The following is a 112,262-nucleotide window of genomic DNA, read 5'->3' on the forward strand; positions in this document are numbered from 1 at the left end:
GACTGAGGCATTTTTGCGTTCAGCTCCCGCTTTCGTCCCCAGCTGTGCATGGAAGAGACGCCCCGGTGAGCACGATCGGACGATGTGCCCGGTGGCTCTGTGACCCGATGTTTGGAGCAGTCGGTCCCGTCGTATGGTTCGTGGGACTTCTGCTGCATATCTGTCCCCGCACTCGGGGGAGCTCACCTCGGAGCAGCTGGAGGCGTCGGCGGGGTGTGCGGGCCGTCAGCGCGATTCCTGGCCCACCAGGGAGCGGTGTGGCCAGCGGGCTCGGGCCTGTTCCTGGGAGCGCATCAGGGCCAGTGTGGGCAGGCCCTGCTCCGCGCCCTGGGCGAGGAGGTCGGGGAGTGCCGGGAGCGGGGCCACGGCGGCGACGTCGTCCAGGACAAGGGTCAGTGGTGGGTCGAGCCGACCGGAGGATGACCGTTCGGCCATGCGCCGGCCGTGCTCGACCACGTGTGAGGCGAGTGCGGTCAACAGTGGCATCGCACCCGGCTGGGTTCGGGGGTCCTCGATGGATTCGCCCATCAGATACAGGGTTCCCCCTTCGGCGACGAATGACTCCAGTGCGAGCGTGTCGGCGCGTCCCGGATTGCAGGCGTCCCGGATATGGATCGACGAGAGCGCGCCGAGGGCACGGGCGGTCAGCTCCTGGGCCATGTCGCGGCGTTCGCGGTGGGCGGTGAGCGTGGCTTCCAGCTCGCCGGCCGCGCCGCCTGCCGCCTTGGGATGCGTGCGGAGGATCTTCACGGGCTCGTGGGCCGAGCTGCCCTGTGCCCATCGGTGCACATGGCGGAACGGCCGGCCGTCCACCGCGGCGGCGTGCAGCCAGCACCGCAGCATCGTCTCCGCGGCCTCCGCCAGGGGCCGGTCCATGGCGTGCATGGGCCGTACGGGGGCCAGGAGAGCGGTGGCGCGGGCTGCCGCGATTTCGCGGGAGCCGCAGTCAGCCGCCGGGTTCCAGCGCAGCCGGGCGGGGGTGTCGAGCAGATGGGACGGGTCGAAGACGTGGGTGGGGCCGAGCTTGGCGCGGGCGTCCTTGGTCGTGGCCCAGAGCTTGGGATCGCTGGTGACGACGAGGACGGGGCCGATGGCCTCCAGGACGGTGTGGGCCGCGGACTCCCCGCGCTGGGCGCCGAAGAGGACGCGGGACCGGCCCAGTTCCCCGTCGGGGAGTGCGGCCGACGTCAGCGGGCCGCTGCGGGGGGTGGGGAGCGGCTGTGGTGCGGATGTCGGGTCGAGCGGGGCGTACAGGCCGTCCTGGGCCGGGGGAGCGGTCTGGCCCTGGGCGGGAGTGACCTGTGCGTCGGCTCTCTGCTCGGCGATGTACGGGTGCGGTTCGGGGCCCGTTCCGGCGGACGCTTCGGCGGCGACGGCCTCGGCCGGGTGGCGGTGACCGGCGACGGGTGCGATGACGCCGTCGCCGGGGACCGCCTCGGCCGGGCCCGGTGCGGGGAGCCCGCTGGAGCGGTCTGGAGCGGTGGTGCCGGGCGAACCCTCAGAAGGTCTGGCGGAGGCGGCTCCTGGGGCCGCTGAGGCGGTTCCAGGGCCGGGGACGGGTGGGGGCGGCGCCTCGACGCCAGGGGCCGCCTCCACGCCCGTACCGTTGACGGGCGTGGGCTCGATGCCGTCCTTCGCGGTCCTCGTGTCCGTAAGGCCGAGCCGCTTCGCCTCCGCCGCCTTTGCGAGGGCGGCGGCGCGGGCGACGCGGCGCTGGGCGCGGACCGTCCGGTAGCGGGCCAGTGTGCCCATCACGAAGATGGTCAGGACGATCAGCACCATCAGTTCACTGATGAAGATGCCCCAGAACAGCCCGTACCCCGACAGCTGGTCCTTCGGGGTGTCGGGCCAGGCCGCCGCCAGGTCTTGCGGCTCCTGCAGAAGATGGCGCAGCGCCACTGGTGCGCGCATGAAGGTCAGGTTGTCCGGCCAGGCGCCGCGGGCGAAGAGCCCGGCCAGCCCGGTCGCCGACCACATCAGGCCGAGCGCGCCCAGCAGGAGGGCGATGGCGCCGATCAACAGGCCGTCCGGAATGCCGCGTTCCGCGGGCCCGCCGTGATTCTGTCCCGCTGCCATGTCACGCCACCGTGGATCCGTACGACGGCCCGCCGTAGGTGTCCGCCTCCGCCGCCTCGACCGCTGCGGCGGCGCGCTCCTCGGCCTCCGCCTCGACCGCCATCTGCACGGCCAGCGCGTCCTCCGTCATCGCCCGGTCGGTGTAGACGAGGGGCCGCTCGGCCTCGGTGATCAGGTGTTTGACGACCTGTACGTTGCCGTTGACGTCCCAGACCGCGATACCGGGCGACAGCGTGGGGATGATCTCGACGGCCCAGCGGGGCAGGCCCAGGACGCGGCCGGTGGCCCGTGCCTCGTCCGCCTTCTGGGCGTAGATCGTCCGGGTGGAGGCCATCTTGAGGATGGCCGCGGCTTCCCGTGCCGCCGCGCCGTCGACCACGTCGGAGAGGTGGTGGACGACGGCGACGAACGACAGGCCCAGCCGCCGCCCGAACTTCAGCAGCCGCTGGAAGAGCTGGGCGACGAAGGGCGAGTTGATGATGTGCCACGCCTCCTCGACCAGGAAGATGCGCTTCTTACGGTCGGGACGGATCCAGGTGTGCTCCAGCCAGACGCCCACGATGGCCATGAGGATCGGCATCGCGATCGAGTTGCGATCGATATGGGACAGGTCGAAGACGATCAGGGGTGAGTCCAGATCGATTCCGGCCGTGGTGGGGCCGTCGAACATACCGCGCAGATCACCGTCGACCAGCCGGTCCAGCACCAGGGCGACATCGAGACCCCAGGCCCGTACGTCGTCTATATCGACGTTCATCGCCGCCGCCGACTCCTCCTCGGGGTGGCGCAGCTGCTCCACGATGTCGGTCAGCACCGGCTGGCGGTCGACGACGGTCTCGTTGACGTAGGCGTGCGCGACCTTCAGGGCGAACCCGGACCGCTCGTCGAGCCCGTGCCCCATCGCGACCTCGATGATCGTGCGGAGCAGGGCGAGCTGACCGGTCGTGGTGATCGCCGGATCCAGGGGGTTCAGACGGATACCGCCGTCCAGGGCCGCCATGGGGTCGAGCCGGATGGGCGTTATCCCCAGCTCCTGGGCGATCAGGTTCCATTCGCCGACGCCGTCCTCGCCCTGGGCGTCCAGCACCACCACCTGGCGGTCGCGGAACCGCAGCTGGCGCAGGACATAGGTCTTCTCCAGGGCCGACTTGCCGTTACCGGACTCGCCGAGCACCAGCCAGTGGGGGGCCGGCAGCTGCTGGCCGTAGAGCTGGAAGGGGTCGTAGATATAGCCCTTGCCGGAGTAGACCTCACGGCCGATGACCACGCCGGAGTCGCCGAGGCCGGGTGCCGCGGTGGGGAGATAGACCGCCTGGGCCTGGCCGGTGGAGGTGCGTACGGGCAGCCGCGTCGTCTCCACCTTTCCGAAGAGAAAGCTGGTGAACGCATCGGTGATGGCGCTCATCGGATCGGCCACGGCGGAGCCCCTATCGTCCCTGTCGTCCCAGTCGTGTCTATCAGCTCTATGAGCTGTATCGGCGCTGTCTGCTCTGTCTGCCCTATCGGCGGATGCCGGTCGCGAACGGCAGCGTGTTCACAAAGGCCCGGTGGTGCTCGCGGTCGCACCACTCCAGCTTGAGGTAGCTCTTCCCCGCCGAGGCACGAATGGTCCGCTTGTCGCGCGCGAGGGCCTCCGGCGAACGGGAGGACACGGTGATGTAGCCGACGAGGTTGACGCCCGCGGCACCGCTGGCGAGATCCTCGCCGCGCTGGTCGAGCCGTCCGTGGGCGGCGATGTCGCGCGGGTCCACGGTGCGGTTCATCTTCGCGGCGCGGCTGGCCTCGGCCTCGTCGTTGGTCTTCTCGGTGAGCATCCGCTCGATGGCGACCTCGGTGGGCTCGAGGTCCATACAGACGGCGACCGTACGGATGACATCGGGCGTGTGGACGAGCAGCGGGGCGAGGAAGTTGACCCCGACGGGCGTCATGGGCCACTCCTTCACCCAGGCCGTGGAGTGGCACCAGGGCTCGCGGGTGCTCGACTCCCGGGTCTTGGCCTGGAGGTAGGTGGGCTCCATGGCGTCCAGCTCGGCGGGCCAGGCGTTCCGCTTGGTCATCGCCTGGATGTGGTCGATGGGGTGGTCCGGGTCGTACATGGAGTGGATGAGGGACGCCAGCCTCCCCTGCCCCAGGGGCTGGCGCACCCGGATGTCCGCCTCGGCGAGCCTGGCGCAGATGTCGGTCAGCTCACGGGCCATCACCACGGCGAGGCCCGCGTCCTTGTCGAGCCGCCGGCCGCCGCCGCTGTGGCGGGCGGCGCGCGCGATGGCCTGGGCCTCGGCGGCCAGGTCGCGGGTGTAGTGCATACAGGCGACGAGATAGGCGCGGTGCTGCTCGGAGGAGGTGGAGACCATGGACTGCAGCTGGTCGTAGGAGTCCTTGAGCCAGTTGGGGGCCTGGTTGTCGCCGCGCCGCTCGACGTCCTTGGCGTGCGCGTCGGGGTCGGCGGGGAGGGTGCGGGCCAGTATCTGCAGCCGGGTCACGAAGCCGTCGCCGTTGGCCACATGCTTGAGCAGGGTGCCGAACCGGTCCACGAGGGCCTCCTGGTCCTCGCTGTCGCGCAGTCCGACGCCGGGGCCCTCGATCTCGATGGCGGCGGTGACGGTGCGGCGGTCGGCGTGCAGGAGCACGGCGATCTCGTCGGGGCCGAAGGGGGCGGCCAGCCAGATGATCCGGCCGATGCCGGGGGGCGGGCCGACCTCGATCTCACGGCCGTCCAGGCGGGTGCCGGCCTCGGCGGCGCCGGAGCGGTAGGCGGTGGTGCCCTTACGGACGCTGCGCTTGTAGGAGCGGTTGATCTCGAACCAGCGGTAGAACGTCCGCCCGTTGTACGGGACGTAGACGGCGGCGAGGGCGAGGGTGGGGAAGCCGACCAGGGCGGTGATGCGGAACGTCAGCACCGGCACCAGCAGCCCGCACATCATCCCGATGAACGCCCCCGCGATGATCAGCGCGATCTCGCCGGTCTCGCGGTTCTTGCCGACGATCGCGTTCGGGCGGGGGCGCCCGATCAGATACGTGCGACGGGGCGCGATGGGGTGCGACTGGGCGTCGATCGTCACCGCCGGTCACCTCCCGAGTTGTTGCCGGAGCTGCGGTTCGTGGCGGAGCCGCCGCCGGAGCCTCCGGTGTGGCCGGTGCGGCTGGCGGGCGCGGGGGAGGCGCCTCCGCCGCCCCCGCCGCTGGTGCGGGTGGAGTGGGCCGCCACACCGCCGGAGACGGGGTTGGCGGGCTTGGCCTGCCCCGGGGAAGCGCCCCCGCCGGCCTCGCCTCCGCCGCGGGCGCTGTGGGTGTTGATGCCCTGCTTCACCAGGGCGGCGGGGGAAGTGATGACGGCGGCGGCCTGGCGGGACGCGGGGTCGGAGCTGGCGCTGCGGGCCTTGACGATCTCGTCGCCGAAGCCGGGCACGAAGCGGTAGATCATCGCGCTGGCGAAGATGGCGAGGATGATGATGGACAGGCCGGAGACGACGGCCGAGAAGGCGTCGGGCTTGTCGCCGTTGGTGGAGAGCGCGCCGGCGAGGGCCAGGACGGTGATGATCACCGGCTTGACGAGGATCACGGCGATCATGATCCCCGCCCAGCGGCGCACATGCCCCCACATGTTCTTGTCGACGAGGCCCGCGTAGACGGCGGTGCCGAGCAGCGCGCCCACGTAGAGGAGGGCGGCGCGGATGACGAGCTCGAGGCAGAGGACGCCGGCGGCGAGGATCGTCACCAGCGAGACGACGATCAGCATGATCGGGCCGCCGCCGATGTCCTCGTCCCGCTTGAGCGCCTGGGAGAAGGAGCCGAAGAAGGCGTCGTTGTCCGCACCGGTGCCGGAGGCGATGGCGTCGGTGACGGCGTCGGTCGCGGTGACGACCGTATAGAGGATGAGGGGGGTGAAGGCGGAGGCCAGGACCGTCAGCCAGAGGAAACCTATGGCTTCGGAGAGCGCCTCGCCGAGGGGGACGCCGCGGATGGCGCGCTTGGCGACGGCGAGGAGCCAGAGGATGAGCGTGAGGACGGTGGAGGCGGCGAAGACGACGGCGTACTGGCGGAGGAAGGCCTCGTTGGTGAAGTCGACGTTGGCCGTCTCCTTGACGAGCTTGGAGAGCTTGCCGACGAGCCAGGAGGCGGCGTCGGCGCAGCCGCGGGCGAGGGAGGCGGCGGGGTCGAGGGGGTTGGAGGGGTCGGGGGGGCCGCTGGAGCCTCCGCCGCCGCCCTTTTCGCAGTTCTCTCGGACCTGACCGAGGAGGAGCTCGCAATCGTCCTGCTTGCCGCCCGACGGAGTGGGCGTCGGCGAGGGTGCCGCCGCGGCGCGGCTGGCCAGCAGGACGGCGGCCGTCTGCACGGAAGCCAGGGCTCCGGCGAGGGTGAGAGCGCGACGGCGGGGGCTAGCGGGCATAGGTGAACCCTCCGTACTGCTCGACTGCCTTGGCGATCTCATCGGCCGTGGACGCGGTGCGGTCGCTGTTGACCGGAGCCGGACCGGCCTTCTGCGAGTAGCTCTCGGCCTTCCAGTCGTTGTTCACCCACCGCAGCTTGAGCGTCAGGGTGAACCAGTCGTTGGTGACCGGGTTCTTCGATCCCTCTCCGGCCGTGCCGAACACGCCGGTGCACCAGACCGCGACGGTCGCGCTGGTGCCCGAGAACTTGCCGACCTTGGTGCCCAGAGGGGCGGTGCGCGAGACGTAGGTCATGCCGTCGGCGGCCTTGCCGTTCGCGTCCAGGCCGATTCTCTCCAGGGACGCCGCGGAGTAGGCCTTGTCGAGCCTGGTCTGGAGCCGGTCGGCGGCCGCGTTGGCGAAGATCTGGGGGACGAGCTCATGGCGTCGGTCGCGGTTGTACATATCGGCGGACCCCAGCGCCACCGCGTAGTTCGCCGCCGCGCTCTGGGCGCCTTGCTCCGATTTGGCGAAACCCGAGGCGATGTCGGTCGTGGCGTTCTTGCCGTCGACCGGGCGCTCGCCCGTGGGGGCGGTGGGGTGGGCTTCGGTGCCGCCCCCGCCGGTGTCGCTGTCGCTGGACCCGCCGTCCTTGCCGTCGCCGCGGTTGACGAAGGCGATGGCCGCGAGGAGGAGGACGATGACGCCGACCACGGTGATCAGGTTGCGGCTGGGCTTGGCGCGGCCGGGGGCTCGGCGGGGTGGACCGTAGGGGTCGCCGTCGCCCTCGGGCAGGCGGGTGCGCGTCAGATGACCTTCGGGGGCCGCGCCGCGGCCGCGGCGCGCCTCATGGCCCTCGTAGTCACCGCCGTATCCGTCGTCGCCGCCGAGACTCATCCTGCGTACGCCCCTTCACCCGTGCCGAGCCTGCCGAGCCTGCTGATACCGCCGATCCCGCTGATTCTGCCGACCGCGTCATCCATGGTCCCTCTTCCGTCACCCGCATACGACGGTAACGGTGAGGACTGACGCTCGGGCGCGCTGGTGTGAGTGGACATCAAGCTGACACGACCTCAGCGTGGTGAGCGGGAGCGGGCATCAGGGAGCAGCCTCGGGTACGGGGTGTGGGGCCGGTAGGGGGAATCGGGAGCGGAGGCTTGCGACCAGGGGTGTGCGCCCCGCGCGGAGGGGCGGCTCGGGGGCGGACGGGGACGCGGCTAGATGGCCATGCCGTACACGATCGTGAAGAGCGTGCCCAGTGAACCGATGATGAACACACCGGTCAGGCCCGCGACGATCAGTCCCTTGCCCTGCTCCGCGCTGAAGGTGTCCCGCAGGGCCGTCGCGCCGATCCGCTGCTTGGCCGCGCCCCAGATGGCGATGCCGAAGCACAGCAGCAGTGCGACCGCCATCACGACCTCGATCATGACGCGAGCCTCGCTGCCCAGGCTGCCGAACGGACCCCAATCTGGGGCGATTCCGCCGATGATGGTGTTGATGTCGCCCTTTTCGGCCGCTAGGAACATGATGAACTCACCGCCCCTTGTGGGTTGTTGTGTCTCTTCGCCGGCATGGCGTGGGTCAGCCTCTATCTTCGCTGATGAATCCGCTTCCGCATGTCGACTTGGCGGCATTTCTTGGCGGATCTCGTGCGTGTTGTGGGACACGCCCGTCCGGCGGCCGTGTGAGGCATGTCAACGGAGTGTCGTATGGTCACTCTGTGTATCACGCGGGTGGGCGTGGGGCAACGATCCGTGAGGGGCTGACGGGCAGGCTCCTTGGTGAAGGGTCATCAGCGCGCCTGCGCTCAGCGCCTCCGCCCGCTGGGCCCCGCCCCTCACTTCCCCGTTACTTCCCCGCGGGCTCGTCCGTCTCCGTAAGGTCCGCGAAGTCGTCGAACTCGCCCGCCTTGACGCCCTTGATGAACGCGTCCCACTTGGCCCGGGTCGTGACGACGACGGTCTCCGGGTCGTTGCTCTCGCGCATCAGGATCTGGTCGTCGGGGCCCACGGCCACCTCGAGGTAGGCGGCGCCCTCCGGAAGGTCGTCGGGTGCGGCCCGCTGCCAGTCGAGCTCTTGCCGGTCGAGGCGTGTCATCTGCGGTCCCCAGGGTCGTGTGCTCGGACGGCTGGACTCTACGCGTTCCCCGGCCCCGCGAGAGGCGGCCGAGACGGGGCGGGGAGGCGTGCGGGGCGGGTCGGCGGCGCATAAGGGGGCGCGCGTCGGGGGCCGTCGTATGGTTTCGGCTGGGGAGCGGCTGATTTTCGCCGTGCGAGCGGAAACGCGTTCGTATGGCGGGTGAATGGGGGAGGATGGCCGGGTGCGTAAGGTCTGGCTGGGTGTCAGTGTCGGTCTCGGAGTCTCCTTTTCCTTCGTCGCGCTGCTCGTCGTCGGTACCTACATGGTCGCGGCGGACCTCGTCGGCGGTGCCGGCGGTAAGGCCGTCGGGCTGGCCAAGGGCGCCGTTCCCGCCACGTACGAACCGCTCATCCAGCGGTACGGGAACTCCTGCCCGGCCATCAACCCCGCGCTCCTCGCCGCGCAGCTCTACCAGGAGAGCGGCTGGAACGCGAAGGCGCAGAGCCCGGCCAACGCCAAGGGGATAGCGCAGTTCATCCCCGCCACCTGGGCCTCGCACGGGGTCGACGGCAACAAGGACGGCGTCAAGGACATCTGGGACCCGCAGGACGCGATCCCGTCGGCGGCCGCCTATGACTGCTCGCTCGCCAAGTACGTCAAGGGTGTGCCGGGCAATCAGACGCACAACATGCTGGCCTCGTACAACGCGGGTGCCTATGCCGTGATCAAGTACAGCGGGGTGCCGCCTTACCGCGAGACCCAGAACTACGTGAAGACCATCACCACCCTCGCCAAGAGCTTCGAGGCGCCGATCCAGAAGGTCCAGCCCTCCCAGCAGTCGGCCGGGGCGATCTACTTCGCACAGGAGCAGCTCGGCAAGCCCTATCTCTGGGGCGGGAACGGCACGCCGGAGCAGGGCGGGCGGTTCGACTGCTCGGGGCTGACGAAGGCGGCGTACAAGACGGTCGGCATCGATCTGCCGCGCGTCGCCAACGACCAGTGGAACGCCGGACCGCACCCCAAGCGGAGCGAGCTGCTCCCTGGGGACCTGGTCTTCTTCGCCTATGACCTCGACGATCCGAGATCGATCCACCATGTGGGGATGTACGTGGGCGGCGGCTACATGATCAACGCGCCCTACACCGGTGCGGTGATCCGTTTTGACAAGATCGACTCGCCGGACTACATCGGTGCTACGCGGGTGACTCAGGATGGCGCGAAAGCGCTGCCGCGGGCGAACCCCGCGTAAGGATTCCCCCTGAGCTGCGACGATCGGTCACCCTTCGATAACGTCCCGGTGATCGTTGGGTTGAGTACGGAACCCCTGGCGAGAAGAGGGCGTTCCCTGGAGGTGGATCGAGGCGTGGATCAGCGTGGATCGACGGCGGACTCTCCGGCGCCGGTCGCGTTGCCACGGCTCGCGGGGCATTACGGGGGGTCGGCAGCTGCACGTAGTGACAGGCAAGAGATAAGGGGCCACGGCATATGGCTGGACTCGCACTGGACGGGTCGAACCCCGATGTCAGCCTGCTCTACGACATCAACGGGCTGGCGAAGGACGCCCCGCACTGGTTCGACTGCGTCATGGAGTTCGTCGGCGAGTACGGGATCATCATCGGGCTCGCCCTGGTGACCCTGGCCGCCTGGTGGAGCGTCCGGAAGCGGCCGCAGGAGGCGCCGTCCGCCGTCGCCGGGCTGGTGTGGGCCCCGCTGGCCGCCGGGCTGGCGCTGGTCGCCAACATCCCCATCCGCGGCTTTGTCGAGCGGCCCAGACCCTTCAGGGACCATCAGGGGCTCGATGTCCTGGTGGCGGGCAAGACCGACTTCTCGTTCGTCAGCGACCACGCGACGCTGACCATGGCGGTCGCCGTCGGCGTCTTCATGGCTCACCGCGCCTATGGGGTCGCCGCCATAGGGCTCGCGCTGCTGGAAGGGTTCTGCCGCGTCTATATGGGCGTCCACTACCCGACCGATGTGATCGGCGGGTTCGCCCTGGGGACGGCGGTCACGCTGCTGCTGGCGCCGCTCGCCATGATGCTGCTGACCCCGCTGACCACGGCCGTCGCGGGTTCGCGCGTCGGCCGCCTGATACGGGCCGAGCCCGCCGCCGTCGGCCAGGACGCGGACGAGGCGCGCGCCGAGCTCGCCGAGTCCCGCTCGGTGGGCGGCGACCACGGGAACAAGGACCTGGCGGCCTAGCGGCACCCTTACGGACGCCACGAACACGGATACGACGAAGGCCCGGCGGCTGCCGGGCCTTCTGTCATTTCCGCGGATCAGCCGCCGACGTCCGGCGAAGGCCAAGGACCTCCGAGGGCCAAGGACCTCACAGCGCCTGCGGGAAGTCGAAGAGCCGGTCCGGGTCGTAACGCTTCTTCACCCGCGTCAGCTTGTCGGCGGCCGAGCCGTAGTACGCCGAGCGCCAGTCCTTCAGCGACGCGTCCGTGTAGTTCTGGTACGCCGCCCCGGAGGCATACCGCCGCATCGCCTTATGGGCGCCGTCCAGCCAGGTGTTGCCCGCGGTGCCCGAGCCGCCCGCCGCCCAGGACGCGGTGTACTGCGCGAGGAACCGCGACCGGCGGTGGACGAAGGACGTGGCCGTGGGCGAGACCCGGTTGACCGCCCCGCCGAGCGCGGTGAGCGCGATGCTGACCGCGCCCCCGCCGCCGGTGCGCCGCCCGTAGCGCTCCAGCTGGTCCAGCATCGCCCGGACGCCCGCCTGGCTCAGCGAGCGGTCGAAGAAGTCCGAGCGCGCCGCGTAGGTCTCGCGGTTCAGCACCCCGGAGGTGCTGCGGCCGGGCTTGTCGCCGGGCAGATGGCAGTTGGCCGTGGAGGTGTCGCCGCAGCCCGCGTACATCCGCATGGCGTCGACGTAGCCGCGGCGGCGCAGGCTGACCTGCGAGGCGGGGCCGGGGCCGCCCGGCCCGTCGGCGAGCTTGTCCACCGCGTTCTGCAGCGCGCCGTAGGTGCCGAGCGAGAAGCAGCTGATGGAGACGGTGGGGGTGCGTCCGGGGGCGGCCGACAGATGCAGCGCCGACCAGATCTCGTCCGGCTGGTCGGGGCCCCACTTCTGCCAGGCGCTCAGCACCTTCGCGGCCTTGGACCATGGCCATGACATGTAACAGGTCACGCCGTCGGCCGCGTCATGCGTACGGAAGCGCAGTTCGGTGACGACGCCGAAGTTGCCGTTGCCCGCGCCGCGCAGCGCCCAGAACAGCTCGGCCTCGCGGCTCTTGGAGACCTCCAGGGCCTTGCCGTCCGCGGTGACGATGGTGGCACCCGTAAGGCTGTCGGCGGTCAGCCCGTACGCCCGGGAGACCACACCGTGGCCGCCGCCGAGGGTCAGTCCGGATATGCCGACGCTCGGGCAGGAGCCGCCGGGGACGGTGACCCCGCGGGCGCCCAATGTGGTGTAGAGGTCGATGAGCTTGGCGCCGGCGCCGATCCTCGCCTCGCCGGAGGTCGTACGGATCGAGGCGAGCGCGGAGACGTCGATGACGAGGCGGCCGTCGCCGCTCGACCAGCCGGCGTAGGAGTGACCGCCGTTGCGGATCGCGACGGGGGCGCCGTGGCGCCGGGCGAAGTCCAGACAGGCGGAGATGTCCGAGGTGTTCTCTATATAGGCGACGGCGGCGGGGCGCAGATGGTCGAAGCGGGTGTTGTAGAGCCGGCTGGCGGAGGTGTAGTCGGAGTCTCCGGGGCGCACCAGGTCACCCTTGAGGTCCTTGCCGAGCGCGCTCCAGTCCGCGGACTTGGGCTTGCCGTCGACGGCGCGGCGACTGCCGCTCGCCGAGGCCGAGCGGGCGTCCGGCGCCGAGGAGGAGGACCCGACCGGGCTCGTGTCACCGCCGGCCTTCCCCGCGTCATCGTTGCACGCCGTGACCCCTGTGGCGGTGGCCGCCAGCCCCGTGCCCGCTGCCAGCAGTGTCCGCCGGTTCATGGCGGTGTCCCCTCCCTGTCGACGCTGTTCTCAACCGTCGACCGGGCCACCGCGAGGCGGACCCGGTCCTTTGGTCAGAGGGGTCGACCGGGGGGTGTGGTTCCGCTCGTGGCCGAAGAGTTGTCGGGGGACGGACAACCCGCGCCAATCGGACGAGCCGGATTCGAACTAATCGGACGAGTCCGATGAATCGCTTGTACCGGACCGGGTATGACGGGCCGTCGCATGGTCCGCCGCGTCCTCGCGGGCGATGGCTCTGGCGCGACGGGCCGGACCGGACCAGCCGCAGGTGCAGCGGGCGATGGAGAACGAGCCCCGCTCCACCGTGGTGGTGCGGTTCTGGCCGGGACCTATGTCGCCTGAGTCGAGCACATGACCACGCTACCGGGCCGTGACGAGCCACCGGTGTGAATCGTTAAACGAACAAGTACCAAGCGGGACGAGCGTGGCCAGGGGGTCGGCGGTCGATGGTGTTCCAGCAGCGCGGGCTCGGCGTGCGGAGACGGGTGAGAGCGGTCGCCGGAGTCGTGTCGGGTGGCCTGCTGGCCGTGTCGCTGGCGACCGTGAGCGGCTGCTCCACCGAGACGGCGGCCGATGAACGACCGGGCGGCACCGCGCACGAGAGCGCGGTCACGGTGCTGCACCGGGCCGCGGATGTACTGGTCAAGTCGGGCAGCTCACGGGTCCGTACGACCATGGAGACGGCGACGGGCGGCACCCGCGTGTCCATCCGGGGCGCCGGCGCGTACGACTTCGAGAAGCGGCTGGGGCGGCTGCGGCTGCTGCTGCCGAGGGACGCGATGGGGGCCGCCGAGCATGCGCCGATCACCGAACTCCTGACCTCCGGGGCGCTTTTCATGCGCAATCGCGGTGCGGGCATTCCCCGCGACAAATGGGTGCGGGTGGATACGACGGACATTCCCGACGGCAATCTGGTCACCGGCGGGGCCACCGATCCGCTGACCGCCGCCGAGCTGCTGCGCGGGGTGCGGAAGGCCAGCCTGGTCGGCGAGGAAGGACTCGGCGGAGACTTGGTGCGCCACTACCGCGGCACCACCGACATCGGCCGGGCGGCGCGCGTCGCGTCCGAGGGCGCGCGGGGATCGCTGGTGGCCGCGGCCAGGGGGTTCGACGAGAGCACGGTGCGCTTCGACGCGTATCTCGACGGACTCGGCCGGCTGCGCGAGGTGCGGCACCGGTTCACGGTGACCAGCCGGGCGGACGGCCGGGAGGCGGCGGAGAGCCCGGACGCCGCCGGGCGACGGCGCGGCGAACTGGGGGTCGCCTCCACCACGGAGCTGTACGACTTCGGGGCCCCCGCCGAGGTCGAGCTCCCCAAGCCCACGGATATCTACACAGGAAAGGTCGGATCACCTCAGAAGTAGTCGGAGGGGCTCGCTTTGCCCTTCGAAATGGCCCATCCGTGCCATGCGCGGAGTGTGTACCGATCCCTACGCTGGGAAGCCGCTGCTCGAAAGTGCTCGCAGGTGCTCGCTGGAGGAGGTGAAACACGTGGTTGCGCGTCGCGGCTCGTCGGGCCCGGACCCCGTGGCCCTCGTCGAAATCGATCTCTACGGTGACTTGATGATCGCTGCGTCGAGCGCGGACGAGGACAGGCTCAGTACGGACCGTATCGACGAGGTGCTCCGGGTGCAGGCCGACCGATCAGATTCGGCCGAGGGGGCCACGGGCGCCAATGGAAACGGGAAGGGCGCCGAGGACAGGAAGCGCCCAGAGAAGGTGAGGCGCGCGGAGAAGGCGAAGCGCGCCGAGGAGACAAAGCGCGCCGAGGACGCGAAGGCCGCCCCGGAGGCCGGTGCCGGAAGCCCGGACGCCCCGTAGCGGACGCCCCCTGGCAACGTCGATGCCGCCGTCTCGCCGGCGGGCGCCCAGCGGCCCCGTCCGGCGAGAGGCGAGCGTACGGTCATGTCCACGCCGGGGAACGGGCCCGTACCGGGTGCCGGTCGGCCCGTACCTGCGCTCAGGCCCGCAGCGGCCGGGCCCGCGCTCAGGCCCGCAGCGGCCGGGCCCGCGCTCAGGCCCCCAGCGGCCGGGCCCGCGCTCAGGTCCGCAGCAGCCGGGCGATGGCCGCCGTGGCCTCGGCCACCTTGGCGTCGACCTCTCCCGTGCCCTCCGCCTCGCCCTGGGCGGCGCTCTCCACGGCCGCGCTGGCGACACAGTGGCGCAGATGCTCCTCGAGCAGCTGGAGGGCGAAGGACTGGAGCGCCTTGGTGCTCGCCGAGACCTGGGTGAGTATGTCGATGCAGTAGACGTCTTCCTCGACCATCCGCTGCAGTCCCCTGATCTGGCCCTCGATTCGGCGCAGCCGCTTCAGATGCTGATCCTTTTGTTTGGCGTATCCATGCCCACCGTGGGGTACGGAGTCCTGGGCGGAGGTGTGCCCGGACGCCTGGCCCCGCTCGTCGCCGTCGGTGGGCGCGGTGGTGTCGGCCGCCGAGGTCGTCATGGCTTCCTCCCGTTGATTACGCTATGTCCGCATATACCCCCGGTGGGTATATGGTACCGCCTTTTCCGGTCGAACCGGGCCCCCGTGCTGAGCACTCTGCCCAATGGGCGACACTGGGACCGCCGGTTACCGTGGCCGGAAGATGCGCCTAGCATCGTCGAGTCCCCATCCGCTGCATTCGAGGATCCCCAGTGCGCTTTCGTCTGACCCCCAGGGAGACGAGCTTCTACGACATGTTCGCCGCGTCCGCGGACAACATCGTGACCGGCTCCAAGCTCCTGATGGAACTGCTCGGGGCGGACTCCTCCGCTCGTGCCGAGATCGCGGAGCGGATGAGGGCCGCGGAGCACGCGGGGGACGATGCCACGCACGCGATCTTCCACCAGCTGAACTCCTCCTTCATCACGCCGTTCGACCGCGAGGACATCTACTCCCTCGCCTCGTCCCTCGACGACATCATGGACTTCATGGAGGAGGCCGTCGACCTGGTCGTCCTCTACCAGGTGGAAGAGCTGCCCAAGGGCGTCGAGCAGCAGATCGAGGTGCTGGCGCGGGCGGCCGAGCTGACCGCCGAGGCGATGCCGAATCTGCGCACCATGACCAACCTCACGGAGTACTGGATCGAGGTCAACCGGCTGGAGAACCAGGCGGACCAGATCCACCGCAAGCTCCTGGCCCACCTCTTCAACGGCAAGTACGACGCCATCGAGGTGCTCAAGCTCAAGCAGATCGTCGATGTGCTGGAGGAGGCGGCGGACGCCTTCGAGCATGTGGCCAACACGGTCGAGACCATCGCCGTCAAGGAGTCCTGAGCCCGGGCATGGACACCTTCGCGCTTGTCGTGACCATCGCGGTCGCGCTGTTCTTCACCTATACCAACGGCTTCCACGACTCGGCCAACGCCATCGCGACCTCGGTCTCCACCCGGGCGCTGACCCCACGGGCGGCGCTCGCGATGGCCGCCGTGATGAACCTCGCGGGTGCCTTCCTCGGCAGCGGTGTCGCCAAGACCGTCAGCGAGGGCCTGATCGCCACCCCCACCGGCGACCAAGGCATGATGATCTTGTTCGCCGGGCTGATCGGCGCGATCACCTGGAACATGGTGACCTGGTACTACGGTCTGCCGTCCTCCTCCTCGCACGCGCTGTTCGGCGGGCTGGTCGGCGCGGCGCTCGCGGGGGCGAGCACGGTCCACTGGGACGGGGTGCTGGAGAAGATCGTCATCCCGATGGTCCTCTCGCCCATCGTCGGCCTGGTGCTGGGCTACTTCGTGATGGTGGCCATCCTCTGGATCTTCCGTAACGCGAACCCGCACAAGGCCAAGCGCGGCTTCCGGATAGCGCAGACCGTCTCGGCGGCGGGCATGGCGCTCGGCCACGGCCTCCAGGACGCCCAGAAGACGATGGGTGTCGTGGTGATGGCCCTGGTCATCGGGGGTGTCGAGGACCAAGGCGACGCGATTCCGGTGTGGGTGAAGATCTCCTGCGCCGCGATGCTGTCGCTCGGCACCTACGCGGGCGGCTGGCGCATCATGCGCACGCTGGGACGGCGGATCATCGAGCTGGACCCGCCGCAGGGGTTCGCGGCGGAGACCACGGCGGCAGGCGTCATGTACACGGCGTCGTTCATGTTCCAGGCGCCCATCTCGACCACCCATGTCATCACCTCGGCGATCATGGGCGTGGGGGCGACCAAGCGGGTGAGCGCGGTCCGCTGGGGGGTCGCGAAGAACATCATCCTCGGCTGGTTCATCACCATGCCCGCGGCGGCCGGAGTCGCCGCGCTCAGCTACTGGATCGTCAACCTGGCCTTCGGCTGACCGCCGCGACAAGCTGACGGCCGCACAAGCTGACCGCCGCACAGGCTGACCACAGCACAAGCGGACGCCGCGACAAGCTGACCGCAGCAACAGGCTGACCGCAGCAACAAAAGTGGGCCCGCCCCCGGGAGCCAGGGGCGGGCCCTTCGTCTTGCGGTGGCACCGCCATGCAGCACCGCAGGACGTTCTGTCCTCGCCGGTCGTGCGAGGGGCCTGGTCAGCCGAATCGGCCGGAGATGTAGTCCTCGGTCGCCTGCACCGACGGGTTGGCGAAGATCCGCTCGGTCTCGTCGATCTCGATGAGCTTGCCCGGCTGGCCGACACCGGCCAGGTTGAAGAAGGCCGTACGGTCCGAGACGCGCGCCGCCTGCTGCATGTTGTGCGTCACGATGACGATCGTGAAGCGCTCCTTCAGCTCACCGATCAGGTCCTCGATGGCGAGGGTCGAGATCGGGTCGAGCGCCGAGCAGGGCTCGTCCATCAGCAGCACATCGGGCTCGACCGCGATGGCGCGGGCGATGCACAGCCGCTGCTGCTGACCACCGGAGAGCCCGGCGCCCGGCTTGTTGAGCCGGTCCTTGACCTCGTTCCACAGGTTGGCGCCCTTGAGGGACTTCTCGACGACGTGTCCGAGCTCACTCTTCTTGTACGAGCCGTTGAGCTTCAGCCCGGCGGCCACGTTCTCGAAGATGGACATCGTCGGGAACGGGTTGGGGCGCTGGAAGACCATGCCGACCGTGCGCCGCACGGAGACCGGGTCCACCCCCGAGCCGTAGAGGTTCTCGTCGTCGAGCATCACCTTGCCCTCGACCCGGCCGCCGGGGGTGACCTCGTGCATCCGGTTGAGGGTGCGCAGGAAGGTCGACTTGCCGCAGCCCGACGGGCCGATGAAGGCGGTCACCGAGCGGGGCTCGACGGTCATCGAGATGTCCTCGATGGCCTTGTGGCTGCCGTAGTAGGCGGTGAGCCCGCTGACGTCGATGCGCTTGGCCATGTGAATCACTTCTCTTCTTCTTGGCCTCAGCGGCCGGACTTCGGGGCCTTCCAGCGGGCGATGCCGCGGGCCACCAGGTTCAGGATCATGACGAAGGCGATGAGCACGAGCGCCGCTGCCCAGGCCCGGTTGAAGGAGGCCTCGTTGCCGAGCTGCCACTGCTCGTAGATGTAGTAGGGCAGCGACGACTGGGCGCCTTCGAACGGGTTGTTGTTGATCCCCGTGGCACCGAAGACCAGCAGCACGATGGGGGCGGACTCACCGGCGATACGGGCGACCGCGAGCATCACACCCGTGGTGATCCCGCCGATCGCGGTGGGCAGCACCACCTTGAGGATGGTGCGCCACTTGGGCACGCCGAGCGCGAGGGACGCCTCACGCAGCTCGTCCGGGACCAGCTTGAGCATTTCCTCGGTGGAGCGGACGACGATCGGCATCATCAGGATGGCCAGCGCCATGGCGCCGGCGAAGCCCGAGTAGCTGAAGCCGAGAATGATGATCCAGAAGCTGAGGATGAACAGACCGGCGACGATCGAGGGGATGCCGGTCATCACGTCGACGAAGAAGGTGACGGACTTGGCGAGCCGGCCGCGGCCGTACTCCACCAGGTAGATGGCGGTCAGCAGGCCGATCGGCACGGCGATGAGCGCGGCGAGGCCGACCTGCTCCAGGGTGCCGATGATCGCGTGGTACGCGCCACCGCCGGGCAGGATCGTCTGCACACCCTCCATGGAGTGGGCCAGGAAGTAGCCGTCGAGCACCGTCCGGCCCCGGTCGATGGTCTCCCAGAGCAGGGAGAGCAGCGGGATGACGGCGAGCAGGAAGCAGACCCACACCAGGCTGGTGGCCAGCCGGTTCTTGGCCTGCCGGCTGCCTTCGACCACGGCGCCGAGGGCGTAGGAGGCGATGATGAAGATCAGGGCGGCGAGCAGGCCGATCTGGAACGGATTGCCCATTCCGAGGGCGGCGCCGGCGCCGGCTCCCACGGCCACCGAGGCCACGACCAGGGCGTACGGGGCCCATCCGGGCAGCCGGGCCTGCTGGAGGCTCGAGCCGTGGCGCGCGTTCTTGTCAACGACAGTGCTCATGCGGCGGTCCCCGAGTACTCCTTGCGGCGGGCGATGATCATTCGCGCGGCGCCGTTGACCAGCAGGGTGATGACGAACAGCACCAGACCGGAGGCGATCAGCGCGTCACGGCCGTCGTTGCCGGCTTCCTTGAAGCGGCTGGCGATGTTCTGGGCGAAGGTGCCGCCGCCCCCGTCCAGCAGGCTGGTCTCGATCAGGAAGTTTGGGGACAGCACGGTGGCGACCGCCATGGTCTCGCCCAGCGCACGGCCCAGGCCCAGCATCGAGGCGCTGATGATGCCGGAGCGGCCGAAGGGGAGGACCGACATCCGGATGACCTCCCAGCGGGTGGCGCCGAGCGCCAGCGCCGCCTCCTCGTGCATCCTCGGGACCTGCCGGAACACCTCGCGGCTCACGCTGGTGACGATCGGCAGAATCATGATCGCCAGCAGGATGCCGACGGTGAACAGGGAGCGCGCGGGGCCGCCCTGGTAGCTGAGGATCCCGGTCCAGCCCAGGTAGTCGTCGAACCAGGTGTACAGGCCGGTCAGATGCGGGACGAGGAAGAGCGCGCCCCACAGGCCGTAGACGATGCTGGGGACCGCGGCGAGCAGGTCGATGACGTAGGCGACCGGGGTGGCCAGCGGGCGCGGGGCGTAGTGCGAGATGAACAGCGCGATGCCCACCGCGATCGGGACCGCGATGAGCATGGCGATGATCGAGCTGACGACCGTGCCGTAGGCGAGGACGGCGATGCCGAACCGCATCGGCGAGGAGCCGGTGTTCCACTCGAAGTAGGTGAGGAAGTTGGCCTCGTCCTTGGAGATCGCGATGGCGGCGCGGTAGGTGAGGAAGGCCGCGATGGCCGCCATGATCACCAGCAGAGCGATACCGGAACCCCGGGAGAGGCCGAGGAAGATCTTGTCACCGGCGCGGCCGGTGGAGCGGGTCCTGACCTTTGATGGTGACCCTGCGGCTGATGATGTGGGTTCTATATCCGTTTTCATGGGTTCTCCGGTCTGCGGAGCCTGTTGCGGATGAGGCTCCTGGCGCGGCGGTGCACCGGACGATGCGGCTGACTCCGCCGTGGCGATCGCCACGGCGGAGTCAGCCGCACTCGGGTCAGGAGAGGCTCTTGACGCTCTCGCGGACCTTGTTGGCGATCTCGGTCGGCAGCGGGGCGTAGCCCAGCTCCTTCAGCGAGGTCTGGCCGTCCTCGCTGGCGACGTAGGTCAGGAAGGACTTGGTCGCGGCGAGGGTGCTCGCTTTGTTGCCCTTGTCACAGGCGATCTCGTAGGTGACCAGGGTGATCGGGTAGGCGCCGTCAGCCTTGGTGTCGTAGGCCAGGTCCAGGGCCAGGTCGCTGCCGGTGCCCTTGATCTTGGCCTCGGAGATGGCCTTGGAGGCGTTGTCGACGGTGGCCTGGACCGGGGCGGAGGCGCCGGTGTTCAGGTCGACGGTCTTGATGCTGTTCGCGGTCGCGTAGGAGAGCTCGAAGTACGAGATCGAGCCCGAGACCTGCTTGACCTGCGAGGAGACACCGGAGGAGCCGTCGGCCGACTGGCCGCCCTCGCCCTCCCACGCCTTGCCCGGCTCGTGCGGCCACGCCTTCGGCGCGGCGGCCTTGAGGTACTTGGTGAAGTTGTCCGTGGTGCCCGACTCGTCGGAGCGGTGGAACGCCTGGATCTTGAGGCTCGGAAGCTTCGCGTCCTTGTTCAGCGCCTTGATCGCGGGGTCGTCCCACTTCTTGATCTCGGAGTTGAAGATCTTGCCGAGGACCTCGGCGTTCAGCGTCAGCTTGTCCACGCCGGGCACGTTGAAGCCGACCGCGATCGGGCCGCCGACCATCGGCAGGTCAATGGCCTTGCCGCCCTTGCAGACCTTCTCCGAGGACTTGACCTCTTCGGGCTTCAGCGCCGAGTCGGAACCCGCGAAGGCGGTCTTGCCCTGCAGGAACTCCTGGATGCCCGCGCCGGAGCCGGTGGCCTTGTAGTTGAGCTTGGTGTCCTTGCACGCCGCCCCGTAGGTCTTGATCCACAGGTCCATGGCGTTCTTCTGCGCGGAGGAGCCGGAGGCCAGCAGCTGCCCCTTGCCGTCGCACTTGATGTTGGAGGCGGCCTTGGAGTCGCCACCGCCGCCACCACCGCTGTTGTTGTCGGAGCCGCACGCCGTGAGGACAAGGGCGCCGGAGACAGCGAGGGCACCGGCGGCGATGGCGCGAAGCCGGTTCTTGCGCTGAAGCTTCACTTTCGGGAGTTCCTTCCAGGAGCCGCCGGTTGGGGGACGGCGCGCGAGATGGGTGGAGCGCACTTGTTGTGGCGTGCGCCGGAGCCGGACTCGGCTCACGCTCAGTAGGGCCGAAATTAGGCAGATCAGGTGAAGCGGCCTGAGGGGGTGAGTTAACGGATGGTGAACCTCGGCCGTCAGTGTGGTGGCCATGTCACGGCCAGGTCACGGCTGGATCGCGGTGCGGGTGACCTCCCCGCGGAGGTCGCCCGAGGTCCGTCCGACACCTGTGCGGCACCCGTCCGGTGAACCGGATCGGGGTGGCTGCTGGCGTAACCGCCGCGTGTCTCTGTCGGATTGCGGTACGGCATGTCACTATCCGTCCCTACGTGCCGGTACGTCAGGTCTGGCGCGTGAGACGGGGCAGGAGCGCGCACGGCCGGAGCGGAACGAGAGGAGACCGCGGGTGAGGCGGGACGGGAGAGGGAGGGGCGTGAGCGTCGCCGCGGCCACCGCGCTCGTCTGCGCGCTGGGACTGTCGGCCGTGCCGGAGGCGGCGTACGCCGCGCCCGGCGAGCCGGGGCCGACGCCGGGCGGCGGAGCCGGTGGCGGCGGGACTGGCGGCGGCGGGACCGGGGACCGGAGCCTGGAGGCGGTCCGTCAGGAGGTCGAGGGGCTCTACCGCAAGGCGGAGTCCGCCACCGACGCGTACAACCTGGCGCGGGAGAAACAGGCGCTGCAGGAGAAGTCCATCCTGAGGATCGCTCGAGCCGTGGTGAAGGCCCAGAAGGAGATGGCCGGACTGCGCAAGCGGGCCGGGGCGATGGCCCGTGCGCAGTACCGGGGCGGCGGGATGCCCGCGGAGGCGCGGCTGTTCCTCAACGGCGACCCGGGTGACTTCCTCGACGGCGTCACGCTCGCGCGCAAGGGTGAGAAGGCGACCCACGGTCTGATCGGCCGTCTGGCGCGCACCCAGGTGGCGCTGGACCGCTACGCCGAGTCGGCCTCCCAGGAGTGGGAACGGCTGGACCGGAGCCGGTCGAAGAAGGCGGCCGCGAAGAAGGAGATCCTGCGCAAGCTGGCCCGGGCGCAGCGGCTGGAGTCCCGGCTGGCGAAGGACGAGCGGGAGCGGCTGCGCCGGCTGGAGGAGGACAAGGCCCGTGGCGCGCAGGCGAAGTGGCTGGACACCGGGATACTGCGGGAGCTCGGCGGCGGCGCCACCGCGAGGGGCGGGCGCGCGGTCGACTTCGCGAAGGACCAGCTCGGCAAGGACTATGTGTGGGGCGCGGTGGGCCCGAACACCTATGACTGTTCGGGGCTGACCCAGCGGGCGTGGGCGGCGGCCGGCCGGGCGATCCCGCGGACCTCGCAGGAGCAGTGGCGGCTGCTGCCGAAGGTGAGCGTGAAGGACATGCGCCCGGGTGATCTGATCATCTACTTCCGGGACGCCAGCCATGTGGCGATGTACGTGGGCAGCGGCGCGATGATCCACGCCCCCCGCCCCGGCCGGCAGGTGACGGTCGCGGGCGCGGGCTCGATGCCGATCCTGGGCGTGGTGCGGCCGGACGCGAGGTAGCACCGGCCATCGGCGCAACGGGCTCAGGCCGGCGGCAGCTCGTTCAGGGCGGTCTCGAAGGCGTCGTACGCGCGCTGGTCGAAGAGGACGAAACGGGCCTCGGTGACCGAAGTGTCCGTATCGCGCACGGTGGTGAGCGCGATCCGGGCCGCGTCGTCGAGCGGCCAGCGGTAAACGCCCGTGGAGACGGCCGGGAAGGCCACCGTACGGGCGCCCAGTTCGTCGGCGACCCGCAGTGACGCGCGGTAGCAGGAGGCGAGGGTGGCCGAGTGGTCCTCGGTCGCGGAGAAGACCGGTCCGACCGTATGGATCACCCAGCGGGCGGGCAGCCGGCCGGCCGTGGTGGCGACCGCCGCACCGGCCGGAAGTCCCTTGCCGTAGTGGGATGCGCGCAGATCGCGGCATTCATCCAGAATGTCGGGTCCGCCCCGCCGATGGATGGCTCCATCGACGCCACCCCCTCCCAACAGGGAGGAGTTGGCCGCGTTCACGACCGCGTCGACGCTCTGCTCGGTGATGTCGCCCAGCGCCAGCGTGATGTTCGTCATCCCGGGATTGTCTCCCGGGCCAACAAGTGCCGCATGACGTGCGGCATATGACAAAAGTCGGTGCCTGGAGGTCATTCCGTGAAACGGCCGCCTAGCGCTAAGGTCACCTGGCAGTATCCGGTACCCGCGCCCTGACGTCGCCGAAACCGACCAGTCGGTGTGCGTACCCCGGAATCCCACAGCGCTCCACCGGTCGGCGGGGCGCGCCCTCGGGGGGAGGGAAGGAATCGAGCGATGTCCGTACCCGTGCCGAGGCAACGGGAGGCTCCGGCCCAGTCAGCCGGTCCCGCCACCCTGCCCGACAACGGGCTCACCCTGCTGGTGATCGAGGACGATCCGTCCGGTGCCTTCAACGTTCCCGAGATGCTGGACACCGAGGGTAACCGGGTCCGCATCCGTACGGCCCGCAACCTCACCGAGGCCAGCCGGCTGCTCACCGACGGGGTGCAGTGCATCCTCCTGGCCCTGCCGGGCCCGTGCCACGGCGGCGCGGACTCGCTGGCCACGCTGCGCGAGGTGCTGAGGCTCGCGCCCTCGCACGCCGTCCTCGTGCTCACCGCGGAGGACGACGCCGAGCGCGCCGCCGAGGCGGTGCGGGTGGGTGCCCAGGACTACCTCTTCCGCGGCGAACTGGACGGCCGGATCCTCAGCCGCGCCATCCGCTACGCCGTCGAGCGCAAACGCTCCGACCTCGCCCAGCGCCAGCTCACCGAGTCACGGCTGCGCGCCCAGGAGAACGCCCGGCTGGAACGCGGACTGCTGCCCACCCCGCTGCTGGACGGCTCGGGGCTGCGCTTCGCCGCGCGCTACCGGCCCGGCCGCAGCCGCGCCCTGCTCGGCGGCGACTTCTACGACACCGTCCGCACCCCGGACGGCACGGTCCACGCGATGATCGGCGACGTCTGCGGCCACGGCCCGGACGAGGCCGCCCTCGGCGTTGAGCTGCGCATCGCCTGGCGCGCCCTGACCTTCGCCGGGCTCTGCGGCGATCAGCTGCTCGGCACCCTTCAGCAGGTGCTGGAGAACGAACGCGCCGACGATGAGATCTTCGCCACACTGTGCACGGTCGACATCGCCCCGGACGGCCGCCGGGCCGGGGTCTGCCTGGCCGGGCATCCCTCACCGCTGGCGATCCGCCCGAGCATGGCGCCCCGGCTGCTGCCGACCGACGAGAACGGCCCGGCGCTGGGCCTGCTGCCGAACGCCCGCTGGCCGCGCCGCGAGGTCGAGCTCGGCGGGGCGTGGAGCCTGATGATGTACACCGACGGGCTGATCGAGGGCCGCGTCGGGCAGGGGGTGCAGCGGCTCGGCCAGGAGGGGATGGTCGAGATCGTGGCGCGCCAGGTCGCGGAGGGACGGCGCGGTGAGGAACTGCTGGACGCGACCGTCACCGAGGTGCGGTCGCTGAACGGCGGGGAGCTGACCGACGATCTGGCGGTACTGCTGCTGGACCGCGGCTGACCGGCCGCGGCCCGTTATGAGGCCGCTCGTGCGCGTCTATCGGTCGTTGGGCTGTTGAAGGTGCTCGTGCGCGCTATCGGCCGTTGAAGGGTCCGTAAGGGCCGTCTGAGCTGGAGCCGCGGCCGCGCGGCCAGCGGCGGCCACCGCCGGAGACCTGCCGCAGCGCGGGCCGGACGTCGACGATGTACACGATCGTCGCGATCAGCCCGATGATCGGCAGGAAGTCCAGGATTCCCATGAAGAAGTTCACCGCGGCCGCGAGACCGAGGATGATCAGCCAGAACGCCTTGGTCTGCTTGCTCGCCGCCCGGTACGCGTCCTCCCGGCGGATCGCCGAATCGACGAAGGCGAAGAGGCTGAAGAGGAGCAGGGCCCAGGAGACCCAGTACATCAGCTTGCCGAAGCCTTCAACCAGCACGCCGTCCACCGCCTAGAAGATATGTATGGGAAGCGTCTCTGCGGGCCACCGTACCCGCCCACCGGGCCGGGCACGCAGGGTATACCCGGCGTACCCGGCCCGGTCGTGGACGTGCGCGTCGCGCGGACGTGTCAGCCGGCCGACTTCGGCTCCGGCTTCTTGGCGGCGGTGGCGGGCTTGTTTCCGCGGGCCGGGGCCTTCTTGGCCTGGGCGGCCGACGAGGCGGCGGACGTCTGAGCGCTCGAGTGCCCGGAGCCGCCCGAGTGCCCGGAGCCGCCCGAGTGGCCGGAGCCGCTCGACGCGGCCGGGGTGGCCGGCTTGGCCGGGGACTTCGGGGCCTCCTTGGACGAGTCCATGGCGACCGAGTGCGACGGGGCCTTGGACCGGGCGGCGTGGCCGTCCCGCTCCCCCTTGGGCTCGATCGCGTCGGCGATGTCGACGACCTCGTCGGCCGCCTCGCCGCGCCAGTTCCGCACGACCTCCTGGCCGTGCTCGGCCACCTCGTCGTACCGCTCCCGCGCCTTCACGGCGAGCTCGGCGGCCCGGCCCACACCCTGCAGGGCGAGGTCCTGCGCCGTGTCGCGCAGCCGCTTGATGTCGGTGTCGATCGTGCCCAGCATCTCGGTGAGCTTGTCCTGGGCGCCCTTGGCCTGCTGGGAGACCCGCTCCTGCACGACCTTGGGGTCGGTGTTGCGCACCGCGTTCAGGCGCTCCGGGGCCTCCGCGACGATCTTCTCGACGAACGACGGCACCTCCTTGAGCTTCTGGGCGGCGATGTCGGCCGTGCCCGCCATGAAGTACAGCGGGGTCGGGTCGGTGAGGGTCTTGCGTACGTCGTCGGTGATGGCCATGGTGATGGTCCTCCCGGATCAGTTCGAGGGTGCGGCGACGTCGGCGCCGGTGTCGGGGGTGTCGGAGGCGTCGTCCGAGGCGGTCTGGAGCCCGTTCTCCTTGCGGAAGGACTCGTAGATCTGCAGCAGGACCTGCTTCTGCCGCTCGTTGATCGAGGGGTCGGCGAGTATCACGCTGCGCACCTCGGTCTCGTCGCGGTCCCGCTCGTCGAGGATCCCCGCCTGTACGTACAGGGTCTCGGCGGATATCCGCAGCGCCTTCGCCAGCTGCTGCAGGATCTCGGCGCTCGGCTTGCGCAGCCCGCGCTCGATCTGGCTGAGGTACGGATTGGACACCCCGGCCGCATCGGCCAGCTGCCGCAGCGACAGCTGCGCACTGCGCCGCTGCTCGCGCAGGAACCCGCCGAGGTTGCCGACGTTGAGTGATGCCATGCCTCGATGCTGCAACAGGTGTGCTAACTATTGCAAGCATTTGCTTGCAATAGTGGCACGTGTCATGCGGGACGGTCGGTTGAGCCTGAGCAAGATCGTTGTCGCTTGAGCAGGACATTGTCACTTGAGCAGGACAACTGTCACCGCTCAGCTTGGCGGACTCCTGTGCAAGCGAGGACTGCGCTGGCGTCGTCGGCGAAGTGGACGGCAGGGCGAGAGTCTCAGTACCTCGTTTCCTCGCCCGCCGGAGACGGGCCGCGTAGATGCCGACGAGCTGCTGGCCGGGAACGCTGCCGTCCCATACGACGAACTCGCCTCCGGCGAGAAGCGCCGCCCTGGCGGCTTCGCAGGCCGTGGTCTGGTCGCCCGGCATCCCGGCGAGTTCCTCCCGGTCCATGTGCCGTCCTCTCGCGTGATGTCCCGCCGTCCGCTCAGTCGGCAGGATGGAGTTCAGGCCGGGTCCAGAGGGTGAGGTCACTGCTGGTGGCGACCGCGAGTGTCAGGCCGGAGGGAGGGAACCCGGCAGGCGATCGGGCCGAGCCCGGGGCAGGTGAGGTCCGGGTGGGTGTCGGGGGTGCTCGTGTCCGGGTCCGGGTCCGGGTCCCGGTCGCGGGCGATCTTCTCGCCGGTGACCGCGTCGAAGAGTCCATGGCCGTCGCTGGACACGACCATGACGAGGTCGTGGCCGTTGCCGGGGTGGACGGGGAATCCGATGCCCTGGAGGCCGCCGATGGGAGTCCTGCGATCCAGCACCGGCTGCCACGCCGCCCCGACTGGGTTTGCCCGCGCCCCAACTGCGGGTGCCCAAGTCAACTTGCGATCACTCGAAAGGCATTCCCAACGTGGCCCGACGCTCTCGCCGATCGTTCAGCGCTGACTCAGACGGACTGAAAAGGTTGGAATATCAGCTGAGTGCCTGAATCTCGGTCGCCAGCCTCTCCTGGCCAGCCGCCCACGACGCCAATAGGGCTAGACCGTCCGCGGCCGCCGTGCCGGCGGGCGCGGTGTAGACGTTCAGGAGCAGGCCGGGTTCGGCAGGCATCTCCATCGACTCGACGTCCAGGTCGAGCTGGCCCACTACCGGATGGTGCACACGCTTGCGTCCGGACCGGTGGAGCCGAACGTCCTGAGATGCCCACCGCTGCCGAAATAGTTCACTGCTTGTTGATAGTTCACCGACGAGGGCGATCAGCTCAGCGTCGTGCGGATTGCGGCCGGCTTCCATGCGTAGCTTCGCGGCCACATCGCAGGCGATTCGGTCATAGTCGACGAAGAATGCTTTTGCCGCTTCGGGATCTAGATACACGAACCGCGCGGTGTTCGCCGGCCGTCGCGTGCCGGCCAGCACCGGTGAATACAGCGCGCGGGCAAGTTGATTCATGGCCAGCACGTCATAACGGCCGTTGCAAATCCAAGCCGGCGCATCGGTGATGGCGTCGAGCACCTGCTGAAGCGCCGGACGCACCGTCACGGCGGGTCGCCGGCGGCGTGGACCGCTGGACACCCTGGACTGCCGCGCAAGGTGGAATAGGTGATCGCGCTCGGCCTCGTCAAGTTGCAAGGCAGAGGCCAACGCGTCGAGCACCCCGTCGGAGGCGCCGGTGAGGCTGCCGCGCTCCATACGCACGTAGTAGTCGACCGATACCCCTGCTAGCAGAGCTACCTCTTCGCGACGCAGACCTTTGACCCGGCGATTGCCGCCGTAGGCGGGCAGTCCGGCCCGCTCGGGCGCGATCCGCGCGCGACGCGAGCGCAGGAATTCCTTGATCTCAGTGCGCAGATCGATCGTGGCCACCCCTTCACCATAGGCTCTGCCCGCAGGCGAAGGGAGGTACTGCTGGTACCCCGACGGCTACGCACCCCCTCAACGGCGATGCCCGCCATGTCGTCGTCGCGGCCAAGCCGGCGTAGAGGGGCAGACCCCGCGATCGCGCCTCCGATCGCATCGATTCATGGTCACCCTTGGAGCCGACCCGACAAGTGGCTCAATCACTTTCGTGGCGATTCGCGAGCTCAAGCACGAAGAATTCCACGTGGACAGAGTGTCAGCCCGCCGGAAAAGGGTGGCATCGACAGTACCTGTACCAGGAGGGACTCCCCGCCGCCCGCAAGGCGGGCCTAACCTGCTGTGACCGGTTCCGGCTGAACAGCGGGAGCAATAGGTCAAATGACCTGTACCGAAGGAGCATTCTCCAGTGCAGAAACGCAAACTTGGACAGCACCTCGAAGTTTCACCCCTGGGACTCGGTTGCATGGGCATGAGCTTCTTCTACGGTCCGCCCCCGGACCCTGCCGAGATGACGAGGCTGCTGCGGGCCGCGGTTGACCGCGGCGTGACTTTCTTCGACACCGCCGAAGTCTATGGCCCTTTTACCAATGAAGAGCTGGTCGGTCAGGCGCTGGCGCCGGTCCGCGACCAGGTGGTGATTGCCACCAAGTTCGGTCTCAAGCACGGAGAGCACGGGCCGACCCCGGCGTCGGGGCTCGATAGCCGACCCGAGCAGATCCGTCGAGTGACCGAGGCCTCGCTCCAGCGTCTGCAAACGGATTGCATTGACCTTCTTTACCAACACCGCGTCGATCCCGACGTGCCCATCGAAGACGTAGCAGGCACGGTCAAGGAGCTGATCGCCGAAGGTAAGGTCAAGCACTTCGGTTTGTCGGAGGCCGGTGCGACGACGATCAGCCGAGCCCACCGCGTGCAGCCTGTGACGGCGCTGCAGAGTGAATACTCGCTCTGGACGCGAGACCACGAAGCCGAGATCATTCCGACCTTGGAGAAACTGGGCATCGGTCTGGTGCCATACAGCCCGCTGGGCAAGGGCTATCTGACCGGCACAATCGACTCCCGTACATCGCTGGCCGACAACGACCTCCGCCGCATGCTGCCGCGCTTCACTCCTGAAGCACGGCAGGCCAATCAAACACTGGTCGACTTGCTGCAGCAGATCGCCGACGACAAGGGAGCCACACCAGCCCAGATCGCTCTCGCCTGGGTGCTGGCGCAGAAGCCGTGGTTCGTGCCGATCCCCGGCACAACCAAACTGCATCGCTTGGAAGAGAATCTGGGAGCGCTCGATGTCGAATTGACGTTCGGCGACCTGCAACGCATCGAGGCGGCCGCGGCCCAAATCCAGATCCAGGGTGAGCGCGTGCCCGAACGGTTGAAGTCTCTGTTCGGCCGCTAATACTGCAATGGCGCTCAGATGATGGAGCCGCGGCGTCGGTCGTGATGATGTCGTCGTCGCGGCGGGTGGCCAGTACGTGGAACAGGTCCTGGGTCTCGAGCCGGACTCGCAGGTATGTGACCTGCCCGTAGGCCTCGTCCGCGGTCACCCACCGGCACGGCACCCCCGCGGCGAGGGCGCGTTCGATCATCGCCCGGGTCTGCTGGGGTTTGGTCGCGAACTCGACGTCGTCGTCGATTCCCGCTGCCCGGCACCGGCCGCGGTCGTCGGTCCACGACTTCGGTAGGTTTCGGTAGGTAGAGCTCCCGGTCGCTCAGCGCGTGACCGCGTGCTGAGCGGTAGGCCAGGAACGTGCCGATCTGGCAGTTCTCCACCCGACCGGCCGTGCCGGAGTACTGGCGCTGCACACCCGCCGACCTGTTGCCCTTCTTGAGGAAGCCGGTGACGTCGACGATCGGCACCCCGCCCGGGTCACCGAGCCGCTCGACCATATGGGCCCGGACGTCGTCGCGGACATCGGCGATGTCCCGGTCCGCGCGACGCGGCAGCCGCTGCATCCCGTCCGGGGAGACGTCCCCGGCCTGCTCAGCCAGGGTCCATCCGTTCGACCGCGGCAACCCCGCCACCAGCCCGGAGACGTACTCCCGCACCCGGCGCCGCGGCTCAGCCCGCCCGAACCGGCCCGCCACCCGCCCCACCAAGGCCTCCAACTCCGAGGCCACCACATCCAGCACCACAACCCAAGATTGCGGGTACCCCGACAACCGCGTCGAGACCCGACATGGAGGTGTTCACGAGGGCCCGTCGGCCGCTGGCAAAGCCTCGCGCCGACGCCTAGGTACCTGATGCGGTCGTGGCGATGCCGCCGTCGATCGGGATGATGGTGCCCGTGAGGTAAGAGCCGGCCCGGCTGGCGAGGAACACGGCGCTACCTGCCATGTCGTCGTCGCGGCCGAGCCGGCGCAGAGGGGCCTTCGCCGCGATCGTGTCGCCGATGGCGTCGAGCGTGGACGCCATCATCCGCGACGGGAACGGTCCTGGGGCTACCGCGTTCACCGTGACGTGCTGTGGGCCCAGTTCCCTGGCAAGCACTCTGGTGAGTTGATGGAGTGCCGCTTTGCTGCTGGCGTACGAGTAGTTGGGCGACTCGGCGACGTGGATGGCGGCGATACTGCCGATGTTGATGATCCGCGCGGGATCATCGGCGGTGCCCGCCCTGCGAAGTGCGGGGAGCAGCGCCTGCACCAGCCAGAACGGCGACTTGAGGTTGAGGTCGATCACTGCGTCCCAGGCCTCGTCCGGGAACGTCTCCAGCGGCTCGCGCCACATCGCGCCCGCGTTGTTGACGAGGATGTCCAGGCGTTCCGAGTCGACCTTGACAAGATCAGCGAGGCGCTGACACTCGTCGTACCTGGACAGGTCGGCGGGGATTGCTTGAACGTCGCCGAATTCGGACAGTAGATGCTGTGCCTCCGCGCACGTGTCTGCGTTGCGTGAGCTGATAATGACGCGGGCGCCCGCCTGTAGAAGGCCGCGCGCTATCATCATCCCAATGCCCCTGGTGCCGCCAGTGACAAGTGCGTACTTCCCACTCAGATCGAAAAGGTCTGCGTGAGTGGTGAATTGGTTGTCCGCCATTGGTCTTCGTCCCTTCTGCCGTGGAAGCATGTGCTGACACGGTCGCGCGTCCGGTGCAGCTGAATTGAACTGATGGGGGGTAAAGCTGCGGTGCGTGTCCATGCAGTGTTGTCGGCGCTTTCGTTCAGGGCGCCTGGGGCGGGTTCTCGGGCGGCCGCCGTGCGCGCCTCCCGTGGATCCATTGCTTTTCCTCTGTGTAGCTGGGAGCCGACTCAAACAGGTTGACAGGCGTCCTGGATGTCTGGGAGACCCTGGTGATACAGGTACTGTGAGAGCCACCCTTGCGTGGTGCGCTGGCTCACGCTGCCACAATTCCCTTGCAGTACTAAGCCCTGTCAACGCCTCGCGAATTTTGACCCCCTGAGGTCTCCGCGAAATTGACCCCTCTGCGGTCGTTGTCAGTTCTCGCCGGAGTGATCACCACGACGCTTACCGATCCGCCGCCGGTCCTCATCGTCCAGGAAAAAAAGAACCGCTCCAGCTTCGGGCGGGTCGGCTCCTGGGTGAACGTCCCGTAGGACTCAGCCTGCTCAGCGGTCAAGAACTCAACGGGCACCGGCCGGAACCCAGTCGATCAGCCCTGACCTGCGGATCTTGGCTTGGCGCCAACCGCTGTACCGCTGCTGCTCAACCCCGGACCAGATGAAATGGCTGCGTACTACAAGGCATTGCCGTTCGTGAACGGGCTGCCGAAGTGGGAGCCGGCAGTCGCTGCGTGGCATGGTGGTCCCGAGCCGTGGCCCCCGCAGCGCGCCCCCGCGACCGCAGAACAGCTCGATGAGTGGGCAGAGGCTGATGTCACGGTCCCCGGCGGGGGGACGGTCAGGATTGGGGACGGTCAGGATGGCCGGCGTCACTGCCACCGGGGTGATCGCGACCCACCGCCGACGCGGTTACTTGCGGCAGATGATGCAGGCCATGTTCGAATCGGCCACGGACCGAGGCGAGCCGTTGGCGATGCTCAGCGCGAGTGAAGGCAGCATTTACGGGCGGTACGGGATTTACGGGCGGTACGGGTTCTCGCCGGCGGCCTACCGCGTCCGGTGGGAGTTGGCCCGTCACGAAGCCACCCTCCTTCCAGCAGAAACTGATCGACTTCGATCTCACCAAGACCATCGTGGCACCCGGCCGTCCACGCGACGAACCCCTGCGGTGGATGCTCACGAACCCGCGCGCGATGCGCATCACCCGCCAGTCGGACAACCTGTGGGCACGCCTTCTCGACGTCCCCCACACCCTGACACAGGGGTCGTACCCGGTCGGCGCGACCCCGTCGGTGCGACCCTGCCAAAAAATTTCGTGAGGTGTGTCGATCCGGGCGGTGCCCGTTCGACGCAGGGGTGAGAGGCGGGGAAGCACCCGGCCTCCGCTCCGAAATCTCGATCTCGTTTCGCAAGGAGTCACCATGCCGCGCTATCTGTCGATGATCCGCGTCGATGAGCAGAACGCCCCCGCCGAGGGCCCCAGCCCCGAGCTCATGGAGCGGATGGGCGAGCTGATCGAGGAGATGACCAAGGCCGGGGTCATGCTGGACACGGCCGGGCTCACCCCGACCTCCGACGGCACCCGGGTCACCTGGTCCGGCGGAAAGATCAGCTGCACCGACGGCCCCTTCACCGAGAGCAAGGAGGTCATCGGCGGCTACGCCCTGCTCCAGGCCAAGGACAAGGCCGAGGCCCTGGAGTGGACCAAGCGGTTCCTGCGGGTCCATGAGGAGTTCTGGACGATCACCTGCGAGGTCCGTGAGGTTGTCGAGCCCTGAGCCGGTAATGCTTGCTCCGTCCCCTTACGGCTGCTCTGATGGTGGTCGTGACGGCAGCAAGACCGGCCAATGCGGCGAAAGCGGCCGAAAACGCCCGGAGCGGCGAAACGGCTGACATCGCCAGATCGGTCGAAACGGTCTTCAGGATCGAGTCCGCGCGGATCATCGCAGGCGTCGCCCGCATCGTGCGGGACGTCGGGCTGGCCGAGGAACTCGCGCAGGACGCCCTGGTCACCGCGCTGGAGCGGTGGCCGGAGTCGGGTGTGCCGGACAATCCGGGCGCCTGGCTCATGGCCACCGCCAAGCACCGTGCGATCGATCTCGTACGCCGTAAGGAGACCTACGCACGCAAGCTGGCGGAGGTCGGGCGGGCCCTGGAGGACGCCTCACCGCCCGACCCGGCGGATCTCGCCCGGACCGCCGAGGACATCGACGACGATCTGCTGCGGCTGATCTTCACCGCATGCCATCCCGTGCTGTCCACCCGGGCCCGGGTCGCGCTCACCCTGCGGCTGCTGGGCGGGCTGACGACCGAGGAGATCGCCCGCGCGTTCCTGGTCCCGGAGCCCACGGTCGCCCAGCGCATCGTCCGGGCCAAGCGGACCCTCGCCAAGGCCGAGGTCCCCTTCGAGGTGCCGTACGGCGACGACCGGACCGCCCGGCTCTCCTCGGTCCTGGAGGTCATCTACCTCGTCTTCAACGAGGGCTACTCCGCGACCGCGGGCGACGACCTGGTGCGCCCGGCCCTGTGCGAGGACGCGCTGCGCCTGGCCCGGGTGCTGGCGGGGCTGCTGCCCCAGGAGCCCGAAGCGCACGGCCTGGTCTCGCTGCTGGAGTTCCAGTCCTCCCGGATCGCGGCGCGTACCGGCCCCGGCGGTGAGCCGGTGCTGCTCGCCGACCAGAACCGCACCAAGTGGAACCGCCTGCTCATCCGCCGGGGCGTTGAGGCGCTGCAGCGGGCGGGCCAGGGTCCGTACTCCCTCCAGGCCGCCATCGCCGCCTGCCACGCACGGGCGATCCGCTACGAGGACACCGACTGGACGGCCATCGCCGCCCTCTACGGCCGGCTGATGGCGCTGACCCCGTCCCCGGTGGTGGAGCTCAACCGGGCGGTCGCCGTCGCGATGGCGGAGGGGCCCGCGGCGGGCCTGAAACTGGTCGAGGCGCTGGCGGAGGAACCGGCCCTCAAGGACTACCACCTGCTGCCGAGCGTCCGCGGGGATCTGCTGGAGCGGCTGGGGCGGCATGCGGAGGCGCGGGCGGAGTTCGCCCGCGCGGCGGCGCTGACCCGTAATGCCCGTGAGCGGACGCTGCTGCTGGAGCGGTCGTCGGGCTGAGCTGATCTTGTCGGGCCGGTGGTCCGGTCCCGCCGGGCTGAGCTGATCTTGTCGGGCCGGTCCGATCTTGTGGTCGGGGCGAAAAGGTGCGCATGCTGCCCCATGACCTCATCCTTCTCATCCTTGTTCGCCTCGTCGTACCCATCCTCACCGGCCGATCGGCTGGGCTTCGGGGCCATGCAGCTGCCGGGGCGGTGGGGCGGTCCCGTCGTCGAGCGGGCCACGGCCGTGGCGGTCGCACGGCACGCCGTGGAGCTGGGCGTCCGTCATATCGACACCGCCGACTTCTACTTCTCCGCCACCGAGCGGGCCAACGACATCCTGCGCGAGGCCCTGCACCCGTACCCCGAGCACCTCACCATCGCCACCAAGATCGGGCCGCTGCGCACCGCGACCGGGGAGATGTACGCGGAGGCGCGGCCGGAGCAGCTGCGGGGGCTGGTGGACGAGAACCTGCGGCAGCTGGGCGTGGACGCGCTCGACCTGGTCTACCTGCGGGTGGGGCGGCTGAAGGAGGTGGGCGGGGTGCCGATCGGGGAGCGGTTCGGCGCGCTGGCCGCACTCCGGGAGGAGGGGCTGGTGCGGGAGCTCGGGGTGAGCAATGTGAGCGCCGAACAGCTCGCCGAGGCCCGTGCGATCGCGCCCGTCGCGGCGGTGCAGAACCGGTTCGGGGTGCTCGATCAGGCCGATGGGGCGCTGGTGGACGAGTGCGCCGCGGCCGGGATCGCCTATATGCCGTTCTTCGCGCTGGGCGGCGGCCACACCGGCCTGGAGAACGAGAACCTGCGGACGGTCGCGGAGCGGCACGGTGCGACCGCGCATCAGATCGCCCTCGCCTGGGGGCTGGCCCGCTCGTCCGCGATCATCCAGATCCCCGGCACCAGTTCACTGGCCCACCTCGAGGAGAACATGGCGGCGGCGCGGATCGCCCTCGACGAGGACGACATGGCGCTGCTGGAGCCGGTGGCGTCGGCGGGCTGACGCCGGGCGGGACGGGCGGGGGCGGCGGGGACGGGCGGGACGGGCCGTGACCTGGGCGCGAGGCCGTTGTCGTACCCCCGTGGTCGAATGAACGGAAGGCGGGCGCAGGGTGCGCCGACGGCGGGAGGTGGCGCATGTCCGGTGGGGCGAGCGGGGTGCGGGTGCGGCTCGAGCCGTGGGAGGACAGCGCGCTCTGCCTCGAGCTGCTGCGCCGCGTCAACAGCCCGGAGATGACGAGCCACCTGGGCGGACCGGAGAGCGAGGAGAAGATCCTGGTCCGCCACCGGCGGTATGCCGAGCTGACCGGGCCGGGCGCCGGGCGGATGTACCGGATCGTGCTGCTGGAGGGGGACGAGAGGGCCGAGGGGGACGCGGGGGACGAGACGGCCGGCAGCATCGGGTACTGGGAGCGGGAGTGGCGGGGCGAGTCGGTGTACGAGACCGGCTGGGCCGTGCTGCCGCCGTTCCAGGGCCGGGGGATCGCGGCCGCGGCCGCGAGGGAGGTGGCTCGGGCGGCCGCGGCGCAGCGGACCCGTCGGTATCTGCACGCGTATCCGTCCGTCGGCCACCCCGCGTCGAACGGGGTGTGCCGCAAGGCCGGGTTCACGCTGCTCGGCGAGTGCGAGTTCGAGTATCCGGTCGGGACGATGATGCGGTGCAACGACTGGCGGCTGGAGCTGTGGCCGCCCGCTTAGCCGTTCACGGCGGTCTGCGTGTCCTGCGTGTCCTGCGTGTCCTGCGTGTCCTGGGCGTCTTCGGCGGCCGGGGTGCGGGGCTGTGCGTAGTGCACGGAGAGGCCGGTGCGGCCCGGCAGGAGGTCGGGGCGGAGCACCAGGCGCTCGTCGTAGTCCCCGCCGTTCTGACGGCGGAACGGAATCGGCTCTTCGGTCGGCAGGGCGGCCAGCCGCTTCCGCAGCTCGGCGGCATGGATTTCGTACACCTCGGGCGGGACCCGGTCCGCGCCGTACACCACATACGGCGGTAGCACGGACATCCCGCTGTACCAGAAGGTGCCGTGGTGCAGCGGGAACAGCAGATCGCCGAGCTCGCCGTTGACGCCGCGCGGCCCCATGGTGGCCTCGGGCGCCCCGGCGGTCAGCACCACCATGGCGCGCTTACCGGCCAGCTTGCCGTCCCCGTAGCGCAGGGTGCGGCCGTCCGGCCCGATGACCCCGTAGGCGAAGCCCTTGACGAAGACGCGGTCGAACCAGCCCTTGAGGATGGCGGGCATCCCGTACCACCACAGTGGGAACTGCACGACCAGCGCATCGGCCCAGGCGATCTTCTCCTGCTCGGCGCGGATGTCCTCGCTGAGCATCCCCGCGTCATGGGCGCGCCGCGAGGCGGCCCCGACGATGAGGCGTTCGTCCGCGTCCTGCCGGAAGTCGGCGCCGTCCACCACCGGGTTCCAGCGCATCGCGTAGAGATCGGACAGCCGGTACTCATGGCCCGCCTCGCGCAGGGCGCGCAGCCCCTCGTCGCGCAATGCCCCGCTGAGGGAGCGCTGTTCGGGATGGGCGAATATCCACAGCACGTTCATGCCCACCATGCTCGGAAACCGGCCCCGGGACCGACGAGTGGCCGGATGGCCAGGATGTGCAAGGATCTGGCCAGCCGGCCGCACGGCTTCGCGGAGCACCAGCCCGTCACCCCGGTCATCGAGGCACTGCGGGGGGCTCTTCCGCCGCCGCACCGGCTGAGCCGCGGCCGACTGAGTCGTGGCCGTCCGAACCGCTGCCCGCGTTCCCGGCGGCGCCGTCAACGGGGGTCGGCGCCGCCGGGCGGATCAGCTGCCGTACGGGTGGGTGGTGCGGGCGGTGCGCAGGGCCCGCGCCCACCAGGTGAGCTGGTCGAGCATCGCCCCGGCGGCGGTGTCCGGGCCCTCGGGGTTCTTCAGTCGGCCGTCCTCCCCGAAGAGCCCGCCCGCGTTGTGGAAGCTGACCGTGTCCCGGACGGTCACGGCGTGGACCTCGGCGAAGACCGGTCGCAGATGCTCGACCGCGCGCAGGCCCCCGGAGATGCCGCCGTAGGAGACGAAGCCGACCGGCTTGGCCTGCCACTGGGTGAAGTGCCAGTCGATCGCGTTCTTCAGGGAGGCGGGGTAGCTGTGGTTGTACTCGGGCGTCACCACGGTGAACGCGTCGGCCGCGTCCAGCCGGGGCGTCACGGCGTCGAGGGCCGCGACGTCCTCGGGGCCGGGACGGTGGGTGAGGGCCGTGGGCAGTGGGGTCTCGGCCAGGTCCACGACGTCGACGGCCATATCGGAGCGGAGCGTCGCATGACCGGCGAACCAGTCCGCGACCTTCGGCCCGAAGCGGCCGTCGCGGGTGCTGCCGATGATGATGGCGAGCCGGATGGGGGAGTCGGTGCCGGTAGCGGATGCGGGCGTGGCGGTTGCCGTCAGGACGGCGGTGTCTGTCGTCATGGGACGAGCCTCGGACTTAAACAAAGGTTGAAGTCAAGCTACTCTCGGCACTATGACGCAACTGACCTGGAAGACTCATGAGCTCACGGTCGGCGATCTCGCGCAGCGCAGCGGGGTGCCCGCCTCCGCGCTGCGCTTCTATGAACGCGAGGGGCTGATCCACAGCCGCCGCACCTCCGGCAATCAGCGCCGCTACACCCGCGATACCCTCCGCCGCGTGGCCTTCGTCCGCTCCTCGCAGCGCGTCGGCATCCCGCTGGCGAGGATCCGGGAGGTCCTCGGGCTCTTCCCCGAGGACCACGTCCTCACCAAGGAGGACTGGGCCCGGATCTCGGAGTGCTGGCACGCGGACCTCAACGAGCGCATCGAACAGCTGGAGAACCTCCGGGACCACCTCACCGACTGCATCGGCTGCGGCTGTCTGTCGATCGACAAGTGCGCACTGGCGAACCCCTACGACCGGCTGGGCGAGCAGGGGACGGGTGCCCGCCGACTGCTCAAGTCCAGCTGCTGAGCACCGGGCGCCTCAGAAGCCATCGGGGCACCAGGGGCGGCGCGGGGTCCGCAGCAGCCGGTCCGCCAGCGCCGCGGCGCCCGGGCGCTCCTCGGCTATCCGGCCCAGTGAGGCGAGCCGGACCGCCGACTCGTCGCCCAGCCACAGAGGGCTCAACTCGCCGATGTCCATGGTGAGATCGGCCGGACGGCCCGTGGTCGCACACGCCGCACCGTCGGGGCCCGCCTCCAGGAAATAGCGGCCCCCGGCCAGCCCGGCGGCGTCGCGCAGCTCGAGCACCAGCGAGCCCTCGGCCGGGTATGTGCGGCTCTCCAGCAGCTGGGGCACATCCAGCGGGCGCAGCCACAGCCAGTCGGCATGCATGGTGACCTGGGCCGCGCGGGGATCGCCGAGCAGCAGCGGAAGCAGATCGTCGGGGGCGCGCCGACCGGTGTTGACCCGGGTCACCCAGTCCACCGAGAGCAGGAAATGCCACAGCGCCCGCTCGGCGGCCGGGGTGACTCCGATCAGCTCGAGCACGGTGGCGGTGTTGTGCGGCCGTTTGTTGCCCTCCCAGCGGTCGTCCGCCGTGTAGGCGAGCAGGCCGTCCACCGAGCCGTCGGGGGAGCGGTAGAGCACATAGAACGGCTCGGTCCAGGGGCGGTTGGGGAACTGCCGCTGACCGGTGTTGATCCGCCACCAGAGGTCCGGGCGGTCAATGGCGCCGTGCTGCTCGGCGCGCAGCCGCTCATGCAGGGCGGGGCCCAGCTTCCGCACCTCGTCGGCGTCGGCGAAGTCGACCCGGCCGCCGTCCACCGGCGCCGAGTGGCGCGGGTCGAGACCGGCCCGGGGGACGTCCACCCGCCATTCGGTGATCCAGGTGGCCGGTCCGAAGCCGTACCGCCCGTAGATCGGGTACTCGGCCGCGATCAGGGTGGCCACCGCCTCGCCCCGCTCCTTGGCGGCGCGCAGATCGTGCTCCATCATCCGGCTGAGCAGGCCCCGGCGGCGGTGGGTGGCCGACACCGCGACATTGCTGATCGCGTCGGCCGGGACATCCGCCCCACCCACCGCCGTCAGCCGCTGTGCGAAGCTGCGGAAGGTGGCCACGCAACGGTCCCCGTCGAAGACCCCCTGCGTACGGGACAGATCCATCTGCCCCCGCCGCAGCTCCACCTCCTCCTTCGGCGCCTCCGGCGGACGCAGAAAGCCGGTGTTGAGCGCGACGGTCCAGTTGGGGAGGTCGGAATCGGCGAGTGGCGTGCGGAGTTCGAGGGCCATGCGCACACGCTAAGCGTCGGCCGCCACCGGCCGCACGCCGATTTCCACAGCCCTCGGACCAGGTCTTTTCATCACACCGCACCCTGTGGACAGCTCGGCGAGCATCCCGCGAACAACTCCCCGAGCACCCCCTCCGAGCACGCCGCGAGCACCCGTCGCCGCCTACGCCAGCAGGTCGTCCACCTGCGCCTCTCCCTCGCGGTACCGGCGGGCGATCTCCGCGCTGCAGCCGTCCGCCGTGCGCTGCAGCTCCTGCCGCCGCCGCGACACCTGCTGCTCATGGCCGACGAGGCGGGCCATCGCGCCGTGCAGTTCCTCGTCCGTACGGGCCCGCAGATCGGACAGGCCCACCTCGGCCAGCATCTCCTCGGCCAGCCGCTCGTACTCCGCGTCCTGTGGCGTCCCGAGCGTGACATGCCGGGCCGAGGTGCGGTGCCGTGAGGGGAGATCCGCGAGGATCTCCGGCAGCCGGTCCACCAGCGCAGCGGGCGGCTGGGCCGTGGCCGCCGCGGGCGCCGGGTCACGGCGGTGGCCCAACTCGGCGCGGAGGATGTCGATCCGCCCCTGGAGCAGTCTGCGCAGATAGCTGAGATCCGCCTCCTCGCGCTGTGCCGAGCGGCGCAGCGCCCGCAACTCCGGCAGCCGCAGAGCGTTCAGGCCGCTCGCCGCCGCCGTGGACGTCACGGCCGGCCCCGTCACGGCGGCGGAGTCGGCCAGCCGCCCGCCGCGCTGACTCGGCGGCCGTGGTGGCAGCAGGCCCTCGGTGGCCATGGGCTGGCCGGTGCCCGATGTGGTCATTGATGTCCGTCCCCTCCAGCGATGCGTCGTTCCCGCAGTTCCTGCCCGCCTGCACCGCCTGCACGCATCGTGCCACCAGTGATGCTCCCTGTGCAGCGGCTCTCCACCCGATCGGCCCCGGATGGACGCACGGCATGATGGTCGCCATGCGTGCTGTGGTACAGAGAGTGGACGGGGCGAGCGTCGTCGTGGACGGCGAGACGGTCGGCGAGATCGTCGGCCAGGGGCTGTGCGTACTGGTCGGGGTGACACATGACGACACCCCGGAGAAGGCGGCCCAGCTCGCCCGCAAGCTGTGGTCCGTAAGGATGCTCCACGATGAGAGGTCCTGCTCGGACCTGGACGCTCCGCTGCTGGTCATCAGCCAGTTCACGCTTTACGGCGACGCCCGTAAGGGGCGCCGTCCCACCTGGAACGCGGCGGCGCCCGGCGGGGTCGCCGAACCGCTCGTGGACGAGGTGGTGGCCCAGCTGCGGAAGCTGGGCGCACACGTGGAAACGGGCCGGTTCGGAGCGGCCATGAAGGTCTCGCTCACGAACGACGGCCCGTTCACGGTGCTCGTCGAGGTCTAGGCCCTGTCCGGCGGATCTTCGCGGGCCCGCGACGCCTGGCACGGCGCTTCGCTGCGTTGTCGGGATCGTCCGAGTACAACCCGGTACGAGGACGACCCTCCGCCTTGCGATGCACCGCACCAGACGCCGCGGGCTGATCCGCGAAGATCTACCGGACAGGGCCTAGCCGAACCGCGGGGTCCGGCGGACCGGCGGGGGGTTCACGGCTCCACGACCGTCTCCTGCGCGGCGGCCGTGGAGTCCGCGATCAGGTCCGCGTCCACCGGCACATTGCGCTTGACCAGCGCGAGCGCGATCGGCCCCAGCTCGTGGTGGCGGGCCGAGGAGGTGATGAACCCCAGCTGGCGGCCCTCCTCGCCCTCCGAGGCCAGCCGTATGGGCGCGCCGTGGGACGGCAGCGTCACCTCGCTGCCGTCGAGGTGGAGGAAGACCAGCCGGCGCGGTGGCTTCCCCAGGTTCTGCACTCGGGCGACGGTCTCCTGGCCGCGGTAGCAGCCCTTCTGGAGGTGGACGGCGGAGCCGATCCAGCCCAGCTCGTGCGGGATGGTGCGGTGGTCGGTCTCCAGGCCGACCCGCGGCCGGTGGGCCTCGACCCGCAGCGCCTCGTACGCCAGCACCCCGATCGGCGGGCCGCTCTCCTCGGCGAAGGCGGTAAGGCGCTCACGCGGCAGGAAGAGGTCCCGGCCGTGCGGTGTCTCGCGGACGACGGAGTTCTCGGGGGCCTCGGTGATGCTGCCCGCCGGGAGGTGGACGACCGCGTACTCGTCGGTGCGGTCCGCGATGTCCACCCGGTAGAAGAACTTCATGCTCTCCAGGTAGGCGATCAGATCGCCCTGGCTGTCGGGCTCCACATGGGCCCAGGTGGTTTCGCCGTCGTCGACGAGATAGAGCGCGTGTTCGATGTGGCCGTGGGCGGAGAGGATCAGGGCTTCGGTGGCCTGGCCCGGCGGAAGGTCGCTCATGTGCTGGGTGAGCAGCAGATGCAGCCAGCTGAGCCGGTCGGCACCGGTCACCGTGACCACTCCGCGGTGCGAGAGGTCCACGAAGCCGGTGCCGTCGGCGAGCGCGCGCTGCTCGCGGAACAGGTCGCCGTAGTGGGCGGCGACACCTTCGTCGGGGCCCTCGCCGGGGACGGCGCCGGGCAGCGACAGCAAAGGGCTCTTCATGAACTCAGCCTACGACCTGCGGGCTCGGCCCTCACCGGAGCGGTTTGCGGCGCCGTCCCCGCCGAGCCGGCCGGGGTCTCCACCGGCCTCTCCGGCGCGCTGCCGGGCGGAGCAGGAGGCACACCGGCCGAAGATCGCGAAGTGCTTCAGATCGGTGTCGAAGCCGAAGTCCGCCCGGAGCTGCCGGGTGAAGGCGTCGGCCACGGAGACATCGGCCTCGATCACATCCGTGCAGTCCCGGCACACCATATGGATGTGATGGTGCCGGTCGGCCAGGTGGTACGTGGGGGCGCCGTGGCCGAGATGGGCATGGCTGACCAGGCCCAGCTCCTCCAGCAGCTCCAGCGTGCGGTAGACCGTGGAGATGTTGACGCCGCTCGCGGTGCGCCGCACCTCGGTGAGGATCTCGTCCGGAGTGGCGTGCTCCAGATGATCGACGGCTTCGAGCACGAGCTGGCGCTGCGGGGTCAGACGGTAGCCGCGCTCCCGCAGATCGCTCTTCCAGTCGGTGGTCGCCACGGTGCAAGTGTAGGCGGGCCCGCGGTGACCGGCCGGACGCACAGGGGGAGAACCGGACGCGGTACGCAAGAGCCCGACTCGGCGGAGAGCGGAAAGCGCGAGCCGGGGGCCTCAGCGGAAGAAGGCGATCCCGTCGTCCGGCAGGTCCTTGAGGTCCTTGGCCCACTCCCGGGGGTCCACGACCTTCTTCAGATGCGCGGACATGTACGGGCGCAGCTCGACCTCGGGGGTGGCCTTCTCGCCGACCCACATCAGATCGCTGTTGACGTAGCCGTACAGCCGCTTGCCGCCCGAGTACGGGGCCGCGTGGGCGGTGCGCGCCACCGCGTCCGTCGCCAGGTCGATCTGCGGCTTGCCCTCCGCGAGCTCGCCGTACCAGACCTCGATGATGCCCTGGTCCCGGCTCATCACGACCTCGACCTTACGGTCCTTGCCGATCCGCCAGTAGCCGGATTCGGTCTCCAGGGGGCGGACCTTCTTGCCCTCGGAGTCCAGCACCCAGGTGTGCGAGACGTACTCGATGAAGTCACGGCCGTCGTGCGTGAAGGTGGCCTCCTGGCCGAAGTTGCACTTCTCGGCCCCGGGGAAGTCCGAGACGCCGGCCCCTTCCCAGTTGCCCAGGAGGAAGGCGAGCGGCACGAGGTCCGGGTGGAGGTCGGACGGAATCTGGATCATGAATTCAGGCGATCTGTCGAGAGTCGAGCCGTGGTGGCCGGGCAGGAGCGGTTCAGCGCTGGCCCTGGTACAGCTTCTTCCAGGTCAGCGCGGCGAAGCCGAGCGTGGCCACGGCGACCAGGATCATCAGGGTGGTGAAGACTGCCTCAAGCACGAGCGCGCTCCTCGGAACAGATGATGGACGGCACCGAGTCTAGTCGCCGCCGGGACGGCCGGTGGAGACAGGTGGCCGTGCGGCGCCGGGCGCCCGGGAGCCGAGCCTAAGGTTGACGCATGGCGAAGAAGCTGGTGATCAAGGTGACGGCGGGCGCTGACGCTCCCGAGCGGTGCTCCCAGGCGTTCACGGTGGCGGCGGTGGCCGCGGCGAGCGGGGTCGAGGTCTCGCTCTGGCTGACCGGGGAGTCGACGTGGTTCGCACTGCCGGGCCGGGCCGCGGAGTTCGAGCTTCCGCATGCCGCGCCGCTTCCGGATCTGATCGACGGCATCCTTACGGGCGGCGGAACGATCACGGTGTGCACACAGTGCGCCGCGCGCCGGGAGATCGAGGAGAAGGATCTGATCGAGGGGGCCCGGATCGCGGGCGCTCAGGTCTTCGTGAGCGAGATCATGCCGGATGGCGTCCAGGCGCTCGTGTACTAGGTGGCGTCCGAACCAGGGGCTTCGTCCTGGGACCCCGGGGTCCGGGGCGGAGCCCCGGTTTCGGACATTGGGCCCGTGGTTGGCCCGTGGTCAATGCCGGTGGTTGTGCTCGTCCAGCTCCCGCCACCACCGGTCGGACTCCTCGTCACCCGATTCGTCCCACCACCGGTCGTCCGGGCCCCGGCGATTGGCGACGATCGCCGCCAGGGGCGGGATCACCATGGCGACGATGCACATCGCGACCGCGGCGGGGACGGACCACAGGCGCACAAAGGCCCACGCCGAGATGAAGAGCGTCAGACACGCGCCCATCAGGAAGAAGTATGCGTGGCGGCGTCGCGCGTACATATGTCCAGCGTACGTCCGGGACCGCCGCACCGACAGACGGAGGGCCGCACTGGCAGACGGAGGACCGCACCGACAGACGAAGGACCGCACCCCGCCGAGGCGTCCAACCCCGGGGTGCGGCCCTCCGGCCGTGAGTCACGACGCGTCGTAGCGCGTCAGACGGCGATGGCGACCTCCGCCAGCCCGCCCTTCTGGGCGACGACGGTGCGGTCCGCGGTGCCGCCGGGAACCAGGGCGCGCAGCGTCCATGTGCCCTCCGCGGCGTAGAAGCGGAACTGCCCGGTCGCGGAGGTGGGGACCTCGGCGGTGAACTCGCCGGTGCTGTCCAGCAGCCGGACGTAACCGGCGACGGGCTCGCCGTCGCGGGTCACCGAACCCTGGATCGTGGTCTCACCAGGCTTGATCGTCGAGGCGTCGGGGCCGCCTGCCTTGGCTCCACACATGGATGTCTGTCCTTACGTTTCGAGGGAGAGGGGTCAGCTGCCGGAGCCGAGCTCGACCGGCACGCCGACCAGCGAGCCGTACTCGGTCCAGGAGCCGTCGTAGTTCTTGACGTTGGTCTGGCCCAGGAGCTCGTGCAGGACGAACCAGGTGTGAGCGGAGCGCTCACCGATGCGGCAGTAGGCGATGGTGTCCTTCGACAGGTCCACGCCCGCGCCCTCGTAGATCTCCTTGAGCTCGTCGTCGGACCTGAAGGTGCCGTCGTCGTTGGCCGACTTCGACCACGGGATGTTGCGGGCGCTCGGGACGTGGCCCGGACGCTGCGACTGCTCCTGCGGGAGGTGGGCCGGGGCGAGCAGCTTGCCGGAGAACTCGTCGGGGGAGCGCACGTCGACCAGGTTCAGCGAGCCGATGGCGTCCACGACCTCGTCGCGGAAGGCGCGGATGGCGGTGTCCTGCGGCTTGGCCTTGTACTCGGTCTGCGCGCGGGTCGGCACCTCGGCGACCAGGTCGCGGGAGTCGAGCTCCCACTTCTTGCGGCCGCCGTCGAGCAGCTTGACGTCCTGGTGGCCGTAGAGCTTGAAGTACCAGTAGGCGTAGGACGCGAACCAGTTGTTGTTGCCGCCGTAGAGGACGACCGTGTCGTCGTTGCCGATGCCCTTCTCCGACAGGAGCTTCTCGAAGCCGGCCTGATCGACGAAGTCACGGCGCACCGGGTCCTGGAGGTCCTGCTTCCAGTCGATCCGGATGGCGTTCTTGATGTGGTTCTTGTCGTAGGCCGAGGTGTCCTCGTCCACCTCGACGATGACCGTCTTGGGGTCGTCGATACGGGCCTGGACCCAGTCGGCGTCCACCAGGACGTCACTGCGGCTCATGTTCTCTCCTCCGGGGCAGTTGCGGCGGTACGGGCACGCTCACGACGCGGCGCCGCGCGGGGCGTGCGGCGAGCGTACGAGCGAAGGTGCGGGAAGGCCCGGCTGACGGGCCGAAGAGGGGGGCCGGTCCGTGACGTGTGCGGACCGCGTCCCATTCAGACGGGGCGACAGAGCATGGCGGCGACGCGGCACAGGTCGACTGCCCGCCGCTTCGTGAGATCCGCCTGTCGCTTCATGGGTCCGATCGTAGGGACGGACAGGCGGGCATGTCACCGGCGTGTCGCATGATGAGACGTTATCGTCCGGAGTGTGAGATGAGAGAACCGTGAACAGCTGGGAGGCACGGCCGGAGGGGCCCGCGGCGGGCAGGAGCGTCCATATGCGCGGACATGATCGTCTCAGTGAATGGACCAGGGACGTGATCCGACGCCCCTGGTACTGATCGCGTCAGCCCGTCAGCTGGACGTTGTTCCCCGCGACCGAGACGTCTATGCCGTCCTTGGAGGTCTCCACCTTGTCCAGCCGCATGCCGGTGGGCAGCCCGTCGATTTTCCGCTCCATGTCGGCCTTCTCGCGCACCTTGTCCTCCCACTGGGGGATGCTGCCGCCCGGTATGGACTCGGCGTGCAGTCGGATGGTGTTGCCGTTCACGATGGTGACCTGGGAGTGGGCGGTAAGGCTGAGGCCCAGCAGACTGCCGGTGATCTTGACCTTGTTGGTGCCCGACGGGTCGTAGCCGACCGTGATCCCCGGACCGGCGGCCTGTGACAGGTCCGCGTAGCTGATGTGGGCCGAGCCGGTGGCGCGGTCGGCGCTGGCCGACGAGAAGTTGCCCGAGATGCGGACGTTGTGCAGCTGGGCGTCGAGCTCGGTGACCCGGACGTTGCGTCCGTCGCCCGCGTCCGTCGTCAGCCCGTCCACGCCGACGTCGACCTCGTCCAGCTCCTTGCCCACGACCTGGGTGAGGAACGGGAAGCCCTTGATCGAGACATTGGGCGTAGTGGTGAGGCCCTGAGAACTCTTGATCTTGTCGGCCGCCTTCGACTCGGCCATGTACACCGCGATGCGGTCGGCGGCCACGAAGAGGCCGCCGAGTATCACGACGACGATCAGCGTGATGCGTAGTGCGCGCATGTGCGTGGGTCCCCCAGGCTCTTGCTCAGGCCCTCGCGCCTGAGGCTGCGAGCCTATCCGGCGCGGGTGAGCGGGGGCCGGGGAGTCAGCCCAGCGCGCGGCCGATCACATAGACCACCGGGGCGGCGGCCGCGAGCGGCAGGGCCACGCCGGCCGTCAGGTGGACGAAGCGCGAGGGGTAGTCGTAGCTGGCGACCCGGTGGCCGATCAGGGCGCACGCCCCGGCCGCGAATCCGAGCAGGGCGGCGGTGGACGTGCCCGTTCCGGTGAGCTGCCCGGCCCCGACCCCGGCGCCCGTGGCGGCCGCCAGCGCGACCACGACGGCGGCGGCCGTCGGCAGCGGCAGCGCCCGGACGAGCACGGCCACGGCGACGGCGGCCGCCCCCACCACCACGGCGTCCGAGGACTCGGCGACGGCGGCCAGATGACCGGCCGCGAGCACGGCGAGGGCCGTGGCCGCCACGGCGGCCGTAAGGCCGTACAGCCGCTCGTCCGGGGAGGCGTGGCTGCGGAGCTGGAGGATCAGCACCAGCAGCAGCCAGACGCCGATGGTGCCGATGACGACCGTCGGGGCGTGTGACGGCTCGGTGGCGAGCAGGGCGATATCGGCGGCCAGACCGCCCGCGAAGGCGAGCGCGATGCCCTGCCGGGCGGGCCACATGCCGTTCAGCCGGAACCAGCCCGCCGCCGTGACCGCCTGAAGCGCCGCCACCGCGACGGCGACGGCCGGGCGGCCCAGCGGCGCGGTGGCCGCGAGCAGGGCGGCGAGTACGGAGGTCAGGGCGGCGGGGGCGAACCCCGGGTGGACGATCTGCGGACGGCCCTCGGCCTTGGCCTTCTCGGCGGCGGTGAGCGGCCGGTCGGGCTGCGGGGCGGGCGGCTCGGCGGTCGCGGCCTGCGCCTGAGCCTGCGCCGGGGCCTGGACCGGGGCCTGCGCTGGCGCCTGGGACGGGTCGGCGGGCTGGTGGTACGGGTGCTGCTGCTGATTCCAGCCCTGGGCGTACTGCCCCTGGTGGCCCTGATGTCCTTGGTGGCTCTGGTGCGGCTGCTGCCCGTGGTGGCCCTGCTGCCCCTGGTGGCCCTGCTGGGCGGCGGCGTAGGGATCCGCGTACGGCTGTTGCTGGTACTGCTGCTGGTACGGCTGCTGCGGGTGCTGGTACTGCGGCGGCTGGGCCTGGGCGTACCCCTGCTGCTGCGGGTACCCCGCGTACCCCTGCCAGTCGGCCTGCTGCTGGGCACCCTGGCCATTGCCGCCGTGAGCGCCGTTGCCACCGGGACCGCCATGGCCGCCATGGCCACCGTAAGGATGCGTGCTCTGGTCGTATCCCCCATAAGGAGCCTCGTACGACCCGTACGGGGGATACGGCTGCTGACCCTGCGGCTGCTGGCCTTGCGGCTGATGAGGCTCGTGGGGCTGATGAGGCTCGTGGGGCTGGTGCGGCTGGTTGCTCATGAGCTCGGGGTTCACCCTCCTGCGAACGGCGGGAGCACCTCGACCGTGCCGCCCTCGGCGAGTTGGATCGTCTTGTGGTCACGGGTGCCGGCCGGGGCTCCGTCGACCAGGAACGAACAGCGCAGCAGGACCCGCGCGAACTCCGGCCGCGCGGTGTGCCGCTGCCGGGCCGCGTCGAGCGCCTCCGCCAGTGTCCACGCGGTGTACGGCTCCTCCGCGGTACCGGCCGCGGCGCGGGCCGCGGCCCAGTACCGGATGGTCCCGGCGGGCGTGCTCATCATCGCCATCGCGATCCCTTTCCCGTCTTCTGCCGACTCCATGATGACGGGTGCGGGACGGCGCCCGGGACCACGCGCGGTTCGTCGAAAATACGGCCGGTTCGGGACGAGCGTCACTTAAGGTTTCCGTGTGCTGGTACGACTGATACGGGCGTATCTGAGGCCCTATACCCGAACGATCACGCTGATCGTCTTACTGCAGCTGGTGCAGACCCTCGCCACCCTCTACCTGCCCGCCATGAACGCGGACATCATCGACAGCGGAGTGGTGAAGGGCGACACCGGCTACATCCTCCGTGTCGGCGGCCTGATGATCGCCGTCACCCTCGTCCAGATCGTGTGTGCCGCGGGAGCCGTCTACTTCAGCGCCCGCACCTCCATGGCGCTCGGCCGCGATCTGCGCGCCGCCGTCTTCGACCGGGTGCAGTCCTTCTCCGCCCGGGAGATGGGCCACTTCGGGGCGCCGTCCCTGATCACCCGCACCACCAACGACGTCCAGCAGGTGCAGATGCTGTGCCTGATGGCCTTCACGCTGATGGTCTCGGCGCCGATCATGTGCGTCGGCGGCGTGGTCATGGCGCTCAACGAGGACGTGCCGCTGTCCGGGCTGCTCCTGCTCATCGTTCCGGCCCTGGGCCTCGTGGTCACGCTCATCGCCCGCCGGATGCGGCCGCTGTTCCGCGACGTCCAGCAGCGCATCGACACCGTCAACCGGGTGCTGCGCGAGCAGATCACCGGGATCCGGGTCATCCGTGCCTTCGTCCGTGACACCCATGAGCGCGACCGCTTCACCGGCGCCAACACCGGGCTGATGGATGTCTCGCTGCGCGCCGGGCGGCTGATGTCGCTGATGTTCCCGGCCGTGATGCTGGTGGTGAACGTCTCCAGCGTGGCCGTCGTCTGGTTCGGCGGGCACCGCATCGACAGCGGCGGGATGCAGGTCGGCGCGCTGACCGCGTTCCTCAGCTATCTGATGCAGATTCTGTCGTCCGTGATGATGGCCACCTTCATGTTCATGATGGTGCCGAGGGCCGAGGTGTGCGCCGAGCGCGTCCAGGAGGTGCTGGACACCGGGACCAGTGTCGTACCGCCGCTGATGCCCGTCGCGCCCGCGCCCGCCGACGCCGGACGGGGCCTGCTGGAGCTGCGGGGCGTGGAGTTCCGCTACCCCGGGGCCGACGCGCCCGTGCTGCGCGACATCTCGCTGACCGCCCGGCCCGGCCGGACCACCGCCGTCATCGGCTCCACCGGCAGCGGCAAGTCGACCCTGCTCGGGCTGGTGCCGCGGCTGTTCGACGCGACCGACGGCAGCGTCCACCTCGACGGGGTGGATGTGCGCGACCTCGACCCCGAGGCGATGACCCGGACCATCGGGCTGGTCCCGCAGAAGCCGTACCTCTTCGCCGGCACCGTCGCCTCCAACCTGCGGTACGGCGACCCCGAGGCCACCGACGAGGAGCTGTGGCGGGCCCTGGAGACCGCCCAGGCACGGGAGTTCGTGGCGGCCATGGAGGGCGGTCTGGACGCCCCGATCGCCCAGGGCGGGACCAATGTGTCCGGCGGTCAGCGGCAGCGGCTGGCGATCGCCCGCGCCCTGGTCCGCAAGCCGTCCGTCTACCTCTTCGACGACTCCTTCTCCGCGCTCGACTACGCCACCGACGCCCGGCTGCGGGCGGCGCTCACGGACGAGACGGACAACGCGACGGTGGTCATCGTCGCCCAGCGGGTGTCCACCATCCGCGGCGCCGATCTGATCGTGGTCCTCGACGCGGGGCGGATCGTCGGCGCCGGTACCCACGGCGAGCTGATGGCCGGCAACGACACCTATCGCGAGATCGTGCTCTCCCAGCTCACCGAGGAGGAGGCGGCATGAGCGGCCCCACGGCGCCCCGCAGGGGTCCGGCGCCCGCCGCCGGGCCCGGCCGCTTCATGGGCGGGCAGCCCACCGAGCGGTCCATGGACTTCCGCGGCTCCAGCCGCCGGCTGCTGGCCCGGCTCAGCCCCGAGCGCGGGATCGTCCTGCTGGTGCTCGCGCTGGGCACGCTCAGCACCGCGCTCGCGGTGGTGGGCCCGAAGATCCTCGGTGACGCCACCGACCTGATCTTCGCGGGCATCGTCGGACGGCAGCTGCCCGACGGCGTCAGCAAGGAGCAGGCCGTCCAGCGGCTGCGTGACCAGGACCAGGGCACGGTCGCCGACATGATCGCCTCGATGGACGTCACCCCCGGCCAGGGCATCGACTTCCACGCGGTCGGCGTCGTGCTGCTGTGGGTCACGGCGCTGTACGTGGCCGCCTCGCTCCTGGGCCTGATCCAGGCGCGGGTGGCGACCGTCGTCGTCCAGCGCGCGGTGTTCCGGCTGCGCGAGGACGTGGAGCACAAGCTGGCGCGGCTGCCGCTGGCGTACTTCGACAAGCAGTCGCGCGGCGAGGTGCTCTCCCGCGCCACCAACGACATCGACAACATCCAGCAGACGCTCCAGCAGACCCTCAGCCAGATCATGGCCTCGCTGCTGACGATCGTGGGCGTGCTGTCGATGATGTTCTGGATCTCGCCGCTGCTGGCGCTGGTGGCGCTGATCACCGTCCCGGTCTCGGTGTGGGTGACGACGCGCATCGGCAAGCGCGCCCAGCCGCAGTTCGTCGCCCAGTGGAAGACCACGGGCAAGCTCAACGCCCATATCGAGGAGATGTACACCGGGCATGCGCTGGTGAAGGTCTTCGGGCGGGAGAAGGAGTCCGCGCAGGCGTTCCGGGAGCAGAACGACAAGCTCTACGCGGCGGGCTTCCGGGCCCAGTCCATCTCCGGCCTGATCCAGCCGTCGATGATGTTCATCGGGAACCTCAACTATGTGCTGGTGGCCGTGGTCGGCGGGCTGCGGGTGGCCTCCGGCGCGCTGTCGATCGGCGATGTCCAGGCGTTCGTCCAGTACTCCCGGCAGTTCAGCCAGCCGCTCACCCAGGTGGCCTCCATGGCCAACATGGTGCAGTCGGGCGTGGCCTCCGCCGAGCGGGTCTTCGAGCTGCTCGACGCGCCGGAGCAGAGCGCCGAGCCGGTGGACGCGCGGCGGCCGGAGGCGGTGCGGGGGCAGGTCGCGTTCGAGGAGGTCTCCTTCCGCTATCAGCCGGACACGCCGCTCATCGACGGGCTGTCGCTGTCGGTGCGGCCGGGCCAGACCGTGGCCATCGTCGGGCCGACCGGCGCCGGGAAGACCACGCTGGTCAATCTGCTGATGCGGTTCTACGAGGTCAGCGGCGGGCGGATCACGCTGGACGGGGTGGACATCGCCGAGATGTCACGGGAGGAGCTGCGTTCCCACATCGGGATGGTGCTCCAGGACACCTGGTTGTTCGGCGGGACGATCGCCGAGAACATCGCCTACGGGGCGGAGGGGGCGAGCTTCGAGAGGATCGCGGAGGCGGCGAAGGCCACCTATGTGGACCGCTTCGTACGGATGCTGCCGGACGGCTACGACACGGTGATCGACGAAGAGGGCGCCAACGTCAGCGCCGGTGAGAAGCAGCTGATCACGATCGCGCGGGCGTTCCTCTCCGAGCCGTCGATCCTGGTGCTGGACGAGGCCACCAGCTCGGTCGACACCCGTACCGAGGTTCTCATCCAGCAGGCGATGGCCTCGCTGCGCAGCGGCCGTACGAGCTTCGTGATCGCCCACCGGCTGTCGACCATCCGGGACGCGGACGTGATCCTGGTGATGGAGGCGGGGCGGATCGTGGAGCAGGGCTCGCACGACGCGCTGCTCGCGGCGGGGGGTGCGTACGCGCGGCTCTACGCGTCCCAGTTCGCCGAGCCGGTGGCGGAAACCGAATAGCCGGTGGCGGGAACCGAATACCGGTGGCGGAAGCCGAATGGGCGACCGCTCGGGGACGGGTTCAGGCGTGGGCCGCGGCCCAGTCGGCGATGCGGGCCAGCAGGTCGGGGGAGGCGGCGGTCTCGGCGTGGCCGTAGCCCGGCTCGATCCACAGCTCCGAGGTGGCCGGGTCCGCCGCCGACGCCAGCATCCGTGGATGGTCCAGCGGGAAGTACGGATCCCGGTCGCCGTGCACGATCAGCAGCGGCGTCGGCGCGATCAGCGGCGCGGCGGCCACCGGGGACAGCGGATCGACGGGCCAGCCGCGGGGGTCGATCCGGGTGCGCAGCCCGTAGCGGGAGACCAGCCGCCCCGTCGGCCGGGTGATCGCCCAGTGGAGCCGCCGCATGGGCGCGGTGCCCCGGTAGTACCAGCGGGCGGGTGAACTCACGGCGACGACGGCATCGGGCGCGGCGCCGTCGGTCACCTCCCCGGGGGTCCGGCCTCCGGGAGTCCGGCCCCCGGGGGTCCCGCCTCCGGGGGTCCCGCCTCCGGGAGTCCCGTCCACGGGAGGCCTGCGTACGCCGCCCGTGCGCCCCGCTGAGCGCCCTGTGCGCTCCCCTTGGTGTACGTCTTGCAACGGCCGGATCTCATCGGCCTTCCCGTACAGCGCCGCCTGCCGGATCACCACCGACCCGCCCATCGAGAAGCCGACCGTGGCCACCCGCCGATGTCCGAGCCGGCGCGCCCAGCGCACCGCGGCGGCCAGGTCCAGCACCTCGCGATCGCCGACCGTGGACCGTCCGCCGGACCGCCCATGGCCCCGGAACGAGAATGTGATCACGGCCGTACGCTGGTGAAACGCCGATGCCACCCGCCGCAGCGCGGGGCGCTCCAGGGCGCCGGAGAAGCCGTGTCCGACCACCAGCGCGAGGTGGTCGGAGGGTTCGGTGCCGACCCCCGGGGAAGGTTCGTAGCGCGCCTCGATCGAGACCCCGTCATCGGTCAGCAGCATGGCCCGTTGCTCCCGCGCGGCGACCGTGGAAGGACAACGGCGAGCAGATTGAGCCTCTCCGGCACATGTCATGTGCGTTATTCTGTCGTGAAGAGGATCCGGGCAACGTTGCCCCCGGGTCCTTTTGTGCTTTCAGGGCGGGGTGCGCGTTTGAGCGCACCGTCGCTCCAAGGGCGCGGAGCGTGACTGTACGAAGTAGTAGCCGCAGACTCCCCCGGGCACGGCCCGGGAGGTGCCCCTCTCGCAAGGGACCGAGGAGGAACCGACGTAATGGGCGAGCGAAGCGTGCACAACCTCGAGAAGACGGCCGGGGCAGGTGATGGACGATGAGTTCCCTCCTGCTGCTGACCAATGCACTCCAGCCCTCGACGGAGGTGCTCCCCGCCCTCGGCCTGCTGCTGCACAGCGTGCGGGTGGCCCCCGCCGAGGGCCCCGCCCTGGTGGACACCCCGGGCGCCGACATCATCCTGATCGACGGCCGCCGCGATCTGCCGCAGGTTCGCAGCCTGTGTCAGTTGCTGCGGTCCACCGGCCCCGGCTGCCCGCTGATCCTGGTGGTGACCGAGGGCGGGCTCGCCGCCGTCACCGCCGACTGGGGCATCGACGACGTCCTGCTGGACACCGCGGGCCCGGCGGAGGTCGAGGCCCGGCTGCGGCTGGCCATGGGCCGTCAGCAGATCACCACCGACGACAGCCCGATGGAGATCCGCAACGGCGATCTGTCGGTCGACGAGGCCACCTACAGCGCCAAGCTCAAGGGGCGTGTGCTCGATCTCACATTCAAGGAGTTCGAGCTGCTGAAGTACCTCGCCCAGCACCCCGGCCGGGTCTTCACCCGGGCGCAGCTGCTCCAGGAGGTCTGGGGGTACGACTACTTCGGCGGCACCCGCACCGTGGACGTCCATGTCCGGCGGCTGCGCGCCAAGCTGGGCCCGGAGCACGAGTCCCTGATCGGCACGGTGCGGAACGTGGGCTACCGCTTCGTCGCGCCGGAGAAGGTCGAGCGCGCCGCCGAGGAGGCCCGGGCCAAGGCGGCGGCACGGGACGCCGGAGCGGGCGGCGCGGCGCGGGGCGGGCACCCCGACGGCGCGGTCGGCTCCGCGGCGAGGACCGCTGCCGCACGACCGGCCAACAGCTAGCTGGACCCGCGTAGACTTCGCGCGTGGCCAAGGTGACGCGGGATGATGTGGCAAGGCTTGCGGGAACGTCGACCGCGGTCGTCAGTTACGTCATCAATAACGGACCCCGGCCGGTCGCCCCGGCCACGCGCGAGCGGGTGCTCGCCGCGATCAAGGAGCTCGGCTACCGGCCGGACCGGGTCGCGCAGGCGATGGCGAGCCGCCGGACCGATCTCATAGGGCTGATCGTTCCGGACGCCCGGCAGCCGTTCTTCGCGGAGATGGCGCACGCCGTCGAGCAGGCGGCCGCCGAGCGCGGAAAGATGGTGCTGGTCGGCAACTCCGACTACCTGGACGAGCGCGAGGTGCACTATCTGCGCGCCTTCCTGGGGATGCGGGTGTCCGGGCTGATCCTCATCAGCCAGGGCCCGAGCGAGAACGCGGCGGCGGAGATCGAGGCGTGGGACGCCCGGGTGGTGCTGCTGCACGAGCGGCCCGAGGCGATCGACGACGTGGCGGTGGTGCTGGACGACGTCGGCGGCGCACAGCTCGCCGTGCGGCATCTGCTGGAGCACGGCCATGACTATGTGGCCTGCCTCGGCGGCACCGAGATAACCCCGACCGTCGGCGACCCGGTCACCGACCATGTGGAGGGCTGGCGCCGCGCGATGCGCGAGGCCGGGCGGCCGACCGACGGGCGGCTCTTCCAGGCCCCTTACAACCGCTACGACGCCTATAAGGTCGCCCTCGATCTGCTCGCCGGCCCCGACCGGCCCCCGGCCATCTTCTGCGCCACCGACGACCAGGCGTTCGGGGTGCTGCGGGCGGCGCGAGAGCTGCGGATCGATGTCCCCGGGGAACTGGCCGTGGCCGGTTTCGACGATGTGAAGGAAGCCCACCTCACCGACCCCCCGCTGACCACGGTCGGCTCCGACCGCCCCGCGATGGCGCGCGCCGCGGTCGACCTCGTCCTGGACGACGGCGTCCGGCTCTCCGGCTCCCGCCGCGAGCGCGTCAAGCAGTTCCCCTCGGCCCTGGTGGTCCGCCACTCCTGCGGCTGCTCATAGCGCTTCGCGCCGCTGCTCGTCAGGGGCGGGAGTGAACGCCGATGCCTCCGGAGACGGTGAGGTTGTCGCCGGTGATGTAGCCGGCGGCGTCCGAGGCGAGGAAGGCCACGGCTTCGGCGATGTCGGCGGGAGCGCCGACGCGGCCGAGCGGGATGTCCCCGGCCCAGGAGTCGATCATTTCCTGGGATATGCCCATCTTGCTGTAGGCGGGGGTGTTGATCATTCCCGGGCTGACGGCGTTGACGCGGATGCGGCGGGGGGCGAGTTCGAGCGCGAGGGACCGCACGAGGGGCAGCAGAGCGCCCTTGGCGGCGGTCATGGCGGCTCCGATCCCCTCCCCGGCGCCCACGGTGAACACGACCGAGGCGCCCTCGTTGAGGAGCGGGAGTGCCTTTTGCAGGGTGAAGAAGCCGCCCTTGACGTTGATATCGAACAGGGCGTCGAAGGCGTCTTCGTCGATCGACTCGATCGGGCCGGGACGGGAGATGCCCGCGTTGAGGAAGAGCAGGTCGAGGGAGCCGAATCGGCGGCGTGCCAGGTCCATCGTGTGGTCGAGGTCCGGCAGGGACCGTGCGTCGGCCCGGACGACCATGACGTCTTCGGGAAGTCCGGCGTTGGCGGCATTGCCGACGCCGGTGACCATGACGCGGTAGCCGCGGGAGTGGAGCAGTTCGGCGGTCGCCTTACCGATGCCGCTGGTTCCACCGGTGATCAAAGCTGCGGGTGCGGACATGAGGCGTTCCTTTGCGTGTCCCTGGGAGATATGCATTGGCAGCGTACGACGGCCTGGCAGTGACTGCCAAGTGGGATGCGAGTGCCTGGCTGGCAGTGCTGGGATAACCTGGTGGCATGAAGCAGGAAGCCAAGACGGCGACGGGCGCGCCGACCACGCTGTGGGACCGGACGCGGCAGCTGGCCTCCCAGGAGATCCTCGAGACGGCTCTGCGCCTGTTCACCGAGCAGGGCTACGACGAGACGACCATCGCCCAGATCGCCCGGGAGGCCGGTGTCTCCCAGCGCACCCTCTTCCGCTACTTCGGCACCAAGGAGGACCTTCTCGGCGGCGACCAGGGCCGGTTCGGGCGAGTCCTGACGGACACGATCGGCGAACAGCCCGCCGAAGCCGGTGTCTGGGAGGCCCTGCGTGCGGGGGTCGCCGCCGTACTGGCCCTGCACGAGAGCCGCGAACAGGCCCTGGAGCGGTTCCGTCTCCTGCACAACACCGCCTCGCTGCGCGCCGGTTGGCTCGAAAAGCGGCTGCGGTTCCAGGAGGGGCTGCTGCCGCTCATCGAGGCGCGCATGGACGTCGCCGTCGGCGGTGCGGATCCGAGGGCCCGCGCGGTGCTCGCGACGGCGTTCGCGTGCCTGGACGCCGCATCGATGGCGTGGGTCGACAACGACGGTAAGGGCGACATCATGGACCTGTACGACGAGTGCCTGGCCGCGGTGCGCGGCTGATCCGCGGCGACACCCTTATGTCGGGCATACCGACTTCTGGTGGGGTTCTCAGCGGGCACTCAGGGGACTCTCATACTCCGGCCGCACAGTCATAGACATGACGGACAGCACACGCCGCAGCGGCGCAGACGAGCCCTATCCCTACGCTTACGGTGGCGGTGCGGGGTATCCCGATCCGCCCGCGTATCAGCCTCAGCAGCCGGTCACCACGCCGTCCCCGGTCACCACGCCGTCCGGGGTCACCGTATGGCCGGGTGGCGGCGGTGGCGGCGGTGCGGGGGAGGACGGCGGCGCGTTCGCGAGTGAGGGGGCGCAGGGGGGCGGGGGACGGCGCAGGGTGCGGGCCTCGCGGCCGGTCGCGCTGATCGCGGCCGTGGCGGCGGTCTCGGCGCTCGTGGGCGGCGGGGCGGCCGCGCTGGTCACCAACGCCACCCAGAAGTCCGACACCACGATCTCCACCCCCGTGGTCAACGCCAAGTCCACCAGCCAAAGCGGGGTTTCGGCCGTCGCGGCGGCCGTCAGCCCCAGCATCGTGGAGGTCAGCGCCGGCGGCACCAGCGGCCAGTCCACCGGCTCCGGCGTGGTCATCACCAGCGGCGGCGAGATCATCACCAACAACCACGTGGTCTCCGGCGCCGACGCGATCAAGGTGACCTTCAGCGACGGCAGCAAGAAGACCGCGACGGTCGTCGGCACCGACAGCAAGAAGGACCTCGCGCTGATCAAGGTGGAGGGGGCGAGCGGGCTGAAGCCCGCGTCCCTCGGTGACTCCAGCAAGGTCTCGGTGGGCGACCAGGTCGTGGCCATCGGCTCGCCCGAAGGCCTTACCGGCACCGTCACCAGCGGTATCGTCTCCGCGCTCGACCGCGATGTCACCGTCTCCACGGAGCAGGGCCAGGGTCAGGGCCAGGGTCAGGGCCAGGGCGGTCAGGGGCCGGGCGGCGGCGGGCAGTGGCCGTTCGAGTTCGGCGGCGGCCGGTACAACGGCGACGTCGGCTCGTCGACCACCACCTACAAGGCCATCCAGACCGACGCCTCGCTCAACCCCGGCAACTCCGGTGGCGCGCTGATCAATATGAGCGGCCAGATCATCGGCATCAACTCCGCGATGTACTCCTCGGCCTCGGGCCAGAGCTCCGGCGACGCGGGCAGCGTCGGCCTCGGCTTCTCGATCCCGATCAACACCGTCAAGTCCGATCTCGCCGCCCTGCGCGCGGGCGGAAGCGACAGCAACACCTGATGGACGTGCGAGGCTGGCAGCAGCGCCGCACAGCCCGCCGCGGCCACCTCCCCGCCCCACCGTCACCCGCTTTGAGGAAACCGACCCATGAGCCCCGCCGACCACGGCGATCAGCCGGCCCGCATCCTGATCGTCGACGACGAGCCGGCCGTCCGCGAAGCCCTCCAGCGCAGCCTCGTCTTCGAGGGCTACGCGACCGAGACCGCCGTGGACGGACTGGACGCGCTGGGCAAGGTCGGCTCCTACGACCCCGAGCTGATCGTGCTCGATGTGCTGATGCCCCGGATGGACGGGCTGACCGCCGCACGGCGGCTGCGCGCCACCGGGGTGACGCTGCCGATCCTGATGCTCACCGCGCGGGACACCGTCGGCGACCGGGTCACCGGACTCGACGCGGGCGCCGACGACTACCTCGTCAAACCCTTCGAACTGGATGAACTGCTGGCCCGCATCCGCGCCCTGCTCCGCCGCAGCTCCTACGCCGCCCAGCAGGGCGCGGCGCTGCCCGACGGAGACGTGCTGGCCTTCGGCGATCTGCGGATGGACCTGACGACCCGCGAGGTCGCCCGGGGCGCGCGCCGCGTCGAGCTGACCCGGACCGAGTTCACCCTGCTGGAGATGTTCCTGGCGCATCCGCGCCAGGTGCTCTCCCGTGAGCAGATCCTCAAGGCGGTGTGGGGCTTCGACTTCGAGCCGTCGTCCAACTCGCTGGACGTGTACGTGATGTATCTGCGCCGTAAGACCGAGGCGGGCGGCGAGCCGCGGCTCGTGCACACCGTGCGCGGGGTGGGGTACGTCCTGCGGCCCGCGGAGGGCGAGTCCTCGTGAGGTTCCGCAGACTGCCGCTGCGCTCGCGGCTGGCCCTGCTGACCGCCGTGGCGGTCGCGGTCGCGGTGGCGGTGTCCGCGTTCGCGTCCTGGCTGATCGTCCGGGAGCAGCTCAGCGCCCAACTCGACTCGTCCCTGCGCAACGTCACGGTGGACGAGCGCAATGTGCTGAGCATCCTGGAGGCGTGCCAGAGCCCCGAAGGCGCCGACGACCGCACCCCGCACGCCCTCGGCTCGTACTCCGTCCAGCTCGTGCTGGCCGATGGGAGCCGCTGCACCCAGCCCGGGGCGACCAAGCTGCCGGTGACCACCGCCGATGTGGCCGTGGCCGTCGGGGAGCGGCCGAGCGCGCTGCATGACGCGACGGGCGCGGGCGGCGAGGACATGCGGGTGTTCACCTACCGGCCGGCCTCCGGCCCCGGCAGCCCGCTGCCGCGCGGGATCGCCGTCTCCATGGCGCGTCCGCTGAGCGAGGTCGCGCATCCGCTGGGCACGCTCGCGCTGGTCCTCGCCCTCGTCGCCGGGGTCGGTGTCGTGGGCGCGGGAGCGGCGGGCCTGTGGATCGCCAGGACCGGGCTCAAACCCGTGGACCGGCTGACCGAGGCGGTCGAGCATGTGGCCCGCACCGAGGACCTGGCCGTCCGTATCCCGACGGAGGGCGATGACGAGATCGCCCGGCTGTCGCGGTCGTTCAACTCCATGACGGCGGCCCTCGCCTCCTCCCGCGACCGCCAGCAGCAGCTGATCGCGGACGCAGGGCATGAGCTGCGCACCCCGCTGACCTCGCTGCGGACCAATATCGAGCTGCTCGCGCGCAGCGAGGAGACCGGCCGCCCGCTGCCGCCCGCCGACCGTAAGGCGCTCATGGCGAGCGTCAAGGCGCAGATGACCGAGCTGGCGGCGCTGATCGGCGATCTTCAGGAGCTGTCCCGCCCCGACGCCTTGCCCGGCAGCGGCCCCCCGCAGGTGGTCGCCCTGCACGAGGTGGTGCGGACGGCCCTGGAACGGGCCCGGCTGCGCGGTGCCCATCTCACGATTAACGCCTCGATCGAGCCCTGGTACGTCCGCGGCGAGGCGATCGCCCTGGAGCGGGCGCTGGTCAATCTGCTCGACAACGCCGTGAAGTTCAGCCCTTCGGGTGGTGTGATCGACGTCGTCCTCAGAAGCGGAGAGGTACGGGTGCGCGACCATGGCCCCGGTATCCCCGCCGAGGAACTGCCGCATGTCTTCGAGCGCTTCTGGCGCTCCCCGTCCGCCCGCAGCATGCCCGGCTCGGGCCTAGGGCTGTCGATCGTGGCCCGTACGGTCCAGCAGTCGGGCGGCCAGGTGGGGCTGGAACCGGCCCCGGGCGGCGGCACGGTCGCCTGGCTCAGGCTCCCGGGCGCGCCTACGGCTCCGCCGGAGATCGATCTGGGCTGAGGCTGAGCGCGCCCCGGTCCGGCTCGGACCTCGGTCCGGCTCGGACCTCGGTCCGGCTCGGGCCCCATACGGCTCGGGCCCGGTTCGGCTCGGGTCCGGTCCGGCGCCGCTCCGGCTCAGCCCGGTCCCGCCCGGCTTGGTCCAGCGGGGTCCGGCGGGTCTTTCCCCTCCCCGCCCCTTCCCGTTACCAGGGGCTCCGCCCCTGGACCCCGAGGTCTGGGGCGGAGCCCCGGTACGGGGTGTGGGGCGGGGCCTCGGTACGGGGTGTGGGGGGAAGCCGCGGTACGGGGTGTGGGGGGAAGCCGCGGTACGGGGTGTGGGGCGGGGCCTCGGTACGGGGTGTGGGGCGGGGCCGCGGTACGGGGTGTGGGGCGGGGCCGCGGTACGGGGTGTGGGGCGGGGCCGCGGTACGGGGTGTGGGGCGGGGCCCCGGTACGGGGTGTGGGGGGAAGCCCCGGCATGGGGTTTGGGGCGGGGCCCCGGTACGGGGTTTGGGGCGGAGCCCCGGCATGGGGTTTGGGGCGGAGCCCCGGTGCGGGGTTTGGGGGGAAGCCTCGGTACGGGGTGTGGGGCGGAGCCCCGGTGCGGGGTCTGGGGGGAAGCCCCGGCATGGGGTCTGGGGCGGAGCCCCAGTTTCCGTCTGGGGCGGAGCCTCGGTATGGGGTCTGGGGCGGAGCCCCGGTTTCGGGAAGGGGCGGGGAGGGGAAAGCCCGCCGCAGGCGTCACGATCCACCGGGCGCCGACACTCCCCGACCAGGCTGGGGCCGGCCGAGCCCAGTCAGCCCCCCTCACCGCGGCCCGAGCCGGAGCGTCGGCTGCGGGCACGTCTCGGTCGGCGAACCGTCCCCGGAGCCGTGCAGCCGCGCGTACGCGCCGCCCAGCGCCAGCAGTTCGTGATGGGTGCCGGTCTCCACGACCCGTCCGTGGTCCAGCACCAGGACGCGGTCCGCGTCCGGCGCCAGGTTCAGATCGTGGGTGATCATGATCGTGGTGCGGCCGGACATCAGCCGCCGCAGCGGCCGGACGACCCGCCGCGCGGCCAGGGCGTCCAGCCCCGTGGTGGGCTCGTCCAGGACGAGGACGGGCGCGTCGCGCAGCATCGCGCGGGCGATGGCGATGCGCTGGAGCTGCCCGCCGGACAGCCGGGCCGTATGCGGGTCGATCCGGGTGTCGTAGCCCTCGGGCAGCGCCGCGATGAAGTCGTGCGCGGCGGCGTCCCGCGCCGCCCGGACGATCTCGTGCTCGGTGGCCCCGGGGCGGCCGCAGGCGATGTTCTCGCGGATGGTGTCGTGCAGGATGAGCGTCTCCTGCGGAAGCAGCGTCACATGCGTCCGCAGAAAGCCCAGCGGCATCGCGTACAGCGGTACGCCGTCGAGCCGTACGAACCCCTCCGCCGGGTCGTAGAAGCGGGTCAGCAGCTTGGAGACGGTGGACTTGCCCGCCCCGCTGGCCCCGGTGATCAGCACGAACTCACCCGGCCGGGCGGTGAACGAGACCCCGGCCAGGGTGCGCCGGTCGCCCCCTGGGTAGCGGAAGCCGACACCGTCGAACTCCACCGTGCCGTGCACCCGCCACGGCGCCACCGCGGCCCCCGGTGGCGGATCGCTCACGGCGGGCTCGGCGTCGAGGATCTCCGCCAGCCGCTCGGCGCCCGCGGTGGCGGCCGTAAGGGTGAGACCGAGTTGTCCGAGGTTGCGGATCGGCGGGTAGAGGTAGCCGAGGAAGGCGGCGAAGGCCAGCAGTTGGCCGATGGTCATCCGGTCCTGGGAGATCTCCCAGGCGCCGAGCCCGATCACGGCGAGCACGCACAGCGTCTCGATGACCTCGACCAACTGCTCGTACAGCTCGCTCATCCGGGCACCGGCCACCGACGCCCGCATCCACGCCCGCGCCTCCCGGTCCAGCCGCCGCTCCTCGGCCTCCTTACGGTGGTACGCCTGCGTCAGCACGACGTTGCCGAGCGACTCCTCGACGACGGAGGTGATCGCGCCGTCGGCGACCCGCTCGTCCCGCGCGACCGAGCTGATCCGCCCCGAGAAGCGCCGCGCCGCCAGCCAGAACAGCGGCGCCAGGACGAAGGTGACCAGCGCCAGGTCCCAGCGCAGCCGGAAGGCGGCCACGGAGAAGAAGACCGTGCTGAAGACGGCGGAGACGGTGCTCACGACCCCGGAGACCACCATCTGCTCGATGGACTCCACGTCCCCGGTGAGCCGCTCGACCAGATCGCCCTGGCGGTGCCGCTGGAAGAAGTCCGGCGGCAGATCCTGCACATGCGCGAAGACCCGGGCCCGCAGCCGCAGTACGAACCGTTCGGCGGTCCATACGGCGAGCGAGTTGCCCATATAGCCGACGCCCGCGCCCAGCACCGCGACCGCGAGCCACTGCGCGGCGGGGACCCAGAAGGCGCTGAGCGAGCCCTGTCGCAGGGCGTTGTCGGTCAGATCGGAGAAGAGGAGGATCGCGGCGGTCTCGGCGAGCGCCGCGGCCATGACGCAGCCGCAGATGAGCACCAGCCAGCGCCGGTCGCCCCTGGTGAGCGGCCAGAACCGGCGGAACGCCGGTCGCGCGGCCAGCCGCGGAGTGGCCCGTTCCGCCCCCTCGGCCCCCTCGGCTCCCTCACCCCCTTCACCCCCTTCACCCCGGAGTTCGCCGTCCCCCTCGGCGACGGGGGAGTACGGGTACTCGTCGGGGAGCCGCGGGGCGGCCTTCGGCTGATGACGGCCGTAAGGGCGCGGCCGCCCGGCGCGCCGATGCCGTCCCGGGCCGGTGGCCGCCGGGTCGGACCCGAGCGCGCGCAGCTGCATGGTGGGCTGGTCTTCGTATGGGGTCACGGTCGGTCTCTCCCGCTCGGCTCCGGACAAGGCCGAGGCGGGCCCGCGGCGCGCTGCCGCGGACCCGCCTCTCGAGGTGTGCGGGGTCAGCCACCGATGGGGCGACGGTGGGGCTTCTTCGGAGCCGGCTTCGGGCCCGGCTTGTGGGCGTGGTGCTTCTTCTTCGGCTCGGCCTTACGGGCGGGCTTGACCGGGACGATCTTGTGGAAGCTCATGATGGTGCCTTTCGGAATTCGCTGTTTCTTTTCCTTTGCCGGAGCCGTTCGGCTTCGACACGGAAGACGTTAGGAGCGATTTCCGTGAGCGAGATCGGACTGAGCTGTGCGTTTGCCCAGACGAGCGGACTCGGTGTCTACGGTCCGGAGAGTGCGGCCCTGGGCGCGAGCCGGGCCGCGCGTACGGCGGGCCACAGGCCGGCGAGCGCGCCGATCGCCATGGTGGCGCCGACTCCGACGCCCAGTGTCCAGGGCGGGACGACCACCTGCCAGTGCTGCGAGAGTGCGTATCCCGCCGACGCTCCCGCACCGAGGGCGGCGCCGCCGATGCCGCCGAGGGCGGAGAGCATGACCGACTCGGTGAGGAACTGGGTGCGGATCTGGCCACGGGTGGCGCCGAGCGCACGGCGCAGGCCGATCTCGCCACGCCGTTCGAGGACCGCGATGACCATGGTGTTGGCCACGCCGACACCGCCGACCAGCAGGGCGATGGCGCCGATGCCGACGAGCAGGCTGGTGAAGGCCTGGTTGGCGGCCTGCTTGGCGCTCAGCGCGTCGGAGGGCCGGGAGACCGTGACCTCGTTGGGCGCCTCGGGGTTGACGGTGGCGGCGAGGACTCCGCGTACCTGGTCGACCTTGCTGTCGGCGGTGCGGGTGTAGACCATCGTGGGGCGGCCGTCGAAGCCCAGGTGGGTCTTGGCCGCGTCCCAGCCGATGAGCGCCGCCGAGTCCAGTTCGGGGGCGAGCGGCGCCTTCTCGAGGATTCCGGTGACGGTGAACCACTGCTCCCCGAGCCAGATTTGGGCACCGGGGGTGGTGATGCCCAGGTTCTCGGCCGCGGTGGTGCCGAGGACGACGGCCGGGTAGCGGCTCTGGGCGCCGTTGAGCCACGTTCCAGCGGCCATGTGGAGCCCCACGGTCCTGGGCAGGCCGAGTCCGGTCCCGAGGACACCGATGCCTCTGCTGGCGGCCTTGGGAATGCGGTCGTTGCGGTAGACCTTGGCGTCCTTGACGCTGCCCGTGGCCGCGGCGTTCTCGACCGGGGCGATGCGTCTGACCATCTCGGCGGCGTTTTCGGGCAGTGGCGCGGGTTCGCCGACGAAGTCCTTTCCGGGCGTCACGGTGAGCATGTTGGTACCCACCGAGGCGAGTTGGGCGTTGAACGCGGCCTGGCTGGAAGCGGATACGGCGACCACCGCGACCATCGCGGCGATCCCGATCGCGATACCCAGCGCCGACAGCAGCACTCGGGTGGGGCGGGTGCGCAGTCCCACGCCGCCCACCCGCAGGGTGTCGGCCGGGCTGAGCCTGCGGGGGGTGAGGCGGGCCGCGGTGAGGTGCCGCGGGTCGGGGCGGCGGCTCACCGCAGTACCCCTTCGGTGATCCTGCCGTCGCGTACGCGGATACGGCGGGGCAGTGCGGCGGCCAGTTCCTGGTCGTGGGTGATGATCAGGACGGTCGTGCCGGCCGCGTTGAGTTCCCGTAGAAGTTCCACCACGGACGCTCCGGACGCGGTGTCGAGCGCTCCGGTGGGCTCGTCGGCCAGCAGCAGCGGCGGGTCCCCGACCACCGCGCGGGCGATGGCGACGCGCTGTTTCTCGCCGCCCGACAGCTCGTTCGGGCGGTGGTAGAGGCGGTGCCCGAGGCCGACCCGGCGCAGAACCTTTTCGGCCCGCGCGCGGCGTTCCTTGCGGGGGACGCCCAGGTAGAGGAGTCCGTCGGCGACGTTGTCCAACGCGCTGACCCCGTCGGCCAGGAAGAACTGCTGGAAGACGAAGCCGATGGACCGGGCCCGCAGCGCGGACAGCCTGTTCTCGCTCAGGCCGGCGATGTCGTGGCCGTCGATGCGTACGGTGCCGGACGTCGCCACGTCCAGCGTGCCGATCAGGTTGAGCAGGGTGGATTTGCCGGAGCCCGACGGGCCGACGACGGCGAGGAGTTCGCCCCGGTCGACGCGGAAGGACACCTGATGGAGCACCTGTACCCCGCCCGGATACACATGGTCGACGTCTTCGAGCTCCACCAGCGAAGGTTCTACCAGCGACGGTTCTGTCGGTGCGGGTCCGGTCGGCCCGGGTTCTGTCGGCGCGGGTCCGGTCGACGCGGGCCCCGCCAGGGCCGGCGTCATGCGGCGACCCCCACCGTGGTGCCGGCCGTAAGGCCGCCGCCGCTGACCTCGACCCTGCCGTTCGCGAACATGCCGAGCTTCACGGCGCTGACCGTGCCCTTACCGTCGGCGCCGATGACCTCGACGCCGTAGCCGCCCTCACGGAGCGCGAGCAGTGCGGTGATCGGCACCGTCAGGACGTTCTCCTTCTTCTCGCTCTGGATCCCGACGGTGACCGGCGCCTCGGTGATGTCCGCGACGTCGCCGTCCAGCTCGATGTCGACCCCGATGGTGGACTTGTCCGCGGCGCCGTTCGCGCCCGGTGTCTTCTTCACCGTCGTACCGACACCGGTGATCGTGCCCTTGACCGTTTTGCCGTCGGGGAGGGTGACCGTGGTCGTGCCGTCCTTCTTCACCAGCGACCGGTCACCGATGTCCAGGTCGACGTGGACCTGGCGCTTGGACGAGGTGCCGGTCAGCACGGGGCTGCCCGGCCGGACGTCCGAGCCGACCGGGGCCTTGCGCTCGCCCATCCTCAAGGGCCCGGAGGCGAACACGACCCGGCCGTCCTCCACCTTCCCGGTCCGCGGAAGGCCGAGAGCCTTCTGCCAGCGTTTGACCGCCTGCGCGGTGAGGTCGGTGAATTCGCTGTCGGGGGTGAAGCCGCGGTAGCCGAGGGCCTGGAGGTTCTCCTCCAGCTGACGTACGTCCTCGCCCTTGTCGCCACTCTTCATCTCCCGGTACGCGGGCGACTTCCCGTACAGCAGGACCACGGGTTTTCCGTCCACGCCGTAGAGCTGCTCGCCGCGCGAGACGGTGCTGCCGATGCCCGGCAGGCCGGTGACGGTCCCGGCCAGCCGGCCCATGACCGAGGTGCTGCCCTTGAAGCCGAGCGTTCCGTCGACCTGTTTGCTGTTGATGAGCGTCTGGCGGGTGACCTTGTCCGTGTGCCGCGTCGGCTTGTCCGAGCCCGCCACCGAGGCGGTACCGGCGTCGGCGGTCGCGTAGTACACGCCGCCGCCGGCCGCCGCGACCAGGACGGCCGCGATGATCCAGCGGCCGCGGCGCCGGCGACCGCGTGGCCGGTGGCGCGGGGCGGCATCGTGGGCGGCATCGTGGGAGCCGTCCCCGCTCTCTTCGCTCCGGGGCGTGGTGCCGCCCTCCACGGTGGCGGTCACTGGCCGGTCTTACCGCTGGACATGGCGCCGCATGCCTTGAGGGCGTCCTGCGTCTTCTTCGATTCACCGTCCGGGATGTTCATCCTCCCCTCGTCGGTCGGGTCCTCGGCCTCGACTCCCTTGTCGCGCAGGCACTTGGCCAGCTTGATGTCCTTCGCCTTCTGCTCAGGGGTGTACTGCGGGGCCTGGCCGTCCGCGTTCGGCATGAACTGCTTGCACTTCTCGAGCGCCGCCTGGAACTTCTTCGGGTCGGAGGGCATGACGACGTTCGTCCCGTCGGCGTCCGGGTCGGGCATGTCGATGCCCTGTCCGCGCATGCAGGACGCGTACTTCAGCCGGGCCTTCTGCATCTCCTCCGGGCTCTTCTCCTTGTGGGAAGCGCTCGCGGACGGCTTCTTGTCGCCACCGGCGCTGGCGACATCGTCATCACCGCCGCCTCCGCCACAGGCCGACAGGACGAGGACCATGCCCAGGGCGGCCGAGGCCAGGGCACAGTGCTTGCGCAGAGAGAGGACAGACATGGGGACCTCACGGATCGGGTAAGAGCCGGTGCTTGCTCCGTGAGCGAACCAGTAGGCCGTGCGCAGGGAGGTAAGCGCGGGAGGCCGTCACGCCCCGCCATGCTTATCCCTCTGTAATCGCCCCCCTGCTTGCATGGCTGGGCCGGGGTCCGATCCACCCGGTTTGTTACCTTCAGTAACTGCCGTGTAGCCACCCCGAGGAAGCTCCCCCATGAGGGTCCTGATCGCCGAAGACCACTCCATCCTGGCCCGTACGATCGCCACCGGCCTGCGCCGCGAGGCCATCGCGGTCGACCTGGCCGGCTCCGGGGACATGGCCGAGCGGATGTGCCTGCTCAACGACTACGACATCATCGTCCTGGACCGGGATCTGCCCGTCATGAGCGGCGACGAGGTGTGCCGGCGCCTGCACGCGCTCGAGGACCCGCCCCGCATCCTCATGCTCACCGCCGCCGGTTCGGTGGAGGACCGGGTGTCCGGGCTCGATCTCGGCGCCGACGACTACCTGGCCAAGCCCTTCGACTTCGCCGAACTCCTCGCACGGATCAGAGCGTTGAGCCGACGCGTACCCACACCCCCGCTGAAGATCCTCCGGCACGGCGGCATCGAGCTGGACCGGGGCCGTCGCGAAGTCCGCGTCGACGGGCGGCCGGTGGAGCTGAGCCCGAAGGAATTCGCCGTCCTTCAGCTCCTGATGGAGGCGCGCGGCGAAGCCGTGACCCACCGTGCCCTGCTGGACCATGGGTGGGACGAGAACATGGACTCGCGCACCACCGCCGTACGCGCCACCGTCAGCCGGCTGCGTGGCAAACTCGGCCGCTCCGACGCGATCTCCATTGACGACGGCAAAGGTTACCGGCTGTGCTGAATCCCCTGTCCCTCGGGAACCCGCGGCACCCACGGCATCCGCGGCACCCACGGCACCCGCGGGCCGTGCTGCGCGACCGTCTGACCTTCCGCGCCAAGCTCGCCGCCGCTTTCACCGCGCTGTTCTTCTGCGCCGGAGCCGCACTGCTGATCTTCGTCACGGTGCTGGCCCGGCAGGGAACCATGGAGCAGTTCGCGAGCATCACGACGGACTATGCCGGCGGGCCCACCGATCCCCGCCCCACCTCCTCGGCCTCGTCGGGCCCCGCGGCCCCGACGAGTCCCGGCCCCGCTGGCCCGACGTCGCCGGACCCCGCCGGCTCACCGGGGCTTCGGCAAAAGGCCGAGGACGCCCGGCTGGCCAGGGTGGAAGTCACCAACAGGCTCCAGAAGACCGCCGTACGGCAGATGGTGGTGTGGTCGGCGGTTGGCCTTGCCGTCATGGCCGTACTGTCCGGCGCCATGGGCTGGTGGCTGGCCGGCCGGGCCCTGCGCCCCGTACGCGAAGTGATCCTCGCGGCCCGCCGGATGAGCGAGGAGAACCTCCATGAGCGCCTTCAACTCGAAGGACCGCAGGACGAGTTGCGGGAGCTGGGCGACACCTACGACACCATGCTGGACCGCCTCGAGAAGTCCTTCACCAGCCAGCGCCGGTTCGTCGCCAACGCCTCCCACGAACTGCGCACCCCCCTGGCCGCCCAGCGCACCAGCATCGAAGTCGGCCTCGCCGACCCGCTGCCCGCCCACCTGATCCCGGTCCGCGAGGACCTGCTCATCACCAACCGCGAGGCCGAACACCTCATCGCCGCACTCCTGCTGCTCGCCCGCAGCGACCGCGGACTCGACGAGACCAAGGACACCGACCTCGCCGAACTCACCCGGCAGGCCGCCGACGAACTCAGCTCCCTCGCCGCCGAACACACCGTCAGCACGGCGGTGCACACCACGCCCCTGTCCGTGAACGGAGACCCGGTGCTCCTCAAGCATCTGGCGTCCAACCTGGTACGCAACGCCATCCAGTACAACCACCCGCGGGGCACGGTCACCGTGCGCATCGACGACGCCCGCCGACTGACCGTGACCAACACCGGCCCCCGCGTCGACCCCACCCGCGTGGACGGCCTGTTCGAACCCTTCCGCCGCCTCGACCGCGATCGCACCGCCGTTCACGGCCACGGCCTGGGCCTGTCCATCGTCCGCTCCATCGCTACCGCCCACGGCGGCACGGTGACCGCCGCCCCGGGCCCCGCGGGCGGCCTCCGCGTCGAGGTACGGCTGCCGACGACGCGATGACGCCGGTGGATCGAGATTCAGCGGGTCTTCCCGAACTCCAGCCCCGCACCGGTCAGATCGGCCCGAATCCCCTCCGGGGACACGCCGATGTTCGTCAGCCGGATGCCCTTGGCCTTTTCGGGCAGCTGGAAGGAGAGCTCCAGCTTGTTCGTCAGCTCCGGCACCTTCATCCGCGCCAGCGCCGCCGCCACCGTCGGATCGATGCCGAGCTTCCTGGCCAGCTGGGGATGGTCGTTGGCCGCCTGGACGAGGTTGACCGCGAGCAGCGCCGGGACGAACCGCGGCGAGCCCGTGATCTCGTCCAGCTTCCGCTCGTCGTTCAGCGCCTGCCCCGCCTCCGCCGGCGACACCCCGAGCTTCCCCGCCACCGACGGGATCGACAGCAGCGCCTGCGCCTTCTCGGAGTCCTCGCTGATCTGCTTGGCCGCCTTCTTGTGCAGATACAGCCCGGGGCGCGGCTCGGGGCCGGGCCGGTAGGTGGCGATCCCGGGGATGTCCAGCCGCATATCGGTGACGCTGGTGGAGATCCCACGGTCTCCCTGGCGCCGGATATGTGCCCGGGCGTGCAGCGACACCTGCTGGCCCGCGACCGGCAGCTTCCCGTCCGCGCGCACCGAGCTGGGCCCCAGCGCCCGGAACCGCACCTGGGAGGCGCCCAGTTCACGGCTGAGGTCCTCGAAGGACAGCAGCACATCGCCCTTCATCCGGCCCGCCGTCGCGCCCCTGAAGGAGCTGGGCAGATCCCCCACGATCCGGATGTCCTGGACCTGGGCGCGCACCTCGGCGAGCGAGACCCGGTCGGCCGCCACGTCCGGCACGGCGATGTCGACCTGCTGGAGGTCCTTGCCCAGCACCTGGGTGAGGAACGGGAAGCCGTGGATGGTCACGTTCGGTGCCGTGGCCAGATTCAGCTTCTTCTGCAGCTCCTGCTCGGCCTTGCGCTCGGCGTACATCACCGCCCAGCGGTCGCCCAGCACCAGCAGCAGCGCCAGTACGACCAGCCCGATCAGCGCCTTCGCGGTGCGCGGCACCGCCCGGAAGCGGCCGCGCCGACGCCGGGACGAGCGGCGGTGGTTGGGCGGTGACCACTGCTCGCCGTCGTCCCCGGAGCCGGAGCCCGAGGCGGCCGGCTTGTCTCTGCGGCCGCCGAGGTCGGCGTCGTCGTCATCGTCCGACGTCAGGCCGAGGCCCAGGGGATCGTCCGGATCGTACGGGTCGGCCAGGTCGGCGAGTTCTTCGTAAGGGTTCCGGTAATGAACAGCAGGTGAATCACCGTGAGGATATGAGGGCTGGGGTGAAGATATGCGTGTGGGGGATCGCATCACTCAATACCACCACGGCACACTGCTCCACCCGCAAGTCCTAGCGGCGATACGTGGCGAACGGCACGTTCCGATTTTGCCTTCCGTACATGTGCCGTTTCTCAGCGCGTGCCGCGTGAGACCGCCCTCGCCTCGGTGACCGTCACCGCCCTGCCGTCCATCTCGCAGCCGTCGAGCTGGGTCATCGCCTTCTCCGCGGCCACCTCGTCCATCTCCACGAACCCGAACCCCCGCGAGCGGCCGCTCTCCCGGTCGGTGATCACGGTGGCGTCCAGCACCTCGCCGAACTGCCCGAACAGGGTCGCCAGGTCCCGTGTCGTCGTCTGATAGCTCAAGTTGCCCACATGCAGTCGTTTGGACATGACCGGCTCTCCTTGTTCTCCGTGGTTCCCAGAGGAGCGAACCGGGTCAATCCTCTCAGTGGGGTACGAAACCGGCCATCCGCATGGGCTGAACCGGTCATCCCGTACGGCTGCTCAGTGCAGCGTGCCGAGCTGCTCCACGGAGTACGGCACGAGCGCGTCCACGCGTCCGGTCAGCACCTTCTCGGCCCACTCGGGGTCGGCGAGCAGGGCCCGCCCGATGGCCACGAGATCGAACTCGTCCCGCTCCAGCCGGTCCAGCAGATTCTCGATGTCCGCCACCTGGGCCGGCCCGCTGCCGGTCCCCGGCACGAAGGTCGGCAGGAAGTCCTGGTTCAGACCGACCGAGCCGACCGTGATCGTCGGCTTCCCGGTGAGCTTCTTCGCCCAGCCCGCGAGGTTCAGGTCCGAGCCCTCGAACTCCGGCACCCAGTAGCGCCGGGTGGACGAGTGGAAGACATCCACCCCCGCCTCCGCCAGCGGCGTGAGCAGCGCCTCCAGCTCCTGCGGGGTCTCGGCCATCCGCACGTCGTAGTGGTCCTGCTTCCACTGGGACGTACGGAAGATGATCGGGAACTCGGCGGAGACGGCCTTGCGGCAGGCCGCCACCAACTCGGCCGCGAAGCGGACCCGCGAGGCCGGGTCGCCGCCATAGGCATCGCCGCGCCGGTTGGTGGCGCCCCACAGGAACTGGTCGATCAAGTACCCATGCGCCCCGTGCAGTTCGACCCCGTCAAAGCCGATCCGCTCGGCCGCGGCTGCCGCGTCGGCGAAGGCGGCGATCACCGCGTCCACGTCGCCCCGCGTCATCGCCTGCCCGGCCGGCCGCCCGTCCAGCCCGACACCGGACGGGCTCAGCACGGGCGCCTCGGGGTACGGGGGCGCCCCCTCCTCCCGCGAAACCCCCACATGCCAGATCTGCGGCGCGATCCGCCCACCCGCGAGATGCACCTGCTTCACGACCTCGGCCCACCCGGTCAGGGCGTCCTCCCCGTAGAACCGCGGCACGCTGTCGCTCAGCCCGGCCGAGGGATGGTCGACATAGGTCCCCTCGGTAATGATCAGCCCCACCCCGGCGGCGGCGCGACGCGCGTAGTACGCCACGACATCGGCATTCGGCACGCCGCCCGGCGAGAACATGCGGGTCATCGGCGCCATGGCGATCCGATTGCGCACGGTGAGCCCACCCACGGTGAACGGACGGGACAGAACCTGGGCCGCGCGCTCGGCACTCCTGCTTATGGACACGTGAATACTCCCTGACCGGACGTCGTCACCGCGCGGAATCGCGCGGCCCGGCCAAGCTAGAACCTGACGTCAACGTCAGAGGCAAGTACCGGAGGCCGCCTCCGCCCAGCCTTGCCGGGGAGCGGGCGCACGGCGACACCGTCTGCCCCCGGCTGGTGCGTACGCGCTCTACTGCCCCTCGACGGGCGAAACCCACACTGGTCGCCCGACCGACGATGCGAGGGGGCCCGATATGGGATCGCACGGCAAGCCGCCCACACCGAACCCGCAGCCGAAGCAGCCGAGCCCGCGGGACTCGGACGGACAGCATCCGGATGTCTCCAAGCCGGGCGGCGGGACGCACCGCGAGTGACCGACCTGGCAGGGCTACACGCGCGGGCGGCCGAGACGCTCGATATCACCGAGCCGTGGGTACGGCGCGCGTTCGAGGCCGTCCCGCGACACGAGTTCGTTCCCGGCTCCGTATGGGTGGTGGACGGGGGCGTATACCGGCCGCTCCGCCGAGCGGACGACCCGGAACGGTGGGCCCGCATGGTGTACGACCCCGCACAGGCCATTGCCACCCAGGTGGACGACGGGGCCCCCGCCCCCGTCGGCGGCGATGTGCCCACCAGTTCCATCTCGGCACCGGCCGCCGTGGTGACCATGCTCGCCGAGCTGGACCTGCGGCCGGGGCATCGGGTGCTGGAGATCGGGGCGGGCACCGGGTACAACGCGGCCCTGTTGGCCGAGCGGGCGGGCGCCGAGCGAGTGACCACCCTGGAGGTCGACCCGGACGTGGCCGACGGTGCACGGGCCGCGCTGCACCGGACCGGGTACGGCGGGGTGAGGGTACTCGAGGCGGACGGCGAGCAGGGCTGGCGCAGCGGCGCGCCGTACGACCGGCTGGTGGCGACGGCCTCGGTGACGTCGATCCCGGGGGCGTGGGTGGAGCAGGTGCGGCCCGGCGGCCTGATCCTGGCCCCCTTCCGGACCGCGTTCTGCTCGCACGGACTCGCCCGGCTGACGGTCTCGGAGGGCCGTGCCGAGGGCCGTGCCGAGGGCCGGTTCGCGGGTGCGGTGACGTTCATGGCGGTGCGGGGCCAGCGCGCACGTCCCCGTATCGATGCGGTCTTCTCCACAGAAGCGTGGGAGGAAAGCCGCGAGGGCAAGGCCGATCTGGACATCGTGGCGCTCGCCGACCCGCACGCCGAGTTCGCGGCGGGCCTGCGGCTCGCGGACGTGGCGCACTGGCCCCAGGACGGCGGGCACTGGTGGTGCAGCCGGGACTCGTGGGCGTACGCGACGGATGGCACGGTGCACCAGTGGGGCCCACGAGACCTGGCCGACGAGACCGCCGAGGCCCTCGCCTGGTGGAAGGGCGCCGGGCGGCCGGAGCTGTTCGACTTCGGCCTGACGGCCACGGCCGACGGCCACCACCGGGTATGGCTCGGCGATCCCTCGGCGGCGTGGCCCCTGCGCGCCGCGTAGCCGGTACCCCTGGCCGCCGCGTAGCCGGAGCGCCGTCCGGCCCGCCGGGCCGTCTCCGCCGGGGGTGCCGCATGGGTCGGGTGCGGCGCATGGGCCGGGTGCGGTGCATGGGCCGGGTGCGGCGCCGTCTCGCGCGCTTCGCGCGATTGAGCAGCGGGGCAGGGGGCGGGGGGCGCGGGTTGACCGCCGACCGCCGGGCCGGTGGGAGCGACCGCCGGTGGCGGCATCCGTGTGCGGGGGGCGAGGCCCGTCGCCGGACCGTCGGACTCCGCATCCACCGCCGCACTCGACGCCGCAGGGGGTACCCCTCCCGAAAACCCTTGACAAGATAGTTGCTTCAGATCAAGCGTTTTCGGAGGGGGTACCCGGAGGGGGCGTCACGCCGGGCCGCGCTCCGGATCGGCATCGGCCCCCGGGCGCGGTTGCCGTCACGGCGCGGACCCCCACCGGCCCGGCGGCCGGCAACGCGCCGTGCGCCCCGGCCCCCTGCCCCGCTGCTCAATCGCGCGAAGCGCGCGAGACGATGCCCGCGCCTGACATCCGGCCCGCGCTCAGAGGGTGCGATCGAGGCGGCCAGTCTTTATGGCACGTATGAAGCCACCGAGCGCGGCGGACGTCGTACGGACCACCGCCTCCGGCTCGTCGCTCTCGCGTATGCGGATGCCGTCGGGGACGGCGGCGAGTTCCACGCAGTTGGCCGCAGCAGCTTCACTGAACGATGACTTCCGCCAGGTGAGGTCGGACATGTTGCCTTCCCTAGAGGGTGTAAAGGATGTGTTGGAGGAGGCCCCACGAGTCACGCTGTTCGTGGAGCTCGGGGGTCGCATCTGCGACTACCGGTGGCAGTGCGCTCTGGCTCAGATCGCTGAATGTGGATTCGTAGCGCGCGATGGACTCGGGATCGCCGAGCCGCAGGTTCGCGGACGGGTGATCCGCGACCACGGTCTCAAGGCCCGGAACTCCGACTCCCAAGACGAGAAACGGCGTGCTGTGCCAGAAGCGCGCGCCGACTTTGAAGGGCAAGACCTGGATGGTCACATGCGGGCTCATCGATACCCGGATGAGCTGTACCAGCTGCTCCCTCATGACGTGCGGACCGCCCACCTCCATGCGGAGCGCAGCCTCGTGAATGACCGCTTGGAAGGTGACGGGCTGATCAGGTCCCAGGATGGCCTGGCGCGCTCTTCGGAAGCGGACGAGTTGCTCGATCTCCTCGGGTGAGGCGTCAGGGAGTCCGCTGCGGAACAGGGCGCGCATGTACGACTCGGTCTGCAACAGGCCGGGGATCAGGAGGGTTTCGTATGTCTGGACCGTCGTCGCCCGGGATTCCAGCTCGGCGAGGTCGAGCGTGGACTGCGGGAAGGACTTCCGATACGCCGACCACCAACCCTTGCCACTGCTCTCGGCCATGCCGACAAGCTCGTCAACGTACGGTTCATTCTTGCCCCCGTAAGCGTCAACGAGATCGCGCAGGCGATCCGCTGGGATCGCGGTCCGCCCCGCCTCGATGTGGCTCAGGTGAGGGGCGCCCATGCCGATCCGCTTGCCGCCGTCGGCGATCGACAACTCTGCCTTGAGCCGTAACTTCTTGAGCTCTGCGCCAAGTCGGCGTTGCCGTTCGGTGATGAGCGTTCGCAGCGCCACGGCCGGGTCCTCCAGGGGAATCGGTGTCAGTGTGCCCCGCACGGGTGGGGCAGTCCAATCATCTTCGCGGATCGGTTGCAATATTGCTGAGTTCTGCCATACCTTGGGTGTTGCCTTGCTCACACAGGGTATTGAGCTACGAGCGCCACGGAGGCGTCGCATGGGAGCACCCGCACACCCGGAACACCCGCACCGCTACACCCTCTCCGCCCCCGCTCTCCCCACCTCACCCCGCCTGTGCCGCGACTTCGTACGCGGCATCTTCACGGCCTCAGGACTCACTCAACTCGCCGACGCGGCAGCGATCTGCACGTCGGAGTTAGTGACCAACGTCCACCGGCACGGCAAGGGCGACGTACGGATGGCCGCCACCGTCCAGCACGACCGCGTCCGAGTGACCGTCCACGACGACAGCCCCGAACTCCCCTCACCCCGCCGCGCCGCCACCGATGAGACCAACGGACGCGGCCTCTTCCTGGTCACGGCCCTCTCCGACATCTGCGGCATGACCCTCGACGAACCGGCCGAAGGCACCGGCAAAGCGGTCTGGTTCGAGTTCAACGTCCCGCCCACGCACACGAAAAGCCCCGTATGAACCCCACTCCCGCCGAGCGGGTCGCCGCAATCCTCCGCGACGAGTTCGCCGTCCACGGCGTACGGCTCCCCGACATACGCGCCGACCTCAGCGACCCCCGCCAGCCGCAACTGGAACTCGGCACCGTCCCCCTCGGCACCGGCTTCGCGCTGCTGCGCGTGCTCACGGACTACCAGCGCCTGCTGAAGGCCGAGCGAACCCGGCCAGAGCGGAGAGGTTAGAGCGTCGGATGGCTCTCACGTCGCGAGAACCCGACGAGCACGAAGCGTTTCGGGGTGATCGGGGCCGAGGATACGTTCACATAGTGGAAGGGCTGTACGTGCCGCGCTCTCGGCTTCTGCCGTCCGCCCTGCGCGATCGAGGTAGTCGGCCACCTGGCTGTAGTTCTCCACGAGAAAGGGACTCTCGGCGTCGAGGGCCTGTTCACGTCCGGCGATGGCCCGACGAGTCAGTTCAATCGCTTCTTCCCAACGCCCGTGTGCCGCGACTACCTGACTGAGTAGAACGACAACGCTGAGCGTCATCGGGTGGGTGGGCCCTTGCACGCGTTCCCGATCTGCCAGAACTTGACGGGTAAGCGGCTCGGCTTCCTCCGGGTTGCTCAGGCGAGCGACGCCGAAGGCGTATGCGTGCCGAGCGGATAGCGTCGTGGGGTGATCGGCACCAAGGTGCCGTTCACAGTGGTTGACGGTCTCGGGTGATAGTCGCGCGAACTCCTCGTTCTCGCCAGATGTGGCGAGTTCCGCGATCAGCATCGCCCGGCTGCGCAGCGCTCTGGGATGCTCCACCCCCAAAGCGCTCCGCAGCCCATCCGCCGCGCGACGCAGCAAAGACAGCGCTTCAGACCGTTGCCCCATTCGGAAGAGCGGCTGCTGGAGTCCGTGGCATGACTCAAGCGTGTCGGGGTGATCAGGGCCCAAGACCCGCTCACGTACTCGTAGCACCCGGCTGTGTACGCCCTCCGACTCCGCGATGCGACCGAGCCGGAACAGGGAGCGCCCCGTGCGCTGGAGCGCGCTCAACGTCAGGGAATGCTCAGTGCCCAGCATCCGTTCTCCCGCCCCCGCGGCCTCCTGGACCAAGGCCAGGGCAGCGGCGTAGCCACCCGTCTCATGGATGCGTTCCGAGAGACGTACGGCCAGATCCACCACCTGATCCACCGCGCCACCGTCCACGCGCCGCAGCAGCCCCGCCGCGTGCGGGACCAGCAACCCCACATACCCGTCCCCGTCCCCAGACCCGGCCTCCGCCGGAAGAACAGCCTCGAGCAACGATGCAGCGGCCTCGGTGAGCGCAACGCGCTGCTCAGCGGGGATGCCCGAGGAGATGCTGTCCAGGAGCACCCCGTGCACCTGGACGCAGCGCACCGGCGGCTCACCGTCCGCACCCGGAGGCGCGGAGACGATCGTGGCCAGCGAGTGGTCGATCAGCCCGCGCAGCGCCGGTTCGACGCGCGCGCTGTCCAGCAGGCCCGTTCCGCCCAGCGATGGCGGAGCCAGAACGGCGAGCGGCAGGGGGTCCGCGCTCCAGCAGGACAGCAGCCGCAGCAGCATCGTGGCTTCGGGGAGGCCTTGGTCGGCGAGGGCGTCCAGGGACAGCTGCCAGGTTCGGCTGACCAGGTGACGGGACTCGGAACGGCCGGAGTCGAGTGCCGCTCCCTGGTCGATCAGGCCGATCGGGTCGTCTTCGAGGCGGGTTCGGTACTCGTCCATGGACCAGGACTCCAGTAGCTGGTGGTGCAGATAGGAACCCGCGAGGGTGAGCGCGAGCGGCAGGCAGCCGAGGCGGATGGCGACCTGTTCGGCCGCCGCCGCAGTGCCCGCATGCGGCGCGAGGTCACACAGGACCTGGGCCGCGTCCTCGCTCGGCAGCACATCGACGGAGTGGAGGATCGCGCCTTGCCAGACGTGCGAGGTCGCGTATCGCGTGGTGACCAGCACCGTGCCGCGAGGGCTGGCGCGCAACCAGCCGCCTTCCGCCAGAATCGCCGGATCGTCAGCGTTGTCGATCACCAGGAGCCACGGCTCCGGGGAGCGGTCCAGGTGGTGCCATACGAGGTCCGCCGAGGCGCGTTGCCCGCTGTGCGCTGCGGCCAGTTCGCCGGGGCCCGCGCCCCGGTCGGCGGCGACAGCCAGCATGCCCGCGCGCAGGGACAGTCGCTCCGAGGCGTTGACCCACAAGCCGATTCGGGCCTGGTCGTGGACGGCCTCGGTGAACAGGGCATGGGCCACCGCCGTTTTGCCGCAGCCGCCCATGCCGTGCAGTACGTGGATCTGTCCGTCGTCGCCGTCCACGGCCGTCCGTAATCGCCGCATCAGGTCCGCGCGGTCGCGCAGGACGGACGGGACCCGGCCGACCAGCGGTATCCGTACGGAGTCCGGGCCCGCCCCCAGATGAGTCGGCGGGGCGGCCGTCTCAGCGAACAGGGAGGCACCGGGGCCCGGCGCGTAGTGGTGATGGTGTTCGGTGATGTGCTGGTCGCCGGTCGACTGAAAGACCCGGCCCTGTCCCGAGGCGCGGCCCTCCGCGTACGGGGGCGGCGGGCCGCTCACCGCTCGGTGGGGTGCTGGTCGCGGCCCGCCCGGTGGACGCGGCCCCTGCCGGACGCCTCGGCGCGCATACGAATGATGGTGTTCATCGCCTGATCCTTGCCCGGCAGGGACGGGCTCGACTCGTCCAGGATCCGGGGCAACCACGGTACGTCTACGGCGTGTGGGCCGTGGCCCTCACTCGCGACGACTGGCGCGGTCGGCGGTGAGGCGCGCCTCGAAGCCGTCCAGGCTGGACTGGAAGCCGTCCAGGACGGACTGAAGGCCGAACGTGAAGGTGTCGTCGGGCGCCGCGGCGTACTCCGTGGCGGCCGTGGTGCCGAGCCGCTCGCGCAGGCGCGGGAACCGCATGGCGGTCTCCTGGGCATGTGTCATGGCGTCGGCCATCAGCCGCTCGGCATCCGCGCCGTCCTTGCTCAGCCGGCGGTTCAGCGAGACCTGTGCGGCGGGGCCGAGCGCGCTGCCGAGTACGAAGGTGAGCACGGTGGCGGCCGCCCGGTCCGCGTCGGCGGCGGCGAAGCCCGCCTTTTCGTAGATGGCGAGGCTGAGGTCGTTGTGCCGGGCCTGGCCGGGTCCGTACAGGAAGTGGCTGCCGAATGCCTGGACGAGCCAGGGGTGCCGGGTGAGCATCGCGTGCATGCCTGAGGCATGGGCGGTGGCGGCCATGCGCCAGTCGGTGGCGTCGAGATCGGGCAGCTCGACCTCGTGCCAGATCGCGTCGCTGGCGAGTCGGACGAGGTCGTCCTTGGTCTTGATGTGCCAGTAGACGGCCGTGGCGGCCGAGCCGAGCCGTTTCGCCAGGCTCCGCATGTTGAGACCGTCCAGTCCCTCGTCATCGAGTAGTTCGACGGCCGCACGGATGATCCGGTCTGCGGTGAGTGTGTCTCGCGCCATGGTCACCACCTTACTTGTACTTAGTTCATGAATAGGTCTTGCACTTTGTTCAAGCAGTTGTCTACGCTCACTCTCGTACTTAGTTCAAGTGCCTGGAAGGGGAGCCATGTCACAGGAGAAGCTGTCGGAGTTCGTCAAGGCGCACGCCACGGAGCTGGGAGTTCCCGGTGTCGCCGTCGGGGTGCTCCTGGACGGCCAGGAGATCTACGCCTCGCACGGCGTGACGAGCCTCGGCAACCCGCTGCCGGTCGACGAGAAGACGCTGTTCCCTCTGGCGTCGGTGTCCAAGACCTTCACGGCGACCGCGTTGATGCGCCTGGTGGCCGAGGGGAAGGTGGACCTGGACGCACCGGTGCGGGCTTACGTCCCCGAGCTGAAGCTGGCCGACGAGGAGGCCGCGGCGCGGATCACCGTCCTGAACCTGCTCAACCACACCGCGGGCCTGGACTGGAACTTGATCGACGACGGCGTGGGCGACCGCTCCCTGGCCGGGCTCGTGGCGAAGCTGCCCCAGCTGCCGCTGATCGCGCCGCCCGGGGCCCGCGCCTCCTACAGCCAGGCGGGGTACAACCTGGCCGGGCGGATCATCGAGAAGATCACGGGCCTGCCCTTCGAACAGGCCATGGCCTCACTCGTCCTGGAGCCGGTGGGCCTCGCGGACACCGTGTACGGCCTGTCCGAGGTGATGGTCCGCAAGTTCGCCGTGGGCCACAACCGCGGCGACGACGGCGAACTGCGCGCCGCCCGGCCCTGGGGAGCGTTCAAGGAGGGCGCGCGCGGCGACAACCCCGGCGGCGGCCTCGCCTCCTCGGTGAGCGATCTGCTGCGCTGGGCGCGGTTCCAACTCGGCGACGGCGAGGGCGTGTTGCCCGCATCGGCGCTGCGCCGGATGCGGGAACGGACGATCGGGCTGCGCGCCAGCACGCTCGGCGACGGCTTCGGCATCTGCTGGTTCCTGCACGACCTGGACGGCCTCCACGGGATCGGCCACGGCGGCTCGGGCAACGGCCAGTTCGCCGAACTGCTCATCGTGCCCGAGCGCGACTTCGCGGTGGTCTCCCTGGCCAACGCCGGTCCGGACGGCTACCCCTTCAACCAGTCCGTCGTACAGTGGGCACTCGAGCACTTCCTCGGCATCGTCGAGAAGCCGGCGGAGCCTGTTCCGTACGACCGGGGACAGGCCCAACAGGTCGTCGGCCGCTACGAGATCGACGCCATGAACCTCGACATCGCCACCGAGGGCACCCGTCTCACCCTGGCGGTCGGGATCAAGCCGGAGATCCGCGCGGCATCGGACGAGGAAATGCCCCCGGACTACCCGGCCGCAGCCATCGGCTTCCTTCCCGGCGATGGCGATGGCGACGGCGACGGCGACGAGTACATCGTCACCGAAGGCGGCCTCAGGGGGCAGCGCGGCTACTTCTCCCGCGACGTCAACGGCGTGATCACCGGCGTCGACCTCGCCGGCCGGCTCTTCAGCCGAGTCTCGGACCCATCCTGATCCAACGCGTTGCCGGACGTTGTCACCGTGACGCCGGGCAGGGATGCGGCACCGCTGATCTCCGCGTTGATCGTGACCGTCTCCAGGTCGGGGAGAGCAGCGAGCGGGGACAGATCGATGGAGCGGTCGGCGCCACTGGGAAAGAAGATGTTCAGGTGACGAAGGCGGGGGAATGCCGAGGACAACCAGGCGGTGTCCACGAACTCATGCACAACATGCAGATCCAGCCAGGTGATGTTGGGTGGGAAGTCGCGCTCCATACTCGCGTGTCCGATCGTGACCTTCAGCCGCTCCAGCGCTGTGAGTACCTCCAGGCGCCAGGGCACGACGCCCACGCCTGACAGGCCCGGCGTTTCGAAGACCAGGGTGCGCAGGGGGAGGTCGGACAGGCCGGTGAGGAAGAGGGCCCTGAGACAGTCGGTCAGATAGAGCGTTTCGAGGTTCGTCAGGTGGCCGATCGCGGCGCCGAGGTCTTCGATCACGTGGTTACGGTTCAGCCGCAGCCGGGTCACCTCCTCCCCATTCAAGTTGTCCCTGATCTCGGTCTCCGTGAAATCCCCGCGCAGGATCAGCCAAGGACGCGGACCCGTGTCCAGGAGCAGCCGCAATTGCTCCATGGACTCGGCCACGAAGTACAGGCCGTCCCGGGCCAGGCGGAGGATCACCTCATGGAAGTACCGCTCGGTGTCGTACCGCCCCCAGCTCGATGCCAGTTGCGCACGCACCTCGACCGCCGGGTGGTCGGCGAATCGGGCCAGATAGGGGATCGCCGCGTCCACCGGTATGCGTGAGGCCGTCACCACGCAGCACTCCGCCACCTCGTCCGTCAGCCCCTCCGGCCCCGGAAGGAGCTCCAGCACCAGGGGGCCCACCGTGGCCAGTTCCCGTGCCCGGGGGATGGTCAAGGGCGGGACGAACGCCATCGCGTTCCGCGTGACCTCGTCCCGTATGGCCGGGTCCAGGTCGGGCGCGTGCTCCAGGCAGGCCATGGCCAGCAGATACACACGAAGCGCCGACTCGGCGTCGCCCTGGCGCCGGGCCATCCGCAGCAGCTTGCTCAGCAACTCCGCCCGCTCGCGCGGCCGCCCGTGGGCGACGGCCATGCGGATGACGTCCTCCCACTGCGCGTCATGCGCGTTGCGGATCAGCAGGCCGACGTCCCACGCCTCCACCGCCGCCTTCGCGCCCAGGTAGTCCTGGAAGGTGCGGTGGACGAAGTCCACCGTGCTCACGGACGGCTCGCGCAAGAGCCCGCTCCGCAGCAGCAGATGGCGCAGGATGGCGGGCGCGTCACCGAGGGCGCGGGCGGCGGGGACGGAGGGGAGGGCCTCCTCGATGAGGCGTTCCGCGCGGTCGCGGTCCAGCTCGGCCTCGCCGTTGCGGATCAGGTAGTAGGCGAGCCGCTGGAGGAGCTGGATCTGCGGCTCCTCGTCCAGCTGGACATCGCCCGGCGCGTAGATGTGGCGCTCGGTGTCGCGCCGCGTCAGCAGCATGGACAGCGCCGCGTCGTACAGCGCCTTGCGGCCCGGCGGCAGATAGCCGCGGCGGGCGCGGTGCAGGGCGCAGATCAGGCCGCACATCAGGGGGTTGGTGGCGAGCCGGGTCAGGTCCTGTTGGGTGCGGACGGCGGTGTGCAGGGCCGATTGATACGCGTCCAGCTCCCCCCGTTCCTCCTCCGTACGGCAGGTCTGGCGCGCCGCCTCGTGCCAGCGGTCGATGAACGCCGCCATGTCCTCGCGGCTCATCGGGGACAGCGTGAACTCGGCGAAGTCCTGCGCCCCCAGCCAGTCCTCGGCGACGGCCGAGGGGCGGGAGGTGACCAGCCACAGATTGCCGGGGTAGGCGATGAGGAGGTCGGCCAGCCAGGCGCGGGTGCGCTCGCGGTCGCGCTCGGGGATCTCGTCGATGCCGTCGATCAGCAGCAGCCCGCGGCCGGCGGTCAGGACGCGGTCGGCCCAGCCGGGCGGCTGGGCGCCGTCCAGGGGGTTGTGGACGGAGGCGAGGAAGGAGGCCGGGGAGGGCAGCGACTCCTGGCGGGCGATCGTGCGCAGGGGGAGGACGAAGGGGACGCGGCCGATCAGCTGCTCCAGGCCGCGCAGCGATTCCTGCCGCGCGGTGCAGACGGCGAGCCACTGTACGAGCGTGGTCTTGCCGGAGCCCGCGATTCCGCGCAGCAGCACCCGCTGATGGCCGGAGAGCGCCCGGTCGGCGGGGAGGGTGGCGGGGGGTGCGGCGGGGAGGACGGTATGCGGTGCGGCGGGTGCCTCGCTGAACGGGTCGCGGTCGCCCAGCGGGCGCTCCTCGCCGGACGAGACCGCCTCCAGGCTGAGATACGCCGCGTCCAGCGGCCACGTGGCCTCGGCGTGGCTGAGGTCGATCCCGACGATCGTCAGCGTGGAGTGCTTGCCGATCATGTATTCGGCGTACCGCCGCTCGAACCCCGCGTCCTGCGCGGATTGCGACGGGATGCGCTCGATCAGGATGTCGATCTTGGTGATGAGGTCGCTGAGCTGGCCGCTCTGCTCGACGAGGGAGCGGGCGACAAAGGTCGAGCGCTGGGTGAAGAAGTGCAGGATGTGCAGGCAGGCCGTGTCCAGCAGACGCTCGTGGAGCGCCTCGCCGCCCTGGCTGAGGCGCAGGGTGTCCCGTCCCCGCGTGCGGGTGGCGTGGGTCAGCTCATGGGCCAGTCCGCGGTGGCCGAGCTGCACCGCCTGGACGTCGTTCATATCGAGGTCGCCGAGCGCGTACAGCGTGGTGGCCAGCTTCTCGGCGACGAGCTCGTCCTCGTCGGCGGGGCAGGGTCGCTCGCCGGGTCCGGCGTGCCGGGTGGCCTGCGCGACCAGTTCGGCGGCCAGCTTGGTGAGGTCCTTCTCGGTCAGGGTGCGCTTCTCGCCCCGGAACGAGATGAGGGAGGAAATGCGGACCGGCTGGTTCACCAGCCCGGCGCCCGGCCCCTCCTTGACGAACAGCTTCTTGATGAGCGGTGTGACGACGCTCGACGCGAGGCGAGCGCCAATGGTTGCGGGATCCACGTCCCATTCCCCCCGGTAGTTGTGTACCCCCCGGCCGCGGAGGGCCGCCGACAGCGTACAGCGGGGTAAGGCCCTTGGTCCCGAACCGGACATCCGAAAGTCCCTGCGAAGGTGACATCCCGCACAGGCCGTGCGGGGTCTACTACGGAAAATAGGGGATCTCGCAGGTCAGAGGTGTGATGGGAGTTTCTGGGAATTCCGCACGGGATACGGCTCCCCATAAGCAATTCGCTACGTACCCACTTAGTAGAAGAACACCTTGGCCTATTAACCAGAACGGGATAACAAGAGGCGTCCCAAAGACGCTTCTGGAGGTACTTCCCATGGCCCCGCGCGCCACAAACCGCCGATTCTCGCTTACGTCCGTGTCCAGGGGGCGTGCCGCCGTGGTCGCCATGGGTCTGGGGGCCTCGCTCGCGCTCGGCGCCGGCACGGCGTTCGCCGTGGGGACCGGCACGGCCGCCTCCGCCCCGTCCGTCAGCCAGGCCGCCGCGAAGGCGCCCGCTCCGAAGGCCTCCGCGAAGGCGGACGCCTGGGAGACCCCGGTCGACAAGTACTCGATAGGCGCCGCCTTCGGCCTGGCGGGCAACCTCTGGTCGCACAACCACAGCGGTCAGGACTTCGTCGTGCCGACCGGCACCCCGGTGCACGCGGCGCACGGCGGTGTGGTCGTCAAGGCGGGCCCGAACGGCGGCGGTGACGGTCCCGCGTACGGCAACGCGATCGTGATCAAGCACGACAACGCGACGTACTCGCAGTACGCCCACCTGTCCCGGATCGATGTCCGGATCGGGCAGTCCGTGAGCACCGGCCAGCAGATCGGCCTGTCCGGCAGCACCGGCAACTCGACCGGCCCCCACCTGCACTTCGAGATCCGTACGACGCCGAACTACGGCTCCGCCGTCGAGCCGCTCAAGTTCCTCCGCGACCACGGCGTCAAGGTCTGAGGCGTCAAGGTCTGACGCTCACGCCTGACGCGCCACGCGTCATCCGTGGGCCGATGGCTCATGCGCCTGCTTCATCAGATCGAGGGCGACCTCGAGGACAGCCTTCCGCTTGTCCTCGGGGTCGCCCTCGACCGTCTGCAGCGCGAACATCCGCGCATGCATGCTGAACAGCGCGGTGATGCTCCGGACCTGGTCGACCATGGGCGCCTCGGGGTCTCGGACCAGGGCGGACATCGCGAGCATCCGGTTCTTGAAGATCTGGCCGATGCTCAGCTCGCGCACGGTCGCCTGGTTCTCCTGCATGAAGCGCATCAGCGGCTCGCCGATGTCCATGGCCGCGCTGTAGCGGCGCAGCAGCTCCTGCTTGGTCTCCAGGGTGCGCGGCTGCTGCTCGCCCCAGGCGATCAGCTCGTCCATCGGCCGGCCCAGGTCCTGGAACAGGCTGAGGACGATGTCCTCCTTGGTCTTGAAGTGGTAGTAGAGGGCCGCCTTGGTGACCTCGAGCTGCTCGGCGATCTCGCGCAGTGACGTCTTGTCGTAGCCGTGCTCGGCGAAGAGTTCCAGGGCGACGTCCTGGATGCGCTGACGGGTGTCGCCCCGCCGCGGTGTGCTGCCCATGGTGCTCTCCTGATGCTGGTGTGGCTGCCGTCGGCAGGCCGAACGTAACTTACTTGACGCCCGGCTAGTTGGCGCCTTACCTTCTCTACTGTACTGAACTAGCCGGGCGGCAAGTAAGTGGGCGTCAGGGCTCTCATCATCCAGGGGGAGACGGAGAACATGGCCGGAAAACAATCAGACGACGAAGCGTCATCCGCTTCGGCACCGGCTCAGGCCGCCCGGGAGGCCCAGCGGCCTCCGGCCAAGGCCGAGCCCAAGCAGCGCAGCACCAGTGTGGTGATATTCGCGCTGATGATCGCGATGCTGCTCGCGATGCTCGACAACATGATCGTGGGCACCGCGATGCCGACCATCGTCGGCGAGCTCGGTGGCCTCGACCACCTCTCCTGGGTGGTGACCGCCTACACCCTGGCCACCGCCGCCTCGACCCCCATCTGGGGCAAGCTCGGCGACATGTACGGCCGCAAGGGCGTCTTCCTCACCTCCATCGTGATCTTCCTCGGTGGCTCGGCGCTGTCCGGTATGGCGCAGAGCATGGGTGAGCTGATCGGCTTCCGGGCCATCCAGGGCCTGGGCGCGGGCGGTCTGATGGTCGGCGTGATGGCGATCATCGGTGACCTGGTGCCGCCCCGGGAGCGTGGCCGCTACCAGGGCATCATGGCCGGTGTGATGGCCGTGGCCATGATCGGTGGCCCGCTGGTCGGCGGTACTCTCACCGACCACCTCGGCTGGCGCTGGATCTTCTACATCAACCTCCCGCTCGGTGCCGTCGCCCTCGCGGCGATCACCGCGGTGCTGCACCTGCCGAAGAAGCGCTCCGAGGGACGGATCGACTACACCGGCGCGGCCCTGCTGACCGTGGGCATCACCTCGCTCGTGCTGATCACCACCTGGGGCGGCAACGAGTACGCCTGGGGGTCGGGCCAGATCATCGGGCTCGGGGCGCTCGGTGTCCTCTCGCTCGCCGCGTTCCTCTACGTCGAGACGCGGGTCGCCGAGCCCGTACTGCCGCTGCACATCTTCCGGAACCCCAACTTCTCGCTGGTCACCGGGATCGGTTTCCTCACCGGTTTCGTGATGTTCGGCTCGACCACCTTCCTGCCGCTCTACCAGCAGACCGTCCAGGGCGCCACGGCCACCAACTCCGGGCTGCTGCTGCTCCCGATGCTGCTGGGCATGCTGGTCGTCTCGCTGGTCGCGGGCCGGGTCACCACCTCGACCGGCAAGTACAAGATCTTCCCGATCGTCGGCGGCCTCCTGATCACCGTCGGGATGTTCCTGCTGTCCACGATGGACACCGAGACCACCCGCTTCAGCTCCGGTCTCTTCATGGCGGTGCTCGGCATGGGCATGGGCTGCCTGATGCAGACGACCATGCTCGTGGCGCAGAACAGCGTCGAGATGAAGGACATGGGCGTCGGCAGCTCCTCCGCCACCCTCTTCCGCACCCTGGGCGGCTCCTTCGGCGTCGCCATCCTCGGCGCCCTGTTCACCAACCAGGTGCGGGACACCATGACCGAGCGGGGCGGTGGCAAGGCCGCGGCCATCACCTCCGGGAGTGCCCAGCTCGACCCGGCCAGCCTCAAGCTGCTGCCGCCGCCCGTCCGGGACGCGTACACCCACGCGGTGGCCAGCGGTGCCCACCAGGTGTTCCTGTGGGGCGCGCTGATCAGCATCGTCGGTGCCGTCGCGGCCTGGTTCGTCAAGGAGGTCCCGCTGCGCGGGGCCGCCGCCAAGCCCGCCGACGGCGACGACGCGGCCCCGTCCGAGAAGGCGCCGATCGCCGAGACCGTCTGACCAACGGTCCGGATGGGCGGGGTCGCCATCAGGGAGCCGCTGTCGGTGGGGCATGACAGCATCGGACCCATGGTGACCTCGCCGGACGAGGCGCGGCTGGCGCAACTGCGCCGGCTGCGCCTCGCGAAGGACGTGATGGACCGCGACTGGGCCGAGCCGCTCGACCTGGACGCGGTCGCCGGGCACGCCGGCTATTCGCGCTACCACTTCATCCGCGCCTTCAAGGGCGCGTACGGATCCACGCCCGGCCAGTACCTGACCCGGCGCCGCATCGAGCGGGCCGAGGAGTTGCTGCGCTCGGCCAATCTCTCGGTCACCGAGATCTGCTCGCTCGTCGGCTTCAGTAGCCTCGGCACCTTCTCCACGAGCTTCAAGAGGCAGACCGGGCTCACCCCCAGCGCCTACCGGGACCTGTACGTCGGCCGGGCCGCGGCGGTCATCCCGGGGTGTTACGCGATGCTGTGGTACGGCGGGCGCGACGCCCGCGCACCGGGCTCCAAGGACCGCAATTCTCGAGAAGCGGAATGAATCCGCCGCTGCCTACCGTGGCCACGTCGCGACGACGCGCGCGGCCCACCCCGAAACTTCCGGAGGCAGCAATGATCAAGGGGATGTCCATCGTCACCGTCTGGGTCCTCGACCAGGACCGGGCCAAGGAGTTCTACACCGAGAAGCTGGGCTTCGAGGTCCGCACCGACATGAGCATCGGCGGGGACGGCGAGGGCGGCGGTATGCGCTGGCTGACGGTGGGCGCCAAGGACCAGCCGGATGTGCAGCTGACCCTGATGGTGCCCAGCTCACCCGGGCTCGACCCGGAGTCCGCCGAGGCCCTCCGGACGCTGGTGGCCAAGGGTGTGCTCGGCGCCGGGGTGTTCACCACCGATGACATCCACCGGGACTACGAGGCGCTCAAGGCGAAGGGCGTGGAGTTCGTCCAGGAGCCCCAGGAGCGTCCGTACGGCACCGAGGCGCTCTTCCGCGACGACTCCGGCAACTGGTTCTCGTTCACCCAGCCCCGCGAGGAGTTGGATTTCAGCAAGCCGTGGGACGGCTGCACCTCGAGCTGAGTGGTCGGGACTCCGAGCCGAGTGGTCGGAACTCCGAACTGAGCTCAGTGCCCCGGCCGAGTGGTCAGTCCGGCACCTCGATGATCGGGAAGCTGCCGGTGTTGGTGGGCGCGGACTCCGGCAGCCAGAGCACGGCGACCGCGCCCTGGCACTCCGCCTCCGTCTCGTCGCCGCTGTCCATCAGCGGATCGGCGTTGCGGAACGTCAGCCGGGCGCCCAGCACCCGCGCCTGGCCCGCGGCTATGGTCAGCCCCAGGCCGTGCCCGGTGCCCGCGCGGTCCTTGCTGCCGGTGCGGAACCGGCTCGGCCCGTCCTTCAGCAGCTCCTCCGGGAAGCCGGGGCCGTGGTCGCGGACGCGCAGTATCCGCCCTTCGACGGTGACCTCGAAGGGCGGTTTGCCGTGCCGGGCGGCGTTGGCCAGCAGATTGCCCAAGATCCGCTCCAGCCGCCGGGGGTCGGTGGAGACATGGGCGTCGCGCACCACGTTGACCGCCGCGTCGGGGGCCACCGCCCGGACCCGGCGGGCGATGAACTCGGCCACGGCTATCTCCTGGAGCTCCGCGCGCTCCGCGAAGCCGTCCAGCCGCGCGACCTCCAGGACGTCCTCGACCAGGGTGCGCATCGCCTGCGCCCGGTCCCGTACCAGCTCGGTGGGGCGGCCGGGCGGCAGCAGTTCGGCGGCCGTGAGCAGCCCGGTGACCGGGGTGCGCAGCTCGTGGGCGATATCGGCGGTCACCCGGCGCTCGGCCTCCAGCCGCTGCTGAAGCGCCTCGGCCATGCCGTCGACCGCCCGCGCCAGCTCGTCGGTCTCATCGCGCACCCGGCCGCCGATCGACTCGCGCACCCGCACCTCGGAGTCGCCCTCGGCCAGCTTGCGGGCGGCGGTGGCCGCCTTGCGCAGCCGCCGGGAGAGCTGATCGCCGATGAGCACACCGAGCGCGATACCGCCCAGCACCACCGCGACCGAGCCGATGAGCAGCACCCGGTCCAGGTCGTTGAGGACCGCGAACCGGTCCTGGAACTTGGTGTGGACGGACAGCACCTTGCCGTTCCGCAGCGGAACCGAGGCCCATACCTCCGGGGTGCCGGTGCCGGGGTCCTCCAGATAGGTGGCGCGCTGGCCGCGCCACGCCTCCTTCTTCAGCTGATCGGGCAGATGGGGGTCGTCCAGCTTGGCGCCGAACCCCAGCACCCGGGACTGCTCGTACCACCGCTGGGCGACCTTCACCCGCTCGTCCATCACGGTGCGGCTGTTGTCGAGCATCGAGACACGGGCCGCGTTGTGGACGACGAGGCTCAGCACCACCGCGACCAGCGTGCTCACGGCCGCGATGGCGAGGCTGACCTTCCACCGCAAGCCGGTGCGCAGTGCGAGCTGCCGCAACGCCGCTCAGCCCTTGAGCTTGTAGCCGAAGCCGCGGACCGTCTCGATGCGGTCCTGGCCTATCTTGCCGCGCAGCCGCTGCACATGGACGTCCACGACCCGGGTGTCCCCGCCCCAGCCGTACTCCCAGACCCGCTCCAGCAGCCGGTCGCGGGAGAGCACGGTGCCGGGCGCGGCCGAGAACTCCAGCAGCAGCCGCATCTCGGTCGGGGTGAGCGCCACCTGATGGCCGCCCTTGCGGACCTCCATGCCCTCGGGGTCGACCTCCAGATCGCCGAAGCGCAGCACCCCGCCGTCGGGCTCCTCGGGGACGGGCTCCGCGCCCCGCCCGCCGGGGCCGCTGGCATGGCCGAAGCGGCGCAGCACGGCCCGGATGCGGGCCACCAGCACCGCGCCGTCGAAGGGCTTGGTCACATAGTCGTCGGCGCCGGCCTCGAGGCCGAGCACCACATCGATGGAGTCGGCGCGCGCGGAAAGCATGATCACGGGAACGGTGGACTCGTCGCGGATCCGGCGGCACAGGCTGACCCCGTCCAGGCCCGGAACCATCACATCGAGCAGCGCGATATCGGGGCGGTCGGCCCGGAAGCGCTCGAGGCCGGTCAGCCCGTCGGGCGCGGCCGTCACGAGAAAGCCATCGCGCTCCAGGGCGAGCTGCGTGGCTTCACGGATGACATCGTCGTCCTCGACGAAGAGCACATGGGTCTCGGCCACAGCCTCGCTTCAGCCTTCCGTTCCGTCGTCGGCGCGCGCGGTCGGCGCCGGGGTCGCCTCTTCCTTGGGCGTGGGCACATTCTTGCTGTAGTCGGTGCGCTCGCGGGACCGCACCGCGAACGAACGGTCCGCCCCGGACCAGCCGTAGGTGATCACGGTCTCGCTCGAAGGGCAACAGACCGAGTCCCCGGAGGTGTAGGAGAGCTTCGTCACTCGCAGCTCGTCCTTGGCCACATCGGCGTAGACGGGCGGCTGCTCATCGCTGAAGACGTTCTCGTACCGGTCGCCCACCTTGCGGTACACATACGAGCCGATACCGAAGCCGTCGGCGCAGCTCATGACGTTGATGACCAGGTCGGAATCGGCGGAGCCGGTCAGCCGGCCGGACGTCACATCCACCGGATAGCCCTTGATCTCCTGCTTGGACTCGCGCTCCTTGGCCGTGGGGCAGGGCTTGAGACTCGTCTTCAGATCGTCGCTGACCTGCGGATCCGCCTTGACCAGCTTGATCACGTCGACCTTCTTCCCGGCAGCCGGTGACGGCCGGCCCGATGCACGGCCACCCGCGTACGCGCCGGAGTCCGCGGCGGCCGAGGCCCACTCGGTGCTCGCCGGTCCCTCCTTGCGCACCCCCTGGCTCGCGTCACCGCATCCGGCCAGCATCCAGCCGCCGGCGGCCGCGAGGCCCACGACCGCGCCGCCGGTGAGCATGACTGTCCTGCTGGGAGAGGCCCTGGTCAGGCCGCGCACCGTTCCTGCCCCCGCTCCTGGCGGGCGCGCCGGACCCGACCCGTGTGCTGCCGGACGTTGGTGGCCGGCTTGGTGCCCCCGTCCTGACGGCCGAGCGCGCGGGCGTCCAGATCGCGGCTCTCCAGCTCCTGCCGCAGCCGGGCCAGCGCCCGGTGCAGCGTGCTCTTGACCGTTCCGGTCGACATTCCGAGCGCCTCCGCGGTCTCTTCGGTCGTCATCTGCTCCCAGTGTCGCAGCACCACGACACTGCGCTGCTTGGGAGCGAGCACCGAAAGGATGTCCATCAGCAGGGCGCGGTCGGCGTGCTGCTCGGTGCCGTCGTCGACGCTCGCCTCCGGAAGCTGCTCGGTGGGCACCTCGTCCAGCTTGCGGGCGCGCCACCACTCGGTACGGGTGTTGATCATCACGCGCCGGAGATAGGCGTCCGCGAGCGACTTGTCGGCTATGCCGTCCCAGCGGCCGTAGGTGCGCACCAAGGCGGTCTGGAGCAGATCCTGTGCCTCGACCGGGTCGGGGATCAGCCGACGGGCGCTGCGCAGCAGCGCGTCCTGCCGGTTCCGCACGTACTCCTCAAAGTCCAGAACATTGCTGCTGCTCATGATGTGCAGCCTCCATCCGCCTTTTTTGGGCTCGGTTCGCCTCCGGGTCGCTTTGAGTCGCTGTCGACGGTCGACCGTGCTCGGCCGCTCGTTCCTCGCGGCCTGCGCGCGCTCTCCCTTACGACAGCGACGCGACCCTTCGGCTCACTCGCCGCGTCTTCCCCGCCGTTGATGTGTCCGGCTTCTCGCTCGGCACGGGAAGGACGCTACGGAGGCGCTGTTGCGGCGCCATGCGCAACTGCGCCTCGGCAAACGCACAGCTACCCATAGGTTGTGTAACAACGGAACCCGGCCCGACCGTGTGTCAGAACCGGGTCCTGGGCGTGTCACAGGTCTGTCACAGACAGGGCCGTGACGAGGGATGTTCTCAGGTCAGCGGCAGCCGGTAGAGGCCGCCCGAGAGCGGCTCCACCAGTCCGTCGGAGACGAGCCCGTCGAGCGCGCGGGCCCGTTGCACCGGCTCGTCCCACACCTGGTCCAGCGCCGTCTGCGGCACCGGTGTCACAGCCTCCCGCAACACCGCGAGCAGCTTGCCCCGCACCTGGCGGTCCGTCCCGGCGTAGGTCTGGCCGCGCCGCGGCGGTCCCTCGTGCTCCGGCGAACCGGCCTGCCGCCAGGCGCACAGCGCGGCGATCGGGCAGCGTACGCAGTCGGGGGTACGGGCCGTGCAGACCAGCGCGCCCAGCTCCATCGTGGCGGCCGCCCAGCGCGCCGCGGTCGGCTCCTCCTCGGGGAGCAGGGTGCGGGCCAGCTTGCGCTCGGCGGCGGTGGTGGCGTTCGGCGGGTACCGCGTACCGCTGACCGCGCGCGCGAACACCCGGCGGACATTGGTGTCCAGCACCGGATGGCGCTGGCCGTACGCGAACGAGGCCACGGCCGCCGCCGTGTACTCCCCCACGCCCGGCAGCGCCAGCAACTGGGCGTGGTCGCGCGGTACGTCACCGCCGTGCCGCTCCCTTATGGCGGCCGCGGCGCCGTGCAGCCGCAGCGCCCGGCGCGGATAGCCCAGCCGGCCCCAGGCGCGGACCGCCTCACCGGGCGGTTCCGCGGCCAGGTCGGCCGGGCGCGGCCAGCGGGCGAGCCACTGCTCGTACACCGGCAGCACCCGGTTCACCGGGGTCTGCTGGAGCATGAACTCGCTCACCATCACACCCCAGGCGCCCGCCTCGGGGCGGCGCCAGGGGAGGTCGCGCGCGTGCGCGTCGAACCAGTCGATGACGGGCCGGTGCAGAACGGCTCCGTCGGGGTCGGAGGATGCGGCGGCCGGGACGGCGGAAGCGGAAATGGCAGTCATCGCATCCGATCCTGACATGAGGGGACGGCTCACGGGGCGCAGGGCGCGGGCGTTCGGGTTCCAGCCGCGCCAGTCGTTGCCAAATCGTGCGATACGGCGCCCGTACGGGAACGGATGGCCGCTTACCGCGCCCGGGTGCGGTCTTTCGGTGCCTCTGGGGTGACCTCAGGGCACCTTGTGGGCGTCTGGGGGACCCCTCATGCGCCGGATCCGGTCGGATCATGAGAAAAGTAGGGCCCGGAGCGGGGGTTATTGGCCGGTTGTGCTCCCGATCTCTCGTAGAGTTTCCGCGTGGGATCTCTGCGCAATCCGATCGGGCCGCTTCCCTCCTCCATTTACTGGCGGCGGAGGGCCGTTGCGCTGGCCCTGCTCGCCGCCATCATTCTCGTGGTCATCTGGGCCTTCGGCTGGGGTGGTTCGGGAGGTGGCGGAAGTGACGAGGGCAAGGGATCGGGCGGCGGGGGACCCGCGAGCACGATCACCCCGGGCCCCTCCTCCTCCGGACCGGTCAACAGCGAACGGCCGGGCGGACGCGACGAGTCCGACGGCGGCGGCTCGGGATCGGGCGGCTCCGGCGGCAGCGGGGGCAGCGGCGGCGGCTCGGACGACGGCGGTAAGGGCGCGGGCGGCGGCAGCGGCTCCGGCGGCGCGGGCGGCTCGGGCGGCTCATCGGGTGGCGGCGCGGGCGGTGGCATCGGCACCGGGACCGGGCAGGGCCTGCCCGCCGGGTCGAGCCTGCGGGACTGCCGCCCCGGCGACGCGGAGCTTACGGTGCGCAGCGTCAAGGACTCCAAGGTCAAGAACACCTGGGCGCCGGGGGAGAAGCCCAACTTCGAGATCGTCGTGAAGAACACCAAGTCGAGCTCCTGCAAGGTCGACTTCGGGCGCGCCGCGGCCTCGCTGACCATCACCGACGCCCACAACGCCCACGTCTGGGCCTCCGACGACTGCCCCGAGGGCAGCGCCGCCGCACTGGTCGAGGTGCCGGGGTCCGGCCAGACCAAGCGCACCGTGGAGTGGGACCGCAAGCGCAGCGCCGAGCACTGCGCCACGCCGTCGGGCGGCGCGTCGGCCAAGCCGGGCACGTATCTGGTCGAGGTGAAGGTGGACGGGCTGGGGACGGCCAAGGTGTCGTTCGTCCTCGAGAAGGACTGACCAGCGGCTCCGGGTGTCCGGTGGGTTTGTCCCCTCCCCGCCCCTTCCCGATACCAGGGGCTCCGCCCCCGGACCCCGGGGGCCGACGAGCCGACCGTCGGCGCAGCCGATGACCGGGCGGACGTCCGCGCACATCCGGGCCGTCCGGCCAGGGTCTGGGGCGGAGCCCCCCACGCGGCGGAGCCGCATATCGTCAGGTGCCGGGAAGGGGCGGGGAGGGGAAGGCCCCACCCCCGCAGACGTACGGCGGCTCAGAGCTAGACGTACCGCTCCAGGATGGACGACTCGGCCAGCCGGGACAGCCCCTCGCGGACCGAGCGGGCCCGGGCCTCGCCCACGCCGTCCACCATCTGCAGATCGTCCACGCTCGCGGCCAACAGCTTCTGCAGGCCGCCGAAGTGCTCCACCAGCCGCTCGATGATGGCGCCCGGCAGCCGCGGCACCTTGGCCAGCAGCCGGAAGCCGCGCGGCGAGACCGCCGAGTCGAGGGTCTCGGGCGAGCCGGTGTACCCCAGCGCGCGGGCCACGATGGGGAGTTCGAGCAGCTCGGCGTGGGTCAGCCGGTCCAGCTCGGCGAGCGCGTCGGCCACCGTACGGGTGCGCTTGGCGGTCGGCTCGGGCACGTAGTCCCGCACCACCAGCTCGCGCTCGGGCTCCACGCCCGCGATCAGCTCGTCCAGCTGGAGGGAGAGCAGCCGGCCGTCGGTGCCCAGCTCGACCACGTACTCCGCGATCTCGGTGGCGATACGGCGGACCATCTCCAGCCGCTGCGCGACCGCGCTCACATCCCGGACGGTGACCAGGTCCTCGATCTCCAGGGCCGAGAGCGTGCCCGCCACCTCGTCGAGGCGGAGCTTGTACCGCTCCAGCGTGGCCAGCGCCTGGTTGGCGCGGGAGAGGATCGCCGCCGAGTCCTCCAGGACCCGCCGCTGGCCGTCCACATACAGCGCGATCAGCCGCATCGACTGGCTGACCGAGACCACCGGGAAGCCGGTCTGGATGGAGACGCGCTGCGCGGTCCGGTGCCGGGTGCCGGTCTCCTCGGTGGGGATCGCCGCGTCCGGGACCAGCTGCACCCCGGCCCGCACGATCTTGGAGATGTCCTTGTCGAGCACCAGCGCGCCGTCCAGCTTGCACAGCTCGCGCAGCCGGGTCGCGGTGAACTCGACGTCGATGACGAAGCCGCCGGTGCACAGCGACTCGACGGTCCTGTCGGTGCCGAGCACGATCAGCCCGCCGGTGTTTCCCCGGAGAACGCGCTCGAGGCCGTCGCGCAACGCCGTACCCGGCGCGACCGCGCTCAGGGAGGCACGCATCAGACCGTCGGCCTTGCCGGGTGCCGTTGCCCGGTCGCCTGCTGCCACTGCACTCCTCCGTCGCAAGGTCTGTCGGTGCCACGAGTCGCCCTGCCATGCCGGTGCGCGAGGCCACGTATGGGCGAGACCAGGGCAAAGTCTACCGGCGGCCACCAGCCTCCCGTGGGGTCTCCCGGCGTACGCCCGTAGGCGTGCAGCGGAGTGGGACTCCCCCTGGGTCGTGCGCCACCCGGCTCACCGACCGCCGGCGTACGCCCTCACCAGCACACTCGGCCACGCTTCCGGCACCGCTCCGGTGACGCCCCGCCCACCATGTCAGCCCCGGTCGTCCGCTTCCACCCGCGCCTTCTCGCCCCGCTCCCGGCGCCGCGGCAGCACCCGCAGCGCGTCCCCGATGTCCGCCACCTCCAGCACCCGCATCCCGTCCGGGATCCGGCCCGGGTCGCCCGGCACCAGGGCGTGGGTGAAGCCGAGCCGGGCCGCCTCCGCCAGCCGCCGCTGCACCCCGGTGACCCGCCTGACCTCGCCCGCGAGCCCCACCTCGCCGATCGCCACCAGGTTCTTGGGCAGCGGGGTGTCACTGGCGGCGCTGGCCAGCGCGAGCGCCACGGCGAGGTCCGCGGCGGGCTCGGACAGCTTCACCCCGCCCACCGTGGCGCTGTAGATGTCCCGCTTGCCCAGCGCGCTGATCCGGCCGCGCTGCTCCAGCACGGCCAGCATCATCGAGACCCGGGACGTCTCCAGACCGGAGGTGGTCCGGCGCGGCGAGGGGATCTGGGAGTCCACGGTGAGCGCCTGCACCTCGGCCACCAGCGGCCGGCGGCCCTCCAGGGTGACCGTCAGACACGTGCCCGGCACAGGCTCGTCGCGGCGGGTGAGGAACAGCCCGGAGGGGTCGGCGAGCCCGGTGATGCCCTCGTCGTGCAGCTCGAAGCAGCCGACCTCGTCCGTCGCCCCGTAGCGGTTCTTCACCCCGCGCACCAGCCGCAGCCGGGCGTGCCGGTCGCCCTCGAAGTGCAGCACGACATCGACCAGATGCTCCAGCAGCCGGGGCCCGGCGATGGCGCCGTCCTTGGTGACATGGCCCACCAGCAGCGTGGACATCCCGCGCTCCTTGGACGCGCGGATCAGCGCCCCGGCCACCTCGCGCACCTGCGCCATCCCACCCGGCGCGCCGTCGATCTCGGGCGAGGCGACGGTCTGCACCGAGTCCAGGACGAGCAGCGAGGGCTTGACCGAGTCCAGATGGCCGAGGACGGTCGAGAGGTCGGTCTCGGCGGCGAGGTAGAGATGGTCGCTCAGCGCGCCGATGCGGTCGGCGCGCAGCCGCACCTGACTCGCCGACTCCTCACCGGTGATGTAGAGGGTGCGGTGCTCCTCGGAGGCGGCCTTGGCCGCCACGTCCAGCAGCAGCGTGGACTTGCCGACCCCGGGCTCCCCGGCGAGCAGCACGACCGCGCCGGGGACCAGCCCGCCGCCGAGCACCCGGTCGAGCTCGTCCACGCCCGTGCCCCGCGCGGTGGCCTGACGGCCGTCCACCTGGCCGATGGGCAGGGCGGCCGAGGTGACCCGGCCGGGCGCGGTGGTGCGCACCGCGGGCGCCCCGTACTCCTCGACCGTGCCCCACGCCTGGCACTCCGGACAGCGGCCGAGCCACTTGGCGGTGGTCCAGCCGCACTCCGTACAGCGGTAGGAGGGCCGGTCCTTGGCGGATGAGCGGGAGGAGCTACGGGCAGCCATGCCGTAACGCTAGCGTCGCCCACCGACAGAGCCGAACTACGCTGGTCAGGGCCGCTCATCGGCCTCCTCACCGGCCCCTTCACCGCCTCTTCACCGGCCCGTCCACCGGCCCGTTCATCAGTCCTTCGGAGGGCGCCGGGCGCATAGCAGGTTGTGGCCACCGGAGGGGGACACCTGTCCCCTTATGAGGGAGATGGTCACCCGTAAGGGTTAAAACAGCGCAAGTGGCGCGAGGAAGTCTGCATCATCCGCCTACCGTCGCCGGGTGATGAGCAGCAGGTCCGAGCACTCGACACAGACCACCGGCGCACAGCGGGCGCGGCGCCGTGCGCCCCGCTCCACCACCACCCGCCCCCAGCGGCCTCCGGAACGCTACGAGCCGTACCTGGACGGCCTGTTCACCTACTGCCTGTCGGCCCTGTGCGAGCACGACGCCGCGGCCGTCGCGGTGGGCGACGTACTGGCGGTGGCCGAGCGCCGCACCGGCCGGGGGCGGGGCCGGGTGACCGCGGAGGGCGAGCTGTCCCGCCCGTGGCTCTACGCGGTCGCCCGCTGGGCCTGTCTGCGCAAACTGGCCGAACGCCGCGGCCGTACGGGGACGGACACCCCGGGCGACGGCGCCGGGGCCGAGCTGCCGGAGCCCATCGCCGCCCAGCGCCGCCGCGAACTGGCCGCGCTGGCCTGGCCGGAGGCCGCCGGGACCTCCGCCGAGCAGCGCGAGGCGCTCGAGCTCGCGGTGCGCCACCGGCTGGGCCCCTCCGAGGTGGCCGCGGTGCTCGGCAAGGACCAGGAGGAGACCCGCGCCCTGCTCTCCAGCGCCGCCTGCGAGGTGGAGCGGACCCGCGCCGCGCTCGCCGTCGTCGAGCTCGGCCACTGCCCGGTGGTCGCGCGGCTCGCGGGCGACACCCAGGTGCTGCTCTCCGCCGCCCTCCGCCGTGAGCTGGTGCGCCATGTGGACGACTGCCGCGAGTGCCGCCGGATGGCCGAGCGCGCCACGGCCGACGGACCCTGGCCCGGTACGGCGGCCGCGCCCGCCGCGCTGCCGGTGGTGGAGGCCCCCCGCGCCGCCGTGCACGCCGCGCTGCTGGGCGCGCTGGGCGGACGGCCCGCCCGCGCGGGCGCCGGGCCCCGGTTCGACCGGCGTGGCTTTCCGCTGGAGCCCCAGGACCGGGCCGCCCGCCGCAGCCGGATGCGCAGCCGCGTGATGACCACGACGGTGGTCGCCACGGTCGTGGCGGCCCCGGTGCTCGCCCTGTGGGCCGCCTACCGGGGCGCACCGCTCGCCGGTGACGAGCGCGACACGGACTCGGTGGCCGCCGCCGACGCGGACGGCGCGGACCAGGCCCCGGCCGGTCAGGACCGGCCCGCCCGGCGCTCGTACGAGCAGACCGGCAGTGCGCAGGACCGTTCCGGCACGCGGATCGGCTCCGGCCCGCGCAGCGCCGGGGCGGGCCGAGGGGCGTCGGATGTGTCGGTCGAGGTGATCGACGCGGACGGGGTGGTGGAGCGGCCGGGGCACAAGGGCGGCGAGCCGTCCCGCCCGGACGGCTCCCCGGCCGGTGGCGGCCGCCCCGGGGACGGCTCCGGACCCTCCCGGCCCGCGCCGGGGCCGGGGCGGCTCACGGTCACGGCCCATCCCGAGGGCGATGTGACGGTCATCACCCTCACCGCCTCCGGCGGTTCACCGGTGCACTGGTCGGCCTCCGCCGGGGCGCCCTGGCTCCGGCTGAACCACCCGGCCGGGGTGCTGCGGCCCGGCGACTCCACGACCATCACGGTCTCGGTGGACCACGATCGGGAGCCGGCCGGGCACTGGAGCGCGCGGGTCTCGGTGGATCCGGCGGGCGCGGTGGTGCTGATCGAGGGCCGGGGTACGTCCCCCGAGCCCACGCCCAGCCCCACGGGCCCCTCCGACCAGCCGACCCCGACCCCGAGCGACCCGTCGCCGACGCCTTCCGGTTCGCCCGCGGCGAAGCGCTGACGTGAGGCGCTGACGCGATGCGCTGACGCGTGGACCGGACGCGTCGACCTTGGCAGACCCGGTCACCCGGACCGGCGGGCCCGGACGCGCCGACCGGCGGGTCTAGTGGGTGTCCGACGGGTCGTGGTGCCTGCGGCGGGCTGTTCCCCTCCCCGCCCCTTCCCGCAACCAGGGGCTCCGCCCCTGGACCCCTGGGGGTGCGGGTCTGTGTCGATGTGCGGCTCCGCCCCTGGCCCCCTGGGGTGCGGAAGGCGCCCCGAAGGGGCGCGGGGAACTGCGCGACCAGCCACGATGGTGCCGCAGGCGGTCGACGGCGGGCCAGGGCACGGGGGCTCCGCCCCTGGGCCCCGGGGTCTGGGGCGGAGCCCCAGTTGCGGGAAGGGGCGGGGAGGGGAAAGACCCGCCGGGCACGGGCGCCGACGAAGCCGTCTCAGTGGCCGTACGCGCTGACGGCGGGCACTACGGGTGTGCCCAACACGTCGGCGCACCCGCGTCAGTCAGCCGGATCAGCCGGATCGGCCAGGTCCACCGGAACAACCGGGTCCACCGGAGCCACCGGAACGCCCGGGTCCACCGGAGCCACCGGAACGCCCGGGTCCACCGGAGCCACCGGAACAACCGGGTCCGCCGGATGCGGCGCCAGCACCGGCAGCGACGACGCCATGCGCCGCTCGCACAGCTCGACCAGCCGGTCGTACCCGCCCTTGCCCATCAGCTCCGTGAGCTCCGGCCGGTACGACCGGAACACCGGCTCCCCGGCCCCGTGCGCCGAGGTGGCCGAGGTGCACCACCAGTGCAGATCGTGGCCGCCCGGCCCCCAGCCGCGCCGGTCGTACTCGGCGATGGTGATCCGCAGTACCCGGGTGTCGTCCGGCCGGTCGATCCAGTCGTAGGACCGGCGCACCGGGAGCTGCCAGCACACGTCCGGCTTGGTCTCCAGCGGCTCGCGCCCCTCCCGCAGCGCCAGGATGTGCAGTGCGCAGCCCGCGCCGCCCGCGAAGCCCGGCCGGTTCTGGAAGATGCACGAGCCCTTGTGGCGCCGGGTCTGCCGCTCGCCGTCGTCGTCCTCCTGCACCCACCCCGAGGCGTGCCCCTCGTCGTGGAACTGCCAGATCTCCGGGGTCAGCCGGGCCATATGGCGTCCGACCCGCGCCTCGTCGTCCTCGTCCGAGAAGTGCGCGCCCAGCGTGCAGCAGCCGTCGTCGGCCCGCCCCGCCTGGATGCCCTGGCAGCCCTGGCCGAAGATGCAGGTCCACTTGGAGGTCAGCCAGGTCAGATCGCATCGGAAGAGCTGCTCGTCGTCGGCCGGATCGGGGAATTCGACCCATGCGCGGGCGAAGTCCAGGCCGACCTCGTCCTCGGTGCTCGGGGCGTTCTCGGCGCCCTCCGCCCCGGACGGCATCGGCTCCTCGGCCGCCCACTCCAGGGCGGCCTTCCGGCGTTTGTCCTGCTTCGCCTTTTTCGTCTTTGCCACGGTGCAAGGGTAGGCGCCTTCGGCGAAAAGCCGGAGGTGGGGACCGCGTACGTCCCCGGCGCGGCTCAGCCGCCGGATCGTGGGGGACCTGTGCATGACACCGAGAGGGGAGCAGTAGCGTTCACGCTATGAGACTCGGTGTCCTCGACGTGGGTTCGAATACGGTTCATCTGCTCGTGATGGACGCCCACCCCGGCGCGCGCCCGCTGCCCGCGCATTCGCACAAGGCCGAGCTGCGGCTGGCCGAACTCCTCGACGGGCAAGGGGCCATCGGCCCCGACGGAGTCGACCGCCTGATCGCGGTGGTCATGGAGGCGCTGGAGGCGGCCGAGGACAAGGGCGTCGAGGACGTCCTGCCGTTCGCGACCTCCGCCGTCCGCGAGGCGTCCAACGCCGATGAGGTCCTGGCCCGGGTCGCCGAGGAGACCGGGGTGCGGCTCCAGGTGCTCAGTGGCGCGGACGAGGCGCGGCTCACCTTCCTGGCCGCCCGCCGCTGGTTCGGCTGGTCCGCGGGGAAGCTGCTGGTCCTGGACATCGGCGGCGGTTCGCTGGAGATCGCGTACGGCATGGACGAGGAGCCCGTCGCGGCGGTCTCGCTGCCGCTGGGGGCCGGCCGGCTGACCGGGTCCTGGCTGCCCGGCGATCCGCCCGACCCGGCGGACGTACGGGCCCTGCGGCGCCATGTGCGGGCCGAGATCGCCCGGAGCGTCGGCGATTTCAGCCGTCATGGGGCGCCGGACCATGTGGTGGCCACCTCCAAGACCTTCAAGCAGCTGGCCAGGATCACCGGCGCCGCGCGCTCCGCCGAGGGGCTCTACGTGGAGCGCCGGCTCACCCGCCGGGCGCTGGAGGAGTGGGTGCCGAAGCTGGCCACCATGCCCACCCAGGAGCGGGCCGAGCTGCCCGGGGTCTCCGAGGGCCGGGCCGGACAGCTCACGGCCGGGGCGCTGGTGGCGGAGGCCGCGATGGACCTGTTCGGCGTGGACCAGCTGGAGATCTGCCCGTGGGCGCTGCGCGAGGGCGTGATCCTCCGCCGCCTGGACCATCTGCCCACCTGACCACGGAGCGTGACCGGGGCCGGAAAGCGGCGGCCGTTCAGCCGCGAAGGCCGCCGCGGTTCGGTTGCGGAGAGCAGCCGCCGTACGCTGTCCCTCGTGACAGAGCCAGTGGTGCGCATCCCGGATGCGAAGGTCGCGCTGTCCACAGCCTCGGTCTATCCGGAGTCGACGGCGACGGCCTTCGAGATCGCGGCACGCCTGGGCTACGACGGCGTCGAGGTCATGGTGTGGACCGACCCGGTCAGCCAGGACATCGAGGCGCTGCGTCGGCTCTCGGACTACCACCAGGTGCCGATCCTCGCCGTGCACGCCCCCTGTCTGCTGATCACTCAGCGGGTCTGGTCGACCGATCCGTGGGTGAAGCTGCAGCGGGCGAGGGCGGCCGCCGAGAAGCTCGACGCGTCCACCGTCGTGGTCCACCCGCCGTTCCGATGGCAGCGGGCGTACGCCCGTGAGTTCGTCCGCGGAATCTGGCGGATGGCGGACGAGACCGATGTGCGGTTCGCGGTCGAGAACATGTACCCGTGGCGCTATCGCGACCGCGAGATGCTGGCGTACGCCCCGGGCTGGGACGTCACCCAGGACGACTACCGCCACTTCACGATCGATCTGTCGCACACCTCCACCGCCCGTACGGACGCGCTGGAGATGGTGGACCGCATGGGCGACCGGCTGGCCCATCTCCACCTCGCCGACGGCCAGGGCTCCAACAAGGATGAGCACCTGGTGCCGGGGCGCGGCACTCAGCCCTGCGCCGAGCTGCTGGAACGGCTCGCGGTCGGCGGTTTCGACGGCCATGTGGTCGTCGAGGTCAACACCCGGCGTGCCATGTCCACGACCGAGCGCGAGGCCGATCTGGCGGAGGCCCTGGCCTTCACCCGGCTGCACCTCGCCTCGCCGACCTCGACCACCCGGCGGCGCAGGGCGGTGCCCGGTTCATGACCGCCGCCGCATCCGGGTCCGCCACGCCCCCGCGCAAGCGCGGCCGCCCGGCCCGTACGAGCGCCTCCGACGGCCCCGCCGCCCGCGACCGGATCCTGATCGCGGCGCGTAACGAGTTCGCCGAGCGCGGCTACGACAAGACCTCGATCCGCGGCATCGCCAAGGCCGCGGAGGTGGACCCGGCGCTGGTCCACCACTACTTCGGCACCAAGGAGCAGGTCTTCGAGGCGGCCATCGAGCTGATCTTCGCCCCCGCCATGGGCGTCCCGGACGCGGTGCACGGCAGCCGCGAGGGCGCGGGCGAGCGGATGGCCCGCTATATGTTCGGCATCTGGGAGAACCCGGTCAGCAGGCTGCCGCTGCTCGCCGTGATGCGCTCGGCGCTGACCAACGAGACCGCCGCCACGGTGCTGCGCGGCATGATCGAGCGCCGGGTGCTGGTGCGGGTGGCGGGTGAGCTGGATGTGCCGAACCCCGAGTTCCGGGCCCAGCTCGCGGCCGGGCATCTGATCGGGATCGCGATGCTGCGGTATGTGATCCGGATGGAGCCGATGGCCTCGGCGGAGACGGACGACATCGTGGCCATGGTGGGGCCGACCCTCCAGCGCTATCTGACCGAAAGCTGATCGAAATCCCGATCGTCCGGGCGTGAACGGGCCGGTCCCCGACCGATCGCTGACCGAGCGCTGATCGGTCCGTTCCGCTCCGTGAGCCGGCCGTCTCTGGATCCGGACGGACCATCCGGATCCATGGACACAGGCGTAGGCTCAGAAGACTCCGATCCGATCCGCAGGACGCACGTATCACGAGGGAGCCGAGCCGTGCCCGAGCTGAGGTCTCGCACCGTCACCCATGGCCGCAACATGGCGGGCGCCCGCGCCCTTATGCAGGCTTCCGGCGTAGCGCGCGAGGACTTCGGCAAGCCGATCGTCGCCGTCGCCAACAGCTTCACCGAGTTCGTGCCCGGCCACACCCACCTCCAGCCGGTGGGCCGGATCGTCAGTGAGGCGGTCCACGCGGCGGGCGGCATTCCGCGCGAGTTCAACACCATCGCCGTGGACGACGGCATCGCCATGGGCCACGGCGGGATGCTCTACAGCCTCCCCTCCCGCGACCTGATCGCCGACTCCGTGGAGTACATGGTCGAGGCGCACTGCGCCGACGCGCTGATCTGCATCTCCAACTGCGACAAGATCACCCCCGGGATGCTGATGGCCGCGATGCGGCTCAACATCCCGACCGTCTTCGTCTCGGGCGGCCCCATGGAGGCGGGCCGGGCCACGCTCGTCGACGGCACCGTCCGCAAGCTGGACCTGATCAACGCGATCTCGGACGCGGTCAACGAGAGCGTCTCGGACGAGGACATCCTCCGCATCGAGAACAACGCCTGCCCGACCTGCGGCTCCTGTTCCGGCATGTTCACCGCCAACTCGATGAACTGCCTGACCGAGGTGATGGGTCTCTCCCTGCCGGGCAACGGTTCGGTGCTGGCCACCCACACCGCCCGCAAGGCGCTCTACGAGACCGCCGGCCGTACGGTCGTGGAGATCACCAAGCGCTACTACGAGCAGGACGACGAGACGGTCCTGCCGCGCTCCATCGGCTCCCGCGCCGCCTTCGAGAACGCCATGGCGCTCGACATCGCCATGGGCGGCTCGACCAATACGATCCTCCACCTGCTGGCCGCTGCCCAGGAGGCCGGTCTCGACTACGACCTCGATGACATCAACGAGGTCTCCCGCCGGGTGCCGTGCCTCGCCAAGGTCGCCCCGAACGTCGCCCCCGGCGGCACGTACTACATGGAGGACGTGCACCGCGCGGGTGGCATCCCGGCGATCCTCGGCGAGCTGTTCCGCGGCGGGCTGCTGAACGAGGACGTCCACTCCGTGCACAGCTCCTCGCTCGCCGACTGGCTCAAGACCTGGGACGTGCGCGGCGGTTCACCGTCCGCCGAGGCCATCGAGCTGTGGCACGCGGCCCCCGGCTGCAAGCGCTCCGCCACCGCCTTCTCGCAGTCCGAGCGCTGGGACACCCTGGACACGGACGCCGCCGGCGGCTGCATCCGCGACATGGAGCACGCCTACTCCAAGGACGGCGGGCTCGCCGTCCTCAAGGGCAATCTGGCCGTCGACGGCTGCGTGGTGAAGACCGCGGGCGTGGACGAGTCCATCTGGACCTTCGAGGGCCCGGCCGTGGTCTGCGAATCCCAGGAGGAGGCCGTCGAGCGGATCCTGGGCAAGCAGGTCAAGGAGGGCGACGTGGTCGTCATCCGCTACGAGGGCCCCAAGGGCGGCCCCGGGATGCAGGAGATGCTCTACCCGACCTCCTTCCTCAAGGGCCGGGGCCTGGGCAAGGCCTGCGCGCTGGTCACCGACGGCCGCTTCTCCGGCGGCACGTCGGGCCTCTCCATCGGCCACGCCTCGCCGGAGGCGGCGTCCGGCGGCACCATCGCCCTGGTCCGGGACGGCGACCGCATCCGCATCGACATCCCCGGCCGCTCCATCGAACTCCTGGTGAGCGAGGAGGAGTTGGCGGCCCGCCGCGAGGAGCTCGGCGGTGTCTACGCCCCGAAGAACCGCGAGCGCAAGGTGTCCACCGCGCTGCGCGCCTACGCGGCGATGGCCACCAGCGCGGACAAGGGCGCGGTCCGCGACATCAGCCAGCTGGGCTGACGTTCCGTAGCCCGCTCGGGCTGACGTCCATCCCGGACGCCTCCAGGGTGTCGTACCCGTAGACCGTGGTCAGGGCGTCCCCGCTCAGCGTCAGCTCGGCGGGGACGCCACCGGGGTCCGTCCGCGCCTTGGTCCGCCACAGCACCCGGCCGTCCCGGCGGTCCAGCGCGACCACCCGGCCCGCGGCGGTGGCCAGATACAGGGCGTTCCGGCGCCCGGACACCACGGGCGAGCCCAGCCACTCCACCTGTGTCGCCTTGCTCCACAGCCGCTTTCCGGCCGTGGTGACGGCGGTGACCTCGCCGTTCTGCCGGACGAAGTACAGCGTGTCGCCCACCAGGGCGGGCGTGATCTGCCGGGCGGAGAGCCCCTCGGGCAGCTTCACCCGGCGCTGCCGTCCCCCGTCCGTGCCGAGGAACAGCAGATCGGTGTAGTCGTCGGTGTCGTGCTCGCGCTGCTCCAGATAGAGGAGCTCGCCCGAGCGCTCGGCGAGGAAGGAGCCCACGGAGACCGTGCCGATCCGCCGGGGCTCTCCCGTGGTGGGGGAGAGGGTGTAGAGCCCGCTCGGAACGGCCGGGTCGCCCCGGTCCTCCAGCGGTCCGCAGTCCGCGAGGGGGCGTCCGGCCACCACATTCGGGCCGCAGCTCAGCCCGTGGCCGACCCGGCGCGACCAGAGCGTGCGGCCGGTGCGCACGTCCACCGCCTGGAACGTCTCCTCGTCCCAGCTCTGGGTGAGCACGGCCGGGTGGTCCCCGCGCCGGAACACCGCCCCCTGGTCCGCGCTGCCGATATCGGTCCGCCAGACCCGCTCACCGTCGCTGGTGCGGTAGCCCTCCAGCCGGGCCGTGCCGTCCGACTTCTCCACGGTGCCCAGTACGAGACCACCGGCCACTCCGATCAGCTCGCTCGGCTTCGCCGACCGGTGCCAGGCGACCCGCCCCCGGACGTCCAGCCGGGTCAGGGCGATCCCGGAACCACCGCAGTACAGATCCGTGCCCGAGGGCAGACAGCGGCGGCCGGTCAGCTCGCTGACCGAGCGCGGAGCGCCATCGGCGCTGGTCACGATGTCGGTGCCGGGTCCGGCGAGGGTGCGCTGCCAGGGGCGCCAGCCGGACGGGAGCGAGCCGTTCGCCGATGAGCGGGCGGTGGGGCGGGCGTCGGGTTCGCCCTCGGGCCCGGACCCGGCCCGGAGGAAGACGATCGTCCCCACCATCGCGGCGACCAGGCCCGCGGCCGCGGCGGCGATCACCAGGGGGCGGCGCGTCAGATGGGCGCGGCCCGGCGCACGGCCGACTTCGGTCGGCACGGCGGCGTCGCCCTCGTCGCCCTCGCCGGTGCCGCCGTCCGCGTCCGTGACGTCCTTACGGTCGTCGTCACCGCCCTTACCGTCCTCGGAAGCGTCGTCACCGTCGTCACCGCCGTCCTCGGGCAGCGTCCGCAGCCGCTCCAGCAGCTCGTCCAGCCCGGGGCGCGCGGGCGGGTCCTTGCTCAGGCAGTCCGCGACCGCGTCACGCAGCGGCCCGGTCACCGCGTCCAGCGCCGGGGGCTCGTACACCACGTGATAGGCGGTCATATACGGGCTGTCCGCGTCGAACGGGCTCTGCCCGGTCGCCGCGTACACCAGCACCGTCGCCAGCGAGAACACATCGGACTCCGGCCCGACCTCACGCGGATCGCGCAGCTGCTCCGGCGACATGAACGGGGGCGTGCCCATGACCCGGCCCGTCATGGTCAGCGTCTGGTGGTCGGCCGCGCGGGAGATGCCGAAGTCGATGACGCGGGGGCCCTCGTCGGACAGCACGATGTTGGCCGGTTTCAGATCCCGGTGCACCACCCCCGCCCGGTGGATCTCCCGTAGCGCCTCGACCAGCCCGATCGCCAGCCGCCGCAACTCGGCGCCGCGCAGCGGACCGTCCGCCGCGACCTGCTCGGCGAGGGTCCGGCCGGGGACGTACGAGGTCGCCATCCACGGCAGCACGGCATCGGGGTCCGCGTCCACGACGGCCGCGGTGAACGCGCCGCTGACCCGCCGGGCGGCCGCGACCTCCTGGCGGAACCGCACCCGGAACTCGTCGTCGTCGGCGAACTGCTGATGCACCACCTTCAGCGCCAGCCGCCGCCCCGACGGCGACCGGGCCAGATACACCGTGCCCATCCCGCCACGGCCGAGCCGCCGCTCGAGTGCGTAGCCTCCGATGGACTCCGGGTCCCCGGCGCGCAGTGCCATTCCTGTCTTCTCCCACCGACCCACGATCCGGCGGTCACTTTAGGCCCGGCTCGCGCCGGGGGCCCGTGACGCCACTCACCAACCGGCCGGATTCCGCCCGTCCACGGCGAAGAGCGTGCCGTCCGGGGCCGTCGCGAACACCCTGCCGTCCGCCACCACCGGCGCGGGCATCAGATCCAGGTAGCCCTGACCGGCCGCGCCTCCGCGCGAGCGGGTCTCGCCGATCACCTCGCCCCGCCGGGCGTCCACGGCCAGCAGCCGGCCGTCCGCCGCCGAGAAGTACAGCCGGCCGTCCGCCGCCACCAGCGGTGAGGCGTTGGAGACCGAGGTCTCCAGGCGCCAGAGCCGCGCCCGCGCCGAGCCCTCGCGCGCGGTGTCGACGGCCACCAACCCGCCGTCCGAGCCCAGCACATACACCCGATCGCCGCTGGTGACGACACTGAGCGCGGACACCGGCACGGACAGCGCGACCCGCCGCGCCGCGCGCCGCTCCGGGTCGTAGCGCACCACGGCGGTGGTACTGGTCTGGGTGTCCGTCTCGGTCAGCAGCAGTACGCCATCGGGGCCGCTTCCGGCCGGGGTGAGATTGCCGCTGAGCGAGGCGTGCCAGCGCGTCGTACCGCGCACCGTGTCCACCGCCGTGACCAGCGTGTGCGAGCCGTCGCCCGCGGTGGTCACGGCGTACGCGGTGCGGCCGTCGCCGTACGAGAAGAAGGCGGGCCTGGCGTGGCCGGGCAGCCGGTGGCTCCAACGCTCCTTGTTCGTCGCCCCGTTCACCGAGGTGACCACGCCGTCCGGCGTGACCAGCAGCACGGAGTCGCCCGAGGAGTAGACCCCGCCCTGGTAGCGGGCCAGATCGCGGCTCCAGCGGACGCGATGGGTCGTGGGGTCGAGCGCCCGCAGCCGCCCGCCGTCCGGGGACACCGTCCGCACCAGACCGCCCGCGACCACGGGGGCGGAGATCGTCGCGCCGTCACCGGGGCGCCGCGCCGCGGACGGCCGCGACCAGACCACTCGGCCGTCGTCCGGATCGACCCGGGCGGTCTCGACACCGTGCCGGGCGCAGTACAGCGCGCCCGCTCCGTACGAGCAGAACGCGGGCCGCGCCCCCGAGCCCGCGGCCTTTCCGGCGGCCGGCCCGGTCGTCCAGGGGCGCCACGCCTCCGCGGTCGCCGCGCTGATCCGCGGGCGGCCGCCGCCGGAGGAGTCCGTGCCGTCGAACGGGCGCAGTGCGACGACGGTGCCCGCGCCGAGCAGTACGACGGCGGCGAGCCCGGAGAGGGCCCACCGCCGGATCCCCCGGCGCCGCGCCACGGGCTGGTCCGGCCCCGACTCGGCCTGGTCCGCGGCCGGTTCCGGCTCGGAAGCCGCCTTCACATGCGTATCGGGATCCGCCGTATCGGGATCCACAGGACCGGGATCCACAGGACCGGGACCCGCCGTATCGGGGGCCGCCGTTTCGGGGGCCGCGGTTTCGGCAGGGTCGGCAAGGGCCGCCTTCACCTGCGTATCCGTGGCGCCGTCGTCCTGCCCCCAGCGTCCACCCGGCAGCGAGTGCGGCTCCGGCGTCCGCTGCTGCGGCACCAGCGGAACGGGTCCGCGCCGCACCGGCGACCGGGGTCCGCGGACCGTGCGCAACACCGTCATCAGGGCGTCGGGCGTGGGGCGGTCCTCGGGGTTCTTGGCCAGACACCGCTGGATCAGCGGCAGCAGCTCATCCGGCACCCCCGCCAGATCCGCCTCGTCGTGCACCACCTGGTACGCCACGATGTACGGACTCTCGGACTCGAACGGCCCCCGCCCGGTGGCCGCGTGCACCAGCACCGACCCCAGCGCGAACACATCCGCCGCCGGTCCCACCGCCCGCGGCCGCTGGAACTGCTCCGGCGCCATGAACGGCGGGGTGCCGATCAACTTCCCCGTCTCAGTGCGCAGTTCGCTGTCGGACGGCCGGGAGATGCCGAAGTCGATGACCTTCGGGCCGTCCGCCGCGAGCAGCACATTGCTCGGCTTGAGATCGCGGTGCACCACACCCGCCCGATGGATGTCCCGCAGCGCCTCGGCGAGCCCCGCCGCCAGTCGCACCAGCTCGTCCGGCGCCAACGGCCCGCTCCGCTTGACGTGTTCGGCGAGCGTCGGGCCGGGGATGTAGAGGGTGGCCATCCAGGGCCTCGGCCCCTCCGGGTCGGCATCCACCACGGGCGCCGTGAACGCGCCGCTGACCCGCCGGGCGGCCGCCACCTCCTGCCGGAACCGCGCCCGGAACTCGGGGTCTTCGGCCAGCCCGGCATGGACGACCTTCACCGCGAGCCGCCGCCCCGAGTGCGAGCGGGCCAGATGGACCACGCCCATGCCACCGGATCCGAGGCGCGCCTCGAGCTGGTACTGCCCGGCGTACTCCGGATCCTCCGCTTCCGCGCCCGTCCCGGCTCTGTGCACCGGCGGCATGCCCCACCCCCGTGAATTCGGCCGCATTCGCGACTCGGCGAGCCTAGTCGATGACACGTGCGAGCCTTGTTAGCCTCCGCATGTCGTGTCACTTCACACGACATGTGCACAACTTCGGAAAGAAGTTCAACGGGGGAGGGGCCGTCATGGCCATCGAAGAGACCGCGGAAACAGCAGCCACCACCGGCGCCGCGGACGCCGTCGCGGACACGGTGGAAACCACCGCCGGAGCGATCACCTATCCGGTCGCGCCCGGCTATCAGCTGAACGTCCGCAGCGGTCCCGGCACCAACCACCGGCTGGTGAAGGTGCTGCCGTACAACAGCCGGGTCCCCATCCGCTGCCAGCGGCACGGCCAGAAGGTCTCGGGGCCGTACGGCACCTCGGATATCTGGGACAACATCGCCCCGGGCCAGTACGTCTCCGACGCGTATGTGAGGACCGGCAGCGACGGCTTCGTCACCGTGCCCTGCGGCTGACCCGCGGCCAGGGCCGGAGCGCGACCGGCCCCCGGCACCGCGAGTGCGGCGCCGGGGGCCGGGCGACGGAAGAGGGCCTCCCCTATATACGGGCCGTATACGGGTGACCCAGGTGCCGTTACGCCGGGATCCGCTCCTCCAGGGCGGAGCCCCGCTTGACCACCGCGTTGTGCCGCTCGGTCCAGGTGGCCAGCGCCATCTCACAGGCGTGGTCCACATGGCGCAGCCCGGTCAGATCGAGCTCCACCTCGCGCTCGCGGGGCAGCCCCTCCAACTCGTCCAGCAGCTTGGGCAGCCGCAGGAAAGTCGCGTTGCCGCGCACCCGGACGTGCAGGGGCTTGTCGCCGGAGCCGGAGCCGGAGCCGGAGCCGGAGTCGGCGCCGTCGCCGTCACCGTCGTCGTCCTCGCGCCCGGTGACCTCGACATGCACATGTGAGGTCTCCCAGGCGGTCTTGGCCACGGCCATCAGCAGACCGATGATCACGCCCTCGAACATATTGGTGATCACGATCGCGCCGGCGGTGACGATCAGGATGATCGCCTCACCCCGGTGGGTCTTCCACAGCGGCACCAGATCCTTGGTCGGGATCAGCTTCCAGCCGGAGTACACCAGCACACCGGCGAGCGTCGCCACCGGGATGACGCCCAGCGCCGAGGGGAAGAGCACCGCGAAGACCAGCAGCCACGCACCGTGCAGCACCCGCGACGCCTTCGTCTTCGCACCGGCCTGTACGTTGGCCGCGCTCCGCACGATCACCGCGGTCATCGGCAGCGCGCCGAGCAGACCGCACACCGTGTTGCCCGCGCCCTGCGCCATCAGCTCCTTGTCGTAGTCGGTGCGCGGACCGTCGTGCAGCCGGTCCACGGCCGCGGCGCTGAACAGGCTCTCGGCGGAGGCGATCAGCGTGAACGCGAGTACGGTGCCGATGACGCCCACCTCGGCGAGGGCCTGGAACTCACTGCCGCCGGGCGGCTGGATGGCGTCCAGCAGACCCTTGACCTCGACCCGCGCGATCGGCAGGTCGAAGATCGCGGTCGCGGCCGTGGCGAGCGCGACGGCCGCCAGCGGAGCGGGCAGCACCTTGGCGCCCTTCCGGAAGCGCGGCCACAGCACCAGGACGGCGATCGTCCCGGCGCCCACGGCGACCGCCTTCAGGGCGTCCGCGGAACCGGCCACATCCCCGATGAGTCCCGGAATGCTGAAGATCTTGTCGAGCCCGCTGCTCGGGGCCTTGACGTCGGCGAGCGCGTACAGCTGTCCGGCGATCAGCACCAGGCCGATGCCCGCGAGCATGCCCTGCACCACGGCGACGGAGATCGCCCGGAACCAGCGGCCGAGGCCGAGCGCGCCCATGGCCAGCTGGAGCAGTCCGGAGATGAGGACGAGGACGCCGAGCGCGGCGACGCCGTATTGCTCCACGGCCTCGTAGACCAGCACGGTCAGACCGGCGGCCGGGCCGGACACCTGCAGACTGCTGCCCGGCAGAAAGCCGGTGACCAGCCCGCCGACGATGCCGGTGATCAGGCCGAGCTCGGCCGGCACACCGGAGGCGACCGCCACCCCCACGCACAGGGGTACGGCCACCAGGAAGACGACGAGAGAAGCGGTGAAGTCGGCGCGGAAGGTTCCGGCGCCGGATGAGCCTGAGGTGCCTCCGGCACCACGGAAACGGTCAAGGAGATTTCGCATGAG

At 70.7% G+C, this 112,262-nt stretch carries 105 protein-coding genes and 2 pseudogenes; 42 read left to right on the forward strand and 65 right to left on the reverse strand.

Translation table 11 applies throughout. The features are described from left to right. Nucleotides 1-225: 225 nt before the first annotated feature. The 7 genes from JK364_RS43960 to JK364_RS43990 all read right to left on the reverse strand — a co-directional run bounded on the left by JK364_RS43960 (nt 226) and on the right by JK364_RS43990 (nt 8,543). Nucleotides 226-2,076 carry a type IV secretory system conjugative DNA transfer family protein gene (locus tag JK364_RS43960; protein ID WP_201857064.1) on the reverse strand — a complete coding sequence of 617 codons (1,851 nt, stop codon included), beginning with the start codon at nt 2,074-2,076 and terminating at the stop codon, nt 226-228. A gap of 1 nt (nt 2,077) precedes the next feature. Continuing rightward, nucleotides 2,078-3,481 (reverse strand): ATP-binding protein, encoded by a 1,404-nt coding sequence (locus tag JK364_RS43965; RefSeq protein WP_037955082.1) that lies wholly within the window; start codon nt 3,479-3,481, stop codon nt 2,078-2,080. Between the two features lie 94 nt (nt 3,482-3,575). After that, complete coding sequence (locus JK364_RS43970) at nt 3,576-5,132, reverse strand: SCO6880 family protein (RefSeq protein ID WP_201857142.1); 1,557 nt, start codon at nt 5,130-5,132, stop codon at nt 3,576-3,578. 2 nt (nt 5,133-5,134) lie between these two features. Further along, a complete protein-coding gene (locus JK364_RS43975; protein WP_201857065.1) occupies nt 5,135-6,466 on the reverse strand; it encodes a hypothetical protein in 1,332 nt (443 codons plus the stop codon). Beyond that, nucleotides 6,456-7,343 (reverse strand): DUF8175 domain-containg protein, encoded by an 888-nt coding sequence (locus tag JK364_RS43980; RefSeq protein ID WP_201857066.1) that lies wholly within the window; start codon nt 7,341-7,343, stop codon nt 6,456-6,458. Before JK364_RS43980 ends, JK364_RS43975 begins: the two co-directional genes overlap by 11 nt. 320 nt (nt 7,344-7,663) lie before the next feature. Beyond that, the gene (locus JK364_RS43985; RefSeq protein ID WP_009716148.1) at nt 7,664-7,972 is read right to left on the reverse strand and encodes a DUF8827 family protein; all 309 of its coding nucleotides are present in this window, start codon (nt 7,970-7,972) and stop codon (nt 7,664-7,666) included. 322 nt (nt 7,973-8,294) lie between these two features. After that, nucleotides 8,295-8,543, reverse strand: a complete 249-nt coding sequence (locus JK364_RS43990; RefSeq protein WP_201857067.1) for a DUF397 domain-containing protein — start codon at nt 8,541-8,543, stop codon at nt 8,295-8,297. Nucleotides 8,544-8,766: 223 nt separating this feature from the next. On the opposite strand from JK364_RS43990, the gene JK364_RS43995 reads away from it, so the two are divergent. Beyond that, entirely contained in the window at nt 8,767-9,774 is a 1,008-nt protein-coding gene (locus JK364_RS43995) for a C40 family peptidase (RefSeq protein ID WP_307841571.1), read from the forward strand. Between the two features lie 236 nt (nt 9,775-10,010). Next, nucleotides 10,011-10,724: a phosphatase PAP2 family protein gene (locus tag JK364_RS44000; protein WP_201857069.1), complete on the forward strand. Its 714-nt coding sequence runs from the start codon at nt 10,011-10,013 to the stop codon at nt 10,722-10,724. A gap of 127 nt (nt 10,725-10,851) precedes the next feature. On the opposite strand, the gene JK364_RS44005 is transcribed toward JK364_RS44000, so the two are convergent. Together JK364_RS44005 and JK364_RS57760 are read right to left on the reverse strand one after the other, a co-directional pair. Beyond that, on the reverse strand, nt 10,852-12,465 hold the full coding sequence (locus JK364_RS44005) for an FAD-binding oxidoreductase (RefSeq protein ID WP_201857070.1): 1,614 nt from the start codon (nt 12,463-12,465) through the stop codon (nt 10,852-10,854). Between the two features lie 168 nt (nt 12,466-12,633). Then, complete coding sequence (locus JK364_RS57760) at nt 12,634-12,837, reverse strand: hypothetical protein (protein ID WP_307841572.1); 204 nt, start codon at nt 12,835-12,837, stop codon at nt 12,634-12,636. A gap of 95 nt (nt 12,838-12,932) precedes the next feature. On the opposite strand from JK364_RS57760, the gene JK364_RS44010 reads away from it, so the two are divergent. Both JK364_RS44010 and JK364_RS44015 read left to right on the forward strand, forming a co-directional pair. Then, nucleotides 12,933-13,850, forward strand: a complete 918-nt coding sequence (locus JK364_RS44010) for a hypothetical protein (protein ID WP_201857071.1) — start codon at nt 12,933-12,935, stop codon at nt 13,848-13,850. A 199-nt stretch (nt 13,851-14,049) separates the two neighbouring features. Next, complete coding sequence (locus tag JK364_RS44015) at nt 14,050-14,307, forward strand: hypothetical protein (RefSeq protein WP_201857155.1); 258 nt, start codon at nt 14,050-14,052, stop codon at nt 14,305-14,307. A 220-nt stretch (nt 14,308-14,527) separates the two neighbouring features. Here JK364_RS44015 and JK364_RS44020 read toward each other — a convergent pair whose 3' ends face one another. Then, entirely contained in the window at nt 14,528-14,932 is a 405-nt protein-coding gene (locus JK364_RS44020; protein ID WP_020869543.1) for a metal-sensitive transcriptional regulator, read from the reverse strand. A 191-nt stretch (nt 14,933-15,123) separates the two neighbouring features. Between JK364_RS44020 and JK364_RS44025 the strand changes: the two genes are divergently transcribed. After that, the gene (locus tag JK364_RS44025) at nt 15,124-15,744 is read left to right on the forward strand and encodes a DUF47 domain-containing protein (protein WP_030837909.1); all 621 of its coding nucleotides are present in this window, start codon (nt 15,124-15,126) and stop codon (nt 15,742-15,744) included. A gap of 8 nt (nt 15,745-15,752) precedes the next feature. Beyond that, nucleotides 15,753-16,751, forward strand: coding sequence for an inorganic phosphate transporter (locus JK364_RS44030; protein ID WP_201857072.1), 999 nt, complete (start codon nt 15,753-15,755; stop codon nt 16,749-16,751). Nucleotides 16,752-16,968: 217 nt separating this feature from the next. On the opposite strand, the gene pstB is transcribed toward JK364_RS44030, so the two are convergent. The 4 genes from pstB to pstS all read right to left on the reverse strand — a co-directional run bounded on the left by pstB (nt 16,969) and on the right by pstS (nt 21,059). Beyond that, nucleotides 16,969-17,745, reverse strand: coding sequence for a phosphate ABC transporter ATP-binding protein PstB (pstB, locus tag JK364_RS44035; protein ID WP_201857073.1), 777 nt, complete (start codon nt 17,743-17,745; stop codon nt 16,969-16,971). A gap of 26 nt (nt 17,746-17,771) precedes the next feature. Continuing rightward, nucleotides 17,772-18,833, reverse strand: coding sequence for a phosphate ABC transporter permease PstA (gene pstA, locus JK364_RS44040; protein WP_201857074.1), 1,062 nt, complete (start codon nt 18,831-18,833; stop codon nt 17,772-17,774). Beyond that, on the reverse strand, nt 18,830-19,819 hold the full coding sequence (gene pstC / locus JK364_RS44045) for a phosphate ABC transporter permease subunit PstC (protein WP_201857075.1): 990 nt from the start codon (nt 19,817-19,819) through the stop codon (nt 18,830-18,832). The genes pstA and pstC overlap by 4 nt, the downstream gene beginning before the upstream one ends. 115 nt (nt 19,820-19,934) lie before the next feature. Beyond that, nucleotides 19,935-21,059, reverse strand: a complete 1,125-nt coding sequence (pstS, locus tag JK364_RS44050; RefSeq protein WP_201857076.1) for a phosphate ABC transporter substrate-binding protein PstS — start codon at nt 21,057-21,059, stop codon at nt 19,935-19,937. A 472-nt stretch (nt 21,060-21,531) separates the two neighbouring features. Between pstS and JK364_RS44055 the strand changes: the two genes are divergently transcribed. Then, nucleotides 21,532-22,614, forward strand: a complete 1,083-nt coding sequence (locus tag JK364_RS44055) for a C40 family peptidase (RefSeq protein ID WP_307841573.1) — start codon at nt 21,532-21,534, stop codon at nt 22,612-22,614. A 23-nt stretch (nt 22,615-22,637) separates the two neighbouring features. On the opposite strand, the gene JK364_RS44060 is transcribed toward JK364_RS44055, so the two are convergent. Continuing rightward, nucleotides 22,638-23,162, reverse strand: coding sequence for an O-acetyl-ADP-ribose deacetylase (locus tag JK364_RS44060; RefSeq protein WP_201857078.1), 525 nt, complete (start codon nt 23,160-23,162; stop codon nt 22,638-22,640). A gap of 234 nt (nt 23,163-23,396) precedes the next feature. On the opposite strand from JK364_RS44060, the gene JK364_RS44065 reads away from it, so the two are divergent. Next, a complete protein-coding gene (locus tag JK364_RS44065) occupies nt 23,397-24,623 on the forward strand; it encodes a PP2C family protein-serine/threonine phosphatase (protein WP_201857079.1) in 1,227 nt (408 codons plus the stop codon). A 73-nt stretch (nt 24,624-24,696) separates the two neighbouring features. On the opposite strand, the gene JK364_RS44070 is transcribed toward JK364_RS44065, so the two are convergent. From JK364_RS44070 to JK364_RS44090, 5 genes are all read right to left on the reverse strand, one after another. Continuing rightward, on the reverse strand, nt 24,697-25,041 hold the full coding sequence (locus JK364_RS44070; protein WP_307841582.1) for a DUF2516 family protein: 345 nt from the start codon (nt 25,039-25,041) through the stop codon (nt 24,697-24,699). 131 nt (nt 25,042-25,172) lie between these two features. Next, nucleotides 25,173-25,892, reverse strand: coding sequence for a hypothetical protein (locus JK364_RS44075; protein ID WP_201857080.1), 720 nt, complete (start codon nt 25,890-25,892; stop codon nt 25,173-25,175). An 18-nt stretch (nt 25,893-25,910) separates the two neighbouring features. Next, the gene (locus tag JK364_RS44080; protein WP_201857081.1) at nt 25,911-26,324 is read right to left on the reverse strand and encodes a helix-turn-helix domain-containing protein; all 414 of its coding nucleotides are present in this window, start codon (nt 26,322-26,324) and stop codon (nt 25,911-25,913) included. A 474-nt stretch (nt 26,325-26,798) separates the two neighbouring features. Further along, nucleotides 26,799-27,077, reverse strand: coding sequence for a hypothetical protein (locus JK364_RS44085; protein WP_372462070.1), 279 nt, complete (start codon nt 27,075-27,077; stop codon nt 26,799-26,801). Nucleotides 27,078-27,228: 151 nt separating this feature from the next. Beyond that, the gene (locus JK364_RS44090; RefSeq protein WP_307841574.1) at nt 27,229-28,119 is read right to left on the reverse strand and encodes a helix-turn-helix transcriptional regulator; all 891 of its coding nucleotides are present in this window, start codon (nt 28,117-28,119) and stop codon (nt 27,229-27,231) included. 400 nt (nt 28,120-28,519) lie between these two features. Between JK364_RS44090 and JK364_RS44095 the strand changes: the two genes are divergently transcribed. Next, the gene (locus JK364_RS44095; protein ID WP_201857082.1) at nt 28,520-29,512 is read left to right on the forward strand and encodes an aldo/keto reductase; all 993 of its coding nucleotides are present in this window, start codon (nt 28,520-28,522) and stop codon (nt 29,510-29,512) included. A gap of 25 nt (nt 29,513-29,537) precedes the next feature. Here the strand turns inward: JK364_RS44095 and JK364_RS44100 are convergent. From JK364_RS44100 to JK364_RS58220, 3 genes and pseudogenes are all read right to left on the reverse strand, one after another. Then, nucleotides 29,538-30,249 (reverse strand): annotated as a pseudogene (locus JK364_RS44100) (IS701 family transposase); the annotation flags it as partial. Between the two features lie 97 nt (nt 30,250-30,346). Continuing rightward, the gene (locus JK364_RS44105) at nt 30,347-31,150 is read right to left on the reverse strand and encodes an SDR family oxidoreductase (protein ID WP_201857084.1); all 804 of its coding nucleotides are present in this window, start codon (nt 31,148-31,150) and stop codon (nt 30,347-30,349) included. Nucleotides 31,151-31,563: 413 nt separating this feature from the next. Beyond that, nucleotides 31,564-31,706 (reverse strand): annotated as a pseudogene (locus tag JK364_RS58220) (DUF4158 domain-containing protein); the annotation flags it as partial. Between the two features lie 287 nt (nt 31,707-31,993). Here JK364_RS58220 and JK364_RS44110 point away from each other — a divergent pair. From JK364_RS44110 to JK364_RS44130, 5 genes are all read left to right on the forward strand, one after another. Continuing rightward, nucleotides 31,994-32,494, forward strand: coding sequence for a GNAT family N-acetyltransferase (locus JK364_RS44110; RefSeq protein ID WP_230993428.1), 501 nt, complete (start codon nt 31,994-31,996; stop codon nt 32,492-32,494). Nucleotides 32,495-32,555: 61 nt separating this feature from the next. After that, on the forward strand, nt 32,556-32,912 hold the full coding sequence (locus tag JK364_RS44115) for a YciI family protein (RefSeq protein ID WP_020869530.1): 357 nt from the start codon (nt 32,556-32,558) through the stop codon (nt 32,910-32,912). Nucleotides 32,913-32,959: 47 nt separating this feature from the next. After that, nucleotides 32,960-34,249, forward strand: a complete 1,290-nt coding sequence (locus tag JK364_RS44120) for an RNA polymerase sigma factor (protein WP_307841575.1) — start codon at nt 32,960-32,962, stop codon at nt 34,247-34,249. Nucleotides 34,250-34,351: 102 nt separating this feature from the next. Beyond that, on the forward strand, nt 34,352-35,230 hold the full coding sequence (locus tag JK364_RS44125; RefSeq protein ID WP_201857085.1) for an oxidoreductase: 879 nt from the start codon (nt 34,352-34,354) through the stop codon (nt 35,228-35,230). A gap of 134 nt (nt 35,231-35,364) precedes the next feature. Further along, the gene (locus tag JK364_RS44130; protein WP_201857086.1) at nt 35,365-35,925 is read left to right on the forward strand and encodes a GNAT family N-acetyltransferase; all 561 of its coding nucleotides are present in this window, start codon (nt 35,365-35,367) and stop codon (nt 35,923-35,925) included. On the opposite strand, the gene JK364_RS44135 is transcribed toward JK364_RS44130, so the two are convergent. Together JK364_RS44135 and JK364_RS44140 are read right to left on the reverse strand one after the other, a co-directional pair. Continuing rightward, nucleotides 35,922-36,770, reverse strand: coding sequence for an NAD(P)H-dependent oxidoreductase (locus tag JK364_RS44135; RefSeq protein WP_230993430.1), 849 nt, complete (start codon nt 36,768-36,770; stop codon nt 35,922-35,924). The genes JK364_RS44130 and JK364_RS44135 overlap by 4 nt on opposite strands. A 246-nt stretch (nt 36,771-37,016) precedes the next feature. Continuing rightward, entirely contained in the window at nt 37,017-37,655 is a 639-nt protein-coding gene (locus JK364_RS44140; protein WP_201857087.1) for an NADPH-dependent FMN reductase, read from the reverse strand. Between the two features lie 52 nt (nt 37,656-37,707). Between JK364_RS44140 and soxR the strand changes: the two genes are divergently transcribed. Beyond that, the gene (soxR, locus tag JK364_RS44145) at nt 37,708-38,169 is read left to right on the forward strand and encodes a redox-sensitive transcriptional activator SoxR (protein ID WP_037955001.1); all 462 of its coding nucleotides are present in this window, start codon (nt 37,708-37,710) and stop codon (nt 38,167-38,169) included. 12 nt (nt 38,170-38,181) lie between these two features. Here soxR and JK364_RS44150 read toward each other — a convergent pair whose 3' ends face one another. Both JK364_RS44150 and JK364_RS44155 read right to left on the reverse strand, forming a co-directional pair. Beyond that, nucleotides 38,182-39,429: a GNAT family N-acetyltransferase gene (locus tag JK364_RS44150; protein ID WP_201857088.1), complete on the reverse strand. Its 1,248-nt coding sequence runs from the start codon at nt 39,427-39,429 to the stop codon at nt 38,182-38,184. Between the two features lie 162 nt (nt 39,430-39,591). Further along, complete coding sequence (locus JK364_RS44155; protein WP_201857089.1) at nt 39,592-40,227, reverse strand: RsiG family protein; 636 nt, start codon at nt 40,225-40,227, stop codon at nt 39,592-39,594. A 146-nt stretch (nt 40,228-40,373) separates the two neighbouring features. On the opposite strand from JK364_RS44155, the gene dtd reads away from it, so the two are divergent. Next, a complete protein-coding gene (gene dtd / locus JK364_RS44160) occupies nt 40,374-40,799 on the forward strand; it encodes a D-aminoacyl-tRNA deacylase (RefSeq protein ID WP_201857090.1) in 426 nt (141 codons plus the stop codon). Between the two features lie 200 nt (nt 40,800-40,999). Here the strand turns inward: dtd and ygfZ are convergent, their stop codons facing one another. The 3 genes from ygfZ to JK364_RS44175 all read right to left on the reverse strand — a co-directional run bounded on the left by ygfZ (nt 41,000) and on the right by JK364_RS44175 (nt 43,159). Further along, entirely contained in the window at nt 41,000-41,965 is a 966-nt protein-coding gene (gene ygfZ, locus JK364_RS44165) for a CAF17-like 4Fe-4S cluster assembly/insertion protein YgfZ (protein WP_201857091.1), read from the reverse strand. 9 nt (nt 41,966-41,974) lie between these two features. Further along, nucleotides 41,975-42,484, reverse strand: a complete 510-nt coding sequence (locus JK364_RS44170; RefSeq protein WP_201857092.1) for a Fur family transcriptional regulator — start codon at nt 42,482-42,484, stop codon at nt 41,975-41,977. 111 nt (nt 42,485-42,595) lie between these two features. Beyond that, nucleotides 42,596-43,159, reverse strand: a complete 564-nt coding sequence (locus JK364_RS44175; protein ID WP_201857093.1) for a heme-binding beta-barrel domain-containing protein — start codon at nt 43,157-43,159, stop codon at nt 42,596-42,598. Between the two features lie 273 nt (nt 43,160-43,432). Here JK364_RS44175 and JK364_RS44180 point away from each other — a divergent pair, with 273 nt between their 5' ends. Further along, the gene (locus tag JK364_RS44180; protein ID WP_014053928.1) at nt 43,433-43,798 is read left to right on the forward strand and encodes a DsrE family protein; all 366 of its coding nucleotides are present in this window, start codon (nt 43,433-43,435) and stop codon (nt 43,796-43,798) included. Nucleotides 43,799-43,888: 90 nt separating this feature from the next. On the opposite strand, the gene JK364_RS44185 is transcribed toward JK364_RS44180, so the two are convergent. The 7 genes from JK364_RS44185 to JK364_RS44210 form a co-directional block, all read right to left on the reverse strand. Further along, a complete protein-coding gene (locus JK364_RS44185; RefSeq protein WP_014053929.1) occupies nt 43,889-44,146 on the reverse strand; it encodes a DUF3099 domain-containing protein in 258 nt (85 codons plus the stop codon). Nucleotides 44,147-44,301: 155 nt separating this feature from the next. After that, nucleotides 44,302-44,589, reverse strand: a complete 288-nt coding sequence (locus JK364_RS44190; protein ID WP_020869513.1) for a DUF1416 domain-containing protein — start codon at nt 44,587-44,589, stop codon at nt 44,302-44,304. 33 nt (nt 44,590-44,622) lie between these two features. Then, nucleotides 44,623-45,462 (reverse strand): sulfurtransferase, encoded by an 840-nt coding sequence (locus tag JK364_RS44195; protein ID WP_201857094.1) that lies wholly within the window; start codon nt 45,460-45,462, stop codon nt 44,623-44,625. A gap of 155 nt (nt 45,463-45,617) precedes the next feature. Next, nucleotides 45,618-45,698, reverse strand: coding sequence for an Ms5788A family Cys-rich leader peptide (locus tag JK364_RS58225; RefSeq protein ID WP_351229977.1), 81 nt, complete (start codon nt 45,696-45,698; stop codon nt 45,618-45,620). 211 nt (nt 45,699-45,909) lie between these two features. Next, complete coding sequence (locus JK364_RS44200; RefSeq protein ID WP_201857095.1) at nt 45,910-46,596, reverse strand: LmeA family phospholipid-binding protein; 687 nt, start codon at nt 46,594-46,596, stop codon at nt 45,910-45,912. A gap of 85 nt (nt 46,597-46,681) precedes the next feature. Then, on the reverse strand, nt 46,682-48,049 hold the full coding sequence (locus JK364_RS44205; RefSeq protein ID WP_201857096.1) for a hypothetical protein: 1,368 nt from the start codon (nt 48,047-48,049) through the stop codon (nt 46,682-46,684). 11 nt (nt 48,050-48,060) lie between these two features. Then, nucleotides 48,061-48,336 carry a MoaD/ThiS family protein gene (locus JK364_RS44210; RefSeq protein WP_020869510.1) on the reverse strand — a complete coding sequence of 92 codons (276 nt, stop codon included), beginning with the start codon at nt 48,334-48,336 and terminating at the stop codon, nt 48,061-48,063. A 121-nt stretch (nt 48,337-48,457) separates the two neighbouring features. Between JK364_RS44210 and JK364_RS44215 the strand changes: the two genes are divergently transcribed. Together JK364_RS44215 and JK364_RS44220 are read left to right on the forward strand one after the other, a co-directional pair. Next, a complete protein-coding gene (locus tag JK364_RS44215; RefSeq protein WP_201857097.1) occupies nt 48,458-50,200 on the forward strand; it encodes an ABC transporter ATP-binding protein in 1,743 nt (580 codons plus the stop codon). Beyond that, nucleotides 50,197-52,155 (forward strand): ABC transporter ATP-binding protein, encoded by a 1,959-nt coding sequence (locus tag JK364_RS44220; RefSeq protein WP_307841576.1) that lies wholly within the window; start codon nt 50,197-50,199, stop codon nt 52,153-52,155. Before JK364_RS44215 ends, JK364_RS44220 begins: the two co-directional genes overlap by 4 nt. 61 nt (nt 52,156-52,216) lie before the next feature. Here the strand turns inward: JK364_RS44220 and JK364_RS44225 are convergent, their stop codons facing one another. Continuing rightward, nucleotides 52,217-53,221 carry an alpha/beta hydrolase gene (locus JK364_RS44225; RefSeq protein ID WP_201857098.1) on the reverse strand — a complete coding sequence of 335 codons (1,005 nt, stop codon included), beginning with the start codon at nt 53,219-53,221 and terminating at the stop codon, nt 52,217-52,219. A gap of 254 nt (nt 53,222-53,475) precedes the next feature. Here JK364_RS44225 and JK364_RS44230 point away from each other — a divergent pair, with 254 nt between their 5' ends. Together JK364_RS44230 and JK364_RS44235 are read left to right on the forward strand one after the other, a co-directional pair. Then, on the forward strand, nt 53,476-54,288 hold the full coding sequence (locus JK364_RS44230; protein WP_201857099.1) for a response regulator transcription factor: 813 nt from the start codon (nt 53,476-53,478) through the stop codon (nt 54,286-54,288). Nucleotides 54,289-54,311: 23 nt separating this feature from the next. Then, a complete protein-coding gene (locus JK364_RS44235) occupies nt 54,312-55,334 on the forward strand; it encodes a LacI family DNA-binding transcriptional regulator (protein WP_201857100.1) in 1,023 nt (340 codons plus the stop codon). Between the two features lie 19 nt (nt 55,335-55,353). Here the strand turns inward: JK364_RS44235 and JK364_RS44240 are convergent, their stop codons facing one another. Then, nucleotides 55,354-56,067 carry an SDR family oxidoreductase gene (locus JK364_RS44240; protein ID WP_201857101.1) on the reverse strand — a complete coding sequence of 238 codons (714 nt, stop codon included), beginning with the start codon at nt 56,065-56,067 and terminating at the stop codon, nt 55,354-55,356. 116 nt (nt 56,068-56,183) lie between these two features. Between JK364_RS44240 and JK364_RS44245 the strand changes: the two genes are divergently transcribed. The 4 genes from JK364_RS44245 (at nt 56,184) to JK364_RS44260 (ending at nt 60,278) form a co-directional block, all read left to right on the forward strand. Then, nucleotides 56,184-56,792 (forward strand): TetR/AcrR family transcriptional regulator, encoded by a 609-nt coding sequence (locus tag JK364_RS44245; RefSeq protein ID WP_201857102.1) that lies wholly within the window; start codon nt 56,184-56,186, stop codon nt 56,790-56,792. Nucleotides 56,793-56,889: 97 nt separating this feature from the next. Further along, nucleotides 56,890-58,032: a S1C family serine protease gene (locus JK364_RS44250; RefSeq protein WP_201857103.1), complete on the forward strand. Its 1,143-nt coding sequence runs from the start codon at nt 56,890-56,892 to the stop codon at nt 58,030-58,032. A gap of 87 nt (nt 58,033-58,119) precedes the next feature. Continuing rightward, nucleotides 58,120-58,860: a response regulator transcription factor gene (locus JK364_RS44255; protein ID WP_201857104.1), complete on the forward strand. Its 741-nt coding sequence runs from the start codon at nt 58,120-58,122 to the stop codon at nt 58,858-58,860. Then, on the forward strand, nt 58,857-60,278 hold the full coding sequence (locus JK364_RS44260; protein ID WP_201857105.1) for a sensor histidine kinase: 1,422 nt from the start codon (nt 58,857-58,859) through the stop codon (nt 60,276-60,278). The genes JK364_RS44255 and JK364_RS44260 overlap by 4 nt, the downstream gene beginning before the upstream one ends. A gap of 788 nt (nt 60,279-61,066) precedes the next feature. On the opposite strand, the gene JK364_RS44265 is transcribed toward JK364_RS44260, so the two are convergent. The 6 genes from JK364_RS44265 to JK364_RS44285 form a co-directional block, all read right to left on the reverse strand. Then, nucleotides 61,067-63,082 (reverse strand): ABC transporter ATP-binding protein, encoded by a 2,016-nt coding sequence (locus JK364_RS44265; RefSeq protein WP_201857147.1) that lies wholly within the window; start codon nt 63,080-63,082, stop codon nt 61,067-61,069. Between the two features lie 113 nt (nt 63,083-63,195). Beyond that, nucleotides 63,196-63,324 (reverse strand): hypothetical protein, encoded by a 129-nt coding sequence (locus tag JK364_RS57275; protein WP_269146388.1) that lies wholly within the window; start codon nt 63,322-63,324, stop codon nt 63,196-63,198. A 137-nt stretch (nt 63,325-63,461) separates the two neighbouring features. Further along, nucleotides 63,462-64,688 (reverse strand): ABC transporter permease, encoded by a 1,227-nt coding sequence (locus JK364_RS44270; RefSeq protein WP_201857106.1) that lies wholly within the window; start codon nt 64,686-64,688, stop codon nt 63,462-63,464. Beyond that, nucleotides 64,685-65,452 (reverse strand): ABC transporter ATP-binding protein, encoded by a 768-nt coding sequence (locus JK364_RS44275; protein ID WP_230993432.1) that lies wholly within the window; start codon nt 65,450-65,452, stop codon nt 64,685-64,687. The genes JK364_RS44270 and JK364_RS44275 overlap by 4 nt, the downstream gene beginning before the upstream one ends. After that, complete coding sequence (locus JK364_RS57765) at nt 65,449-66,609, reverse strand: efflux RND transporter periplasmic adaptor subunit (RefSeq protein WP_201857107.1); 1,161 nt, start codon at nt 66,607-66,609, stop codon at nt 65,449-65,451. Before JK364_RS57765 ends, JK364_RS44275 begins: the two co-directional genes overlap by 4 nt. Further along, nucleotides 66,606-67,130: a hypothetical protein gene (locus tag JK364_RS44285; RefSeq protein WP_201857108.1), complete on the reverse strand. Its 525-nt coding sequence runs from the start codon at nt 67,128-67,130 to the stop codon at nt 66,606-66,608. Before JK364_RS44285 ends, JK364_RS57765 begins: the two co-directional genes overlap by 4 nt. Nucleotides 67,131-67,341: 211 nt before the next feature. On the opposite strand from JK364_RS44285, the gene JK364_RS44290 reads away from it, so the two are divergent. Together JK364_RS44290 and JK364_RS44295 are read left to right on the forward strand one after the other, a co-directional pair. Next, a complete protein-coding gene (locus JK364_RS44290) occupies nt 67,342-67,998 on the forward strand; it encodes a response regulator transcription factor (protein ID WP_201857109.1) in 657 nt (218 codons plus the stop codon). Between the two features lie 65 nt (nt 67,999-68,063). Next, entirely contained in the window at nt 68,064-69,290 is a 1,227-nt protein-coding gene (locus JK364_RS44295; protein WP_307841577.1) for a sensor histidine kinase, read from the forward strand. Between the two features lie 17 nt (nt 69,291-69,307). Here JK364_RS44295 and JK364_RS44300 read toward each other — a convergent pair whose 3' ends face one another. The 3 genes from JK364_RS44300 to JK364_RS44310 all read right to left on the reverse strand — a co-directional run bounded on the left by JK364_RS44300 (nt 69,308) and on the right by JK364_RS44310 (nt 72,222). Further along, entirely contained in the window at nt 69,308-70,612 is a 1,305-nt protein-coding gene (locus JK364_RS44300; RefSeq protein WP_201857110.1) for an LmeA family phospholipid-binding protein, read from the reverse strand. Between the two features lie 101 nt (nt 70,613-70,713). Continuing rightward, complete coding sequence (locus JK364_RS44305; RefSeq protein WP_201857111.1) at nt 70,714-70,974, reverse strand: RNA recognition motif domain-containing protein; 261 nt, start codon at nt 70,972-70,974, stop codon at nt 70,714-70,716. Nucleotides 70,975-71,088: 114 nt separating this feature from the next. After that, the gene (locus JK364_RS44310; protein WP_201857112.1) at nt 71,089-72,222 is read right to left on the reverse strand and encodes an NADH:flavin oxidoreductase; all 1,134 of its coding nucleotides are present in this window, start codon (nt 72,220-72,222) and stop codon (nt 71,089-71,091) included. Nucleotides 72,223-72,570: 348 nt separating this feature from the next. On the opposite strand from JK364_RS44310, the gene JK364_RS44315 reads away from it, so the two are divergent. Then, nucleotides 72,571-73,692, forward strand: coding sequence for a methyltransferase domain-containing protein (locus tag JK364_RS44315; protein WP_307841578.1), 1,122 nt, complete (start codon nt 72,571-72,573; stop codon nt 73,690-73,692). A 551-nt stretch (nt 73,693-74,243) separates the two neighbouring features. On the opposite strand, the gene JK364_RS44320 is transcribed toward JK364_RS44315, so the two are convergent. Further along, entirely contained in the window at nt 74,244-74,438 is a 195-nt protein-coding gene (locus JK364_RS44320) for a DUF397 domain-containing protein (RefSeq protein WP_201857113.1), read from the reverse strand. 10 nt (nt 74,439-74,448) lie between these two features. After that, nucleotides 74,449-75,336, reverse strand: coding sequence for a helix-turn-helix domain-containing protein (locus tag JK364_RS44325; protein ID WP_201857114.1), 888 nt, complete (start codon nt 75,334-75,336; stop codon nt 74,449-74,451). A gap of 160 nt (nt 75,337-75,496) precedes the next feature. On the opposite strand from JK364_RS44325, the gene JK364_RS44330 reads away from it, so the two are divergent. Together JK364_RS44330 and JK364_RS44335 are read left to right on the forward strand one after the other, a co-directional pair. After that, the gene (locus JK364_RS44330) at nt 75,497-75,931 is read left to right on the forward strand and encodes an ATP-binding protein (RefSeq protein WP_201857115.1); all 435 of its coding nucleotides are present in this window, start codon (nt 75,497-75,499) and stop codon (nt 75,929-75,931) included. Further along, nucleotides 75,928-76,152: a hypothetical protein gene (locus JK364_RS44335; RefSeq protein WP_201857116.1), complete on the forward strand. Its 225-nt coding sequence runs from the start codon at nt 75,928-75,930 to the stop codon at nt 76,150-76,152. Before JK364_RS44330 ends, JK364_RS44335 begins: the two co-directional genes overlap by 4 nt. Before the next feature lie 15 nt (nt 76,153-76,167). On the opposite strand, the gene JK364_RS44340 is transcribed toward JK364_RS44335, so the two are convergent. Both JK364_RS44340 and JK364_RS44345 read right to left on the reverse strand, forming a co-directional pair. After that, nucleotides 76,168-78,483 (reverse strand): tetratricopeptide repeat protein, encoded by a 2,316-nt coding sequence (locus JK364_RS44340; RefSeq protein ID WP_201857117.1) that lies wholly within the window; start codon nt 78,481-78,483, stop codon nt 76,168-76,170. A 174-nt stretch (nt 78,484-78,657) separates the two neighbouring features. Next, complete coding sequence (locus tag JK364_RS44345; RefSeq protein WP_201857118.1) at nt 78,658-79,374, reverse strand: TetR/AcrR family transcriptional regulator; 717 nt, start codon at nt 79,372-79,374, stop codon at nt 78,658-78,660. Between the two features lie 106 nt (nt 79,375-79,480). On the opposite strand from JK364_RS44345, the gene JK364_RS44350 reads away from it, so the two are divergent. Next, nucleotides 79,481-80,875 carry a serine hydrolase domain-containing protein gene (locus tag JK364_RS44350; protein ID WP_201857119.1) on the forward strand — a complete coding sequence of 465 codons (1,395 nt, stop codon included), beginning with the start codon at nt 79,481-79,483 and terminating at the stop codon, nt 80,873-80,875. Here JK364_RS44350 and JK364_RS44355 read toward each other — a convergent pair. Continuing rightward, a complete protein-coding gene (locus JK364_RS44355; protein WP_201857120.1) occupies nt 80,791-83,907 on the reverse strand; it encodes an NACHT domain-containing protein in 3,117 nt (1,038 codons plus the stop codon). The two genes, JK364_RS44350 and JK364_RS44355, sit on opposite strands and share 85 nt — an antisense overlap. Nucleotides 83,908-84,230: 323 nt before the next feature. Here JK364_RS44355 and JK364_RS44360 point away from each other — a divergent pair, with 323 nt between their 5' ends. Next, entirely contained in the window at nt 84,231-84,854 is a 624-nt protein-coding gene (locus tag JK364_RS44360; RefSeq protein WP_201857121.1) for a M23 family metallopeptidase, read from the forward strand. A gap of 39 nt (nt 84,855-84,893) precedes the next feature. On the opposite strand, the gene JK364_RS44365 is transcribed toward JK364_RS44360, so the two are convergent. Further along, a complete protein-coding gene (locus JK364_RS44365) occupies nt 84,894-85,472 on the reverse strand; it encodes a TetR/AcrR family transcriptional regulator (RefSeq protein ID WP_201857122.1) in 579 nt (192 codons plus the stop codon). Nucleotides 85,473-85,631: 159 nt separating this feature from the next. Here JK364_RS44365 and JK364_RS44370 point away from each other — a divergent pair, with 159 nt between their 5' ends. The 3 genes from JK364_RS44370 to JK364_RS44380 all read left to right on the forward strand — a co-directional run bounded on the left by JK364_RS44370 (nt 85,632) and on the right by JK364_RS44380 (nt 88,336). Further along, nucleotides 85,632-87,269, forward strand: coding sequence for an MDR family MFS transporter (locus JK364_RS44370; RefSeq protein WP_269146389.1), 1,638 nt, complete (start codon nt 85,632-85,634; stop codon nt 87,267-87,269). A gap of 135 nt (nt 87,270-87,404) precedes the next feature. After that, complete coding sequence (locus JK364_RS44375) at nt 87,405-87,797, forward strand: helix-turn-helix transcriptional regulator (RefSeq protein WP_201857152.1); 393 nt, start codon at nt 87,405-87,407, stop codon at nt 87,795-87,797. A 71-nt stretch (nt 87,798-87,868) separates the two neighbouring features. Further along, complete coding sequence (locus tag JK364_RS44380; protein WP_201857123.1) at nt 87,869-88,336, forward strand: VOC family protein; 468 nt, start codon at nt 87,869-87,871, stop codon at nt 88,334-88,336. Nucleotides 88,337-88,400: 64 nt separating this feature from the next. On the opposite strand, the gene cseC is transcribed toward JK364_RS44380, so the two are convergent. The 5 genes from cseC to JK364_RS44405 form a co-directional block, all read right to left on the reverse strand. After that, nucleotides 88,401-89,720 carry a two-component system sensor histidine kinase CseC gene (cseC, locus tag JK364_RS44385; protein WP_201857124.1) on the reverse strand — a complete coding sequence of 440 codons (1,320 nt, stop codon included), beginning with the start codon at nt 89,718-89,720 and terminating at the stop codon, nt 88,401-88,403. Between the two features lie 6 nt (nt 89,721-89,726). Further along, nucleotides 89,727-90,434: a two-component system response regulator CseB gene (gene cseB, locus JK364_RS44390; protein ID WP_201857125.1), complete on the reverse strand. Its 708-nt coding sequence runs from the start codon at nt 90,432-90,434 to the stop codon at nt 89,727-89,729. A 9-nt stretch (nt 90,435-90,443) separates the two neighbouring features. After that, a complete protein-coding gene (locus JK364_RS44395) occupies nt 90,444-91,145 on the reverse strand; it encodes a hypothetical protein (protein ID WP_201857126.1) in 702 nt (233 codons plus the stop codon). 26 nt (nt 91,146-91,171) lie between these two features. Next, nucleotides 91,172-91,783 carry a SigE family RNA polymerase sigma factor gene (locus tag JK364_RS44400; RefSeq protein WP_201857127.1) on the reverse strand — a complete coding sequence of 204 codons (612 nt, stop codon included), beginning with the start codon at nt 91,781-91,783 and terminating at the stop codon, nt 91,172-91,174. A gap of 367 nt (nt 91,784-92,150) precedes the next feature. Next, nucleotides 92,151-93,077 (reverse strand): iron-sulfur binding domain-containing protein, encoded by a 927-nt coding sequence (locus tag JK364_RS44405; protein ID WP_230993434.1) that lies wholly within the window; start codon nt 93,075-93,077, stop codon nt 92,151-92,153. 291 nt (nt 93,078-93,368) lie between these two features. Here JK364_RS44405 and JK364_RS44410 point away from each other — a divergent pair, with 291 nt between their 5' ends. Then, nucleotides 93,369-94,232, forward strand: a complete 864-nt coding sequence (locus JK364_RS44410) for a hypothetical protein (RefSeq protein ID WP_201857128.1) — start codon at nt 93,369-93,371, stop codon at nt 94,230-94,232. Between the two features lie 257 nt (nt 94,233-94,489). Here the strand turns inward: JK364_RS44410 and disA are convergent, their stop codons facing one another. Together disA and radA are read right to left on the reverse strand one after the other, a co-directional pair. Further along, nucleotides 94,490-95,548, reverse strand: a complete 1,059-nt coding sequence (gene disA / locus JK364_RS44415) for a DNA integrity scanning diadenylate cyclase DisA (protein WP_201857154.1) — start codon at nt 95,546-95,548, stop codon at nt 94,490-94,492. A gap of 315 nt (nt 95,549-95,863) precedes the next feature. Beyond that, on the reverse strand, nt 95,864-97,288 hold the full coding sequence (gene radA, locus JK364_RS44420) for a DNA repair protein RadA (protein WP_201857129.1): 1,425 nt from the start codon (nt 97,286-97,288) through the stop codon (nt 95,864-95,866). Between the two features lie 268 nt (nt 97,289-97,556). Here radA and JK364_RS44425 point away from each other — a divergent pair, with 268 nt between their 5' ends. Next, the gene (locus tag JK364_RS44425) at nt 97,557-99,269 is read left to right on the forward strand and encodes an RNA polymerase sigma factor (protein ID WP_201857130.1); all 1,713 of its coding nucleotides are present in this window, start codon (nt 97,557-97,559) and stop codon (nt 99,267-99,269) included. A gap of 493 nt (nt 99,270-99,762) precedes the next feature. Here JK364_RS44425 and JK364_RS44430 read toward each other — a convergent pair whose 3' ends face one another. Further along, complete coding sequence (locus tag JK364_RS44430) at nt 99,763-100,743, reverse strand: DUF3109 family protein (protein ID WP_307841580.1); 981 nt, start codon at nt 100,741-100,743, stop codon at nt 99,763-99,765. Between the two features lie 128 nt (nt 100,744-100,871). On the opposite strand from JK364_RS44430, the gene JK364_RS44435 reads away from it, so the two are divergent. The 4 genes from JK364_RS44435 to ilvD all read left to right on the forward strand — a co-directional run bounded on the left by JK364_RS44435 (nt 100,872) and on the right by ilvD (nt 105,415). Next, on the forward strand, nt 100,872-101,801 hold the full coding sequence (locus tag JK364_RS44435; RefSeq protein WP_201857131.1) for a Ppx/GppA family phosphatase: 930 nt from the start codon (nt 100,872-100,874) through the stop codon (nt 101,799-101,801). A 96-nt stretch (nt 101,802-101,897) separates the two neighbouring features. Further along, nucleotides 101,898-102,743, forward strand: coding sequence for a sugar phosphate isomerase/epimerase family protein (locus tag JK364_RS44440; RefSeq protein ID WP_201857132.1), 846 nt, complete (start codon nt 101,898-101,900; stop codon nt 102,741-102,743). Then, complete coding sequence (locus JK364_RS44445; RefSeq protein ID WP_201857133.1) at nt 102,740-103,369, forward strand: TetR/AcrR family transcriptional regulator; 630 nt, start codon at nt 102,740-102,742, stop codon at nt 103,367-103,369. The genes JK364_RS44440 and JK364_RS44445 overlap by 4 nt, the downstream gene beginning before the upstream one ends. 195 nt (nt 103,370-103,564) lie before the next feature. Continuing rightward, nucleotides 103,565-105,415, forward strand: a complete 1,851-nt coding sequence (gene ilvD / locus JK364_RS44450) for a dihydroxy-acid dehydratase (protein WP_201857134.1) — start codon at nt 103,565-103,567, stop codon at nt 105,413-105,415. Here the strand turns inward: ilvD and JK364_RS44455 are convergent. Beyond that, nucleotides 105,399-107,642 (reverse strand): serine/threonine-protein kinase, encoded by a 2,244-nt coding sequence (locus tag JK364_RS44455; protein WP_201857135.1) that lies wholly within the window; start codon nt 107,640-107,642, stop codon nt 105,399-105,401. The genes ilvD and JK364_RS44455 overlap by 17 nt on opposite strands. A 75-nt stretch (nt 107,643-107,717) precedes the next feature. After that, nucleotides 107,718-110,090 (reverse strand): serine/threonine-protein kinase, encoded by a 2,373-nt coding sequence (locus tag JK364_RS44460; protein WP_201857136.1) that lies wholly within the window; start codon nt 110,088-110,090, stop codon nt 107,718-107,720. Nucleotides 110,091-110,236: 146 nt separating this feature from the next. Here JK364_RS44460 and JK364_RS44465 point away from each other — a divergent pair, with 146 nt between their 5' ends. Further along, on the forward strand, nt 110,237-110,569 hold the full coding sequence (locus JK364_RS44465; RefSeq protein WP_201857137.1) for an SH3 domain-containing protein: 333 nt from the start codon (nt 110,237-110,239) through the stop codon (nt 110,567-110,569). Between the two features lie 118 nt (nt 110,570-110,687). Here JK364_RS44465 and JK364_RS44470 read toward each other — a convergent pair whose 3' ends face one another. Further along, nucleotides 110,688-112,259, reverse strand: coding sequence for a SulP family inorganic anion transporter (locus JK364_RS44470; protein WP_201857138.1), 1,572 nt, complete (start codon nt 112,257-112,259; stop codon nt 110,688-110,690). Nucleotides 112,260-112,262: the final 3 nt, after the last annotated feature.

Origin of the sequence: Streptomyces endocoffeicus, assembly GCF_016741935.1 — a bacterium.
Lineage (GTDB): Bacteria > Actinomycetota > Actinomycetes > Streptomycetales > Streptomycetaceae > Streptomyces > Streptomyces endocoffeicus.

Excerpts from the sequence above, each read along its gene's own strand:
- JK364_RS44080 (WP_201857081.1), bottom strand. The coding sequence starts at position 26,324 with ATGGCATCACTCAACGTCGGCAACCTCGGCGGGTTCCTGCGCGAGCAG.
- JK364_RS44350 (WP_201857119.1), top strand. The coding sequence starts at position 79,481 with ATGTCACAGGAGAAGCTGTCGGAGTTCGTCAAGGCGCACGCCACGGAG.
- JK364_RS44380 (WP_201857123.1), top strand. The coding sequence starts at position 87,869 with ATGATCAAGGGGATGTCCATCGTCACCGTCTGGGTCCTCGACCAGGAC.
- JK364_RS44345 (WP_201857118.1), bottom strand. The coding sequence starts at position 79,374 with ATGGCGCGAGACACACTCACCGCAGACCGGATCATCCGTGCGGCCGTC.
- JK364_RS43990 (WP_201857067.1), bottom strand. The coding sequence starts at position 8,543 with ATGACACGCCTCGACCGGCAAGAGCTCGACTGGCAGCGGGCCGCACCC.
- JK364_RS44455 (WP_201857135.1), bottom strand. The coding sequence starts at position 107,642 with ATGGCACTGCGCGCCGGGGACCCGGAGTCCATCGGAGGCTACGCACTC.
- JK364_RS44460 (WP_201857136.1), bottom strand. The coding sequence starts at position 110,090 with ATGCCGCCGGTGCACAGAGCCGGGACGGGCGCGGAAGCGGAGGATCCG.
- radA (WP_201857129.1), bottom strand. The coding sequence starts at position 97,288 with ATGGCTGCCCGTAGCTCCTCCCGCTCATCCGCCAAGGACCGGCCCTCC.
- JK364_RS44365 (WP_201857122.1), bottom strand. The coding sequence starts at position 85,472 with ATGGGCAGCACACCGCGGCGGGGCGACACCCGTCAGCGCATCCAGGAC.
- JK364_RS44000 (WP_201857069.1), top strand. The coding sequence starts at position 10,011 with ATGGCTGGACTCGCACTGGACGGGTCGAACCCCGATGTCAGCCTGCTC.
- JK364_RS44155 (WP_201857089.1), bottom strand. The coding sequence starts at position 40,227 with ATGACCACATCGGGCACCGGCCAGCCCATGGCCACCGAGGGCCTGCTG.
- JK364_RS44140 (WP_201857087.1), bottom strand. The coding sequence starts at position 37,655 with ATGACGACAGACACCGCCGTCCTGACGGCAACCGCCACGCCCGCATCC.
- JK364_RS44370 (WP_269146389.1), top strand. The coding sequence starts at position 85,632 with ATGGCCGGAAAACAATCAGACGACGAAGCGTCATCCGCTTCGGCACCG.
- JK364_RS58225 (WP_351229977.1), bottom strand. The coding sequence starts at position 45,698 with ATGAAGCGACAGGCGGATCTCACGAAGCGGCGGGCAGTCGACCTGTGC.
- JK364_RS44015 (WP_201857155.1), top strand. The coding sequence starts at position 14,050 with ATGATCGCTGCGTCGAGCGCGGACGAGGACAGGCTCAGTACGGACCGT.
- disA (WP_201857154.1), bottom strand. The coding sequence starts at position 95,548 with ATGCGTGCCTCCCTGAGCGCGGTCGCGCCGGGTACGGCGTTGCGCGAC.
- JK364_RS44065 (WP_201857079.1), top strand. The coding sequence starts at position 23,397 with ATGTCCGTACCCGTGCCGAGGCAACGGGAGGCTCCGGCCCAGTCAGCC.
- JK364_RS43975 (WP_201857065.1), bottom strand. The coding sequence starts at position 6,466 with ATGCCCGCTAGCCCCCGCCGTCGCGCTCTCACCCTCGCCGGAGCCCTG.
- JK364_RS44275 (WP_230993432.1), bottom strand. The coding sequence starts at position 65,452 with ATGACGCCGGCCCTGGCGGGGCCCGCGTCGACCGGACCCGCGCCGACA.
- JK364_RS44425 (WP_201857130.1), top strand. The coding sequence starts at position 97,557 with ATGAGCAGCAGGTCCGAGCACTCGACACAGACCACCGGCGCACAGCGG.
- JK364_RS44110 (WP_230993428.1), top strand. The coding sequence starts at position 31,994 with ATGGCCGGCGTCACTGCCACCGGGGTGATCGCGACCCACCGCCGACGC.
- JK364_RS44150 (WP_201857088.1), bottom strand. The coding sequence starts at position 39,429 with ATGGCCCTCGAACTCCGCACGCCACTCGCCGATTCCGACCTCCCCAAC.
- JK364_RS44135 (WP_230993430.1), bottom strand. The coding sequence starts at position 36,770 with ATGAACGTGCTGTGGATATTCGCCCATCCCGAACAGCGCTCCCTCAGC.
- JK364_RS44130 (WP_201857086.1), top strand. The coding sequence starts at position 35,365 with ATGTCCGGTGGGGCGAGCGGGGTGCGGGTGCGGCTCGAGCCGTGGGAG.
- JK364_RS44060 (WP_201857078.1), bottom strand. The coding sequence starts at position 23,162 with ATGACGAACATCACGCTGGCGCTGGGCGACATCACCGAGCAGAGCGTC.
- JK364_RS44225 (WP_201857098.1), bottom strand. The coding sequence starts at position 53,221 with ATGACATGTGCCGGAGAGGCTCAATCTGCTCGCCGTTGTCCTTCCACG.
- JK364_RS44250 (WP_201857103.1), top strand. The coding sequence starts at position 56,890 with ATGACGGACAGCACACGCCGCAGCGGCGCAGACGAGCCCTATCCCTAC.
- JK364_RS44125 (WP_201857085.1), top strand. The coding sequence starts at position 34,352 with ATGACCTCATCCTTCTCATCCTTGTTCGCCTCGTCGTACCCATCCTCA.
- JK364_RS44180 (WP_014053928.1), top strand. The coding sequence starts at position 43,433 with ATGGCGAAGAAGCTGGTGATCAAGGTGACGGCGGGCGCTGACGCTCCC.
- JK364_RS44290 (WP_201857109.1), top strand. The coding sequence starts at position 67,342 with ATGAGGGTCCTGATCGCCGAAGACCACTCCATCCTGGCCCGTACGATC.
- JK364_RS44030 (WP_201857072.1), top strand. The coding sequence starts at position 15,753 with ATGGACACCTTCGCGCTTGTCGTGACCATCGCGGTCGCGCTGTTCTTC.
- JK364_RS44245 (WP_201857102.1), top strand. The coding sequence starts at position 56,184 with ATGAAGCAGGAAGCCAAGACGGCGACGGGCGCGCCGACCACGCTGTGG.
- JK364_RS44175 (WP_201857093.1), bottom strand. The coding sequence starts at position 43,159 with ATGATCCAGATTCCGTCCGACCTCCACCCGGACCTCGTGCCGCTCGCC.
- JK364_RS44210 (WP_020869510.1), bottom strand. The coding sequence starts at position 48,336 with ATGGCGATGATGAGCACGCCCGCCGGGACCATCCGGTACTGGGCCGCG.
- JK364_RS57275 (WP_269146388.1), bottom strand. The coding sequence starts at position 63,324 with ATGAGCTTCCACAAGATCGTCCCGGTCAAGCCCGCCCGTAAGGCCGAG.
- JK364_RS44230 (WP_201857099.1), top strand. The coding sequence starts at position 53,476 with ATGAGTTCCCTCCTGCTGCTGACCAATGCACTCCAGCCCTCGACGGAG.
- JK364_RS44190 (WP_020869513.1), bottom strand. The coding sequence starts at position 44,589 with ATGTGTGGAGCCAAGGCAGGCGGCCCCGACGCCTCGACGATCAAGCCT.
- JK364_RS44405 (WP_230993434.1), bottom strand. The coding sequence starts at position 93,077 with ATGACTGCCATTTCCGCTTCCGCCGTCCCGGCCGCCGCATCCTCCGAC.
- JK364_RS43980 (WP_201857066.1), bottom strand. The coding sequence starts at position 7,343 with ATGAGTCTCGGCGGCGACGACGGATACGGCGGTGACTACGAGGGCCAT.
- JK364_RS44375 (WP_201857152.1), top strand. The coding sequence starts at position 87,405 with ATGGACCGCGACTGGGCCGAGCCGCTCGACCTGGACGCGGTCGCCGGG.
- JK364_RS44115 (WP_020869530.1), top strand. The coding sequence starts at position 32,556 with ATGCCGCGCTATCTGTCGATGATCCGCGTCGATGAGCAGAACGCCCCC.
- JK364_RS44470 (WP_201857138.1), bottom strand. The coding sequence starts at position 112,259 with ATGCGAAATCTCCTTGACCGTTTCCGTGGTGCCGGAGGCACCTCAGGC.
- soxR (WP_037955001.1), top strand. The coding sequence starts at position 37,708 with ATGACGCAACTGACCTGGAAGACTCATGAGCTCACGGTCGGCGATCTC.
- JK364_RS44220 (WP_307841576.1), top strand. The coding sequence starts at position 50,197 with ATGAGCGGCCCCACGGCGCCCCGCAGGGGTCCGGCGCCCGCCGCCGGG.
- JK364_RS44360 (WP_201857121.1), top strand. The coding sequence starts at position 84,231 with ATGGCCCCGCGCGCCACAAACCGCCGATTCTCGCTTACGTCCGTGTCC.
- JK364_RS43960 (WP_201857064.1), bottom strand. The coding sequence starts at position 2,076 with ATGGCAGCGGGACAGAATCACGGCGGGCCCGCGGAACGCGGCATTCCG.
- ygfZ (WP_201857091.1), bottom strand. The coding sequence starts at position 41,965 with ATGAAGAGCCCTTTGCTGTCGCTGCCCGGCGCCGTCCCCGGCGAGGGC.
- JK364_RS44445 (WP_201857133.1), top strand. The coding sequence starts at position 102,740 with ATGACCGCCGCCGCATCCGGGTCCGCCACGCCCCCGCGCAAGCGCGGC.
- JK364_RS44300 (WP_201857110.1), bottom strand. The coding sequence starts at position 70,612 with ATGCGATCCCCCACACGCATATCTTCACCCCAGCCCTCATATCCTCAC.
- JK364_RS44105 (WP_201857084.1), bottom strand. The coding sequence starts at position 31,150 with ATGGCGGACAACCAATTCACCACTCACGCAGACCTTTTCGATCTGAGT.
- JK364_RS44305 (WP_201857111.1), bottom strand. The coding sequence starts at position 70,974 with ATGTCCAAACGACTGCATGTGGGCAACTTGAGCTATCAGACGACGACA.
- JK364_RS44395 (WP_201857126.1), bottom strand. The coding sequence starts at position 91,145 with ATGCTCACCGGCGGCGCGGTCGTGGGCCTCGCGGCCGCCGGCGGCTGG.
- JK364_RS44195 (WP_201857094.1), bottom strand. The coding sequence starts at position 45,462 with ATGAGCCGCAGTGACGTCCTGGTGGACGCCGACTGGGTCCAGGCCCGT.
- JK364_RS44255 (WP_201857104.1), top strand. The coding sequence starts at position 58,120 with ATGAGCCCCGCCGACCACGGCGATCAGCCGGCCCGCATCCTGATCGTC.
- pstB (WP_201857073.1), bottom strand. The coding sequence starts at position 17,745 with ATGGCCAAGCGCATCGACGTCAGCGGGCTCACCGCCTACTACGGCAGC.
- JK364_RS44335 (WP_201857116.1), top strand. The coding sequence starts at position 75,928 with ATGAACCCCACTCCCGCCGAGCGGGTCGCCGCAATCCTCCGCGACGAG.
- JK364_RS44285 (WP_201857108.1), bottom strand. The coding sequence starts at position 67,130 with ATGTCTGTCCTCTCTCTGCGCAAGCACTGTGCCCTGGCCTCGGCCGCC.
- JK364_RS43965 (WP_037955082.1), bottom strand. The coding sequence starts at position 3,481 with ATGAGCGCCATCACCGATGCGTTCACCAGCTTTCTCTTCGGAAAGGTG.
- JK364_RS44435 (WP_201857131.1), top strand. The coding sequence starts at position 100,872 with ATGAGACTCGGTGTCCTCGACGTGGGTTCGAATACGGTTCATCTGCTC.
- JK364_RS44200 (WP_201857095.1), bottom strand. The coding sequence starts at position 46,596 with ATGCGCGCACTACGCATCACGCTGATCGTCGTCGTGATACTCGGCGGC.
- pstA (WP_201857074.1), bottom strand. The coding sequence starts at position 18,833 with ATGAGCACTGTCGTTGACAAGAACGCGCGCCACGGCTCGAGCCTCCAG.
- JK364_RS44400 (WP_201857127.1), bottom strand. The coding sequence starts at position 91,783 with ATGAGCAGCAGCAATGTTCTGGACTTTGAGGAGTACGTGCGGAACCGG.
- JK364_RS43985 (WP_009716148.1), bottom strand. The coding sequence starts at position 7,972 with ATGTTCCTAGCGGCCGAAAAGGGCGACATCAACACCATCATCGGCGGA.
- JK364_RS44020 (WP_020869543.1), bottom strand. The coding sequence starts at position 14,932 with ATGACGACCTCGGCGGCCGACACCACCGCGCCCACCGACGGCGACGAG.
- JK364_RS44240 (WP_201857101.1), bottom strand. The coding sequence starts at position 56,067 with ATGTCCGCACCCGCAGCTTTGATCACCGGTGGAACCAGCGGCATCGGT.
- JK364_RS44185 (WP_014053929.1), bottom strand. The coding sequence starts at position 44,146 with ATGTACGCGCGACGCCGCCACGCATACTTCTTCCTGATGGGCGCGTGT.
- JK364_RS44330 (WP_201857115.1), top strand. The coding sequence starts at position 75,497 with ATGGGAGCACCCGCACACCCGGAACACCCGCACCGCTACACCCTCTCC.
- JK364_RS44465 (WP_201857137.1), top strand. The coding sequence starts at position 110,237 with ATGGCCATCGAAGAGACCGCGGAAACAGCAGCCACCACCGGCGCCGCG.
- JK364_RS44320 (WP_201857113.1), bottom strand. The coding sequence starts at position 74,438 with ATGTCCGACCTCACCTGGCGGAAGTCATCGTTCAGTGAAGCTGCTGCG.
- dtd (WP_201857090.1), top strand. The coding sequence starts at position 40,374 with ATGCGTGCTGTGGTACAGAGAGTGGACGGGGCGAGCGTCGTCGTGGAC.
- JK364_RS44265 (WP_201857147.1), bottom strand. The coding sequence starts at position 63,082 with ATGCAGCTGCGCGCGCTCGGGTCCGACCCGGCGGCCACCGGCCCGGGA.
- pstC (WP_201857075.1), bottom strand. The coding sequence starts at position 19,819 with ATGAAAACGGATATAGAACCCACATCATCAGCCGCAGGGTCACCATCA.
- JK364_RS44010 (WP_201857071.1), top strand. The coding sequence starts at position 12,933 with ATGGTGTTCCAGCAGCGCGGGCTCGGCGTGCGGAGACGGGTGAGAGCG.
- JK364_RS44005 (WP_201857070.1), bottom strand. The coding sequence starts at position 12,465 with ATGAACCGGCGGACACTGCTGGCAGCGGGCACGGGGCTGGCGGCCACC.
- JK364_RS44075 (WP_201857080.1), bottom strand. The coding sequence starts at position 25,892 with ATGGCCATCACCGACGACGTACGCAAGACCCTCACCGACCCGACCCCG.
- JK364_RS44205 (WP_201857096.1), bottom strand. The coding sequence starts at position 48,049 with ATGAGCAACCAGCCGCACCAGCCCCACGAGCCTCATCAGCCCCACGAG.